Origin of the sequence: Sphingomonas elodea ATCC 31461 (genome assembly GCF_000226955.1) — a bacterium.
GTDB classification, from domain to species: Bacteria; Pseudomonadota; Alphaproteobacteria; order Sphingomonadales; family Sphingomonadaceae; genus Sphingomonas; species Sphingomonas elodea.
Genome location: NZ_AGFU01000002.1, coordinates 56,159 through 168,407 on the forward strand (window position 1 = coordinate 56,159; position 112,249 = coordinate 168,407).

General features: G+C 68.4%; 112 protein-coding genes and 2 tRNA genes (1 of these 114 only partly in view). 68 read left to right on the top strand and 46 right to left on the bottom strand.

What is annotated here, in order from left to right:
• Positions 1–820: the 5' portion of a uroporphyrinogen decarboxylase gene (gene hemE, locus KK7_RS0100635; RefSeq protein ID WP_010542713.1), read on the bottom strand. The gene continues 137 nt to the left of window position 1, outside the view; the window shows 820 of its 957 coding nt (coding positions 1–820); the start codon lies at positions 818–820; the stop codon falls past the left edge of the window.
• Between the two features lie 377 nt (positions 821–1,197).
• On the opposite strand from hemE, the gene KK7_RS0100640 reads away from it, so the two are divergent.
• From KK7_RS0100640 to KK7_RS0100690, 11 genes are all read left to right on the top strand, one after another.
• A complete protein-coding gene (locus KK7_RS0100640) occupies positions 1,198–2,013 on the top strand; it encodes a pyruvate, water dikinase regulatory protein (RefSeq protein WP_010542714.1) in 816 nt (271 codons plus the stop codon).
• Between the two features lie 44 nt (positions 2,014–2,057).
• Positions 2,058–2,612, top strand: a complete 555-nt coding sequence (locus tag KK7_RS0100645; RefSeq protein WP_010542715.1) for a Maf family protein — start codon at positions 2,058–2,060, stop codon at positions 2,610–2,612.
• On the top strand, positions 2,609–3,418 hold the full coding sequence (gene aroE, locus KK7_RS0100650) for a shikimate dehydrogenase (protein WP_010542716.1): 810 nt from the start codon (positions 2,609–2,611) through the stop codon (positions 3,416–3,418). The genes KK7_RS0100645 and aroE overlap by 4 nt, the downstream gene beginning before the upstream one ends.
• The gene (gene coaE / locus KK7_RS0100655) at positions 3,415–4,020 is read left to right on the top strand and encodes a dephospho-CoA kinase (RefSeq protein ID WP_010542717.1); all 606 of its coding nucleotides are present in this window, start codon (positions 3,415–3,417) and stop codon (positions 4,018–4,020) included. The genes aroE and coaE overlap by 4 nt, the downstream gene beginning before the upstream one ends.
• Before the next feature lie 7 nt (positions 4,021–4,027).
• Positions 4,028–4,738, top strand: coding sequence for a DNA polymerase III subunit epsilon (gene dnaQ / locus KK7_RS0100660; protein WP_010542718.1), 711 nt, complete (start codon positions 4,028–4,030; stop codon positions 4,736–4,738).
• Positions 4,739–4,772: 34 nt separating this feature from the next.
• Positions 4,773–5,372, top strand: coding sequence for a ribosome hibernation-promoting factor, HPF/YfiA family (hpf, locus tag KK7_RS0100665; RefSeq protein ID WP_010542719.1), 600 nt, complete (start codon positions 4,773–4,775; stop codon positions 5,370–5,372).
• Between the two features lie 41 nt (positions 5,373–5,413).
• Positions 5,414–5,881: a PTS sugar transporter subunit IIA gene (locus tag KK7_RS0100670; RefSeq protein ID WP_010542720.1), complete on the top strand. Its 468-nt coding sequence runs from the start codon at positions 5,414–5,416 to the stop codon at positions 5,879–5,881.
• The gene (locus KK7_RS0100675) at positions 5,868–6,335 is read left to right on the top strand and encodes a PaaI family thioesterase (protein WP_010542721.1); all 468 of its coding nucleotides are present in this window, start codon (positions 5,868–5,870) and stop codon (positions 6,333–6,335) included. The genes KK7_RS0100670 and KK7_RS0100675 overlap by 14 nt, the downstream gene beginning before the upstream one ends.
• A complete protein-coding gene (locus KK7_RS0100680) occupies positions 6,332–6,673 on the top strand; it encodes a DUF1491 family protein (RefSeq protein ID WP_010542722.1) in 342 nt (113 codons plus the stop codon). Before KK7_RS0100675 ends, KK7_RS0100680 begins: the two co-directional genes overlap by 4 nt.
• A 160-nt stretch (positions 6,674–6,833) precedes the next feature.
• Positions 6,834–7,484: a cell wall hydrolase gene (locus tag KK7_RS0100685; protein ID WP_010542723.1), complete on the top strand. Its 651-nt coding sequence runs from the start codon at positions 6,834–6,836 to the stop codon at positions 7,482–7,484.
• A gap of 85 nt (positions 7,485–7,569) precedes the next feature.
• Positions 7,570–8,067, top strand: coding sequence for an MmcB family DNA repair protein (locus KK7_RS0100690; protein WP_051121192.1), 498 nt, complete (start codon positions 7,570–7,572; stop codon positions 8,065–8,067).
• A gap of 100 nt (positions 8,068–8,167) precedes the next feature.
• Here KK7_RS0100690 and KK7_RS0100695 read toward each other — a convergent pair whose 3' ends face one another.
• Positions 8,168–8,785 carry an ankyrin repeat domain-containing protein gene (locus KK7_RS0100695; RefSeq protein ID WP_010542725.1) on the bottom strand — a complete coding sequence of 206 codons (618 nt, stop codon included), beginning with the start codon at positions 8,783–8,785 and terminating at the stop codon, positions 8,168–8,170.
• Positions 8,786–8,856: 71 nt separating this feature from the next.
• On the opposite strand from KK7_RS0100695, the gene KK7_RS0100700 reads away from it, so the two are divergent.
• Genes KK7_RS0100700 through KK7_RS0100710 form a run of 3 tightly spaced genes read left to right on the top strand, consistent with a single transcriptional unit; the run spans position 8,857 to position 10,537 of the window.
• Complete coding sequence (locus KK7_RS0100700; RefSeq protein ID WP_010542726.1) at positions 8,857–9,438, top strand: SCO family protein; 582 nt, start codon at positions 8,857–8,859, stop codon at positions 9,436–9,438.
• Complete coding sequence (locus KK7_RS0100705; protein WP_010542727.1) at positions 9,426–9,869, top strand: YcgN family cysteine cluster protein; 444 nt, start codon at positions 9,426–9,428, stop codon at positions 9,867–9,869. Before KK7_RS0100700 ends, KK7_RS0100705 begins: the two co-directional genes overlap by 13 nt.
• Positions 9,866–10,537 carry a M48 family metallopeptidase gene (locus KK7_RS0100710; protein ID WP_010542728.1) on the top strand — a complete coding sequence of 224 codons (672 nt, stop codon included), beginning with the start codon at positions 9,866–9,868 and terminating at the stop codon, positions 10,535–10,537. The genes KK7_RS0100705 and KK7_RS0100710 overlap by 4 nt, the downstream gene beginning before the upstream one ends.
• Positions 10,538–10,576: 39 nt before the next feature.
• Here the strand turns inward: KK7_RS0100710 and KK7_RS0100715 are convergent, their stop codons facing one another.
• Genes KK7_RS0100715 through KK7_RS0100730 form a run of 4 tightly spaced genes read right to left on the bottom strand, consistent with a single transcriptional unit; the run spans position 10,577 to position 14,700 of the window.
• A complete protein-coding gene (locus tag KK7_RS0100715) occupies positions 10,577–12,724 on the bottom strand; it encodes a transglycosylase domain-containing protein (protein WP_010542729.1) in 2,148 nt (715 codons plus the stop codon).
• Between the two features lie 44 nt (positions 12,725–12,768).
• Positions 12,769–13,182, bottom strand: a complete 414-nt coding sequence (msrB, locus tag KK7_RS0100720) for a peptide-methionine (R)-S-oxide reductase MsrB (protein ID WP_010542730.1) — start codon at positions 13,180–13,182, stop codon at positions 12,769–12,771.
• A 52-nt stretch (positions 13,183–13,234) separates the two neighbouring features.
• Positions 13,235–13,771 carry a sterol desaturase family protein gene (locus tag KK7_RS0100725; protein WP_010542731.1) on the bottom strand — a complete coding sequence of 179 codons (537 nt, stop codon included), beginning with the start codon at positions 13,769–13,771 and terminating at the stop codon, positions 13,235–13,237.
• 23 nt (positions 13,772–13,794) lie between these two features.
• A complete protein-coding gene (locus KK7_RS0100730; protein ID WP_010542732.1) occupies positions 13,795–14,700 on the bottom strand; it encodes a LysR substrate-binding domain-containing protein in 906 nt (301 codons plus the stop codon).
• A gap of 292 nt (positions 14,701–14,992) precedes the next feature.
• Here KK7_RS0100730 and KK7_RS0100735 point away from each other — a divergent pair, with 292 nt between their 5' ends.
• On the top strand, positions 14,993–17,278 hold the full coding sequence (locus KK7_RS0100735) for a CDC48 family AAA ATPase (RefSeq protein ID WP_010542733.1): 2,286 nt from the start codon (positions 14,993–14,995) through the stop codon (positions 17,276–17,278).
• A gap of 70 nt (positions 17,279–17,348) precedes the next feature.
• The gene (locus KK7_RS0100740; RefSeq protein WP_010542734.1) at positions 17,349–18,023 is read left to right on the top strand and encodes a phosphatase PAP2 family protein; all 675 of its coding nucleotides are present in this window, start codon (positions 17,349–17,351) and stop codon (positions 18,021–18,023) included.
• An 18-nt stretch (positions 18,024–18,041) separates the two neighbouring features.
• Here KK7_RS0100740 and KK7_RS0100745 read toward each other — a convergent pair whose 3' ends face one another.
• Positions 18,042–19,493, bottom strand: a complete 1,452-nt coding sequence (locus KK7_RS0100745) for an ATP-binding protein (protein WP_010542735.1) — start codon at positions 19,491–19,493, stop codon at positions 18,042–18,044.
• A gap of 75 nt (positions 19,494–19,568) precedes the next feature.
• Positions 19,569–20,081 (bottom strand): GAF domain-containing protein, encoded by a 513-nt coding sequence (locus KK7_RS0100750; RefSeq protein ID WP_100207481.1) that lies wholly within the window; start codon positions 20,079–20,081, stop codon positions 19,569–19,571.
• Between the two features lie 111 nt (positions 20,082–20,192).
• Here KK7_RS0100750 and recQ point away from each other — a divergent pair, with 111 nt between their 5' ends.
• Together recQ and KK7_RS0100760 are read left to right on the top strand one after the other, a co-directional pair.
• On the top strand, positions 20,193–21,962 hold the full coding sequence (gene recQ, locus KK7_RS0100755; RefSeq protein WP_029622568.1) for a DNA helicase RecQ: 1,770 nt from the start codon (positions 20,193–20,195) through the stop codon (positions 21,960–21,962).
• 63 nt (positions 21,963–22,025) lie between these two features.
• The gene (locus KK7_RS0100760; RefSeq protein ID WP_010542738.1) at positions 22,026–22,451 is read left to right on the top strand and encodes a protein tyrosine phosphatase family protein; all 426 of its coding nucleotides are present in this window, start codon (positions 22,026–22,028) and stop codon (positions 22,449–22,451) included.
• Between the two features lie 177 nt (positions 22,452–22,628).
• Here KK7_RS0100760 and KK7_RS0100765 read toward each other — a convergent pair whose 3' ends face one another.
• From KK7_RS0100765 to KK7_RS0100780, 4 genes are all read right to left on the bottom strand, one after another.
• Complete coding sequence (locus KK7_RS0100765) at positions 22,629–24,053, bottom strand: ammonium transporter (protein ID WP_010542739.1); 1,425 nt, start codon at positions 24,051–24,053, stop codon at positions 22,629–22,631.
• A 14-nt stretch (positions 24,054–24,067) separates the two neighbouring features.
• Positions 24,068–24,406 (bottom strand): P-II family nitrogen regulator, encoded by a 339-nt coding sequence (locus tag KK7_RS0100770; RefSeq protein ID WP_010542740.1) that lies wholly within the window; start codon positions 24,404–24,406, stop codon positions 24,068–24,070.
• A gap of 145 nt (positions 24,407–24,551) precedes the next feature.
• Entirely contained in the window at positions 24,552–25,160 is a 609-nt protein-coding gene (locus KK7_RS0100775) for an LON peptidase substrate-binding domain-containing protein (protein WP_010542741.1), read from the bottom strand.
• Complete coding sequence (locus KK7_RS0100780; protein ID WP_010542742.1) at positions 25,157–26,053, bottom strand: tetratricopeptide repeat protein; 897 nt, start codon at positions 26,051–26,053, stop codon at positions 25,157–25,159. Before KK7_RS0100780 ends, KK7_RS0100775 begins: the two co-directional genes overlap by 4 nt.
• Positions 26,054–26,274: 221 nt before the next feature.
• Between KK7_RS0100780 and KK7_RS0100785 the strand changes: the two genes are divergently transcribed.
• The 6 genes from KK7_RS0100785 to nhaA all read left to right on the top strand — a co-directional run bounded on the left by KK7_RS0100785 (position 26,275) and on the right by nhaA (position 32,915).
• Positions 26,275–26,349 (top strand) — tRNA-Gly (locus KK7_RS0100785).
• A 298-nt stretch (positions 26,350–26,647) separates the two neighbouring features.
• A complete protein-coding gene (locus KK7_RS0100790; RefSeq protein ID WP_010542743.1) occupies positions 26,648–27,451 on the top strand; it encodes a DUF72 domain-containing protein in 804 nt (267 codons plus the stop codon).
• A gap of 262 nt (positions 27,452–27,713) precedes the next feature.
• Positions 27,714–27,992, top strand: coding sequence for a FeoA family protein (locus KK7_RS0100800; RefSeq protein ID WP_010542744.1), 279 nt, complete (start codon positions 27,714–27,716; stop codon positions 27,990–27,992).
• Positions 27,989–29,845, top strand: coding sequence for a ferrous iron transporter B (gene feoB / locus KK7_RS0100805; RefSeq protein ID WP_010542745.1), 1,857 nt, complete (start codon positions 27,989–27,991; stop codon positions 29,843–29,845). Before KK7_RS0100800 ends, feoB begins: the two co-directional genes overlap by 4 nt.
• A gap of 41 nt (positions 29,846–29,886) precedes the next feature.
• Positions 29,887–31,482 (top strand): lysine--tRNA ligase, encoded by a 1,596-nt coding sequence (locus tag KK7_RS0100810; RefSeq protein ID WP_010542746.1) that lies wholly within the window; start codon positions 29,887–29,889, stop codon positions 31,480–31,482.
• 170 nt (positions 31,483–31,652) lie between these two features.
• Complete coding sequence (nhaA, locus tag KK7_RS19840; protein WP_010542747.1) at positions 31,653–32,915, top strand: Na+/H+ antiporter NhaA; 1,263 nt, start codon at positions 31,653–31,655, stop codon at positions 32,913–32,915.
• On the opposite strand, the gene KK7_RS0100820 is transcribed toward nhaA, so the two are convergent.
• On the bottom strand, positions 32,816–33,934 hold the full coding sequence (locus KK7_RS0100820; protein ID WP_051121185.1) for an MFS transporter: 1,119 nt from the start codon (positions 33,932–33,934) through the stop codon (positions 32,816–32,818). The genes nhaA and KK7_RS0100820 overlap by 100 nt on opposite strands.
• 141 nt (positions 33,935–34,075) lie before the next feature.
• Complete coding sequence (locus KK7_RS0100825) at positions 34,076–35,143, bottom strand: AI-2E family transporter (protein WP_237709105.1); 1,068 nt, start codon at positions 35,141–35,143, stop codon at positions 34,076–34,078.
• A 115-nt stretch (positions 35,144–35,258) separates the two neighbouring features.
• Here KK7_RS0100825 and KK7_RS0100830 point away from each other — a divergent pair, with 115 nt between their 5' ends.
• The 3 genes from KK7_RS0100830 (at position 35,259) to KK7_RS0100840 (ending at position 37,191) form a co-directional block, all read left to right on the top strand.
• Positions 35,259–35,834, top strand: coding sequence for a sigma-70 family RNA polymerase sigma factor (locus KK7_RS0100830; protein ID WP_010542750.1), 576 nt, complete (start codon positions 35,259–35,261; stop codon positions 35,832–35,834).
• Entirely contained in the window at positions 35,827–36,543 is a 717-nt protein-coding gene (locus tag KK7_RS0100835) for an anti-sigma factor (protein WP_010542751.1), read from the top strand. Before KK7_RS0100830 ends, KK7_RS0100835 begins: the two co-directional genes overlap by 8 nt.
• Before the next feature lie 84 nt (positions 36,544–36,627).
• Positions 36,628–37,191 (top strand): fasciclin domain-containing protein, encoded by a 564-nt coding sequence (locus KK7_RS0100840; protein ID WP_010542752.1) that lies wholly within the window; start codon positions 36,628–36,630, stop codon positions 37,189–37,191.
• A gap of 81 nt (positions 37,192–37,272) precedes the next feature.
• Here the strand turns inward: KK7_RS0100840 and KK7_RS0100845 are convergent, their stop codons facing one another.
• The 5 genes from KK7_RS0100845 to KK7_RS0100865 form a co-directional block, all read right to left on the bottom strand.
• Positions 37,273–37,935 (bottom strand): phytanoyl-CoA dioxygenase family protein, encoded by a 663-nt coding sequence (locus tag KK7_RS0100845; protein WP_010542753.1) that lies wholly within the window; start codon positions 37,933–37,935, stop codon positions 37,273–37,275.
• A gap of 7 nt (positions 37,936–37,942) precedes the next feature.
• On the bottom strand, positions 37,943–38,872 hold the full coding sequence (locus KK7_RS0100850) for an electron transfer flavoprotein subunit alpha/FixB family protein (RefSeq protein WP_010542754.1): 930 nt from the start codon (positions 38,870–38,872) through the stop codon (positions 37,943–37,945).
• Complete coding sequence (locus tag KK7_RS0100855) at positions 38,872–39,621, bottom strand: electron transfer flavoprotein subunit beta/FixA family protein (protein WP_010542755.1); 750 nt, start codon at positions 39,619–39,621, stop codon at positions 38,872–38,874. The genes KK7_RS0100850 and KK7_RS0100855 overlap by 1 nt, the downstream gene beginning before the upstream one ends.
• Positions 39,622–40,040: 419 nt before the next feature.
• Positions 40,041–41,240, bottom strand: a complete 1,200-nt coding sequence (gene sucC / locus KK7_RS0100860; RefSeq protein WP_010542756.1) for an ADP-forming succinate--CoA ligase subunit beta — start codon at positions 41,238–41,240, stop codon at positions 40,041–40,043.
• Positions 41,241–41,647: 407 nt separating this feature from the next.
• Positions 41,648–42,103, bottom strand: a complete 456-nt coding sequence (locus tag KK7_RS0100865) for a peptidylprolyl isomerase (protein ID WP_010542757.1) — start codon at positions 42,101–42,103, stop codon at positions 41,648–41,650.
• 118 nt (positions 42,104–42,221) lie between these two features.
• On the opposite strand from KK7_RS0100865, the gene mgtE reads away from it, so the two are divergent.
• Positions 42,222–43,625, top strand: coding sequence for a magnesium transporter (gene mgtE, locus KK7_RS0100870; protein ID WP_010542758.1), 1,404 nt, complete (start codon positions 42,222–42,224; stop codon positions 43,623–43,625).
• 36 nt (positions 43,626–43,661) lie between these two features.
• Entirely contained in the window at positions 43,662–44,063 is a 402-nt protein-coding gene (locus KK7_RS0100875) for a DUF1489 family protein (protein ID WP_010542759.1), read from the top strand.
• A 130-nt stretch (positions 44,064–44,193) separates the two neighbouring features.
• On the opposite strand, the gene KK7_RS0100880 is transcribed toward KK7_RS0100875, so the two are convergent.
• Together KK7_RS0100880 and tsaD are read right to left on the bottom strand one after the other, a co-directional pair.
• Complete coding sequence (locus tag KK7_RS0100880) at positions 44,194–45,171, bottom strand: NAD(P)H-dependent glycerol-3-phosphate dehydrogenase (RefSeq protein WP_010542760.1); 978 nt, start codon at positions 45,169–45,171, stop codon at positions 44,194–44,196.
• Positions 45,168–46,199 (bottom strand): tRNA (adenosine(37)-N6)-threonylcarbamoyltransferase complex transferase subunit TsaD, encoded by a 1,032-nt coding sequence (gene tsaD / locus KK7_RS0100885; protein ID WP_010542761.1) that lies wholly within the window; start codon positions 46,197–46,199, stop codon positions 45,168–45,170. The genes KK7_RS0100880 and tsaD overlap by 4 nt, the downstream gene beginning before the upstream one ends.
• Before the next feature lie 105 nt (positions 46,200–46,304).
• On the opposite strand from tsaD, the gene hemC reads away from it, so the two are divergent.
• The 6 genes from hemC to KK7_RS0100915 are packed head-to-tail and all read left to right on the top strand — an operon-like array spanning position 46,305 to position 51,602.
• On the top strand, positions 46,305–47,210 hold the full coding sequence (gene hemC / locus KK7_RS0100890; protein WP_029622571.1) for a hydroxymethylbilane synthase: 906 nt from the start codon (positions 46,305–46,307) through the stop codon (positions 47,208–47,210).
• Positions 47,207–47,869 (top strand): uroporphyrinogen-III synthase, encoded by a 663-nt coding sequence (locus tag KK7_RS0100895; RefSeq protein ID WP_010542763.1) that lies wholly within the window; start codon positions 47,207–47,209, stop codon positions 47,867–47,869. The genes hemC and KK7_RS0100895 overlap by 4 nt, the downstream gene beginning before the upstream one ends.
• A 32-nt stretch (positions 47,870–47,901) precedes the next feature.
• On the top strand, positions 47,902–48,795 hold the full coding sequence (locus KK7_RS0100900) for a hypothetical protein (RefSeq protein ID WP_010542764.1): 894 nt from the start codon (positions 47,902–47,904) through the stop codon (positions 48,793–48,795).
• A gap of 1 nt (position 48,796) precedes the next feature.
• On the top strand, positions 48,797–49,981 hold the full coding sequence (locus tag KK7_RS0100905; RefSeq protein ID WP_010542765.1) for an acyl-CoA dehydrogenase: 1,185 nt from the start codon (positions 48,797–48,799) through the stop codon (positions 49,979–49,981).
• Positions 49,981–50,499, top strand: a complete 519-nt coding sequence (locus KK7_RS0100910) for a GNAT family N-acetyltransferase (RefSeq protein ID WP_010542766.1) — start codon at positions 49,981–49,983, stop codon at positions 50,497–50,499. Before KK7_RS0100905 ends, KK7_RS0100910 begins: the two co-directional genes overlap by 1 nt.
• Positions 50,496–51,602, top strand: coding sequence for a CaiB/BaiF CoA transferase family protein (locus tag KK7_RS0100915; protein WP_010542767.1), 1,107 nt, complete (start codon positions 50,496–50,498; stop codon positions 51,600–51,602). Before KK7_RS0100910 ends, KK7_RS0100915 begins: the two co-directional genes overlap by 4 nt.
• A 130-nt stretch (positions 51,603–51,732) precedes the next feature.
• On the opposite strand, the gene KK7_RS0100920 is transcribed toward KK7_RS0100915, so the two are convergent.
• A complete protein-coding gene (locus KK7_RS0100920; protein ID WP_010542768.1) occupies positions 51,733–52,389 on the bottom strand; it encodes a COQ9 family protein in 657 nt (218 codons plus the stop codon).
• 39 nt (positions 52,390–52,428) lie between these two features.
• On the bottom strand, positions 52,429–53,334 hold the full coding sequence (locus KK7_RS0100925; RefSeq protein ID WP_029622573.1) for a DMT family transporter: 906 nt from the start codon (positions 53,332–53,334) through the stop codon (positions 52,429–52,431).
• A 55-nt stretch (positions 53,335–53,389) separates the two neighbouring features.
• On the opposite strand from KK7_RS0100925, the gene KK7_RS0100930 reads away from it, so the two are divergent.
• Positions 53,390–54,505, top strand: a complete 1,116-nt coding sequence (locus tag KK7_RS0100930; RefSeq protein WP_010542770.1) for an alkene reductase — start codon at positions 53,390–53,392, stop codon at positions 54,503–54,505.
• Here the strand turns inward: KK7_RS0100930 and KK7_RS19845 are convergent.
• From KK7_RS19845 to gltX, 8 genes are all read right to left on the bottom strand, one after another.
• Positions 54,493–54,831: a hypothetical protein gene (locus KK7_RS19845; RefSeq protein WP_010542771.1), complete on the bottom strand. Its 339-nt coding sequence runs from the start codon at positions 54,829–54,831 to the stop codon at positions 54,493–54,495. The genes KK7_RS0100930 and KK7_RS19845 overlap by 13 nt on opposite strands.
• Before the next feature lie 166 nt (positions 54,832–54,997).
• Positions 54,998–55,417, bottom strand: coding sequence for a 6,7-dimethyl-8-ribityllumazine synthase (gene ribH / locus KK7_RS0100940; RefSeq protein WP_010542772.1), 420 nt, complete (start codon positions 55,415–55,417; stop codon positions 54,998–55,000).
• Entirely contained in the window at positions 55,417–56,553 is a 1,137-nt protein-coding gene (gene ribB / locus KK7_RS0100945; protein WP_010542773.1) for a 3,4-dihydroxy-2-butanone-4-phosphate synthase, read from the bottom strand. Before ribB ends, ribH begins: the two co-directional genes overlap by 1 nt.
• Positions 56,540–57,148, bottom strand: a complete 609-nt coding sequence (locus tag KK7_RS0100950; RefSeq protein WP_010542774.1) for a riboflavin synthase — start codon at positions 57,146–57,148, stop codon at positions 56,540–56,542. Before KK7_RS0100950 ends, ribB begins: the two co-directional genes overlap by 14 nt.
• Entirely contained in the window at positions 57,148–58,113 is a 966-nt protein-coding gene (gene ribD / locus KK7_RS0100955) for a bifunctional diaminohydroxyphosphoribosylaminopyrimidine deaminase/5-amino-6-(5-phosphoribosylamino)uracil reductase RibD (protein ID WP_010542775.1), read from the bottom strand. The genes KK7_RS0100950 and ribD overlap by 1 nt, the downstream gene beginning before the upstream one ends.
• The gene (locus KK7_RS0100960) at positions 58,110–58,457 is read right to left on the bottom strand and encodes a hypothetical protein (RefSeq protein WP_010542776.1); all 348 of its coding nucleotides are present in this window, start codon (positions 58,455–58,457) and stop codon (positions 58,110–58,112) included. Before KK7_RS0100960 ends, ribD begins: the two co-directional genes overlap by 4 nt.
• A 73-nt stretch (positions 58,458–58,530) precedes the next feature.
• On the bottom strand, positions 58,531–59,202 hold the full coding sequence (locus KK7_RS0100965; RefSeq protein ID WP_010542777.1) for an energy transducer TonB: 672 nt from the start codon (positions 59,200–59,202) through the stop codon (positions 58,531–58,533).
• Positions 59,203–59,293: 91 nt separating this feature from the next.
• Positions 59,294–60,625 carry a glutamate--tRNA ligase gene (gene gltX, locus KK7_RS0100970; RefSeq protein ID WP_010542778.1) on the bottom strand — a complete coding sequence of 444 codons (1,332 nt, stop codon included), beginning with the start codon at positions 60,623–60,625 and terminating at the stop codon, positions 59,294–59,296.
• Between the two features lie 117 nt (positions 60,626–60,742).
• Here gltX and KK7_RS0100975 point away from each other — a divergent pair, with 117 nt between their 5' ends.
• Positions 60,743–61,678, top strand: coding sequence for a ribose-phosphate pyrophosphokinase (locus KK7_RS0100975; protein ID WP_010542779.1), 936 nt, complete (start codon positions 60,743–60,745; stop codon positions 61,676–61,678).
• 113 nt (positions 61,679–61,791) lie between these two features.
• On the opposite strand, the gene KK7_RS0100980 is transcribed toward KK7_RS0100975, so the two are convergent.
• The gene (locus KK7_RS0100980) at positions 61,792–62,550 is read right to left on the bottom strand and encodes a sulfite exporter TauE/SafE family protein (protein WP_010542780.1); all 759 of its coding nucleotides are present in this window, start codon (positions 62,548–62,550) and stop codon (positions 61,792–61,794) included.
• 63 nt (positions 62,551–62,613) lie between these two features.
• Between KK7_RS0100980 and KK7_RS0100985 the strand changes: the two genes are divergently transcribed.
• The 4 genes from KK7_RS0100985 to KK7_RS0101000 all read left to right on the top strand — a co-directional run bounded on the left by KK7_RS0100985 (position 62,614) and on the right by KK7_RS0101000 (position 66,681).
• Positions 62,614–62,937 (top strand): antibiotic biosynthesis monooxygenase family protein, encoded by a 324-nt coding sequence (locus tag KK7_RS0100985; protein WP_029622575.1) that lies wholly within the window; start codon positions 62,614–62,616, stop codon positions 62,935–62,937.
• Entirely contained in the window at positions 62,934–64,223 is a 1,290-nt protein-coding gene (locus tag KK7_RS19850; RefSeq protein WP_100207482.1) for an MFS transporter, read from the top strand. Before KK7_RS0100985 ends, KK7_RS19850 begins: the two co-directional genes overlap by 4 nt.
• Positions 64,224–64,576: 353 nt before the next feature.
• The gene (locus tag KK7_RS19855; protein ID WP_010542783.1) at positions 64,577–66,205 is read left to right on the top strand and encodes a putative bifunctional diguanylate cyclase/phosphodiesterase; all 1,629 of its coding nucleotides are present in this window, start codon (positions 64,577–64,579) and stop codon (positions 66,203–66,205) included.
• An 86-nt stretch (positions 66,206–66,291) separates the two neighbouring features.
• Positions 66,292–66,681, top strand: coding sequence for a hypothetical protein (locus KK7_RS0101000; RefSeq protein WP_010542784.1), 390 nt, complete (start codon positions 66,292–66,294; stop codon positions 66,679–66,681).
• Positions 66,682–66,735: 54 nt separating this feature from the next.
• On the opposite strand, the gene KK7_RS0101005 is transcribed toward KK7_RS0101000, so the two are convergent.
• Positions 66,736–66,809: transfer RNA gene (locus KK7_RS0101005), tRNA-Gln, on the bottom strand.
• Between the two features lie 157 nt (positions 66,810–66,966).
• On the opposite strand from KK7_RS0101005, the gene KK7_RS0101010 reads away from it, so the two are divergent.
• Genes KK7_RS0101010 through KK7_RS0101020 form a run of 3 tightly spaced genes read left to right on the top strand, consistent with a single transcriptional unit; the run spans position 66,967 to position 69,314 of the window.
• On the top strand, positions 66,967–68,040 hold the full coding sequence (locus KK7_RS0101010) for a Ppx/GppA phosphatase family protein (RefSeq protein ID WP_029622577.1): 1,074 nt from the start codon (positions 66,967–66,969) through the stop codon (positions 68,038–68,040).
• Between the two features lie 30 nt (positions 68,041–68,070).
• A complete protein-coding gene (locus KK7_RS0101015; RefSeq protein WP_010542786.1) occupies positions 68,071–68,763 on the top strand; it encodes an RlmE family RNA methyltransferase in 693 nt (230 codons plus the stop codon).
• A gap of 35 nt (positions 68,764–68,798) precedes the next feature.
• Entirely contained in the window at positions 68,799–69,314 is a 516-nt protein-coding gene (locus KK7_RS0101020; protein ID WP_010542787.1) for a DUF4269 domain-containing protein, read from the top strand.
• Between the two features lie 57 nt (positions 69,315–69,371).
• Here KK7_RS0101020 and rpoZ read toward each other — a convergent pair whose 3' ends face one another.
• The gene (gene rpoZ, locus KK7_RS0101025; RefSeq protein WP_010542788.1) at positions 69,372–69,716 is read right to left on the bottom strand and encodes a DNA-directed RNA polymerase subunit omega; all 345 of its coding nucleotides are present in this window, start codon (positions 69,714–69,716) and stop codon (positions 69,372–69,374) included.
• 149 nt (positions 69,717–69,865) lie between these two features.
• Between rpoZ and KK7_RS0101030 the strand changes: the two genes are divergently transcribed.
• Positions 69,866–71,098: a phospholipase D-like domain-containing protein gene (locus tag KK7_RS0101030; RefSeq protein WP_010542789.1), complete on the top strand. Its 1,233-nt coding sequence runs from the start codon at positions 69,866–69,868 to the stop codon at positions 71,096–71,098.
• Between the two features lie 66 nt (positions 71,099–71,164).
• Here KK7_RS0101030 and KK7_RS0101035 read toward each other — a convergent pair whose 3' ends face one another.
• The 6 genes from KK7_RS0101035 to ku form a co-directional block, all read right to left on the bottom strand.
• Positions 71,165–71,413, bottom strand: a complete 249-nt coding sequence (locus KK7_RS0101035; protein ID WP_010542790.1) for a DUF7336 domain-containing protein — start codon at positions 71,411–71,413, stop codon at positions 71,165–71,167.
• A gap of 57 nt (positions 71,414–71,470) precedes the next feature.
• Entirely contained in the window at positions 71,471–72,367 is an 897-nt protein-coding gene (locus tag KK7_RS0101040; protein WP_029622581.1) for a transglutaminase family protein, read from the bottom strand.
• A complete protein-coding gene (locus tag KK7_RS0101045) occupies positions 72,367–74,847 on the bottom strand; it encodes a circularly permuted type 2 ATP-grasp protein (RefSeq protein WP_010542792.1) in 2,481 nt (826 codons plus the stop codon). The genes KK7_RS0101040 and KK7_RS0101045 overlap by 1 nt, the downstream gene beginning before the upstream one ends.
• A 76-nt stretch (positions 74,848–74,923) precedes the next feature.
• Positions 74,924–76,132 (bottom strand): histidine-type phosphatase, encoded by a 1,209-nt coding sequence (locus KK7_RS0101050; RefSeq protein WP_010542793.1) that lies wholly within the window; start codon positions 76,130–76,132, stop codon positions 74,924–74,926.
• 77 nt (positions 76,133–76,209) lie between these two features.
• A complete protein-coding gene (ligD, locus tag KK7_RS0101055; protein WP_010542794.1) occupies positions 76,210–78,753 on the bottom strand; it encodes a DNA ligase D in 2,544 nt (847 codons plus the stop codon).
• Positions 78,746–79,612 carry a non-homologous end joining protein Ku gene (gene ku / locus KK7_RS0101060; protein ID WP_010542795.1) on the bottom strand — a complete coding sequence of 289 codons (867 nt, stop codon included), beginning with the start codon at positions 79,610–79,612 and terminating at the stop codon, positions 78,746–78,748. Before ku ends, ligD begins: the two co-directional genes overlap by 8 nt.
• A gap of 97 nt (positions 79,613–79,709) precedes the next feature.
• On the opposite strand from ku, the gene pdxH reads away from it, so the two are divergent.
• The 10 genes from pdxH (at position 79,710) to adh (ending at position 89,730) form a co-directional block, all read left to right on the top strand.
• A complete protein-coding gene (gene pdxH / locus KK7_RS0101065) occupies positions 79,710–80,288 on the top strand; it encodes a pyridoxamine 5'-phosphate oxidase (RefSeq protein ID WP_010542796.1) in 579 nt (192 codons plus the stop codon).
• On the top strand, positions 80,285–81,217 hold the full coding sequence (locus tag KK7_RS19860) for a cation diffusion facilitator family transporter (protein WP_010542797.1): 933 nt from the start codon (positions 80,285–80,287) through the stop codon (positions 81,215–81,217). Before pdxH ends, KK7_RS19860 begins: the two co-directional genes overlap by 4 nt.
• A 55-nt stretch (positions 81,218–81,272) precedes the next feature.
• Positions 81,273–82,442: an MFS transporter gene (locus KK7_RS0101075; RefSeq protein ID WP_010542798.1), complete on the top strand. Its 1,170-nt coding sequence runs from the start codon at positions 81,273–81,275 to the stop codon at positions 82,440–82,442.
• Positions 82,443–82,508: 66 nt separating this feature from the next.
• Positions 82,509–83,120 (top strand): cysteine hydrolase family protein, encoded by a 612-nt coding sequence (locus tag KK7_RS0101080; RefSeq protein ID WP_010542799.1) that lies wholly within the window; start codon positions 82,509–82,511, stop codon positions 83,118–83,120.
• A complete protein-coding gene (gene cyoA, locus KK7_RS0101085) occupies positions 83,113–84,003 on the top strand; it encodes a ubiquinol oxidase subunit II (RefSeq protein WP_010542800.1) in 891 nt (296 codons plus the stop codon). Before KK7_RS0101080 ends, cyoA begins: the two co-directional genes overlap by 8 nt.
• A 2-nt stretch (positions 84,004–84,005) precedes the next feature.
• Positions 84,006–86,015, top strand: coding sequence for a cbb3-type cytochrome c oxidase subunit I (locus KK7_RS0101090; protein WP_010542801.1), 2,010 nt, complete (start codon positions 84,006–84,008; stop codon positions 86,013–86,015).
• Positions 86,012–86,659 (top strand): cytochrome o ubiquinol oxidase subunit III, encoded by a 648-nt coding sequence (gene cyoC / locus KK7_RS0101095; protein ID WP_010542802.1) that lies wholly within the window; start codon positions 86,012–86,014, stop codon positions 86,657–86,659. Before KK7_RS0101090 ends, cyoC begins: the two co-directional genes overlap by 4 nt.
• Positions 86,656–87,018 carry a cytochrome o ubiquinol oxidase subunit IV gene (cyoD, locus tag KK7_RS0101100; RefSeq protein WP_010542803.1) on the top strand — a complete coding sequence of 121 codons (363 nt, stop codon included), beginning with the start codon at positions 86,656–86,658 and terminating at the stop codon, positions 87,016–87,018. Before cyoC ends, cyoD begins: the two co-directional genes overlap by 4 nt.
• Positions 87,019–87,117: 99 nt before the next feature.
• Positions 87,118–88,071 (top strand): GAF domain-containing protein, encoded by a 954-nt coding sequence (locus KK7_RS0101105; protein ID WP_010542804.1) that lies wholly within the window; start codon positions 87,118–87,120, stop codon positions 88,069–88,071.
• Between the two features lie 141 nt (positions 88,072–88,212).
• Positions 88,213–89,730, top strand: a complete 1,518-nt coding sequence (adh, locus tag KK7_RS0101110) for an aldehyde dehydrogenase (RefSeq protein ID WP_010542805.1) — start codon at positions 88,213–88,215, stop codon at positions 89,728–89,730.
• A 37-nt stretch (positions 89,731–89,767) separates the two neighbouring features.
• On the opposite strand, the gene KK7_RS0101115 is transcribed toward adh, so the two are convergent.
• Positions 89,768–90,841, bottom strand: a complete 1,074-nt coding sequence (locus KK7_RS0101115; protein ID WP_010542806.1) for a DUF3667 domain-containing protein — start codon at positions 90,839–90,841, stop codon at positions 89,768–89,770.
• A 48-nt stretch (positions 90,842–90,889) separates the two neighbouring features.
• Between KK7_RS0101115 and KK7_RS0101120 the strand changes: the two genes are divergently transcribed.
• From KK7_RS0101120 to KK7_RS0101160, 9 genes are all read left to right on the top strand, one after another.
• A complete protein-coding gene (locus KK7_RS0101120; RefSeq protein ID WP_010542807.1) occupies positions 90,890–92,158 on the top strand; it encodes a glutamate-5-semialdehyde dehydrogenase in 1,269 nt (422 codons plus the stop codon).
• A 16-nt stretch (positions 92,159–92,174) separates the two neighbouring features.
• Positions 92,175–92,834, top strand: coding sequence for a nicotinate-nucleotide adenylyltransferase (locus tag KK7_RS19865; RefSeq protein ID WP_010542808.1), 660 nt, complete (start codon positions 92,175–92,177; stop codon positions 92,832–92,834).
• 26 nt (positions 92,835–92,860) lie between these two features.
• Positions 92,861–93,214 carry a ribosome silencing factor gene (gene rsfS, locus KK7_RS0101130; RefSeq protein ID WP_010542809.1) on the top strand — a complete coding sequence of 118 codons (354 nt, stop codon included), beginning with the start codon at positions 92,861–92,863 and terminating at the stop codon, positions 93,212–93,214.
• 24 nt (positions 93,215–93,238) lie between these two features.
• Entirely contained in the window at positions 93,239–93,661 is a 423-nt protein-coding gene (locus KK7_RS0101135; RefSeq protein ID WP_010542810.1) for a 23S rRNA (pseudouridine(1915)-N(3))-methyltransferase RlmH, read from the top strand.
• Complete coding sequence (locus KK7_RS0101140) at positions 93,661–94,821, top strand: murein hydrolase activator EnvC family protein (protein ID WP_010542811.1); 1,161 nt, start codon at positions 93,661–93,663, stop codon at positions 94,819–94,821. The genes KK7_RS0101135 and KK7_RS0101140 overlap by 1 nt, the downstream gene beginning before the upstream one ends.
• A gap of 65 nt (positions 94,822–94,886) precedes the next feature.
• Positions 94,887–96,215, top strand: a complete 1,329-nt coding sequence (locus tag KK7_RS0101145; protein ID WP_010542812.1) for a S41 family peptidase — start codon at positions 94,887–94,889, stop codon at positions 96,213–96,215.
• A gap of 5 nt (positions 96,216–96,220) precedes the next feature.
• Positions 96,221–96,706: a disulfide bond formation protein B gene (locus KK7_RS0101150; RefSeq protein WP_040597302.1), complete on the top strand. Its 486-nt coding sequence runs from the start codon at positions 96,221–96,223 to the stop codon at positions 96,704–96,706.
• Complete coding sequence (locus tag KK7_RS0101155; RefSeq protein WP_010542814.1) at positions 96,703–97,236, top strand: demethoxyubiquinone hydroxylase family protein; 534 nt, start codon at positions 96,703–96,705, stop codon at positions 97,234–97,236. The genes KK7_RS0101150 and KK7_RS0101155 overlap by 4 nt, the downstream gene beginning before the upstream one ends.
• Before the next feature lie 56 nt (positions 97,237–97,292).
• Positions 97,293–97,703, top strand: a complete 411-nt coding sequence (locus KK7_RS0101160; protein ID WP_010542815.1) for a hypothetical protein — start codon at positions 97,293–97,295, stop codon at positions 97,701–97,703.
• Positions 97,704–97,710: 7 nt separating this feature from the next.
• Here the strand turns inward: KK7_RS0101160 and KK7_RS0101165 are convergent, their stop codons facing one another.
• On the bottom strand, positions 97,711–98,916 hold the full coding sequence (locus KK7_RS0101165) for a hypothetical protein (RefSeq protein WP_010542816.1): 1,206 nt from the start codon (positions 98,914–98,916) through the stop codon (positions 97,711–97,713).
• Positions 98,917–99,006: 90 nt separating this feature from the next.
• On the opposite strand from KK7_RS0101165, the gene KK7_RS0101170 reads away from it, so the two are divergent.
• From KK7_RS0101170 to KK7_RS0101180, 3 genes are all read left to right on the top strand, one after another.
• Positions 99,007–100,254: a putative DNA modification/repair radical SAM protein gene (locus KK7_RS0101170; protein ID WP_010542817.1), complete on the top strand. Its 1,248-nt coding sequence runs from the start codon at positions 99,007–99,009 to the stop codon at positions 100,252–100,254.
• Between the two features lie 80 nt (positions 100,255–100,334).
• Positions 100,335–100,820, top strand: a complete 486-nt coding sequence (locus tag KK7_RS0101175; RefSeq protein ID WP_010542818.1) for a hemerythrin domain-containing protein — start codon at positions 100,335–100,337, stop codon at positions 100,818–100,820.
• A 3-nt stretch (positions 100,821–100,823) separates the two neighbouring features.
• Positions 100,824–102,200 (top strand): UdgX family uracil-DNA binding protein, encoded by a 1,377-nt coding sequence (locus KK7_RS0101180; RefSeq protein WP_010542819.1) that lies wholly within the window; start codon positions 100,824–100,826, stop codon positions 102,198–102,200.
• On the opposite strand, the gene KK7_RS0101185 is transcribed toward KK7_RS0101180, so the two are convergent.
• Positions 102,201–103,490, bottom strand: a complete 1,290-nt coding sequence (locus tag KK7_RS0101185; protein ID WP_010542820.1) for an adenylosuccinate synthase — start codon at positions 103,488–103,490, stop codon at positions 102,201–102,203.
• A gap of 143 nt (positions 103,491–103,633) precedes the next feature.
• A complete protein-coding gene (locus KK7_RS0101190; protein WP_237709106.1) occupies positions 103,634–106,996 on the bottom strand; it encodes a PAS domain-containing protein in 3,363 nt (1,120 codons plus the stop codon).
• 124 nt (positions 106,997–107,120) lie between these two features.
• On the opposite strand from KK7_RS0101190, the gene KK7_RS0101195 reads away from it, so the two are divergent.
• Positions 107,121–108,128: a fumarylacetoacetate hydrolase family protein gene (locus KK7_RS0101195; RefSeq protein ID WP_010542822.1), complete on the top strand. Its 1,008-nt coding sequence runs from the start codon at positions 107,121–107,123 to the stop codon at positions 108,126–108,128.
• Positions 108,129–108,241: 113 nt separating this feature from the next.
• On the opposite strand, the gene KK7_RS19870 is transcribed toward KK7_RS0101195, so the two are convergent.
• Both KK7_RS19870 and KK7_RS0101205 read right to left on the bottom strand, forming a co-directional pair.
• Positions 108,242–108,784 carry a hypothetical protein gene (locus KK7_RS19870; protein ID WP_010542823.1) on the bottom strand — a complete coding sequence of 181 codons (543 nt, stop codon included), beginning with the start codon at positions 108,782–108,784 and terminating at the stop codon, positions 108,242–108,244.
• Between the two features lie 44 nt (positions 108,785–108,828).
• A complete protein-coding gene (locus KK7_RS0101205; RefSeq protein WP_040597305.1) occupies positions 108,829–112,239 on the bottom strand; it encodes an error-prone DNA polymerase in 3,411 nt (1,136 codons plus the stop codon).
• Between the last annotated feature and the right edge of the window lie 10 nt (positions 112,240–112,249).

Sequence of the window (112,249 nt, forward strand, 5' to 3'; positions counted from 1 at the left end):
CCAGCACCGCGCCGCCGGTGATCAGCGCCAGCGGATCGAGATTGCCCTGCACCGGCAGCCCCTCCGGCAGCACCGCGTTCGCCCATGCGGGGTCGACCGTCTCGTCGAGTCCGATCGCGTCGACGCCGGTTTCGCGCGCATAGGCGGCGAGTTTGCCCCCTGCCCCCTTAGGGAATCCAATCACGGGCACCAGATCCCGAACGGCGGCCGCGATCCGGGCGTTGGGGGCGATCACCCAGCGTTCGAACTGGGCCGGGCTGAGGCTGCCGGCCCAGCTGTCGAACAGTTGCACCGCCTCCACGCCCGCCTCGGCCTGGGCGCGCAGATAGGCGATGGTCTGATCGGCGATCCGGTCGACCAGCGCCTGCATCAGGCCTTCGTCGCGATAGGCGAGGCGGCGCGCCTCTGCCTGCTCGCGGCTGCCCTGCCCGGCGATCATATAGGTCGCGACGGTCCAGGGAGAGCCCGCAAAGCCCAGGAAGGTGGTGGAGGGGTCCAGGGCCGCCTTCACCCGCTTTATCGTGCCGTAGATGGGCTCCAGGACGCTGGAATCGGCATCGAAGCCGTCGAGGACGCTTCGCGCGGTTACCGTCGGCGCGAGTTTGGGGCCTTCGCCGGTCTCGAACCACAGCCTCTGGCCGAGCGCCATCGGCACCACCAGGATGTCGGAAAAGAGGATCGCGCCGTCCATGCCGAAGCGGCGGATCGGTTGCAGCGTGATCTCGGCCGCCGCGTCGGAGTCCATCGCGAGCGCCAGGAACCCGCCCTTCTCGGCACGGAGCGCGCGATATTCGGGCAGGTATCGGCCGGCCTGGCGCATGAGCCAGACGGGCGGAACGGGCTGGCGAGTCCCTTGCAGGGTCGCGAGCAGCGGCTTGGATGCGCGAAGAGTCAGAGCCGGGATCCCACTACTAGAAGATTCGATTCTCAGGATGTTGGAGTCTGTTGGCCGGTGAAAGCCGGGGCTTATGGCGATGTGAGTCAGTTGCCAACAATTTGACTCCTGTCGCCATGCGGAATCGCACGGATTCGGAAAATCTGTCCACAAGACTCACAGGCTGTGCATGGAAAGCACAAGCTGGGGACGCCGCTGTGGACGAATCACCAGCTGAATCGCGGAATCGGGCGGGTTGGCCGGATGCCGCGGTTACGCTACCGCTTGTTCGCCATGTTATGCACAGATCGGTCCCCAGCCTGATGCGGCTGCACCTGCACCTGCTCTCGGACTCCACCGGGGAAACGCTGGAAAACATCGCCAAGGCGGCGCTGGCGCAGTTCGACGATGTCGAGCCGCTCCGGCATTTCTGGCCGATGGTGCGCAGCGAGGCGCATCTCGAGCGGATCCTCCAGGAGATCGCGCAGAATCCGGGCCTGGTGATCTACACGCTGGTCAATCGCGACATCCGCCGCATGCTCGAGACACGCTGCCGCGCGCTGGGGCTGCCGGCGATCGCGCCGCTCGACCAGGTGAGCCATGCGCTCTCCAACCTGCTCGGACAGGAGGCAAAGGCGCGCCCCGGGCGGCAGCACATGCTCGACGCCGCCTATTTTGCCCGGGTCGATGCGATCCAGTTCACCATCGCGCACGATGACGGAATCGGCTGGGAAGATTGGGAGGAGAGCGACATCGTCCTCGCCGGCGTGTCGCGGTCGTCGAAGACGCCGACCTCGATCTATCTCGCCAATCGCGGCTACAAGGTCTCGAACATTCCCGTGGTGGTGGAATCGCCGCCGCCGCCCAAGCTGTTCCAGCTGAAGCGGCCGCTGATCGTAGGCCTCACCACCAGCGCCGATCGGCTGGTGCAGATCCGCCGCAATCGCCTGCTCTCGCTCAACCAGGCCCCGGAGACCGACTATGTCGACCAGGAAGCCGTGCAGCGTGAGATCGCCTTTGCCAGGCGGATGTTTGCCGACAATGGCTGGCCGGTGATCGACGTCACCCGCCGCTCGATCGAGGAAACCGCCGCCGCGATCATCCAGCTGTGCAACGACCGTGAAATGGACCGCCGATAATGCCGACTCTCGTCCTTGCCTCCCAGAGCGCGTCGCGCCGGGCGATGCTCGATGCCGCGGGCGTGGCGCACGAGGCGCTGCCGGCATTGGTCGATGAGGCCAGCGCCAAGGAATCGCTGCTCGCCGAGGGCACGTCCCCCCGCGACCTCGCCGATGCGCTCGCCGAGCTGAAGGCGCTCAAGGTCTCGCGCATGGCGCCGCAGGCGCTGGTGCTGGGCGGCGACTCGCTGGTCGCGCTCGACGACGGTAGCCTGCTCGACAAGCCCGAGAGCCGCGAACAGGCGCGCGACCATCTCCAGCGCATGTCGGGCAAGACCCATGACATCTACAGCGCGGCGGTGATCGTGGAGGGCGGCCGCCCGGTGTGGCGCCATGTCGATCGCGCGCGGCTGCACGTCCGCCCGCTGTCGGAGGCGTTCATCGAATCCTATCTCGATGTGGAATGGCCCGCCATCGCCGGCTGTGTCGGCTGCTTCCGGATCGAGGGGCCCGGCGTGCAGCTGTTCCACCGCACCGACGGCAGCCACTTCACCATCCTCGGCATGCCGCTGCTGCCGATTCTCGATTATCTGCGCACCCGCGGAGTGATGCCCAAGTGACTCGCTATGCCGAGGTGATCGGCGATCCGATCGCCCATTCCAAATCGCCGATCATCCACAAATTCTGGCTCGATGCGCTGGGCATCGAGGGCGATTATCGCCGCACCCATGTGCTGGGCGACGATCTTGCCGGCTATTTCGCCCGGGCCAAGGACGATGCCGACTGGCGCGGCTGCAACGTCACCATCCCCCACAAGCTGGCGGTGATGGACCTGGTCGGCGATCCCGGCGGCGTGCGGAACACGATCGGTGCGATGAACACGGTGATTCGCGGCGAGGACGGCGCGCTGATCGGCACCAATACCGATGCCGGTGGCTTCTTCTCGCCGATCGCCGGGCTGGAGCTGGAAGGCCGCCACGCGGTGGTCGTTGGCGCGGGCGGCGGTGCGCGGGCTGTGCTGTTCGCGCTGTCGCGTGTCGGGATCGGCCGGGTGACCATCCTCAACCGCAACGTGCTCAAGGCGGCGGCGCTGCTCTCCAGCTTCGGGGTGAAGGGCGATGCGCTGCCGATCGGCACACCCCTGCCCGCTGCCGACCTGCTGGTGAACGCCAGCCCGCTCGGTATGCAGGGCCAGCCGCCGCTCGATCTGGATCTCGCGCCGCTGCCGGAGCATGCCGTGGTGTACGACATCGTCTACGCCCCGCTGGAGACGCCGCTGCTCGCCCAGGCGCGCGACCGCGCGCTGGATACGGTCGACGGTCTGGAAATGCTGGTCGGCCAGGCCGCCCTTGCCTTCGAACTCTTCTTCGGCGCCGAGCCCCCGCGCGACCGCGACGAGGAACTGCGCGCGCTGCTGATCGCATGAGCAAGCGGCCGATCGTGCTGGGCCTCACCGGCTCGATCGGCATGGGCAAGTCGACCGTGGCGGCGATGTTCGCGGCGGACGGCGTGCCGGTGTTCGATGCCGACGCGACCGTCCACCAGCTCCAGGGCCCTAACGGGGCGGCGGTGGCGGCGATCGAGGCCGAGTTTCCGGACACCACCACCGATCTCGGCGTGAATCGCACGCTGCTGCGCGAGGCGGTGATGGCGGATCCCACCGCCTTCGCCCGACTCGAGGCCATCCTCCACCCCGCCGTAGCCGAGGCGCGCGAGTCGTTCCTGACCGCCCATGCCGATGCGCCACTGGTGGTTCTTGACGTTCCGCTCCTGTTCGAGGCGGGCGGCTGGCGGCATGTCGACAAGATCGCCGTTGTTTCCGCCCCGCCCGCGGTGCAGCGCGAACGTGTCCTCGCCCGCCCGGGCATGACCGCGGAACGCTTCGAAGCGATTCTGGCGCGCCAGATTCCGGACGCGGAGAAGCGCGCCCGTGCCGATTTCGTCATTCCTACCGGCGAAGGCCTGCAGGGTACGGAAGATTGCGTACGCGCGGTGATCGCTTGCCTCGCGCCGCCTGCGGGTGGATAAGCGCTCCATGCGGGAAATCGTGTTTGACACCGAAACGACGGGACTCAGCTTCTCAGGCGGAGATCGCCTCGTCGAAATCGGCTGTGTCGAGCTGGTCAACCGGGTTGCCACCGGCAACCATTTCCACGCCTATATCAATCCGCAGCGTGGCATGCCGGTGGAGGCGTTCAACGTCCACGGCCTGTCCGAGCGGTTTCTCTCCGACAAGCCGCTGTTCGAGGACGTGGTAGAGGATCTGCTGGCCTTCATCGGCGACTCGCCGATGGTTGCGCACAATGCGGGGTTCGACTTCGGCTTCCTTAACGGCGAGCTGGGTCGCTGCAGCCGGCCGCCGGTCGACCTGAGCCGCATGGTCGACACGCTGGTACTCGCGCGCACCAAACATCCCGGCGCCAAGCACACGCTGGACGCGCTGTGCAGCCGCTATGGCATCGATCTCAGCGCGCGCACGCTGCACGGCGCGCTGCTCGACGCCCAGCTGCTGGCGCAGGTCTATGTGGAGCTGACCGGCGGCCGCCAGATCACCCTCGGCCTCGCCGAGGAGGTGCCGGTGATGCCGGAGACGGTCGTAGAGGCGCCGACTCGGGTACACGTCCGGGCGGCGCGTCGATTCACCGCGAGCGCGGCGGAACTTGAACGGCATGCAGCGTTTCTGAAGTCCCTGGACGAGCCGCTATGGGGTGTTCCCACAATCGACGCGGTTCCGGCGCAGCCCTAGGTCGCTCGTCCCTAATTGTGAAGTGGAGGTACATATGGATATCCGGATCTCTGGGCATCAGGTCGACACGGGCGAGGCGCTCAAGACGCAGGTGACGGATCGGGTCCAGGGTATCGCCGACAAGTATTTCTCCCGCGCCATCTCGTCGCAGATCACGTTCGGCAAGGGGCCGCACGACAACGGCTTCAAGTGTGACATCGTGATGCACGTGACCCAGGGACTGGTGCTCAAGGCGACCAATAGCGGCATGGAAGCGCATGGCGCGTTCGACGGCGCGGCGGACCGGATCGACAAGCAGCTGCGCCGCTATGTCCGCCGTCTGAAGGATCGCCGCCCGAACGAGGTGATCGCGCTGGCCGAGGGCGGTGCCTATGACAATGGCTTCGACAATGCCGGCTACACGCTCTTCCAGGAGCCGCACGCCGAGGAGGAAGTCGCCGATGCACCGCTGGTGATCGCCGAGACCCGGGTGGACGTGCCGGACGCCACCGTTTCGGATGCGGTCATGATGCTCGACCTGCGGAATACGAATGCGCTGCTTTTCCGCAACAACGGTACCGGCGCCTATAATATGGTCTATCGCCGCGGTGACGGGACGATCGGCTGGGTTGAGCCCAACCGCGCACCGGCGTAAGGCCGGGCCGCCGGCGGGCCGCCGCTTCTTTGGAACGATTAATGACTGATCTGAGCGATTTGCTCGTACCGGAGGCGGTGCTCGCCGGTGTGGTGGCGAGTAACAAGAAGGCGCTGTTCCAGCAGCTCGGTGCCGCAGCGGCGGCGGCGCACGGCGTCGACCCGCGGCTGGTTGCCGACCGGTTGGCCGAGCGCGAGCGTCTGGGCTCGACCGGCTTCGGCGCCGGCATCGCCATCCCGCACGCGCGGCTGGACGACCTGCCGCGCGTGTGCGGGGTGTTCGCGCGGCTGACCCAGCCGGTGGATTTCGGCGCGGTCGACGACCTGCCGGTGGACCTGGTGTTCATGCTGCTGTCGCCGACCAATGCCGGGGCCGAGCATCTCAAGGCACTCGCCTCTGTCTCTCGCCGGCTGCGCGAGCGAGCCTTTGCGGAGAAGCTGCGCGGCGCGGGCTCGCCGGATGCGCTCTATGTGCTGCTCACCGGGGTAGAGGCGCGTGACGCCGCCTGAGCCGGCCCCGACCGGGGCGGAGGCGCATTTCCGGGCGCTCGAATCGCTCTACGCCGCCGCCCCGATCAACCAGCTCTTTCCCTCGGTGCTCGAGATCCCGGAAGCCGGGATCGCGCGGATCCGCTTCGATGTGGATGCGCGCTACTTCCATGCCGCCGGGGCGACCCACGGCACCAGCTATTTCAAGATGCTCGACGATGCCGCCTTCTACGCAGCGAACAGCCTGGTCACCGATCGTTTCCTGCTGACCACCGCGTTCAACCTGCTGCTGACCCGGCCGCTTCCCGAGGGTCCGGTAATCGCCGAAGGGCGTTGGGTCAGCGGCCAGCGTCGCGTGTTCGTGGGCGAGGCGCGGCTGATCGACGCCAATGGCGAAGAGGCGGCGCGCGGCACCGGCACCTTCATGCGCTCGCGCATCCCCCTGGCCACCCTGCCCGGCTATCGCACCGCATGACGCCCCGGCTGACCAGCGCGATGCTGGTGAGTGCGCTGGTACGACGCGCCGACGCCGAGGGCGGATCGGCGATGGTGCTTGCCAAGGGGGATCCGACCTCCGGCGCGATCCTGCTGCTGTTGCTGGAGCGCGGCATCAATCCGCGCTTTGTCGAGCGCGGAATCGGTCCCGACGGGCGGGCAGCGCTGATCCCTTCGGGTCCGAAGGACCTCGCCGACGAGTCCGAGGTGCTCGCCTATTGGCGCAGGCGCCGCGAGCGGGACCCCGATCTTTGGGTTGTTGAACTGGATATCGCAGGCGCCGAACGGTTCGCCGCTGAAACGATGACCCTTTGTTGACACCGTAACCTCCGCCCGGCCAAGCGCATGGCATAGCAAGTCGCGTTGTGCCGCTCGGGGTGTGAAGTCGAACGGTTACGCAGTCGGGGGGTACGCCCGGCGGCTGGTTCTCCACGGAGCGCCCGCCTGCCGCGCACCAACCGCATAATATTGATCTGTAATGAAGTTTCTGCCGCGGGCTGCCACCTTTGCAGCTGTGACCTTCTGCGCTGGGGCACTTGCCAATGCCGCCACGCTCAACCTCGCCCCGCTCCCGCAGCAGGCCCAGCAGGTTCAGGCCACGGTGCAAACCGCGTCCGCCCAGGCACAAAACGTCCTGCCTTCCCAGCAGGTTCCCGCGCCCCAGGCCGCGGTAGAGCAGCAGGGCAGCGACGAAGCGACCGCTACCACCGAATATGCCAGCCTGTCCGATGCGGTTGCTGCGCAGCAGGATGCGGCCGCCGCGCTCGATGACGATCGCGAGCTGCGCTGCCTCGCCACCGGCGTCTATTACGAAGCGCGCAGCGAGCCGCTTTCCGGTCAGCTCGCCGTGGCCGACGTGATCCTCAACCGCAGCACCTCGGGCCGCTTCCCCGGCTCGGTCTGCTCGGTGATCACGCAGAAGGGCCAGTTCTCGTTCGTGCGCGGCGGCAAGCTGCCGACGCCGCCGGCCAACGCCCAGTGGCGTCGCGCCCTGGCCGTGGCGCAGGTCGCCCGCAAGAATCTCTGGGAAAGCCCGGCCGAGGGCGCGCTCTATTTCCACGCCCGGTACGTCGGCGCCAGCGCCGGCCGCACCGTCGCTACGGTCGGCAACCACATCTTCTATCGCTGATCGACGTCTCCGCCGATGGAGCTGAAAAGCCGCCGAAGCGATTCGGCGGCTTTTCCGTGTTCGCTGAATGTTCTATGTGGGAACGATGAACGCGCATCAGCCCCTGCCACCGTCCCTGTCGCCCGACGTGGAGGCGATGGTCGCGGCCGATGTGGTGCGCGGCGTCTGCCGGATGCTGCTGCGCCACGATTGCGTGGCAATCGCCGAAGTTCCGCTGGAAGGTGGCCGCCGGGTCGACCTGATGGCGCTGGATGCGCGTGGCAACATCGTCATCGTCGAGATCAAGGTGTCCCGCGCGGACCTGCTGGGCGACGCCAAATGGCCCGAATACCTTGGCCATTGCGATCGGTTCTTCTGGGCGGTGCCGCAGGGGTTCGATCTGCGCCCGCTCGACCAGCCGCATTTCCTTCCCGAACGTACCGGACTGATCGTCGCCGATCGCTATGATGCGGCGGTGGCGCGGGAGGCGGCGACGGTGCCGCTGGCGGCGGCGGCGCGGCGCAAGGCGACCCTCGCCTTCGCCCGCCGTGCGGGACGAAGGCTGCTGGGCATGCTCGATCCCGACGTCGCCGACGGGTTCTAGAGCATTTTCAAGTTGACCGTTTACGGTCAACGACTCGGAAAATGCGGCAATCGAAAACCTAGGGCGTCTTCGCCCAAGGTGAAAACGCTCTAGGATCCGGTCAGAGCTTCGGACCCGCGGCGGCAGGCGCGCGGCCGACCTTCGGTGCGTCGGCAAGCAGCTTCCCGATGGTGGGATAGCGGGTCTCGCGCTTGGCATATTCGCGCGCCGACAAGCCGCCGCCAAAATCGGCGCGATCGGGATCGGCGCCGGCGTCCAGCAGCTTCTTCACGATCTCGGCATCGTGCGCCAGAACCGCGCGGATCAGCGGGGTGATGCCGCCGTTGTTGGCGAGATTGACGTTCGCCTTCTTGGCGATCAGCGCGTCCACGCCGGGGCCCCAGCCCAGGCCGGCGGCGAAGATCAACGGCGTGTTGCCGTCACGATCCTGGATGTTCACGTTCACGCCCGGCTGGTTGATCAGCACGGTCAGGTAGGTCGGATCCTGGCGCTTGACGACGATGTGCAGCGCGGCCTCGCCCGATCCATAGGGATCCTTGACGTTGACCATCGAGACGGCCTTGTCCCGCAGGAACTCGTTGACCTTGCTTCCGTCCTGCTTACGGATCGCGTCGAGGAACTGGATGCTCTCTCGCGGCTGGCCCATGCCCTGGGCGAAGGCGGGGAGCGGCAGGAGAAACAGTGCCGCGGCAGCGGCAGAGGCGAGACGGAACGTCATTGCTGGATCGGTACCTTCGATACTGGCGACGGATGCGGCGACCCTCCTAGCAAAGACTGGCGGTAGATACCATGAACAGCATGTTTCGGACGTTGGGTGTCGCGGCGCTTCTCGCGGTGTCGGCCTGCGGCACGGCCAATCCCGGCGAACCGCCGCTGGCGGGCGCGCGGATCGGCGGGCCGTTCACGCTCGTCGACCAGAACGGCAAGACCGTCACCGACGCGAATTTCGCGGGCACGTATCGCATCGTCTATTTCGGCTACACCTACTGCCCGGACGTGTGCCCGACGGACCTTGCCAAGATCGGCGCGGCGCTCCGCACCCTGGACAAGCAGGCGCCGCAGATCGCGCAGAAGATCGTGCCGCTGTTCGTCACCGTCGATCCCGAGCGCGATACGCCGGCGGCGCTCAAGCAGTATGTCGCCAATTTCCATCCGCGCCTGATCGGCCTCACCGGCAAGCCCGAGGCCATCGCGCAGGTGGCGAAGGCATATGCGGTCGCCTATATGAAGCAGCCGACGCCGTCGGGCTATCTGATGGGCCATACGCAGGTGGCCTATCTGATGGGCCCGGACGGCAAGCCGATCACCAGCCTGCCGCTGGAGAAGGATCCCCCGGCGATCGTCGCCGAGCTAGAGCATTGGGTGCGGTGACCATCAAATTCTGGGAAGATCTGCCGCTGGAGGCGCTCGATCGCGCGCAATGGGAAGCCTTGTGCGACGGCTGCGGCAAATGCTGCCTCCACAAGCTGGAGGACGAGGAGACGGGGGAGCTGTTCGCCACCAACGTCGCCTGCAAGCTGCTCGATCGCCGCATGGGGCTGTGCAAGGATTACAAGCACCGGCGGGCCTATGTGCCCGAATGCGTGCGGCTGACGACGCGCAACGTCCGCGACATCGAATGGCTGCCCAGCACCTGCGCCTATCGGCTGCGTGCCAATGGCGAGGCGCTGCCCGACTGGCACTATCTGGTCTCCGGCGACCGCGAGGCGGTACACAAGGCGGGGGAATCGACCCGCGGCTGGACCATCTCCGAAGATGATGCCGGCGATCTCGAGCATCACATGACGGACCGCCGCCTTTGATCGAGGGGCTCGAAGTGATCCGCCATCCCCGTGCGCGGCGGATGCGGCTCGCGATCGATCCCCGCGACGGCACGGTGCGGCTGACCATTCCGCCGCGCGCCAGCCTCGCAAAGGCGATGCAATGGGTGGGCGAGCAGCAGGGCTGGATCGCCGCCCAGCGCGAGCGTCTGCCCGGCGGCCGGCCGTTCGTGCCAGGGGCTACCCTCCCCTTCGGCGACGGCGTGCTGACGATTCTCTGGCCGGCCGCGGGCGTGCGCGGCGTGCGGCGGGAAGGAGACCAGCTGCTGTGCGGCGGGACCGAGGAGGGACTGTCGCGGCGCGTCGAACGCTGGCTCCGCGCCGAAGCATTGCGGGTGCTGAGCGAGGAGACCGCGCACTATGCGGCGCTTGCGGGCGTACGCGTCACCAAGGTGGCGATCGGCGACGCGCGCAGCCGGTGGGGCAGCTGCGCGTCGACGGGCGTGATCCGCTATAGCTGGCGGCTGATCCTCGCGCCGAGCGCGGTGCGTCGGGCGACGGTGGCGCACGAAGTCGCGCACCGGGTGCACATGAACCACGGCCCGGACTTCCACGCGCTGGTGGAGCAGCTCTACGGCGCCGATCCCATGCCGCAGCGGCAGTGGTTGCGCATGCACGGCGCCGGCCTGCACTGGGTCGGCCGAGACTAGCCCAAATCCCCCTCCGGCGCGCGGAGGGGGTCGCCATGCTCAATATTCGTCGTTGGGACGCTGGTTCTGCTGCGCGGGCTGGCGCTGCGGTTGACGGCCGGGCTGCTGCGGCTGTCCCGCCGGCCGGCCCGTCATCCGGTTGATCCAGTCGCGATCCAGCCGTTCGCCCTGCTGCTGGACGGGCGCGGGACGGCCACCCGGCTGGGCGGGTGCCGTGCCATCCATGATCTCGCCTTCCTGCGGCTCTGCCGGCACCTGCGGCGGCTGGGCGATGGGGTTGCCGTCCTCGTCCACCATCATGCCGTTGTCGGGTTCGCCATAGGCGTCCGCATCGGGCTCCAGCATGTTGTCGGGCGGGGTCAGCTGCGTCTCGAACTGCTCGACCGGGCGATTCGCGACCGCCTGGATCATGAAGTCGTGGAAGGCACGCGCGGGGGCGCGGCCGCCCTGCAGGCCCGGCACCACCTTGGCGTCGTCGCGGCCCATCCACACGCCGGTGGTGAGGCCGCTGGAGAAGCCGATGAACCAGCCATCCTTGTTCGAGGTGGTCGTGCCGGTCTTGCCCGCGACCGGCCGCCCGATCTGCGCGGCGCGGCCGGTGCCGGTGGCGACCGCGGTCTGCATCAGGTCGATCATCTGCGCGGCGACGTAATTGGCAACGAGCACATGGCTGGTATCGACCTCGTGCTGGTAGATCACCTTGCCGTTCGCGGTGACGCGGGTGATGCCGTAGGGCGTCACCGCCACGCCGTTGTTGCCGACCGAGGCGAAGGCGCGGGTCATGTCGATCAGGCGCACGTTCGAGGTGCCCAGCACCATCGCCGGCTGGGTGTTGATCGCGGTGGTGATGCCGAACCGCTTCGCCATGTCGGCCACGGTGGTGAAGCCCACCTCCTGGCCGAGCTTCGCCGCGATGGTGTTGACCGAATAGGCGAAGGCGGTGCGGATCGTGATCGGCCCGCTGTTGCGCCGCGAATCGTTGCGCGGGCTCCAGCCGTCGATCGTCACCGGTTCGTCGACGACGATGTCGTCGGGCTTGTGCCCGGCTTCGAGCGCGGCGAGATAGACGAACAGCTTGAACGAGGAGCCCGGCTGGCGCTGTGCCTGGGTGGCGCGGTTGTAGATCGAGGACACATAGTCCTTGCCGCCCACCATCGCCCGCACCGCACCGTCACGCTCGATCGAGACCAGCGCGCCCTGCGCCCCGTCCGGCGCATTGGCGCGGATCGCTGCATCGGCGCTGCGCTGCATGTTCAGGTCGAGCGTCGTCCACACGTCGAGCGGGGCCTCCGTCTCGTCGATCAGCGTTTCCAGCTGGGGCAGCGCCCAATCGGTGAAGTAGCGGACGCTGTTCTGCTTGGGCTCGGGGGCCAGCTGCACGGTGTGCGGGTCGGTCGCGTTTGCCTGGGCTTCGCTGATCTTGCCCGCATCGGCCATCACCTTCAGCACCACGGTGGCGCGATCGACGGCAGCTTCGGCATCGGCGGTGGGCGAATAATGCGACGGCGCCTTCACCAGGCCGGCGACGATCGCCGCCTCCCCCAGCGACAGGTTGGTCGCCGGATGCCCGAAGAACTTCCGGCTCGCCGCGTCGATGCCATAGGCGCCGCCGCCGAAATACACCTTGTTCAGATAAAGCTCGAGAATCTCCTGCTTGGAGAATTTCCGCTCCAGCGCCAGCGCGAGGATGGCCTCGCGGATCTTGCGGCCGACGCTGTACTTGTTCGACAGGAAGATGGTGCGCGCGACCTGCTGGGTGATGGTCGAGCCGCCCTGCAGCCGCCGCCCCTCGTCATGCAGCCGCTTGGCCACCCACAGGATGCGCAGCACGCCGACCGGATCGACGCCCCAGTGCGATTCGAAGCGACGATCCTCGGTCGCGATGATCGCGTCCTTCATCACCTGGGGGATCTGGTCGTACTTGATCCACTCGCCATAGCTCGGCCCGAGCGAAACCAGCACGGTGCCGTCGACCGCATGGACACGGATCATCTGGCCGTTGGGCGAGGACTTCATCTGGTCGTAGCTGGGCAGCGTCGCCTTGGCCGAATAGACCGCGATCACCAGCGCGATGAAGGCGATCAGCGCGAGCGCGACGCCGCCGATCAGCGACCAGAGGAAGAACTTCTTCCAGAAGGAGCCCCGGCGCCACCAGGGCGCAGCTGCGATTTTCGATTTTCCGGCCATGTACGGCGTGGTCGATTACAGGCTCGCGGGGCTTCTCACAAGGATCAGGCGGCCGATGCGGCCGCCGCGCGCGGTCGAAAGTCGAGGCTTACCGAATTCATGCAGTAGCGCAGTCCCGTCGGCGGGGGGCCATCGGGGAAGACGTGGCCGAGATGCCCGTCGCACCGCGCGCACCGCGCCTCGATCCGGCGCATGCCGTGGCTGGTATCGGCATGCTCGCTCACATGGTCCGGCGCCACCGGCCGGGTGAAGCTGGGCCAGCCGGAGCCGGAATCATATTTGTCGATGCTGTCGAACAATTCGAGCTGGCAGCCCGCGCAGCGATAGATGCCGTCGGCCTTGTTGTCGTTGTAATGGCCGGAAAAGGCGCGTTCGGTGCCCGCCTGGCGCAGCACGTGGAACTGCTCGGGGGAGAGGCGCTTGCGCCATTCGGACTCGGAGAGATTCAGCTGATCCATAGGCCGCAGGATGTGGGTTCGGGCCACTGCCCCGTCAATCCGGGGATGGCCCTCAATCCGGGATGGTGATCCGCTGGACGACCGCGCCGCTGGCGCGCAGCTGCGCCTTCAGCACCTCCGGCTTGGGCGCATAGAGAAAGCCGAAGCTGACCGTCCCCTTGCGGGTGCGCACCGCGTGGTGCAGCCGGTGCGCCTGGACGATCCGCTTCATGTAGCTGGAACGCGGGATGTAGCGGTGGCGGATCCGCTTGTGGACGATCAGGTCGTGAAAGCCGAAATAGATCGCGCCGTATGCGGCGATCCCCGCGCCGATCCAGGTGAAGCCCGGCCACCAGCCGAGCTGCACGCCGCCCAGCAGCAGCACGAACGACGGCACCGCAAAGATCGCGGCATACAGGTCGTTCAGCTCCCAGTTGCCGGTGCGGGGGCGGTGATGGCTGGCGTGCAGGAACCAGCCCGGCCCGTGCATGATCCATCGATGCGCTGCATAGGCGAACAGCTCCATGCCGAGCACGGTGGCGAGGAACAGCAAAAAGGCGTTGAGCGGCGACATGGCGCCCATGTAGGCGATCTGCCGCGTCCATTCCATTGACTTTGCCCAAAGGGGCAGGGTCAGCTGCGCGGCATATCCAGCAGATCAGCGCCCATCGCCGAAATCAGCCAGTCGTGGAAGATCTGCACCGGCCGCAGCGTCAATGCGCGGGGCCGACAGACGAACCAGTAGCTGTAATGGCTCTCCACGGTCAGGTCGAACAACTGCACCAGCCGCTCGTCGCGCGCCGACTGATAGTGCGATTCGAGCATGAAGGCGACGCCCAGCCCCTGCGCGGCGGCCTCCAGCATCAGATTGCCCGAATCGAACAGGTCGATCGCCGCGGGTTCGAGATCGGGATAGCCCGCCGCCATCCGCCAGGCGGTGAACGTCTCCGGCATTTCGCGGTGGACCAGCGCGGTGAGTCGCGACAGGTCCATGGGATCACGCACCGGATTGGGCCCCTCCACGAGGCTGCGCGCGCCGATCACGTGCACGCGATTCCGATCGAGCCGGCGCGAATAATAGCCGGGATCGATGTCGCGGGCGATGACGATCGCCGCATCCAGCCCGTCGCCCAGCCGCGCCATGCCGTGGCTGCCGGTATCGACGTCGAGATGCAGCTCGGGATGGCGCTGCTTCAGTTCCGGCAGGCGCGGCAGCAATTGCTGCGTCGCATAGAGCGGCAGCACGCCGAGCCGCAGCCGCAGCAATTCGCTGCCGCTGGTCATCGTCTCGATCGCGTCGGTCATCGTATCGAGCGCCGGTGCGATCAGGCTGAGCAGCCGGTCGCCATCGTCGTTCAGCCGCAGCGACTGGTGCCTCCGTTCGAACAGCGGCTTGCCGATGAACCGCTCCAGCGCCTGTACGCGCCGGCTAAGCGCCGGAGAAGACAGGGCAAGTTCCTCGGCGGCGGCCTTGATCGAGCCCAGGCGGGCAACCTGGACAAAGGCTTCGATGGCAGTGAGCGGCGGAAGGCGACGCATCGGATCCGACTCTCTAATTGTGCAGCGCACCATACTCAGAACGGAGGGCGCAGACCGACAATGCCGCCCTGCTCTCTCGCGACCAGTATCGCTACTGACAACACTGATTGCAAGCCTTGCATCTACGCCGTGTAATTTTCGCACTTGCACAAAACCGTGCCGCACCGCACATAGGGGGTGCCTTTCAGGCATCCTCTCCTAAAACTTTCCAAGGCCGCCCTTTTTGAGGCGGCCCTTTTTTTTGCCTTCGCCGTTCTTAGCTTTCGTGCCCAACGCCACGAAGGAACCCAGAATGGCCGATGACGAATCCCGCACCCGCCGCCTGCAGGTCGCCAATGCGCGGCCCGAGGACAGCGGCCGCGGACTCGCCCATATCCCCCGCAGCCTGATGGGCGCGCTAGGCATTACCGAAGGTGACGTGATCGAGATCGTCGGCAAGCGCAGCACGCCTGCCCGCGCGGTCCTCCCCTATTCCGAAGACGAAGGGCTGGAGCTGCTCCGCATCGACGGCCTCCAGCGCGCCAATGCCGGCGTCGGCTCGGGCGATTTCGTCGAAGTTCGCCGCGCCGATTCAAAGCCCGCGACTCGCGTCGTGTTCGGCCCCGCCCAGGCGAATCTGCGCCTGCGCGGCACCGGCGAGGCGCTGAAGCGCACCTTCTTCACGCGCCCCCTCACCGCCGGCGACACGATCGCCACGGTCGGCCACCAGCGCGCCGACATGCCCCCCAACGTCCAGCAGTTCGTCCGCGCGCCGGCCTATGCGCTGCAGGAGATCCGCCTGACGGTGCTCTCCACCGTGCCGCGGGGCGTGGTGCATATCGACGAGAATACCGAGGTCGAGCTGCGCACCGAATATGAGGAGGCCAAGGAAAGCCGCCGCGCCGATGTGACCTATGACGATATCGGCGGCATGGCCGGCACGATCGATCAGCTGCGCGAGATGGTCGAGCTGCCGCTGCGCTATCCCGAGCTGTTCCAGCGCCTGGGCGTCGATCCGCCCAAGGGCGTGATTCTGCACGGGCCCCCCGGTACCGGCAAGACCCGCCTCGCCCGCGCCGTCGCCAATGAAAGCGATGCCAGCTTCCACCTGATCAACGGGCCGGAGATCATGGGCTCGGCCTATGGCGAATCCGAGCAGCGGCTGCGCCAGGTGTTCGAGGAAGCCTCGAAGAACGCGCCCTCGATCGTGTTCATCGACGAGATCGATTCGATCGCGCCGAAGCGCGGCCAGGTGACCGGCGAGGCGGAAAAGCGCCTCGTCGCCCAGCTGCTGACGCTGATGGACGGGTTGGAGGCGCGCGCCAACATCGTCGTGATCGCCGCGACCAATCGCCCCGAGGCGATCGACGAGGCGCTGCGCCGTCCGGGCCGGTTCGACCGCGAGATCGTCGTCGGCGTGCCGGACGATCGCGGCCGCCGCGAGATCCTCGGCATCCACACCCGCGGCATGCCGCTGGCCGACGATGTCGACCTGCCCGAGCTGGCGCGGACGACCTATGGCTTTGTCGGTGCAGACCTTGCCGCGCTGACCCGCGAGGCGGCGATCGAGGCGGTGCGGCGGATCATGCCGCGGCTCAACCTCGAGGAAGGCACGATCCCCGCCGACGTGCTCGATACGCTGTCGGTCACCCGCGACGATTTCCTGGAGGCGCTCAAGCGCGTCCAGCCCTCGGCGATGCGCGAGGTGATGGTGCAGGCGCCGACGGTCCGCTGGGAGGATGTCGGCGGGCTCGACGATGCGCAGATGCGGCTGAAGGAAGGCGTCGAGCTGCCGCTCAAGGATCCGGACGCGTTCCGGCGCCTCGGCATCCGCCCGGCCAAGGGCTTCCTGCTCTATGGTCCGCCGGGCACCGGCAAGACCTTGCTGGCCAAAGCCGTCGCGCGCGAGGCGGAGGCGAACTTCATCGCCACCAAGTCGAGCGACCTGCTCTCCAAATGGTATGGCGAGAGCGAGCAGCAGATCGCCCGGCTGTTCGCCCGCGCGCGGCAAGTGGCGCCGTGCGTGATCTTCATCGACGAGCTCGACTCGCTGGTGCCGGCACGCGGCGGGGCGATGGGCGAGCCGCAGGTGACCGAACGCGTGGTCAACACCATCCTCGCCGAGATGGATGGGCTGGAGGAGCTGCAGTCGGTGGTGGTGATCGGCGCGACCAACCGGCCCAACCTGATCGATCCCGCCCTGCTCCGCCCGGGCCGGTTCGACGAGCTGGTCTATGTCGGCGTGCCCGACAAGGCCGGGCGCGAGCGCATCCTGCGCATCCAGACCGAGAAGATGCCGCTGGCGGCGGACGTCGATCTGGGCGCGATTGCCGAGCAGACCCAGCGCTACACCGGCGCCGATCTGGAAGACGTGGTGCGCCGCGCCGGCCTGGTGGCACTTCGCCAGTCGCTGGCGACGCGCGAGGTGACGATGGCGCATTTCGAGGATGCCCTGAAGGATTCGCGCGCCACGGTCACGCCCGAGATGGAGAACGACTATGCGGCGATGCAGGGCAAGCTGAAACAGCAGGCCTCGTCGATCCAGCCGATCGGCTTCATCGCGCCCGGCATGCTGGAAGGCCGCGGCCCGAAGGGCTAGGCTGCCGCTTTCTGGGCCGCCGACATCCCCTTTGCGTTGTCGGCGGCCTTTTCCTTTCAAGCCGAGCAGCATGACCGATTCCAACCCGCTTCGTCCCGCCAACCGCCAATGGCTGTGGCCCGCGCTCGCCCTGTTGGGCCTGTCGCTTGCCGGACTTGCCGCGTTCCTCTGCCTCCGCTTCGCCAGCGGGTTCGCCTTCGATCCCGCGCTGCTGCTCGCCTTCCGGCGACCGGGCGATCTCGGCACGCCGATCGGCCCGGCCTGGCTGCGCCAGTCGGCGATCGATATCAGTGCGCTCGGCGGCTATACCGTCCTGTGGCTGGCGGGAGCGGCGACGCTGATCTTCCTGCTGGCATTCGGCAAGCGCGCCGAGGCGCTGCTGCTCGGCGGATCGCTGATCGGCGCTTCGGTCATCAACGCGCTGCTCAAGATCTTCCTTCACCGTCCCCGCCCGGACGTGGTGCCCCACCTTGCCGAAGTCTCCAGCGCCAGCTTCCCGAGCGGCCATGCGATGATCTCGGCCGCGGTCTATCTCACCCTCGGCATGATGGTCGCGCAGACCCAGGCGAGCCGCTGGGCGCGGGCCTATCTGCTCGGCTTTTCGGTGCTCTTGGTGCTGCTGATCGGGTGCAGCCGCGTGTTTCTGGGCGTCCACTGGCCGTCGGACGTGCTGGCCGGCTGGTGCTTCGGCGCAATTTGGGCGCTGTGCATGTTCGCGCTCAATGCGCGGCTGCACCGCCGCTAGGATTCAAGGCGTTGAGGATCAGCCGTCCGACGCCTGCGTCGTCCAGCCGAGCCGGGGAATCGTGATCGAGCGCTTGCCCGACAGATCGACGCGGGTGACGAACAGCCCCTTGCTCTCGATATACTGCATCAGCCGCCGCACGCGCCCGAGCGAGCCGGTACCATAGCTGGTCGCGATATCGGTATCGCTGGGGCACGGCAGCCCCTCGCGCGCCGCCTTGGCGACGAGCAGGAACGGCCCGAGCATGTCGTCGGGCAGCGCTCGCGCCGCTTCCAGCGCCTGCGCCCAATCGTCGTCGGGATTGCCGTGGATGCCCGCGCGGGCGGCCGACAGCCGGCGGACGAAGCCGGAAAGGTCGAGCGGCGGGCGGTTGAGCCCCACCATCCGGCAGCGCACCTGGAAATCCTGGTACAGCACGGCGGGCGAGCGCAGCGTCGACTGCTCGTCCTCCACGATCGCGCGCAGCACGTCGGCGACGAGGCCGGCGACTTCCTCGGGATCCCGATCGGGCTCGACTTCCATCGGCGCGGGCACCGAACGGGCGAGCGCTTCGAGCATCGTCTCGGAATGGGCGTAGGTGGGTGCGGGCGGCGGCGCCGGCGGCACCCATTCGGGCTCGGCGGGGGCGAGCAGCAGATCCTTCATGTCTTCGGTCGGCGCCTGGGGCAGCGGCGTCAGCTTCGGGGACGAGCTGCGCGCGCTGGTTTCCACCGATCCGATGCGGATCGCCACCGGCCGCCGGGTGATCGCCGGGCCGAGGCCGAGGAAATGCCCGCGCGCCAGATCGCGGATCGCCTCGGCCTGGCGGCGCTCCATGCCGAGCAGATCGGCGGCGCGCTGCATGTCGATATCGAGAAAGGTGCGGCCCATCAGGAAGTTCGAGGCTTCCGCCGCGACGTTCTTGGCGAGCTTGGCGAGGCGCTGCGTCGCGATCACGCCGGCCAGGCCGCGCTTGCGGCCGCGGCACATCAGGTTGGTCATGGCGGAAAGCGAAGCGCGGCGCACCTCCTCCGCCACTTCGCCACCGCCGGCGGGGGCGAAGAGCTGGGCCTCGTCCACCACGACCAGCGCCGGATACCAATGGTCGCGCGGCGCATCGAACAGCGCGTTCAGGAAGGTGGCGGCGCAGCGCATCTGCCCTTCCGCCTCCAGCCCCTCCAGGCTCAGCACCACCGAAGCACGGTGCTCCCGAATGCGTGCGGCGAAGCGGGCGACGTCGCGCTCGCTATGATCGACCGCCTCGATCGCGAGATGGCCGTAGCGATCCGACAGGGTGACGAAATCGCCCTCGGGATCGATCACCACCTGCTGCACATGGCCCGCGGATTGTTCGAGCAGCCGCCGCAGCAGGTGCGACTTGCCCGAGCCCGAATTGCCCTGGACGAGCAACCGGGTTGCAAGCAACTCCTCCAGATCGACCGGCACGGGGCTGCCCGTGCCGTCGACGCCCATGTCCACGCTGACGGTCATCGCGGCCGCTTTGCCGGATCAGGGGGGGCAGCGGCAAGGGCCGCGTCACCGAAAACTGTGGGTGTTTGTTTCGCTTCAGGCCGCGTCGGCGGCATTGAGGCGCTGGCGGCGGCGCTCCAGCGCTTCCATCGTCTTCTCGGCGAGCAGCGTCAGCCGTGCGGTATCCCGCTCGGTCAGCTGGGGGCGGGCCATGCTGTCGATCACGCACAGCGTGCCGATCCGCTTGCCGGTGGAGGTGCGCAGCGGCGCCCCGGCGTAGAAGCGGATGTTCGGGTCGCCGGTGACCAGCGGGTTCTCGGCAAAGCGCGGATCGGCCTGCGCATCGTTGACCACGAACACGTCGGGCCCGCGAATGGCATGGGTGCAGAAGGAGATCGAGCGCGGCGTCTCCTGCGGCTCCAGCCCGACGCGGGCCTTGAACCATTGCCGGTTCTCGTCGATCAGTGAAATCAGCGCGATCGGCACACCCAGCGCGGCGGCGGCTTCGCGGACGATCGCGTCGAACTCGGCTTCGTTGGGCGTGTCGAGTACGCCATAGCCCTTGAGCTCGGCGAGGCGGGCGGATTCGTCCGAGGGATCAAGTGGCATCGTTTTCATCGTCCTGCGTTTGCGCCCCCCGGCACATTCGGGTTACTACAGTAGGACAAGTTAACATTTGCTCGACATCCCAAGCATGTGCCGGGCAGTCTGATGGCAGCCATGCGTCCCGATCCCATTGAACATCTCCGCCGGGTTTTCGGCTATGACGCCTTTCGCGGGGTGCAGGCCTCGGTGGTGGAGCGCGTGCTCGGCGGGCAGCGCACGCTGGCGGTGATGCCCACCGGCGCGGGCAAGTCGCTCACCTACCAGCTGCCCTCGGTGATGCTGGAGGGGACCTGCGTCGTCGTCAGCCCGCTGATCGCGCTGATGCACGACCAGCTACGCGCCGCCGAGGCGGTGGGCATCCGCGCCGCCACGCTGACCAGCGTCGACGACAATCGCGCCGAGACGATCGAGCGGTTCCGCGCGGGTGCGCTCGACCTGCTCTACATCGCGCCCGAACGCGCCTCGGGCGAGGGCTTCCGCAACCTGCTGACCCAGGCGCCGCTGAGCCTGTTCGCGATCGACGAGGCGCATTGCGTTTCCGAATGGGGGCATGATTTCCGCCCCGATTACCGGTTGCTGCGCCCGCTGCTCGATCGCTTTCCGGAGGTGCCGCGCCTCGCGCTCACCGCCACGGCCGACGCGCATACCCGTGCTGATATCCTCGAACAGCTGGGGATCCCCGAGGACGGACTGATCGTCGCGGGCTTCGACCGGCCGAACATCCGCTACCACATCGCCCCCCGCGAGAACACGACGCGGCAGATCATCGACGTGGTGGCGGACAATCCCGGCCCCGGCATCGTCTATGCCCAGACGCGCAAGGGCGTGGAGCAGCTCGCCGAAAAGCTGGCGGCGGAGACCGGGCGGCCGGTGCTGCCCTATCATGCCGGGCTCGATCCCGAGGTGCGCCGGCGCAACCAGGCGCGGTTCGTCGCGAGCGAGGACATGGTGGTGGTCGCCACGGTCGCGTTCGGCATGGGGATCGACAAGCCCGACGTGCGCTTCGTCGCGCATGCCGGGCTGCCCAAGTCGATCGAGGCCTATTACCAGGAAACCGGCCGCGCCGGCCGCGACGGCGATCCGGCGGTGGCGCACCTCTTCTGGGGAGCGGACGATTTCGCCCGCGCCCGCCAGCGGATCGGCGAAGTGGAGCCTTCGCGCCAGCCCGGCGAGCGGGCGCGGCTGACCGCGCTGGGCGCGCTGGTCGAGACCGCGGGGTGCAGGCGTCGCATCCTGCTCAAGCATTTCGGCGAGGATGCGCCCGAGACCTGCGGCAATTGCGACAATTGCCTGAATCCCCCGACGGCGATCGACGTCAGCGTGACCGCCCAGAAATTCCTCTCGGCGGTGTTCCGCACCGGCATGCTCTACGGCGTCGGCTATATCGAGGGCATCCTCACCGGCGTCTCCAGCGAGCGCAGCCTGATGAACGGGCATGAGAAGCTCTCGGTGTTCGGCATCGTCGACGGCGACGAGGTGGCGATGCTCAAGCCCGTGTCGCGCGCGTTGCTGCTGCGCGATGCGCTGCGCACCAACGAGCATGGCGGGCTGGAATTCGGCCCCGAGGCGCGCGCGATCCTGAAGGGCGAGGCGAAGCTGGAGCTGGTCCTGCCGCCGCGCCGCGAGCGCCGCCGCAAGGGGGCCAAGGGCGCGGTGCCCAATCCGGTCGGCAATCCGCTGTTCGAGGCGCTGCGGGCGAAGCGGCGCGAGATCGCGCAGGAGACGGGCCTGCCGCCCTATGTGATCTTCCATGATTCGGTGCTGCGCGACATGGCGATGGTGCGGCCGGGGTCGCTCGCGGAGATGGGGCAGCTCTCGGGCGTCGGCGCGCGCAAGCTCGACGCCTATGGTCAGGACTTTCTGGACGTCCTTCGCCAGTTCTGATCGGCTTTCGCGGTGGCCCGCCCCGCGCTACAGCACGGCCGCAATTCAGAAGAAGGACCTGCCATGCCCAACAAGATCGACGACCGCATCTCGGTGGCGCCGCAGATCCGGCCCGAGGACGTGCCGGCGCTGGCGGCGGCGGGGTTCGTGCACATCATCAACAATCGCCCCGAGGGCGAGGAGTTCGGCCAGCCGACCGGCGCCGCAATCGCCGAGGCGGCCGAGGCGGCGGGGCTTGGCTATACCGCGATTCCGGTGACGCCGGGCGGCTTCTCGATGGCGCAGGTGGAGGCGATGGCCGAGGCGCTGGCGTCGGTCGAGGGCCCGGTGCTGGCGTACTGCCGTTCGGGCACGCGCTCCTGCAACCTCTGGGCACTGGCCGCCGCGCACAAGGGCGACGCGCCGGACGCGCTGGTCGAGAAGGGTGCGGGGGCGGGCTATGACCTGTCCGGCATCCGCCCGGCGCTGGAGCAGCTGGCGGGGAAGTAGGCTGGTTCGTTCGTCCCTCCCGCGCGCGGGAGGGGACCGCCTGCTGCGGCAGCGGCGATACGCCCGCGCCTCGACGCACAAAAAATGGGCTGGTGGTTACCCACCAGCCCAGTCGTCCGCAGGAGGAACCTCGGTGGGGCGCCGCGGGGAAGAGGACCCGCACGGCGCCCGATTTCGTCAGTAGTTGTAGGCGCGCTCGCCATGCTCGTTGATGTCGAGCCCTTCGACTTCGACTTCCTTCGAGGGGCGGATGCCCATGGTGAGCTTCAGGCCATAGAAGAGTGCGGCGGAAACCACGCCCGACCACACCAGGGTGATGCCCACGGCCTTCGCCTGGGTGAGCAGCTGGGTGGCGATGCTGTAGCTGGACGCGGCGACCGCCGGGAACTGGGTATAGTCGATCACGCCCTGGCCGCCGAGCGCCGGGTCCGCGACGATCGCGGTGCCGAGCGCACCGATGATGCCGCCGACGCAGTGGACGCCGAACACGTCAAGCGAGTCGTCGTACTTGAGCTTGTTCTTCACCGTGGTGACGAAGAAGAAGCAGATCGGCGAGACGACCAGACCCAGGACGATCGAGGTCATCGGCGCGGCATAGCCCGAGGCCGGGGTGATCGCGACGAGGCCGGCGACCGCACCGGTCACGCCACCCAGCAGCGACGGCTTCTTGTGCACGACCTGCTCGATCACCGCCCAGCTCACCGCCGCAGCGGCGGTGGCGACGAAGGTGTTGATGAAGGCGACCGCGGTCACGCCGTTCGATTCGAGGTTGGAACCGGCGTTGAAGCCGAACCAGCCCACCCACAGCAGCGAGGCGCCGATCATGGTCATGGTCAGCGAGTGCGGCGGCATCGGCTCGCTCTTGAAGCCCACACGCTTGCCGATCACGAGGCAGCCGACCAGGCCGGCAATGCCCGCATTGATATGGACGACGGTGCCGCCGGCGAAGTCGAGCGCGCCCAGGCCCCAGAGATAGCCATAGTCCGTCGGCGCATCGACGAGGAAGTCCGGGCCCGCCCAGTACCAGACCATGTGCGCGATCGGGAAATAGGCCAGCGTCATCCACAGCACGGTGAAGAGGATCAGGGGCGTGAATTTCACGCGCTCTGCAAAGGCGCCGACGATCAGCGCCGGCGTGATGCAGGCGAAGGTCATCTGGAAGCAGACGAACGCGAATTCAGGGATATAGACGTTGTTCGAGAAGGTCGCGGCATAGGTGCCGCTGCTCACCCCGACCAGGAACGCCTTGGACAGGCCGCCGAAGAAGTGGTTCTCGCCGCCCGACGTAAAGGCGATCGAATAGCCCCAGCAGCACCACACCAGCGCGGCGACCGAGACGATCATGAACACCTGCATCAGCACCGAGAGCATGTTCTTGGTGCGCACCAGGCCACCATAGAACAGCGCCAGCGCCGGCACCGACATCATCAGCACCAGGGCCGAGGAGATCAGCATCCAGGCGGTATCGCCCTTGTTCACCATCGTCGCCTGCTGGGCGACGGTGGGGGCCTTGATCATTGCGGTCTGCGCCCAGGCGGGCATCGCCGCGACGAACGCGGCCGCGCCGAGGCCAAGCCCGGCGGTCTTCCATCCTTGCTTCATTGCTACCCCCTTGCTCACAGCGCCGTCTCGTCGGTCTCGCCGGTGCGGATGCGCACGGCCTGGCCCATGTCGAGGACGAAGATCTTGCCGTCACCGATCGCGCCGGTGCTCGCCGCCGCCTGGATTGCCTCCACGGCGCGGTCGGCGAGATCGCTGCCCACGGCGACCTCGATCTTGATCTTCGGCACCATGTTCGTGCTGTACTCGGCGCCGCGATAGATCTCGGTCTGGCCCTTCTGGCGGCCGAACCCCTTCACTTCGGTCACGGTCATGCCCGTCACCCCGACGGTGGTGAGCGCCTCGCGCACCTCGTCGAGCTTGAAGGGTTTGATGATGGCGATGATGAGCTTCATGTCGCCCCCTCTGGCGGTTGTCCCACCGGACTAGTCAGCAAGAGGCGTGCCAAGTGGAACGCGCAGGGATGTTGCGCGTTTCGGGGGTCGAATTGTTACGAACTGGTGAATTTTGCGACGCCGGGGTGCCTGAAAAACAGGCAGATCACTGCAAGGTTGCGCGATCCTCGCCATGGCGTCCGAAGAACTGCATCAGCTGGACGATCAGTTCGGCGCGATCAACGAGCGTCGGCGCCTCGAGCAGCGCCTGCTTGGAAGCGGCGTCGAACGGCGCGATCTGGGCGATGCCGTTGACCAGCGCCTCGTCGTCGAGCCGCGTCACCGCCTCCCAATCGACCATATAGCCCAGCCCCTCGGCGAAGCGGCGGGATTCCATCTCGATCGAGGCGCGGCCGGCGAGCGACAGCGATTCGGATCCGCCCGTCACTTCCAGCGCGGCCTCGACCTGGCGGAAGGGGGTGCCCACCTCCAGTTCGCGCACGACGGTGAAGCGGCTCAGCCCCTCGAGCACGATGTTGAAGCGGCCGTCGTCCAGCGCCTCCACATTGGCGATGCGGCCGACGCAGCCGACATCGAACAGCGTCGGCGGATCGAGATCGTCGCGCGGCTGGATCATGCCGATGCGCCGATCCCGCGCGAGGGCCTCGGAGACCATCGCGCGGTAGCGCGGCTCGAAGATGTGGAGCGGCAGGTGCATGCGCGGAAACAGCAGCGCACCCGTCAGCGGAAATACCGAGAGCCGCGTCGTCTTCATCCGAACAGGATCTGCGAAAGCTTGCGACGCTGGGCGGCGACCCAGGGATCCTCCAGGCCGACCACCTCGAACAGCTTGAGCAGCCGCTGGCGGGCGGCGCCCTCGTTCCACGCCCGATCGTCGCGCACCATGGCGAGCAGCGTCTCGGCCGCCCCCTCGCGATCGCCCGCCGCCATCTGGCCGCCGGCGAGCTCGTAGCGCGCATCCATGTCCTCGGGATTCGCGGCCGCCCGTGCGGCGAGGCCGGCGAGATCGCCGACCGGCTGGGCTTCGCGGGCCAGGCTCAGCGCGGCGCGAGCGCGCTCCACCTCGGGCGCCTTGGCGGCATCGCCTTCGATCGAATCGAGCGCGGCCTGTGCATCGTCGTGCCGCCCCAAGGCGGTCAGCGCGCGGACGCGGCCAGCGATGACAGCGGCATGATCGGGCGCCATCTCGGCGATCTGGTCGAAGATCGAGAGCGCGCGTTCGGCATCGCCGTCGCCGAGCACCTGCTCGCCCATCGCGATCAGCGGCTCGAGTTCGGCCTCGGCCTCGGCTTCCTCGCCGCTGATCGGCAGCTGCCGAAGAATCTGGTCGAGCATCGTGCGCAGCTGCGATTCGGTGCGTGCGCTGGTCAGGTCGGCGACCAGCTGGCCCTGGAACATCGCATAGACCGTCGGGATCGAGCGGACCTGGAATTGGCTTGCGATGAAGTTGTTCTTGTCGACGTCGATCTTGGCCAGCATCACCCCCTTGGGGGCATATTCCGCCGACACCTTTTCGAGCACCGGGCCCAGCGCCTTGCACGGCCCGCACCATTCGGCCCAGAAATCGAGGATGACGAGCTTCGACATCGACGGTTCGACGACGTCCTTGCGGAAGGCGTCTACGGCCTGTTTGTCGGCGGGGCTCAAACCAAGCGTGGCCAAAATGCGCTCCTTAAGCGATCTGCGGGTGCCGGCACCTCTTATAGGGGCGCCTGGGCGGGTCCGCTCCTATTTGGGCGCTCGGGGGCAAACCGCCAAGCCTTTTCCAAAAAGTGCAAATTGGGGGTTGCGCACTGCAAAAGCCGCTGTTAGTTGGCGCGCCTCACCCGCCGAGAGCGCTTCGAACCGCTCCCGGCCACGACGCCAGAGCGGGCGTAGCTCAGGGGTAGAGCACAACCTTGCCAAGGTTGGGGTCGAGGGTTCGAATCCCTTCGCCCGCTCCAGTCGCCATCCAGCGACTGTATCGTCGATCTCGAGGCATCCGCCTTTTTCCTCCTTCCGACAAGCGGCAGCGCATTGCGCGCGTCGCGCCGTCCGCATCCTGTGCGCAAATCCCCTGCACGATCGTCTCAACCTCGCGCACCAGCGCCGAGATCGGCTCGGCCTCACACGGCCGGCCGCCACACACCGCCGCGAGTCCGTGATGCCGCCGGCGGCGGAGCCGAGGTTTCGCGGCAGGGGCGCACGGGATAGTAAGGCCATGGAACATGGCGAGTCGTGCCATCCATCCAGGAGAAGCCGATGTCTGAATCGCCTGCCCCCATCCGCGTCGGCATCGGCGGCTGGACCTTCGAGCCGTGGCGCGGGACCTTCTATCCCGACAAGCTGCCGCAGAAGCGCGAGCTGGAATATGCGGCGAACGCGCTCACCGCGATCGAGATCAACGGCACCTATTACTCCACCTTCAAGCCGGCGAGCTTCGCCGGCTGGGCGGCGGCTGCGCCGGAAGGCTTTGTCTATACGGTGAAGGGCTCGCGCTTCGTCACCAACCGCAAGGTGCTGGCCGAGGCGGGTGAATCGATCGCGCGTTTCTGCGGGCAGGGGCTGACCGAGCTGGGCGACAAGCTGGGCCCGATCTTCTGGCAGTTCATGGCGACCAAGAAGTTCGATGCCGCGGATTTCGGCGCCTTTCTCACGCTGCTGCCGGCCGAGCAGGACGGCGTGCCGCTGCGCCATGCCGTGCAGGTCCGGCACGAGAGCTTTCAGACGCCCGAGTTCGTCGCGCTGTGCCGTGCCGCCGGCGTGGGAATCGTCTTCGCCGATTCGCCGCAATATGCGGGCGTGGCGGATGTCAGCGGCGACTTCGTCTATGCACGGCTCGAGGCGGGCGAGGACGACAACCCCTTCTGCTACCCCGAAGCGGATCTGCCGCGCTGGGTGGAAGCGGCCAAGACCTGGGCGGCGGGCGGACAGCCGGAGGGGCTGCCGACGTTCGCGCCGGAGCCGGCGCCGGTGCGGCCGCGTGAAACATTCGTCTTCTTCATCCATGGCGGCAAGGTGCGCGCGCCTGCCGGTGCCCGGGCGTTCATCCGCCAACTCGGCTGAAGGTCGAACCCTTTGCGCTGCCGCTTCGTTGATCCGGGACAAGCCCAGGAGGCCCGCATGATTCACGATCCCGAACAGCAGACGCCGCAGGACGACGAAGCCGAAGCGATGGAAGAGGCCCAGAAGGACGCCGCCGAGGAACGCGAGGAAGAAGGCGGCTACCAATAAGCCGGGTGCCGCGCGGCGGATCCGTGTTCGCCGCGCGTCTCGGCCTCGTTTTCACGCTAGCATTCCGCCCAAGTAATTGATAATCACTCGCAGCATGAACGCCAGCGCTGCGATTCCCGTGCCCGTACGCCTTGCCCAGCTGCATCGCCATGCTCCCGGTACCGTTGCCGGCGTCGACTGGGACCAGCTTGCCGAACCGGAAGCGCGCCGACTTCGCGAACTGGGCCTGGATGAAGGGGTGGAGGTGGAACTGCTCCACCGTTCCGGACTGTTTGGCGGGCCGCTGGCCTGCCGGATCGGGCGGATGACCGTCGCGCTCCGTCGCCATGTCGCCGCCGCCATCCATGTGACGCCGCTGGCCAGGCAGGCATGAACACCACGCCGCTGGTTGCGTTGGTCGGCAATCCCAATGCCGGCAAGAGCGCGCTGTTCAACGCGCTGACCGGCGCCCGGCAGAAGGTCGGCAATTATCCCGGCGTCACCGTCGAGCGCCATTCGGGCCGCATGGCGCTCCCCGATGGCCGCCCGGTCGAGCTGATCGACCTGCCCGGCGCCTACAGCCTCGATCCCGGCAGTCCCGACGAGCAGGTGACCCGCGACGTGCTGCTCGGTCGCCAGCAGGGCGAGCGGCTGCCGGACGCGATCCTGACCGTGGTCGATGCGTCCAACCTCGACAATCATCTCCGCTTCACCCTCCAGCTGATCGCACTGGGCCTGCCGATCGTGGTGGCGCTCAACATGGTCGACCTGGCCGAGCGCGACGGACTGAAGCTCGATCCGGAGGCGCTCGAGCGCGAGCTCGGCGTCCCGGTGGTATCCACCGTCGCGGTGCGGCGCCGCGGGCTCGATGCGCTCAAGGAACGCATGGCCGAGATGGTGAAGGGCGTGACCAAGATCCGTCCCTCCCCGGGCGTGCAGCACGATATCGTCCTGCTCCAGCGCCGCGCGCGCCAGATCGCGACTGCGGTTACCGTCTCCGAGACTGCCGCGCGCCGCTGGACGCACCGGCTGGACGCGCTCTTCCTCCATCCCGTCGCCGGGCCGCTGATCCTGCTCGGCACGATGTTCCTGATGTTCCAGGCGGTATTCGCCTGGTCGCAGGTGCCGATCGGCTGGATCGAGGACGGGATGAAGTGGCTGGGCACCGAGGTGGGCACCGCGCTGCCCGACGGCGTGTTCCGCTCGCTGATCGTCGACGGGGTGATCGCCGGCGTCGGCGCCGTGATCGTCTTCCTGCCGCAGATCCTGATCCTGTTCGCCTTCATCCTGGTGCTGGAGGCGACCGGCTATATGGTCCGCGCCGCCTTCCTGATGGACCGGGTGATGGCGAGTGTGGGGCTGTCCGGCCGTGCCTTCATTCCGCTGCTCTCCAGCTTCGCCTGCGCGGTGCCGGGGATCATGGCGACGCGCACCATCTCCGACGAGAAGGACCGGCTGACCACCATCCTGATCGCGCCGTTGATGACCTGCTCGGCGCGGCTGCCGGTCTACACCATCATCATCGGCGCGCTGATCCCCGATCGCGCGGTGCTGCCGGGCATCGGCCTGCAGGGGCTGGTGCTGTTCGCGCTCTACCTTCTCGGCATCCTCGGCGCCTTCGTCGTTGCGCTGGTGCTGCGGCGGACGGTGACCAAGGGGGCGACCTCGGGCTTCATGATGGAAATGCCGAAATATCAGTGGCCGAGCGCGCGCGACGTGCTGCTCGGGCTCTGGCAGCGCGCGCTGATCTTCCTCAAGCGCGCCGGCACGATCATCCTCTACACCACGGTGATCCTCTGGGCGCTGCTCAGCTTCCCCAAGCCGCCCGAGGGCAGCACTGTCTCCAAGGTCGATTATTCGATCGCGGGCCGCATCGGCAGCGGGCTGGAGAAGATCGTCGCGCCGATCGGCTTCAACCGCGACATGGCGCTGGCGGTGATCCCGGCGATGGCCGCGCGCGAAGTGGCGGTGGCGGCGATCGGCACCGTCTATGCGGTCGACAATCCCGATGACGCAGCGGGGGAGGAGTCGATCCGCGAGCAGCTCCAGAAGCATTGGAGCCTGCCGAGCGCGCTCGCCTTCCTGATGTGGTTCGTGTTCGCGCCGCAGTGCATCTCGACCATCGCGGTGACGCGGCGCGAAACCAACGGGTGGAAGTGGCCCGCCTTCATGGTCGGCTATCTGTTCGCGCTCGCCTATGTCGCGGCCGGCATCACCTATTGGAGCGCGATCGGGCTGGGCCTCTAGCAATTGCATCCCGGCTGCGAAAACGGCAGAGGCAGGGGACTATGAGCACCGTATCCCCCGAACTCCGCGCAGCCGCGCTTGTCTCCAAGGCCTGGCCCTATGAAGAGGCGCGCAAGCTGCTCAAACGCTATCCCCAGATCGCAGAGGGTGGCGCGCCGGAGAAAGGCCATGTGCTGTTCGAGACCGGCTATGGCCCCTCGGGCCTGCCGCATATCGGCACGTTCAACGAAGTGCTGCGCACCACCATGGTCCGCCGCGCCTTCGAGAGCCTGTGCGACGTGCCCACCCGCCTGATCGCGTTCAGCGACGACATGGACGGCCTCCGCAAGGTGCCGGACAATGTGCCGAACCAGGACATGCTGCGCGAACATCTCGGCAAGCCGCTGACCCAGGTGCCCGATCCGTTCGAGAAGTACGAAAGCTTCGCGCACCACAACAATGCGCGGCTGCGCGAATTCCTCGACCAGTTCGGCTTCGAGTACGAGTTCGCCTCCTCCACCGACTATTACACCGGCGGCCGCTTCGACGCGGCGCTGAAGAAGGTGCTGCGCCATTATTCCGGCATCATGGACGTGATGCTGCCGACGCTCCGTGCCGAGCGCCAGGCGACCTATTCGCCCGTCCTACCGATCAGCCCGAAATCGGGCATCGTGCTCCAGGTGCCGGTCGAGGTGGTCGATGCCGAGGCCGGCCTGATCGCCTTCGAGGATGAGGGCGAGCGGATCGTCCAGTCGGTGCTCGGCGGCAAGGCCAAGCTCCAGTGGAAGGTCGACTGGGCGATGCGCTGGGTAGCACTCGACGTCGATTACGAGATGGCGGGCAAGGACCTGATCGATTCGGTCACCCAGTCGGGCAAGATCGCCCGCGTGCTCGGCGGCCGTCCGCCCGAGGGCTTCAACTACGAGATGTTCCTCGACGAGAAGGGCGAGAAGATCTCCAAGTCCAAGGGCAACGGCCTCAGCCTCGAACAGTGGCTGACCTATGGCCCCGAGGAGAGCATCGCCTTCTACGCCTATCGCGAGCCGAAAAAGGCCAAGCAGCTGCACCTGGGCGTGATCCCGCGCGCGATCGACGAGTACTGGCAGTTCCGCGGCAATTATGCCGGCCAGGCGGTCGAGCAGCGGCTGGGCAACCCGGTCCACCATATCCACAATGGCGAGCCGCCGGCGGAGACGCTGCCGGTAACCTTCGGGCTGCTGCTCAACCTGGTCGGCGTGATGGGCGAGGCGAGCAAGGCGCAGGTCTGGGGCTATCTGACGAATTATGTCCCCGATGCGAATCCGGAAACCTATCCGGCGCTCGACCGTCTGATCGGCTATGCGCTTGCCTATGCCCGCGATTTCGTTGCCCCGACGCTCAAGAAGCGCGCGCCCGCGGGCGTGGAGATCGAGGCGCTCCGGCGGCTCGACGCCGAGCTCGCGGCTCTGCCGGCGGATGCGACGGCAGAGGCGATCCAGGACCAGGTGTACGAGATCGGCAAGACCGGCGGCTTCGAGAATCTGCGCGACTGGTTCAAGGCGCTGTACGAGACGCTGCTCGGCTCCGAGCAGGGGCCGCGCATGGGCAGCTTCATCGCGCTGTACGGCATCGATAATAGCCGCAAGCTGATCGCGGAGGCGCTGGCCAAGGTGGCCTAAGGGGCGGGCGGGAAACCTCTACCCCGTCATCCCGGCGAAAGCCGGGATCCATTCGCTTCTCCGTTCAAGCAAGAGCCGAGTCGTAGAGGGCAATGGATCCCGGCTTTCGCCGGGATGACGTAGATGGAGAACGTGGAATCGCGTTCTCGATGCCAATGAGGGAGAAGACCATGCGACGCAGGATCCGGAATATCCGTTCGGCGACGCGCGCCTTCCTCCATGGCGAGGCGGCGGGGGGAATCGCCCTGATCGCCGCCGCGGCGCTGGCGATGCTCGCGGCGAACCTGCCCGGCGTCTCCGAGACCTATTTCCACACGCTGCATCGGGAAACCGGGCCGGTGATCGCCCCGATATACGGGCCGATGACCGTGCATCTGTGGATCAACGACGGGCTGATGGCGGTGTTCTTCCTGCTCGTCGGGCTGGAGATCAAGCGCGAGTTCGTCGACGGCCGGCTGGCGAGCTGGGAACGCCGCCGCCTGCCGGTGATCGCCGCCGCCGCCGGCATGGCGGTGCCGGCGCTGATCTACCTGCTGATCGCCGGGCGCACGCCGGGCGTGGCCGCGGGCTGGGCGATCCCCGCCGCCACCGACATCGCCTTCGCGATCGGTGTGCTGGCCATCCTGGGCAGCCGCGCGCCGGCCGCGCTCAAGCTGTTCCTGACGACGGTGGCGATCGTCGACGACATGGGTGCGGTGGCGATCATCGCGGTCGCGTACACCGCGCATATCGACCTGCTGGCGCTGGGCGGCGCGGGCGTGGTGCTGGGCGCGATGATCGCCTGCAACCGGCTGGGGGTGCGCAACCTCGCCGTCTATCTCGCGTTGGCGGTGGTGCTGTGGGCGCTGGTGTTCCAGTCCGGTGTGCATGCCACCATCGCGGGCGTGGCCGCGGCGATGACCATCCCGCTGGTAAAGTCGCCGGCCGCGCCCGATGCGGTGGATTCGCCGCTCCACAAGCTGGAGCATGCGCTGCACCCCTGGTCGGCGTTCCTGATCGTGCCGCTGTTCGGCTTCGCCAATGCCGGGGTGTCGTTCGAGGGGCTGTCGCCGTCGATCCTGCTGGAGCCGCTGCCACTGGGTATCGCCGCGGGCCTGTTCCTCGGCAAGCAGCTCGGCATCTTCGGCAGCATCTGGCTGGCGGTGAAGACCGGCATCGCCAAGCGGCCGGGCAATGCCGGCTGGCGGCAGATCTACGGCGTCTCGCTGCTCGCCGGCATCGGCTTCACGATGAGCCTGTTCATCGGCGGCCTCGCCTTTCCCGGCAACGAACTGCTGGTCGACGAGGTGAAGATCGGCGTGCTGGTCGGTTCGATCGTGTCGGCGGTGGCGGGTTACGCGGTCCTGCGGTCCGCCAGCACGGCCAGCCCCAGGATCGCCAAGCCGCCCAGCGCCAGCAGCGCGCCGACCCAGCCGGTCGACGTCCAGCCGTAACCGGCGGCGATCGCCAGGCCGCCCAGCCAGGGGCCGAGCGCGTTGGCGGTGTTGAACGCCGAGTGGTTGAGCGCGGCGGCCAGCGCCTGCGCGTCGCCCGCCACGTCCATCAGCCGGGTCTGCAATACCGGGCCCAGCGCGCCGGCAAAGCCGATCGCGAACACGTCGATCGAAACCCAAAGCAGCGAATGCGCCGCCAGCGGATAGAGCGCGAGCGCGGCGGCGCTGGCGATCAGCAGCGCCGCCCCGGTCGGCATCAGCGCGCGATCGGCGAAGCGGGGCACCACGATGTTGCCCGCGATCATTCCCATGCCGAAGATCGCCAGCACCAGCGGCACCGCCCAGGGCGGGGTGCCGGTGACGTGCATCAGCGTCGAGGCGACATAGGTATAGACGCAGAAAAGCCCGCCAAAGCCGATCGCGCTGACGCCCAGCGTCAGCCACACCTGGCCGTTCGCCAGCGCGCTGAGCTCGCGCAGGGGACTGGCGCCCTGCTCGGGCTTGTCCCTGGGGGCCAGCCAGACGACCAGCGCCACCGTGAGCAGCGCCAGCGCCGCGACCACCGCAAAGCCCCAGCGCCAGCCGACCGCCTGGCCCAGCCAGTTGGCCGCCGGCACGCCCAGCACGGTGGAGACCGCGAGACCCAGCATCACGCGGCCGACCGCCTGCGAGCGCTGGCCGGTGGGCACCAGCGACGCCGCCACGAGCGCCGCGATGCCGAAATAGGCGCCGTGGGGCAGGCCGCTGAGGAACCGGAACAGCAGCATCCAGTGATAGGTGGGGGCCAGCGCGCTCAGCGCATTGAACAGCGCGAAACTTGCCATCAGCGCGATCAGCAGCGTGCGCCGCGACCATTTCGCCGCCGCCACCGCCAGCAGCGGGGCACCCACCACCACGCCCAGCGCATAGGCGCTGATCACATGGCCGGCGGTGGGTTCGTCGATGCCGAGCCCCCTGGAGAAATAGGGGACGAGGCTCATCGTCGCGAATTCGGTGGTACCGATCGCGAACCCGCCCATGGCGAGCGCGAAATGGACCAGCCCGGGCGAGCGGGCGGCGGAACGGGGGAGGGGGGCGTGCACGCAGCGCAAATGGGTTTGCTGCAGTGCAGCGTCAACATCGCTTGGTTGCAACCGCCACTGTGCCGCCTGCAAGCGCCATCAGGGAATTGCGGGTTCCGCCTGCTTGGGCCGGTCCAGGATCCGGGTGAACACCGCCTGTCCCAGCGCGGCGACGAGCGGGCCGATCAGCAGCCCGTCGAACCCGAACGCCTCGACACCGCCGAGGGTGGAGAGCAGCACGATGAAATCGGGCATCTTCGTCTCCGAGCCGATCAGCATCGGCCGCAGGATGTTGTCGACCATGCCGATCACGAACAGGCCGCACAGGACGAGGATGACGCCCTGGACCGCCTGGCCGGTGGCGAACAGGTAGAGCGACACCGGCACCCAGACGAGACCCGTTCCGACCGCCGGCAGCAGCGCGGCGACCGCCATGACGATGCCGAGCAGCAGCCAGCTCTGCACGCCGAGCAGCGCCAGCACGACCGCGCCGACCGCGCCCTGCGCCAGCGCGACGAGGATGCCGCCTTTCACCGTCGCGCGCACGACGGTGACGAAGGTGGACCCGATCAGCGCCTGATATCCCGCATCGATCGGCGCCAGCACGGCGAAGCGCCGGGCGATCTTCTCGCCGTCGCGCAGGAAGAAGAAGCCGAGATAGAGGATCACGGTGAGCGACAGCAGCAGGTTCAGCACCCCGCCGCCCAGCGCCAGCGCCTGGTTCGCGAAACCGGGGATGCCGCGGCCCAGGGCCGCCACCAGCTTCGACTGGATCGTTTCGAAATCACCCAGCCCGGCGCGCGCGAGCAGGCCGCGGATGCTTTCGGGCAGGTGTGCGACGGTGGTTTCCAGCGATGCGGCGGGGTTGAAGCGACCGCTCGTCAGGCTCTGCGTCAGCGCGGTCACCTGGTCGATCGCGACCACGATCAGCAGCGCCATCGGCAGCATCAGCGTGACCGACATCGCGGCGAGGGCGATCAACGCCGCGCGATTTTCCTGCCCCGGATGGCGGCGAAGATACCAGCGCTTGACCGGCAGGAAAAGCAAGGTGCCGACGATGCTCCACAGGATCTCGTCGAGAAAGGGCAGGAAGACGCGCAGGCACAGCACCGCCAGCCCCACCGCTACCGCCGGCAGCGCCATCGATCGTACCCAGTTCGTCGTCACCGCCTTGCTCCCCTCGTCCGCAGCGTCGGCTCCGGCCTAGCGGGCGCGCTACCCCTTCGTCCAGCGGCTGCCCGCCGGCTTGCCCCGGCCGGATTTGCCGTTACACCTGCGCGGCGTGTCTTCTCCGCTCCCCATCGTCGGCGACCGCGCGCGCGAACGGCTCGTCCAGGCGCTTTCGGCCGTGGCGGGCGGGGACCGCAGGGCGCTGAAAACCGTCTATGATCTGACAGCGGCGAAGCTGATGGGCGTCTGTCTCCGTATCTGCCAGGACCGCGAGGCCGCAGAGGATGTGATGCAGGACGTGTATCTGAAGGTGTGGGACCGGGCAGGGCGCTTCGATGCGTCGCGCGCGAGCCCTATCACCTGGCTGTGCACGATCGCCCGCAATACCGCGATCGACTGGCGCCGCGCCCGCGGGCTGGGCGAGACCGCGCCGGTCGAGGCGGCGTTCGAGCTGCCCGATGGCCGTCCCTCGGCGGATGCCCTGCTGGAGGCGGGCGAGACGCGGGCGCGGATCTTCGAGTGCCTCGAGGCGCTCGAGGAAAAGCCGCGCGGGGCGATCCGCGCCGCCTTCTTCCAGGGGCGCACCTATCCCGAACTTGCCGCCGACGCGGCGGTCCCGCTGGGCACGATGAAGAGCTGGATCCGGCGCGGGCTGCTGCAATTGCGGGGGTGCCTCGGCGATGGCTGAGCCGCTCTGTCCCGACGAAGAGGACATCGCGCTGGCGGCCGAGCTGGCATTGGGGCTGCTCGACGGCGCCGAACTGGCCGCTGCCCGTCGCCGCCAATTGGCGGACCCTGGCTTTGCGGCCGAAGTCGAGCGCTGGGCGCTCGACCTCGGGCCGCTCGCGCTCGGCGCAGTCGACGTGCCCGCACCCACCGGGTTGTGGCAGCGGATCGACGCGCGTCTGCCGGCGGGCGATCCCGGCGTCGTGGTGACGCTGCGGCGCTGGCGCGCAACCGCGATCGCCGCCAGCGCGGCGGCGGCGGTGCTGCTCGCGATTCTGCTGTTGCGGCCGGTGCCGATCCCGGTGGTGCTGCCGCCGGAGCCGGGCGTGACCGCGCCGCAGCCGGTGGCGATCGCGCAGATTACCGGTACCGAGGGGGCAGCCTTCGTCGCGCGCTATGATGCGGGGCAGGGGATGCTCCATGTCCGGACCGACAGCATGCCGGCCAGCCGTCGCGCGCCCGAACTGTGGGTGATTCCTGCGGGCGGCAAGCCCGTGTCGCTGGGGCTGGTCGCCGTTCGCGGCGGGCGGGACATGGCGGTGGCCCCGGCCAACCGCGCCCTGATGGCGGAAGGCGCCACGCTCGCGGTCACGATGGAGGATGCGGCCACCGCACCCCATGCGGGCCCCAGCGGGCCGCCGGTCGCGGCAGGAAAAATCACGATTCTTTAAGGCCGGCCGCATCCGGGGCACCTTTCGCCCCGTAGCTCCGTCGCGTCTCCGCAAGAGGGGTGCGTAGCAAGAGGAAGCTAGAAGATGCGCAAGTCCCGTCTCGCCTCGGTTACCGGAATCGTCGGTGCCGCGCTGCTCGCCACCGGCGCGGTTGCCGCCGTGCAGAAGTTTCCGATGGTCGGCGGTGCCGCCATGTATCCGACGAAGAACATCGTCGAGAACGCGGTGCATTCGAAGGATCATACCACGCTGGTTGCCGCCGTGAAGGCCGCCGGGCTGGTCGACACGCTCTCGGGCACGGGGCCGTTTACCGTCTTCGCGCCGACCAACGCCGCCTTTGCCAAGCTGCCCGCCGGCACCGTCGACACGCTGGTGAAGCCGGAGAACAAGGCGACGCTCACCAAGATCCTCACCTATCACGTCGTCGCCGGCAAGCTGAGCGCGGCGCAGATCGCAGCCAATGCCAAGGCGCATGGCGGCAAGGCGACGCTCACCACCGTGCAGGGGGAGCCGATCACCATCATGAAGGGCCCCAAGGGCGGCTGGATGATCCAGGATGCCAAGGGCGGCAAGGCGAAGATCACGATCGCCGACGTCAACCAGTCCAACGGCGTGATTCACGTGATCGACAGCGTCCTCATGCCCTGACGCCGTCGATAGGCCTCGCGCTATCCCCATTGGGCGAGGCCTGGCCCGCCGGCGACCCTCCTTGCCGGCGGGCCTTTCCTTTCAGAGGCCCAGCCATTCCAGACCCGCCGGCAGCACGGCGCCGGTAAAATCGACCTGCAGCACGCGGCGATGCCCCTTCGCGTCGCTCGCCGCCGAGGCATGCAGGATGGGGGTGCTGTACATCCAGATATCGCCCGCATCCGCCAGACATGCAGCCGTCCCGCAGCGCGCGACGGCAGCGGCGATCCCGGCTTCCGGCACGCGCCCCAGCCGGTGCGAGCCGGGGGCGATCAGCAGCGGTGCATTGTCCGCCGGCACCGCATCGAGGTGGATGCGCAGCGTGACCATCGCCTCGAACAGCGCGAAGGGCGGCTCGACATGGCGCAGCCCCTGCTTGGTCGACCAGGGGCCATAGCCGGGCACGTCCACCCGCTCCCGCACGGCAATGGTGCGGTCCTGGTGCCAGCCGAGCGCCCAGTTGGTCGCGGCGCTCTTGTCGAACAATATGGCACGCACCGGCCGGGCGGCGGGGCCCAGCCGCTCGGCGGGCGCAGCCCCAAGCGCGTCGGCCGCCAGCAACTCGGCCAGCCCCTCCACTCCGTGCAGCCGCAGCCCGGCCTTGTCCGCCGGCAGCGCCGCGACCAGCGCGCGCAGGCGGTCAAGAAAAGGGGCGGCCGCACCGGCAAGGTGCGCCGCCCCATCGCGTTCGAGATCGAGCGTCACGCGGGGCTCAGAGCTTTTCCGTCAGCTCCGGGACGACGGTGAACAGGTCGCCGACCAGGCCGATGTCCGCCACCTGGAAGATGGGGGCGTCCTCGTCCTTGTTGATCGCGACGATCGTCTTCGAATCCTTCATGCCGGCGAGGTGCTGGATCGCACCCGAAATGCCGACCGCGACATAGACCTGCGGCGCCACGATCTTGCCGGTCTGGCCGACCTGATAGTCGTTCGGCGCATAGCCCGCATCGACCGCCGCGCGGCTGGCGCCGACCGCGGCGCCGAGCTTGTCGGCCAGCGGATCGATCAGCGCGTGGAACTGCTCCTGCGAGCCGAGCGCGCGGCCGCCCGAGACGATCACCTTGGCGCTGGTCAGCTCCGGACGCTCCGAGGCGGCGATCTCGGCGCCGACGAAGGTCGAGAGACCCGTGTCGCCCGCAACTGCGACGGCTTCCACCGTGCCGCTGCCGCCGGTCGCCGCCGCCTTGTCGAACGCGGTGCCGCGCACGGTGAGGACCAGCTTCTTGTCGCTGGTCTGCACGGTGGCGATCGCGTTGCCGGCATAGATCGGCCGGGTGAAGGTGTCCGCACCCTCGACCGAGAGGATGTCCGAGATCTGCATCACGTCGAGCGCGGCGGCGACGCGCGGCGCAACGTTCTTGCCCGTGGTGGTCGCCGGGAACAGCACCGCGTCATGATCGCCCATCAGCTGGACGATCAGCGGCGCGACATTCTCGGCGAGGAAATGCGCGTACGCCGCGTCGTCGGCGACATGGACCTTGCCGACGCCGGCGATCTGCGCTGCGGCCTCCGCCACGCCCGAAACGCCCTTGCCGGCGACCAGCAGATGCACCTCACCCAGCTTCGCAGCGGCGGTGAAGGTGGAGAGCGTCGCGTCCTTGACGCTCTGATTGTCGTGTTCGACCCAAACCAGCGTCTTCATCACGCGACTCCCATGCCCTTGAGCTTCTCGACCAGCTCGTCGACCGAGCCCACCTTGATGCCGGCCTGGCGCTTGGCCGGCTCGACCACCTTCAGCGTCGTGAGGCGCGGGGTGATGTCGACGCCGTACTCCGCCACGGTCTTCTTCGCGACCGGCTTGGTCTTCGCCTTCATGATGTTCGGCAGCGTCGCATAGCGCGGCTCGTTGAGGCGGAGATCGGTGGTGACGATCGCCGGCAGCTTGAGGTCAACGGTCTCCAGCCCGCCGTCGATCTCGCGCGTCACATGCACGCGGTCCCCGGCGATCTCGACCTTCGAGGCGAAGGTGCCCTGCGCCCAGCCGAGCAGCGCCGCCAGCATTTGGCCGGTCTGGTTCGAATCGTCGTCGATCGCCTGCTTGCCGAGGATGATCAGGCCGGGCTGCTCCTCTTCCGCCACCTTGGCGAGCAGCTTGGCCACCGCCAGCGGCTCCACCGTCTCGTCGGTCTGGATCAGGATGCCGCGATCGGCGCCCATGGCGCGCGCGGTGAGCAGCACATCGGTTTCCGCCTTGGCGACCCCGATGGTGACGACGACGATCTCGGTCGCCGCGCCCTTTTCCTTGAGCCGGACCGCTTCCTCGATCGCGATCTCGTCGAAGGGGTTCATGCTCATCTTGACGTTCGCCAGATCGACGCCCGTCCCGTCCGCTTTGACGCGGGGCTTCACGTTGTAATCAAGCACGCGCTTGACCGGTACCAAGACCTTCATCGCATCCTTCCTGTCTGCCAGGGCTATCCCCTGAACAAGTGGGTTACGTTTACGCGAACGTCAACCGCTCGCAAGCGATTCGGCGTACGCATGGATCAGCGTGCCGAAGGATTCCGGGGGTGGAAATTTTGGATAGCTGACCGAAATGCCAGTAGCGGGCGCGGGAACGGTCAAGCCTGCAATTCCTCCCCGGTACGGGGAGGGGGACAGCCGCCGAAGGCGGTGGGGGAGGGGTCGCGCCGACAGGCGCGGAAAGGGTGGAGATCGCAGGGACACCGCCGCTAGCGCGGCGGCCCCTCCACCACGCTGCTGCGCAGCGCGGTCCCCCTCCCCGTTCCGGGGAGGAATGATCTGCGCCGCCAGCGTACCCCGATGGCAGCCGCCCTCGACCGACGAATCCGTCGGGGCGGCCGTGTCGCTCACGCGACCTTCTTCACCTCCGCCACGATCTTCTGGGCGGCATCGCCCAGGTCGTTGGCGGCGACGATCGGCAGGCCGGAATTGGCCAGGATGTCCTTGCCCTGCTGGACGTTGGTGCCTTCGAGGCGGACGACCAGCGGCACCGCGAGGTTCACTTCTTTGGCAGCCGCAACGATGCCTTCCGCGATGATGTCGCAGCGCATGATGCCGCCGAAGATGTTGACCAGGATGCCCTTCACGGCGGGATCGCTCAGGATGATCTTGAACGCCGCGGTGACCTTCTCCTTGTTCGCGCCGCCGCCGACGTCGAGGAAGTTGGCCGGGAACATGCCGTTCAGCTTGATGATGTCCATCGTGGCCATCGCCAGGCCGGCGCCGTTGACCATGCAGCCGATGTCGCCGTCGAGCTTGATATAGGCGAGGTCATACTTCGACGCCTCGAGCTCCATCGGATCCTCTTCGGTCTCGTCGCGCAGCTCGAGCAGGTCCTTGTGGCGGAACAGCGAGTTCGAGTCGAAACCGACCTTGGCGTCGAGCACCAGCAGCTTGTTGTCGTCGGTGACGGCGAGCGGGTTGATCTCGATCTGCGAGGCGTCGGTGCCGAGGAAGGCGTCATACACCTTGCCGGCCAGGCTCTGCGCCTGCTTGGCGAGATCGCCCTCGAGGCCGAGCGCATTGGCGACGGCGCGGCCATGGTGCGGCATGAAGCCGGTCGCGGGATCGACGTCGAAGGTGTGGATCTTTTCCGGCGTGTCGTGCGCGACGGTTTCGATGTCCATGCCGCCTTCGGTCGAGACGACGAAGGCGACTCGGCCGGTGGCGCGATCGACCAGCAGCGCGAGGTAGAATTCCTTGGCGATGTCGACGCCGTCGGTGACATACAGGCGGTTGACCTGCTTGCCGGCGGCGCCGGTCTGGATCGTCACCAGCGTGTTGCCGAGCATCTCGGTCGCGGCGTGGCGGACCTCGTCCTCGGTCTTGGCGAGGCGGACGCCGCCCTTGGCTTCGGCCGGCAGTTCCTTGAACTTGCCCTTGCCGCGGCCGCCGGCATGGATCTGCGCCTTCACGACATAGAGCGGCCCAGGCAGCTTCTTCGAGGCTTCGACGGCCTCTTCGACGCTCATCGCGGCAAAGCCGGCGGGCACGGGCACGCCAAACTTCGCGAGCAGTTCCTTGGCCTGATATTCGTGGATGTTCATGGGAGCAGTCCGCCTTTTCAAGGGAACGGGGAAATGGATCGCGCGGGGCTAAAGCACAGCGCGCGCGCGAAATCCACCCTTTTAGGGTTTAATGAGATTGCGAATGATTTGCAACACTGCGCGGTATACGGATGGAGCGCGAACCTTTACGGCCGGCGTGCTTACCATCCGGTGAAGCGGGGAGGAGGCCGCACCCTCTCCAGACCCAATGGTCATTCCCGCCAAGGCGGGAATTCATTTGCCACGCCGCTGGGGACAGGAACCGCGGCTTCAGCGCCAATGGATCCCTGCCTTCGCCGGGATGACGGTGGGTGGTGAGGATGGCGGTGCCATCCCGCCGCAGGTTTCGTCGCCCCACCGCCGCAACAGCCCCTCCCACCTCAGCGAAGCGGGAGGGGATACACGCATCACGCCTCGGTGCGGGCCTTGACGATCTTGCCCGGAGTCGCGGGCGGCTCGCCCTTCGGCAGCGCGTCGACATGCTCCATGCCGTCGACGACTTCGCCCCAGACGGTGTACTGGCCGTCGAGGAAGCTGGCGTCGTCGAGGCAGATGAAGAACTGCGAATTGGCGCTGTTCGGGTTCATCGTGCGGGCCATCGAGCAGACGCCGCGGGCATGGCGCTCCTTCGAGAATTCCTGCGCGAGGTCCGGCTTGTCCGAGCCGCCCATGCCGGTCCCCGAGGGATCGCCGCCCTGCGCCATGAAGCCGTCGATCACGCGGTGGAAGATCACGCCGTCGTAAAAGCCTTCGTCGGCGAGGCCGGCGATGCGCGCGACATGGTTCGGCGCGAGGTCCGGGCGGAGGCGGATGCGGACATCGCCGGTATCGAGCGTGAGAACGAGCGTGGTGGGTTCGGCCATGGGGCACCTCTTCTATAAATCCGGGACCAAGCCCTAGGCGGAGCGCTGCCGACTTGCAAATCCGGGCGTGCGGTGGCAGCGCGCCCCACACGAGGGCCGCAGCACGGGAGGTCGGACGGTGAGCGAGACCGAACTGCAGGAAGAGGCGACCGCACCCGAGAGCCAGCTGGACGAGGACGATCGGCTCAAGCCCGAATTCGTCAGCGCGGTGCTCGAGGCGGTCGATCAGGGCGATCCCGAGGCCGCACACGCGCTGGTCGCGCCGCTCCATCCCGCCGACATCGCCGACCTGATCGAGCTGGTGCCGGCCGAGCAGCGCGCCGACGTCGTCACCGCCATTTCCGACCTGATCGACGGCGATGTCCTCGCCGAGATGAACGACTGGGTGCGCGAAGCGCTGGTCGACGCGCTTGAGCCGCATCAGGTGGCCGATATCGCCGCCGAGCTCGACACCGACGACGCGGTCGCGATCATCGAGGACATGGACGTCGAGGACCAGCGCGAGGTGCTTCGCGCGCTCGACCCCGACGACCGCGCCGCGATCGAGGAAGCGCTGTCCTTCCCGGAGGAATCCGCCGGCCGCCTGATGCAGCGCGAGCTGATCGCGGTGCCCGAGCACTGGACCGTGGGCGACGTGCTCGACTATCTGCGCGGCAATGACGAACTGACCACCGATTTCTGGGAAATCTTCGTCGTCGATCCCTCGCACAAGCCGATCGGCACCTGCGAACTTTCCTGGATCCTGCGCACCCCGCGCGGGATCACGATCAGCGACGTGATGAAGCGCGAGCAGACGCTGATCCCGATCGACATGGACCAGGAGGAAGTGGCGCTGCGCTTCCAGAAATACGCGCTGATCTCGGCCGCCGTGGTCGATCTGAGCGGCCGGCTGGTCGGCATGATCACGGTGGACGACATCGTCCACATCATCTCGCAGGAAGCCGGCGAGGACATTCTCCGCCTGTCCGGCGCGGGCGAGGGCGACATCAACGAGCCCGTACTGCTGACGGTGAAGACCCGGCTGACCTGGCTGTTCGTCAATCTCGGTACGGCGATGCTCGCCGCCTCGGTCGTCGGGCTGTTCCAGGGCGAGATCGCCAAGTTCGCGCTGCTCGCGGTGCTGATGCCGATCGTCTCGGGCATGGGCGGCAATGCCGGCACCCAGACGCTGGCGGTGGTGGTGCGCGCGATCGCGACCAACCAGCTGACCGAATCGAACACGCTCCGCATGATCCTGCGCGAGCTGCGCATTGCCGCCGCCAACGGCGCGACGCTGGGGCTGGCGATCGGGGCAGGGACGATGCTGGTCTATGGCATTCCCTGGCTGGCGGCGGTGATCGCCGCGGCGATGGTGATCAACAACCTGATTGCCGGCCTCGCAGGGGTGCTGATCCCGGTGACGCTCGATCGGCTGCGGGTGGACCCCGCGGTGGCATCGGCGGTGTTCGTGACGATGATGACCGACGTGATGGGATTCTTTTCGTTCCTCGGTCTCGCGACGCTGGTGGGGCTGGGCGGCTGACTTGATCGGGGCCGTGGGATTGCCCAAATCAGCCGCGTGCCACTCCATCTCACCAAGGTCGCCTTTGCGTGCGACAGCGTCGACTTCCTGCGCGAACGTCTGGAGGCGCGTGCGGCGCTGGGCGGCGTCGCGCTGACCACGCGCTATCTGCCGAAACGCCACGAGGAGATCGACGGCGGATCGCTGTTCTGGATCCTCAAACACCAGCTGGTCGGCCGCTCGCCGATCCTTGGCTTCGGCGAGGCCGATGGCGGCCGCACCGCGATCCTGCTGGAGCCCAAGCTGGTGCTGGTCCAGGCACGACCCAAGCGCGCGCACCAGGGATGGCGCTATCTGGAAGCCAAGGACGCGCCGCCGGATCTGGGCGATCTGGACGGGGGAGCGGACGAACTGCCGCCGGCGCTGATGGGCGAGCTGGCGGGGCTGGGGCTGCTGTAGCTTCCGTCCTTAAGCCCCTCCTCCTTGGAGGTGGGGTTTGGGGGTGGAGGGATTCCAGACCGGTTGTTGGTCTCTGCGAGACACTGCCCCACCCCAACCCCTCCCCTGAAGGGGAGGGGCTAAGTACGGCTCAAACCGCTTCCGCCCGGAGCGGCCGGCTCAGCAGTGCGTCGATCACCTCGGCCACCGGTGCGCCTTCGAGCAGCGCGTTGACTGCCAGCGCAACCGGCATTTCCACACCTGCCTCCGCTGCCGCTTCCCGCAGCACCGGCGCGGTGAAGGCGCCTTCGGCCACGGTCTTGCGGTCCGAGAGCAGCTCGGCGGCGCTGCGCCCTTGTCCCAGCCCGACGCCCAGCGAGAAATTGCGTGAATTGGTGGAGGAGCAGGTGAGGACGAGGTCGCCCAATCCCGAAAGCCCGGTCAGCGTCTCCGCCTGGGCGCCGCGCGCCAGACCGAATCGGGTCATTTCCGCAAAGCCGCGCGCAATCAGTGCCGCGCGCGCGTTGAGGCCAAGGCCGGCGCCCTCCACCACCCCGCAGGCGATGGCGAGCACGTTCTTCACCGCCCCGCCTATCTCCGCGCCGATCACATCGGCCGAGGCATAGGGGCGGAAGGCTGGGGCGCCGAGCCGCTCCACCAGTCGGGTGCGCAGCGCGGCATCCTCGCAGGCGAGCGTCACCGCGGTCGGCTTCCCCGCTGCCACCTCATGCGCGAAGGTGGGGCCGGACAGCACCGCGATCGGCGCCCTGGGGGCGACGCTGCGCGCCACCTCGCCGACCAGCAGCCGCGTCCCCGCCTCGATGCCCTTGGCGCACAGCACCAGCGGCGTGGTCCCCACCGCCGTTTCCGCCAGCACCGCGCGGACATGTTGTGCCGGCGCCACCACCAGCAGCGCGTCGCAGCCGCCGAGGTCGCCGAGGCTGCCGGTCGCGTGGATACTGGGGGAGAGCGGCACGCCGGCGAGGAACTGGCGGTTCTCGTGGTCGGCATTGACGCTCGCCACCACCTCCGGCTCGCGCGCCCAGAGCAGCACCGGCTCGGTGCCGCGTGCCGCCACCTGCGCAAGCGCTGTTCCCCAGGCGCCGCCGCCGATCACCCCGATCTTCATGCCTTCACTCCTGCGCCGCGTACCTTCTCCGCATCGGGATCGAGCGGCCAGCGCGCCCGCGCCGGGGTGTCGAGCGGATCGGTAAGCCCCTGGGCGAAGCGCTCGGCCCCGGCCCAGGCGATCATCGCCGCATTGTCGGTGCACAGCCAGAGCGGCGGCGCGACGAAGCGGAGGGCGTGTTCCGCCGCGAGCGTTTCCAGCGCGCCGCGCACCGCCTTGTTCGCGGCGACACCGCCGGCGACGACCAGCGCGCTCGGCTGCACGGTCACGCTCGTCAGCGCGCGCCGGGTGCGATCGACCAGGCAATCGACCACCGCCTGCTGGAACGAGGCGGCGAGATCTTCCGCGCTATAGTCGTTCACGGCACGGGCGACGGCGCTCTTGAGGCCCGCGAACGAGAAATGCGGCTCGCCCGATCCGACCAGCGGGCGGGGCAGGGGCACCGCCCTGGGATTGCCGCGCATCGCCGCCTGCTCCACCGCCGGGCCGCCGGGGAAGCCGAGGCCGAGCAGCTTGGCGGTCTTGTCGAACGCCTCGCCCGCGGCATCGTCGATCGTGGTGGCGAGCCGGCGATAGCGGCTGACGCCTTCCACCAGCAGCAGCTGACAATGCCCGCCCGAGACGAGCAGCAGCAGATAGGGAAATTCCAGGCTCTGGTCGCCCAGGCGCGGCGAGAGGGCATGGCCCTCCAGATGATTCACCGCCACCAGCGGCTTGTTCGCGGCGAGCGCCAGCGCCTTGCCGGTGACGAGGCCCACCATCACCCCGCCGATCAGCCCCGGCCCGGCGGTGGCGGCGATCGCATCGACCTGGTCGAGCGTCACGCCCGCTTCTTCCAGCGCCGCCTCGACCAGCGGCCCCAGCATCTCGACATGCGCGCGCGCGGCGATTTCGGGGACGACACCGCCATAGGGCCGGTGCGCCTCTTCCTGCCGCGCCAGCTTGTGCGCGCGGATGGTGCCGTCGCTTTCCACCAGGGCCGCCGCGGTTTCGTCGCAGCTCGATTCAAGTCCGAGGATGAGTGCCATGCTCCTCCTCTACGCCGCTTGGCGGCCGGGTCCAGAGGCGGACGGCGTTTGGCTCCGCGAAGACCCCCATTGCCCTTGCTTCGCCGCGACCGTAGCACCGGCGCCATGACTGCATTCCGCATCGGCACCCGCGGCTCCCCGCTCGCCCTTACCCAGGCCCATATGGTTCGCGATGCGCTGAAGGCCGCACACGGGATCGAGGGCGAGATCGTGGTCGTGCGCACCACCGGCGACAAGGTGCAGGACCGGCCGCTCGCCGAGATTGGCGGCAAGGCGCTGTGGACCAAGGAGCTGGATCGCGCACTGCTGGAAGGCGAGATCGACTGCGCGGTGCATTCGATGAAGGATGTCGAGACGCTCCGCCCCGAGGCCATCGCCATCGCCGCGATGCTGCCCCGCGCCGATGTGCGCGACCGGCTGGTCGGCGCCGAATCGCTTGCCGCGCTCAAACCAGGCGCGGTGATCGGCACCGCCTCGCCCCGGCGGGCCGCGCAGGTCAAGCGCCACCGGCCGGACGTCTCGACCGTTCTGTTCCGGGGCAATGTCGATACGCGGCTTGCCAGGCTGGCGGCGGGCGAGGCGGATGCGACGCTGCTCGCCTCGGCCGGGCTGGAACGGCTGGGGCGGCACGATGTCGGCCATGTCCTGCCGACCAACGTCATGCTGCCGGCGCCGGCGCAGGGCGCGGTGGGAATCGAGGCGCGGGCCGCCGATACGCGCACGCTCGCGCTGCTCGGGGCGATCGATCATCCGAAGACCCGCGCCTGCGTGATGGCCGAACGTGCCCTGCTGGCGGCGTTGATGGCCGATTGCCACTCGCCGGTCGCGGCGCTCGCCACGCTCGAAGGTGCGATCCTTACGATCGAGGCGGAACTCTTTTCGGAGGACGGCAGCGCCCATGTGCACGGCATGATCGAAGGCGCGCCGGAGGATCCGATGCTCCCCGCGGCGCTTGCCCGCGACCTGCTCGATCGTGCGCCGGACGCGGTGCGCGCGCTGTTCGCCGGATGAGCCGGCCCATCGCGGTGCTGCGGCCCGAGCCCGGCAACCGCATCACCGCCGCCGCCATCGAGGGCCGGGGACGCACCGCGATCCGCCTGCCGCTGTTCGCGACGCGTCCGCTCTCCTGGCGCGTGCCCGATCCGGCGGCGTTCGATGCGCTGATCCTGACGAGCGCGAACGCGGTACGGCTGGCGGGAAGCGGACTCGACGCCCTGCGGGGCCTTCCCGTCCACGCGGTGGGCGACGCGACCGCGTCGGCGGCGCGCAGGGCGCATTTCGATGTCGTGTCGGTCGGGCAGGCCGGGGCTGCCGCGCTCGTCGAACAGGCCGGCGCGGCGGGGGTCCGCCGTGCGCTCCACCTCGCCGGGCAGGAGCGGACGCTGGACGCCGGCGGCATCGTGGCCGAAATCGTGCCGGTCTATGCGAGCGAGCCGTTGCCGATTGCCCCGGAGGCGGTCGCCGCGCTCGCCGGCAGCATCGCGCTGGTGCAATCGGCCCGTGCCGGGGAACGCCTGGCCGAGCTCGTCCCGGACCGCGGCGCGATCGTGCTTGCGGCGATCAGCGCGGCGGCGGCGGCGGGTGCGGGCACCGGCTGGCGGGCCGTCGCGATCGCACCGCGACCCGAGACCGAGGCGCTGATCGACCTCGCCATCGCGCTCGCCGATTGACCGCAGGGGCTCACCCGGCGAAAAGGGCGCCCATGAGCGACGAGCCCCTGGCGCCCGAGCCGGTCCGAACCCTGAGTCCGCGCCGTAACCGAATGATCCCCGTCGGGCTGGGCTTCCTCGCCGGCGCGGCGCTGACGGCCGGTGCGATGCACTATGCCGCCCCACATCTAGCGACCCCCGCCGAGCCTTCTGCGAAGCCCGCCGCCTCTCCCTCCCCGGCCCCGCCGGCGCTGAAGATGCCGCCGCCGGTGCTGCCGCCGGCGACGGACGTGGCGACGCTCGATGCGCGGGAGAGTGCGCTGGCCGCCCGGCTGGATGCCCTGGAAGTGCAGCTGCGCCAGGCCGACGAGAGCGCGCGCAATGCCGCCCAATATTCCACCCAGGCCGAACGGCTGATGGTCGCGGCCGCGGTGCGGCGCGCGGTCGAGCGCGGGCAGCCGCTGGGCAGCCTGGAGCAGCAGCTGCGCGCCCGGTTCGGCGGGGCGCATCCGCAAGCGGTTGGCGCGATCGTCACCGCGGCGGCCGATCCGTTGACGCTGGAGGACCTGCGCATCGCGCTGGATACCATCGCGCCGCGGCTCGGCACCGGGCCGGACGACAGCATCTGGGTGCGCTTCCGCGCCTTTGTCGGCGACCTGTTCGTGCTCCACCAGGCCGGCGTGCCGAGCCCGCGCCCGGCCGAGCGCCTGCGCCGTGCCCGCAGCGCGCTGGCCGCCGGCAATGTCGAGACCGCAATCGCCGAAGTGGCGCACATGCCGGGCGCCTCCGTGGCGGAGGGCTGGACCAGCGCCGCCACGCGCTATGTCAACGCCCGCAAGGCATTGGACGAAATAGAGAAGGCGGCCGCTGCAACGCCGCCCAAACCCCCGGTCGTGGCGCCGGCACCCGCCCCCGCCCCGGCACCGGAGACACCGAGGAACGACTGAAATGGCAGAGATGGGCCGGTTCGACTGGCAGGATCCGTTCGGGCTCGACGGCGAGCTGACCGACGAGGAACGGATGGTGCAGGGTGCCGCACGCGACTACGCACAGGGCGAGCTGCTCCCGCGCGTGACCTCCGCCTATCTGGAGGAACGCTTCGACCGCGAGATCATGGCCGAGATGGGCACGCTGGGCCTGCTCGGGCCCACGATCCCCGAAACCTATGGCGGCGCCGGGCTCGGCTATGTCGCCTATGGCCTGGTCGCGCGCGAGGTGGAGCGGGTCGATTCGGGCTATCGCTCGGCGATGAGCGTGCAGAGCTCGCTCGTCATGCACCCGATCCACGCCTATGGTAGCGAGGAGCAAAGGCGGAAATACCTGCCCAAGCTGGCGAGCGGCGAATGGGTCGGCTGCTTCGGCCTGACCGAGCCCGATGCCGGCTCGGACCCCGCCGGCATGCGCACCCGCGCCGAGAAGATCGACGGCGGCTACCGGATCACCGGCGCCAAGATGTGGATCACCAATTCGCCGATCGCCGACGTGTTCGTCGTCTGGGCGAAGAGCGACGCGCATGACGGCGCGATCCGCGGCTTCGTGCTCGAGCGGGGCATGAAGGGGCTTACCAGCCCCAAGATCGAGGGCAAGCTGAGCTTGCGCGCCTCGGTGACCGGCGAGATCGTGATGGACGGGGTGGAAGTGGGCGAAGACGCGCTGCTGCCCAACGTGCAGGGGCTGAAGGGCCCGTTCGGCTGCCTCAACCGCGCGCGTTACGGCATCGCCTGGGGCACGATGGGCGCGGCCGAGGCCTGCTTCCACGCCGCGCGGCAGTACACGCTGGACCGCCACCAGTTCGGCCGGCCGCTGGCGGCGACCCAACTGGTGCAGCTCAAGCTCGCCAATATGCAGACCGAGATCGCGCTGGGGTTGCAGGCGGCGCTGCGCTGCGGGCGGATGTTCGACGCGGGCACGCTGGCGCCTGAGGCGATCAGCATCATCAAGCGCAACAATTGCGGCAAGGCGCTGGAGATCGCCCGGGTTGCGCGCGACATGCATGGCGGCAACGGCATCTCGGCCGACTTCCATGTGATCCGCCATGCGATCAACCTCGAGACGGTGAACACGTACGAGGGCACGCACGACGTGCACGGGCTGATACTCGGCCGGGCGATCACCGGCATCGCGGCGTTCTGATGGCGCCCGATCGGCAGCCGGTGCTGGAGGGCGAGCTTGTCCGCATCCGGCCGATGACGGAAGCCGATCGGGAGCCGCTCTATGCGGTTGCCAGCGATCCGCTGGTCTGGGAGGTCCACCCCGCCCATGATCGCTGGCAGCGGCCGGTGTTCGATGCCTTTTTCGAGGCCTGCCTGACCAGCGGCGGCGGGCTGACCATCCTCGACCGGGCGAGCGGCACCGTGATTGGCGCCTCGCGCTACGACAATTGGGTGCCCGAGGCCGACGAGATCGAGATCGGCTGGACCTATATCGCCCGCGCCTATTGGGGCGGGCGGTACAATCGCGAAATCAAGACGCTGATGCTCGCCCATATCCACGCGCAGGTCACGACCGCGACCTTCATGGTGGGGGCGAACAATATCCGCTCGCGCCGGGCGATGGAGAAGATCGACGGCGTGCTGCGCCCTGGCACGCATCCACGCATCATGGCGGGCGTGGAAAAGCCGCACGTCGTCTACGAGATCCGGCGCCCGTGAAGCCGCTCGCCGGCATCAAGGTCGTCGAGCTTGCCCGCATCCTCGCCGGGCCCTGGTGCGGGCAGCTGCTCGCCGATCTGGGGGCCGAGGTGGTCAAGGTCGAGCGGCCGGGGGCAGGGGATGATACCCGCCATTGGGGCCCGCCCTTCCTCCATGATGCGGAGGGTACGAACCGAGATGCCGCCTATTTCCACGCATGCAATCGCGGCAAGACGAGCGTGGGCATCGACATCGCCACGCCCCAGGGACAGGCGGCCGCCCGCGCGCTGATCGCCGATGCCGATGTGGTGATCGAGAACTACAAGGTCGGCGGGCTGGTGAAATACGGGCTCGATGCCGCCAGCCTGCGCGCCGCCAACCCGCGGCTGATCGTCTGCTCGATCACCGGCTTCGGCCAGACGGGCCCCTATGCGGCGCGGGCCGGCTATGACTTCATCATCCAGGGCATGGGCGGGGCGATGAGCCTCACCGGCGAGCCCGACGGCGCGCCGCAAAAGGCGGGGGTCGCCTATGCCGACATCTTCACCGGCGTCTATTCGGCCGTCGCGATCCTCGCCGCGCTGCGTCGGCGCGACGTGGAGGGCGTGGGCGCGCATATCGACATGGCGCTGCTCGATACGCAGGTCGCGGTGCTCGCCAACCAGGCGCTCAACTGGATGGCGAGCGGGAAGGTGCCGCACCGCATGGGCAACGGCCATGCGAATCTGGTTCCTTATCAGGCGTTTGCCTGCCGCGACGGCGAGCTGATCGTCGCGGTGGGCAATGATTCGCAGTTCGCCAGGCTGTGCGCGATCCTCGGCCTCGATCTGGCGGGCGATGCGCGGTTTGCGACAAACCCGGCGCGGGTGACCAATCGCGACGCGCTGATCCCGCAACTCGCCCGCGCGATCCTCGATTGGGCCAAGGCGGATCTGTACGAGGCGCTGGAGGCGCAGGGCGTGCCGGCGGGGCCCATCAACCGCGTCGACGAGGTGTTCGCCGATCCGCAGGTGATCGCGCGCGGCATGGCGATCGTGCGTGACGGGCTGCCGGGCCTTGCCAGCCCGATCACGATCGACGGCGAACGCATGGTCGCCGAGCGCGCGAGCCCGGCGCGGCCCTGAGCTGGCGCTCGCCACCAGCCCTCATCCCGGCGGAAGCCGGGATCCATTCGCTACTAGGTGCAAGCAGGAGCCGGCACGAAGACCCCAATGGACCCCGGCTTTCGCCGGGGTGACGAGAAGAGGGGGCACCTCAGATCGCCGGGTAGCGCAGCCGGCCGATGAAGCGGGAGAGGCTCGGGCGATTGCTGGTGCGATTCACGAACCCGGCCTTGGCCTTTTCGAAGCGCATGATTCCGTCGATCCGGCGGCCGAGAAAGGCGCGGGTATCCGCCCATTCCTCGCTCTCGTCCTGCACGAACACCGCGATGGTCGCGGCATAGACGCTGCCGAGCGTCATCCGCTTGGTATAGTGATTGTAATCGGTCGCGGTATCGCCCGCCGCGCGCCACATGGCGTCCGCTGCGCGCCAGCCGAGCTTGCTCGCTCGGCCCAGATTCTGCGGCATGGCGAGGATCGCCAGCGCCCGGCGCAACGCGTCGCGATACGGGGCGAGCAGCGCCAGCCGCGCCTCGACCAGCGCGGCAATGCGCGCGCGGATCTTCATGCCCGCCAGCGTCTCGGGCGAGAGTTCGTCGAGCATCGTGCGATCGATATGCGCGAACCAGGCGTCGATCATCGCCAGCGGACCATCGGCGAAGGCGAGTCGCGCCATGTCGCGGTCGACGCCCATGCCATCGGCGGTGGCGTCGAGCGCACGCTGGTTCCAGCCATCGAAGGCGGCGTTGGCGGCAAGCGACGGCGCAAGCGCCGCGCGCAGTTCGTCGAGGGTGGCGTCGGCGAGATCCATGGGCCTGATCTAGGCGCGAAGCCGCGCCCCGGCAACCGCCTACCCCTTGGGCCGTACCCCGCCCTGGCGGACCAGCACCAGCGCCGCGGCGACCAAGCCTGCGCCGAACAGATCGGCGGCGGCGAGGCGTTCGTCGAAGATCACCCAACCCAGCGCCGCACCCACCGCCGGCTGCACCAGCAAGGCGATGCCGATCACCAGCGGCGAGAGATGGCCGAGCGCGTAGATCATGCAGCCCTGCCCGATCAGCTGGCTGACGATGGCGAGCGCGAGCAGCGGCCACCAAAGGTGCGGCACGATCTGCTCGCCCATCGCCAGCGCGATGACGAGCAGCGGCGGGATGGTGGCGAGCGAGGACAGCGCCAGCGCCGGCACCGGCGCGATCGTCGCCCGTACCCGTGCCATCAGCGCGAAATAGACGGCATAGAACACGCCCGCGAGCAGGCAGAACAGGTCGCCCGCGAGATGCTGCGACGAAAGCTCCGCCGAACGGCCGAGCAGCAATGCGCCACCGATTCCCGCCAGCAGCAGCGCCGCGCCCTGGCTCTTGCTCGGCCAGGCGCGTGCCACCACGAAGCCGTAGATCGGGAAGATCAGCGACGCCGAATTGCCGAACAAGGTCGAATTGGCGAGCGTGGTGCGGACGATGCCGATGTGCCAGCTCGCCAGGTCGAGCGCGAACACCACGCCGGCGATGCCGAGAATCCACCAGCGGCCCCGGCCGGCGGCGATCGGCCGCTCCCCCATGGCGGCAGCCGCCGCGAACAGGATCGGCGTGGCGATGATCAGCCGCCAGAACGCGGCCGACACCGGGCCCACATCGGCCATCCGCACGAACAACGGGCCGGTGGCGAGCGCGGTGTTTGCGACGAGCGCTGCAATTAGCGCGGTCGCAACATGGCTTCGTGCCGGGGAAGTTTTTGTTGTCGGTGCGTTGCGGTGCATGGCGCCCTGTAGCGCCCTATCTGCCCGAAGTCACAAACAGCATGAGGGAATTTCAATGCCCAGCCTGTTCGATCCGATTCAGATCGGCGCGATCCACGCCGCCAATCGCGTGTGGATGTCGCCGCTCACCCGCGGCCGTTCCACCCGCGGCCATGTGCCGACGCCGATCATGGCCGACTATTACCGCCAGCGCGCCAGCGCCGGGCTGATCATCAGCGAGGCGACCGGCATCAGCCAGCAGGGGCTGGGCTGGGCCTATGCCCCCGGCATCTGGAGCGACGCGCAGGTCGAGGCGTGGAAGCCGATCACCGCGGCGGTGCACGAAGCCGGCGGCCGAATCGTCTCGCAGCTATGGCACATGGGCCGGCTGGTCCATTCGGACTTCCTCGGCGGCGAGCCGCCGGTCTCCGCGTCGGCGACGACGGCACCCGGCGAGGTCCGCACCTATCCGGCGGAGGATTCGGGCGAGATCAAGCGCCCCTACACCCAGGCCCGCCCGCTGCGCACCGACGAGATTCCCGGCATCCTCGCCGATTACGAACGCGCCGCCCGGAACGCGATCCGCGCCGGCTTCGACGGGGTGCAGATCCACGCCGCCAATGGCTATCTGATCGACCAGTTCCTGCGCGACAATGCGAACTTCCGCGAGGATGCCTATGGCGGATCGATCGAGAACCGCATCCGCCTGCTGCGCGAGGTGAGCCAGCGCGTGGTGGACACGATCGGGGCCGACCGTACCGGCGTGCGGCTGTCGCCCAATGGCGAGGTGCAGGGCGTCAACGACAGCAACCCGGCTCCGCTGTTCGAGGCCGCAGCCGCGGCGCTCGACGATATCGGCGTGGCCTTCCTCGAGATGCGCGAGCCGCGTCCCGGCGGCAGTCGCGGCGAGCCCGACCAGCCGCCGATCCACCCGGTAATGCGCAAGGTCTTTTCCGGCGTGCTGGCGCTCAACTCGGACTATGATGCCGAAAGTGCCCAGGCCGCGCTCGACGCGGGCGAGGCCGATGCGATCGCCTTCGGCCGGACCTTCCTCGCCAATCCGGACCTGCCGCGCCGCCTGCGCGAGGGGCTGCCGCTCAATCCGCAGCGCGAGGAACTCTTCTATGTCGGTGGGGCCGAGGGCTATACCGACTATCCGACTGCCGACGAACTGGCGCTTCAATCGGCCTGATCGAAGCCGTCCAGCCAGCGGGTGCTGGCCTCGCGCAAGGCTTTACGAGTCCTTTGCGGGGTCAGCACTGCCGCCAGAAGGAACGGGAACCATGGCCAGAACAGGAAGCTGCCGGTGACCAGCAACGCGATGAGGACCGCGCCGCCGAAGCGCAGCCCCGCCAGCCGCGAATGCGCGGTGTAGTTGAGCTTGATCGTCCGCGGCGCCCTGGCGTCGAACCAGCTGCGGGTGACAAAGCTGTCCGGCGTGGCCTTGCGCGGCTGAAACCCGAACCTCCAGCCCTGCGCATCCCCTCCGCCTGTCTGAGGGGATGGAGGAGGCGCCATCCTCGGCTCCCGTCGTTTTCGACGGCCCTCCCCGCGACCGACCCCTCCCGCGAGCGGAAGGGGAGAATTGGGTTGAGAAACCTCGCGCCCGGTAGCGCGATCCACCACGACCAGCCGCCGCCCCCGCTCTTCTACGCGATAGCGGGAGGGCGGCATGTCCATAGGATCAGCCGAACTTGCCCTTGAGCGCCAGCATCGCCAGCGCCGCCTTGGCCGCCTCGCCGCCCTTGTCCTTCTGCTTCGGATCGGCGCGGACCAGCGCCTGCGCCTCGTTCTCGACCGTGAGGATGCCGTTGCCGATCGCGACGCCGTCCATCGACAGCGCCATCAGCCCGCGTGCGCTCTCGCCCGCGACGATCTCGAAATGATAGGTCTCGCCGCGGATCACCACGCCGATCGCGACGAACGCGTCGTAGCGGCCGCTGTCCGCCGCCAGCGCGACCGCGCCCGGGATCTCCAGCGCGCCCGGCACCGTGATCACCTCGGCCTTGTGGCCCGCCGCCTCGATCGCGGCCTTGGCGCCGGCGATAAGCAGGTCGTTGAGATGCTCGTAGAAGCGCGCTTCGACGATGAGGATGGTGGCCATTATTGCTCCGGATCGATGGGACGCGTGCCGGCGATCGACAGGCCATAGCCGTCGAGCCCGATCAGCGTGTGATGGGTGTTGGAGAGCAGGATCATCTCCTGCACGCCGAGTTCGGTGAGGATGGTCGCGCCGACGCCGTAATCGCGCAGCTCGTCCATCGCCTTGGGCGGGATCGCGCCGCTGCGGGTCTGCAGCGCGACGGTATAGCCGTCGGGGCGAGGGCGGTTGATCACCACGATCACGCCGGCGCCTTCCTTGCCGATGATCTCCATCGACTTGCGCAGCAGCCCGCCGCGCGGGCCGCCTTCGCCGAACACGTCGGCAAAGGGCGAGAGCGCATGCATGCGCACCAGCGTCGGCTTGTCGGGATCAATCTTGCCCTTGACCAGCGCGACCTGCTCGCTGCCGGTCGCCTTGTTCCAGAAGGTGAGCGCGCGCCACTCGCCGCCCCATTCGCTGGTGAAGCTCGCCTCGGCGCGCTGCTCGACGAGGTGATCGTGGCGGCGGCGATAGGCGATCAGGTCGCGGATCGTGCCGATCTTGAGGTTGTGGAGCTGGGCGAAGCCGACGAGATCGTCGAGCCGGGCCATCGTCCCGTCGTCCTTCATGATCTCGCAGATCACGCCGGCGGGGTTGAGCCCGGCGAGGCGAGCAACATCCACCGCCGCCTCGGTATGGCCGGCACGGACCAGCACGCCGCCGTCCCGCGCGACCAGCGGGAAGACATGGCCCGGCGTGACGATGTCGGCGCGGTCCTTGGTGCCGTCGATCGCCACCGAGATGGTGCGGGCGCGATCGGCGGCGGAGATGCCGGTGGTCACGCCTTCCTTGGCCTCGATCGAGACGGTGAAGGCGGTTTCGTGCCGGGTGCCGTTGGCACGGCTCATCAGCTCGAGCCCGAGCTTGTCGACGCGCGCCTTGGTCATCGCCAGGCAGATCAGGCCGCGGCCGTATTTGGCCATGAAGTTGATCGCGTCCGGGGTCGCCATCTGGGCGGGGATGACCAGGTCGCCCTCATTCTCGCGATCCTCGTCATCGACCAGGATGAACATGCGGCCGTTGCGGGCCTCGTCGATCAGTTCCTCGGGCGAGGAGAGGAAGCCGTGCTTGAGCGCGGCGAGTTCAGCCTTTGGCACGCAATGCCTCCATGCGCTGGAGATAACGTGCCAGCACGTCGATCTCCAGATTGACCGCCTGGCCTTCCGCCAGCGTGGCGAAAGTGGTGACGGCCGCGGTGTGGGGAATGATGTTGAGGTGGAATTCGACGCCTTGCGGGGTATCGTCCACCGCGTTGACCGTCAGCGACACGCCGTCGACGGTGATCGAGCCCTTGGGCGCGACATAGGGGGCGATCTCCGGCCCCGCCGCGATCACGACATGGTGCGAGCCGTCGATCGCCTCAATGAGCTTCACCCGGCCGACGCCGTCGACATGTCCGGTGACGATATGCCCGCCCAGTTCGTCGCCCAGGCGCAGCGCGCGCTCCAGGTTGAGCTTGCGGCCGGTGGTCCACAGGTCGTCGGCGGTGCGCGAGACGGTCTCGCCCGACACGTCGAAGTCGAGCCAGCCCGGCCCCTTGTCGACCACCGTCAGGCACACGCCCGAACAGGCGACCGAGGCGCCGAGATCGATCTCGTGGGTGGGATAGGCCGTCGACACGCGCACGCGCAGGTCGCCCTGGCGCTCTACCGCGTCGATCGTGCCGACATCGCTTACGATTCCGGTGAACATCAGTTGCGCTCGTAGACCTCGAACCGATCGCTGCCAAGCACACGAGAGTCCAACAGGCGCCAGCGATCATGCGCCTCGGACAATGCGGCGAGGCCGAACGCCTCGATCGCGGGTTTGCCGCCGCCGATCAGGATCGGGGCGCGGTAGAGCAGCAGCCGATCGACCAGGTCGGCGCGGAGAAAGGCGGTGGCCGCCCTGGCGCCGCCTTCGACCATCAGCGTGTCGATGCCGGAGAGGTGGCGGATGTCGGCGATGTCGGCGATCCGCTCCCAGCCCGGCGGTGTCGGGCCGGTCGAGGACAGCAGGATCCGCCGGGGCGACCGATCGGCAAGGCCGGGCAGGCGCACGTCCAGTTTCGGCACATCAGCGAGAAAGGTGCCGCGGCCGACCAGAATGCCGTCGTGCCGGGCGCGCTCCAGATGCGTGTGGGCGCGGGCGTGCGGGCCGGTGATCCACTTGCTCTCGCCGGTGGATAGCGCGATGCGGCCGTCGAGCGAGGTGGCGAGCTTGAGCGTGACGTGCGGGCGGCGCTTGGCGAGACGCGTGAGGAATCCGGCTAGGCTGCGCCGGGCCTCGGCCTCCATCAGGCCGGACTCCACAGCGATCCCGGCGTCCCGCAGCCGAGCGAAGCCGCTGCCGTCGGTCCGGGGGTCCGGATCGCGAAGCGCCGCGACCACGCGGGCGACCCCGGCGGCGATCAGCAGATCGGCACAGGCGGGGCCCCGCTCGGAGAGATGGGCGCAGGGTTCCAGCGTCACGTACGCGGTGGCCCCGCGCGCCGCCGCGCCGGCCTGGGCCAGCGCCATCGCCTCGGCATGGGGGCGGCCGCCGGGCTGGGTCCAGCCGCGCCCGATCACCCGGCCATGCCGCACCAGCACGCAGCCGACAGCGGGGTTGGGCGCCGTCCGCCCCCGCCCGCGCTCGGCGAGCCCGAGCGCCGTCGCCATCCAGCGCGCGTCGTTCAAATTCCGTGCTTCTTCAGCCAGTCGTCATACTTCTTGAATTCGGCCTGGCGCTTTTTCTGGCGCTCTTGGAAGGCCGCTTCCTCTTGCAGGCGCTTGGCCTCGTCGACCTTCTGCTTGGCGCGGATCTCTTCCTCGGTGCGGGTGATCGGCCAGCTGTCGACGTAGATGATGTTCTTCTTGTACGGCATCGGCACGTGCGAGTCCTTCACGAACACCACGATGACGCCGAAGGTGACGACCAGCGCGAGCATCATGAACCAGAGTTCGTGGCGCTTGCGCGTCGCCAGATAGCCGCGCAGGTCGCGCAGGGCCCGGAGCGGCGAGATGTACTTGAGGAAGGTCATCGGTGGCCGAAGATAGGGACGCGGAGGCTGCAGGGCCAGCCCCCGCGTCCACGCCGCCGAAACCAGGGGCGGATCAGCGGGCGTCTTCGATCCGGAAACGAACGGTCATGGTCTTCCAGCTCTCTTCCGGCACCCCGCCGCGCGTGGCAGCGCGGAAGCGCCACTTGCCCAGCGCCTGGCGCTTGGTGACCGCGAAGAAGGCATCGCTGGTGGCGCTGACCGGCTCCACCGCCTTCACCCGGCCGTCGGTGCCGATCAGCACCCGCAGCGTGACCAGCCCGTCGCGCTGGGCGCGGATTTCCTGGCTGGGGTATTCGGGCTGGAAATCCTGCGCATAGCGGGGATCGGTGGTCGCGCCGATCAGTGCAGGCACCGCCTTGGGGGGATCGAGGACGGTCACCGGGCCGGTATCGGCCGGCTTTGCGATCGGCGGTAGCGTATCGGGAAGGATCGTGGTGGTGCGGATGCTGGTCTCGCTGGTCGTTTCCACGATCGGCTTGTCGGCGAAGGGCGGCTGCGACGTGCGCGGCTGGATCTTCTCCACCGGCTTGGGCTCATCGATCGGCGGCGGCGGCGGAATCTCGCGAATGTCGATCGGTTGCATCACCGTTTCCGGATCCCGGAGCACGACGATGTTCGGCGCGGCGAAGATCATGCCCGCAAGGATCGCGCCGTTGATGGCGAGTGCGGCCCCGAAGCTGACCGATCGCGGGGCGCTGGCATGATAACGGGAATCGGCATGCATGATTGTAGCACTCCTTCTCCAACACCGGTCTCTGAACGCCGGATGAAAGAGATGGTACAACGTTACATGAATGTCGTAAAGATGGAACGGCTCAGCCTGTGGCCAGCCGTTCCAGCGCACGATCCTTGCCGATGAGGGGGAGCAGCGCGGCCATGTCCGGTCCGTGGTCGCGTGCCGTCAGCGCGCGGCGGAGCGGCAGGAACAGCGCCTTGCCCTTGCGGCCGGTGGCGGCCTTCAGCGCATCGGTGAGCGCGCGCCAGGGATCGGCCGACCAGTCGAGCCCCGCGGCCACCGCCCGCGCCTGGGCGAGGAACGCGCGGTCCTCGTCCGCCACCGGCGGCGCGGCGATCGGGCCTTCGACCACCGCCCACCAGTCCGCCGCCTCGGCGACGGTGGTGAGGTTCGGCCGGATCGCCTCCCATCCCGCCGCGTCGATGCCGGCCGGCAGCCGATCGGCGACCGCGGCATGCGGCAGCTGGTGAACGATGCGGGCGTTGATCTGGGCGAGTTCGGCCTCGTCGAACCGGGCCGGTGCGCGGCCGAATCGTCCGAAATCGAAGCTCGCGATCAGCGGCGCCGGATCGGCGAAGGCCTCGACCGGGTCGCTCGTGCCGAGCCGGGCGAGCAGCGCGATCAGCGCCTGGGGCTCGATGCCGGCCTCGCGGAAATGGTCGATGCCCAGCGAGCCGAGCCGCTTGGACAGCTTGCCCTCGTTGCCGGTCAGCAGCGCCTCGTGCGCGAAGCTCGGGGTGGCGCCGCCCAGCGCGGTGAACATCTGGATCTGGCTCGCGGTGTTCGAGACATGGTCCTCGCCGCGTACGACATGGGTGACGCCCAGATCGATGTCGTCGATCACGCTCGGCAGCAGGTAGAGCCAGGATCCGTCGGCGCGGCGCACCACCGGATCGCTGAGCAGCTTCGCCTCGAACCGCTGGGGCCCGCGCACCAGATCGTCCCAGCCGATCGCCTCGTCGTGATCGAGCCGGAAGCGCCAGTGCGGGCGCACGCCTTCGGCCTCCAGCTTGGCGCGATCGGCATCGGTCAGCGCCAGCGCGGCGCGATCATAGACCGGCGGCAGGCCGCGACCGAGCAGCACCTTGCGCTTGAGCTCCAGTTCCTGCGCGGTCTCATAGGCGGGATAGACCCGGCCATCGGCGACGAGCTGGGCGAATCGCGCTTCGTAGCGCTCGAATCGGGCCGACTGGCGCTCCTCGGCATCGGGCGTCAGGCCCATCCAGGCGAGATCCGCACGGATCGACTCGACAAAGCGTTCCTCGGAGCGCGCCTGATCGGTATCGTCGATCCGTAGCAGGAAGGTCCCGCCATGGCGGCGCGCGAACAGCCAGTTATGCAGCGCGGTCCGCAGGTTGCCGACATGCAGCGTGCCGGTGGGGCTGGGGGCGAAACGGGTAACGACGGTCATGTGTGGGGCCTAGGCTGGCACACCCCGCGTCGCAATGCCCTCTTTGCGTCACGGAAACGTCGCACTAAAGGGCGCGGGCATCGGGACATCGCGAGCGGCTCAGGAGGCCAGCATCTTATGAAACTCATGGCCGGCAATTCGAACCTGCCGCTGGCGAGCGCCATCGCCGACTATCTGGAAATTCCGCTCACCCAGGCGAATGTCCGCCGCTTCGCCGACGAGGAGATCTTCGTCGAGATCCTCGAGAATGTCCGCGGCGAGGATGTGTTCGTGCTCCAGTCGACCAGCTATCCGGCGAACGACAATCTGATGGAGCTGCTGATCATGATCGACGCGCTCCGCCGCGCGTCGGCCAAGCGGATCACCGCGGTGCTCCCCTATTTCGGCTATGCCCGCCAGGACCGGAAGCCCGGCCCGCGCACGCCGATCTCGGCCAAGCTGGTCGCCAACCTGATCACTACGGCGGGCGCCAACCGGGTGCTCTCGGTCGACCTGCACGCCGGGCAGATCCAGGGCTTTTTCGACATTCCGACCGACAATCTGTTCGCGGCGCCGGTGATGTCGGCGGACATCCAGACGCGCTTCATCGACAAGCAGTGGATGGTCGTCTCGCCCGACGTCGGCGGCGTGGTGCGCGCGCGCCAGCTCGCCAAGCGGCTGGACAACGCCCCCCTCGCCATCGTCGACAAGCGCCGCGAGCGGCCGGGTGAATCGGAAGTGATGAACATCATCGGCGAGGTGAAGGGCCGCTTCTGCATCCTGATCGACGACATCGTCGATTCGGCCGGCACGCTGTGCAACGCCGCCGCGGCGCTGAAGGCGGCGGGGGCCGAGGACGTCGTCGCCTATTGCACCCACGGCGTGCTCTCGGGTGCGGCGATGGCGCGCGTCGCCAAGTCCGAACTGCGCGAGCTGGTGATCACCGATTCGATCGGCAACCACGAGGTGGTCGCGGCCGGCGAGAAGGTCCGCCACCTGACCATCGCGCCGCTGATCGCCGAGGCGATCCGCCGCATCGCCGACGAAAGCTCGGTCTCCAGCCTGTTCGACTAGCCTTCTCAGCCCCTCCTCCTTGGAGGAGGGGTTGGGGTGGAGGGATTCCAGAACGCAGCTTGGTCTCGGTGAGACACTGCCTCACCCCAACCCCTCCCCTGAAGGGGAGGGGCTTAAGCTGCCTTCGCCACCGCTTCCCAGATCAGCGCCCCGCCCACCGCGATCATCAGCACATAGATCGCGGTGTAGAACCGCTCGGGCGACACCCGGCGCACCAGCCATACCCCCGCCAGCGTCGATACCAGCGCCAGCGGAAACAGCACTGCCGAGGTGAGCAGGTTCGCGCTCGTGAACTGTCCCAGCGCCCAATAGGCCGGCACCTTGATCCAGTTGGTCGCGGCGAAGAAGAGCGCGGTCGTCCCCACCAGCCGGTCGCGCGGCAGGTTCCGCGGCAGCACCCAGAGCTGGAACGGCGGCTGCCCGGCATGGGCGATCTGGCTGGTGAAGCCCGAGGCGACGCCGAACAGGCTGCCCACCCATTCCGGCCAGCGTGCTGCCATCGCCGGGGTCGCCCGCCCGCTCGCCCACAGCCGGTAGATCCCGAACAGGATCGAGATCGCGCCCACTGCCGCCAGCACCAGCACCGGCGAGACGCTGGCGGCAAAGCCATAGCCGAGCGCGATCCCCGCCATCGATCCCGGGAGCATCCAGCCGAGCAACCGCCAGTCGACGGTGCGGCGAAATGCCCAGACGCTCACCACGTCCTGCAGGATCAGGATCGGCAGCGTGATCGCCGCCGCGCGCACCGGATCGATCGCCAGCGCCAGCAGCGGCAACGACAGGGCACCCATGCCTGCGAACCCGCCTTTCGACAGCCCCAGCAAGAGCACGGCGAGCACGGCGAGCGCATAGAAATGCCAGTCGGTGATCATGGCGACGGCTTTCGCAGGCCTGCCCCGGTTTGCAAAGCGGCGTGCGCGTTCTACGAATCGCATATGGGAGAGGAGCGAAACGGGCAGGTGGCCGTGCTGTTCGTGTCGAAGCGCACGACCGATGACGACGCGGGCTATGCCGCGGCGGCGGACGCGATGGCCGCACTTGTTGCGGTTCAGCCGGGTTATTGCGGCGTCGAATCCCAGCGCGGGCCGGACGGGGTGGGCATCACCATCAGCTACTGGGCCGACGAGGCAAGCGCGCTGGCCTGGCGCGACCATCCCGATCACGCCGCGATCCGCGCGCAGGGCCGTGCCCGCTGGTACGACTGGTACGAGGTGGTCGTCACCCGAGTCGAGCGCAGCTATCGATGGTGCCGCGCATGAGCCGCCCGATCGACCGCGACTTCGCGCTGCTGTTCGGCGTGATGCTGCTGATCGCGGCGGGCAATACGGCGCTGCAATCGATCCTCCCCGCGCTCGGCCGCGAACTGCACGCCGCCGATAGTGCGGTGGCGGCGGTCTTCTCGGTCTCCGCGCTGCTGTGGATGCTCACCGCACCGTATTGGGCGAACCGCTCGGAGCGCGCCGGGCGCCGATCCATGGTGCTGCTCGGCATCGTCGGGTTTACCGCGTCGCTCGGGCTTTGCGGCGTCTGCCTGGCGCTGGGCATCAACGGGGTGCTGAGCCCGTTCGCCACCTTCGGCGCCTTCGTGGTCGGGCGGATGCTGTACGGCGCCTTCGGATCGGCCGCGCCGCCCGCGGTACAGGCGATCGTCGCCAGCCGCACCAGCCGTGACGATCGCACCAAAGCGCTGACACTGCTCGCCTCCGCGTTCGGGCTGGGCACGATCCTGGGGCCGGCGGTGGCGCCCTATCTGGTGATGGGGCACCTCTGGCCTGGTGGCCCGCTGATCGGCCTGTCCGGCCCGGCCTTTGCCGCCAGCGCGGTCGGGCTGGTGCTGTTGGTGGCGGTGCTGCGGCTGCTGCCGGCGGATTCGGGCGCGGTCGAGCATGGCGCCGCCACCAGCTATCCCTCGATCGGCGGCCAGGGCACGGGCGCCAGCGTCGCGGCGGCGACGGGCGAGCATGTCGAGCATGTCCGCACCTTCGATCGCCGGGTCCGGCCTTGGATGATCGCCGGGCTGGTCACCGGTCATGCCCAGGCGATGACCGGCCAGGCGATCGGCTTCCTCATCATCGACCGGCTCGCCCTCGCCCCCGCGGCGGCGCTGGAGCCGACCGGGCTGGTGCTGATGATCGGCGCAGGCGCCTCGCTGCTGGTGCAATGGGGGCTGATCCCGCTGCTCGACCTGAAGCCGCGCGCGCTGATTCTGGTCGGCGCGGCGCTGGGCGCGTTCGGCTGCCTCGCCACCGCCAACGCTGCCAGCCTATACGGCATCGCGCTGGGCTATGGGGCGATCGCGCTGGGCATGGGATTCGTCCGGCCCGGCTTCACCGCCGGGGCCTCGCTCGCGGTGGGCCCGCATGCGCAGGGCTCGGTCGCGGGGCGGGTGACGTCGGTCAACGGCGCGGCCTTCGTGCTGGGCCCCTCGATCGGGGTCGCGATGTACGAGGTCTGGGGGGCACTGCCCTATCTCGTCGCGGCGGCGGCGCTGGCGCTGCTGTTCGTCTATGGCTGGGTGACGACGGGGCGCCGCGCGGCGCCCTGATTTTGCGTTGTCGGCAGGCTCGCCTATGAAGAACGTATAGGTCTGCAACCTTTTGCCCGAGTCTCGCCGCAATGTCAGACATGAACATCGTGCGGTCATTTGCTCGCAATCTGCTAAGAACGGGGCATAAGTTACGCGCATCGGCCAAAATAGACAGAAGCAATGCACTGGCCGAGGCCTATCGCCCGATCCTTCGTGGATTTTTGCTTCCGGGATCGTGCTACTATCTTATCATAACGATTGCACACTTTCGGGACGAAAAAGGGCAATCGCTCGTTATTCTTGCAGGGCTTAGCGCCTGCACGGCGCTCGCCTACGCGATTTTCCGTAGCCGCCTCCTATCGGCACACGGCTTGTCGCTGCGCCGGCTGGAGGCGGTGGGCATCGCCACCAACCTGCTGATGTACGCCAACGTCGTCACGCACATGCTGGTGCATTTCGAACCGAACAAGCTGATCTACTTCGTGCTGATGGCGGTGGTCTTCTCGACCTCGGCGGTGACGGTGCGCGCCACGCTCGGCTGCGTCGCCCTGTCGATCGTGTCGCTGCTGTTCTTCGCCCGTGGTGCGCCGACGGCGGAGTTCGAACAGTTCGCCTTTATCGGCCTGGCGACCTCCTTCGCGTCGCTCGGCATGGGGACGCTGTTGCGGATGGCGATTCTCCGCCAGATCGATGCCCGGCTGCTCGCCGACCGGCTGGCGGCGAGCGACAGCCTGACCGGGATCGCCAATCGCCGCGCGGTGTTCGCCACCATGGCGCGGCTCGAGTCGGCGGGGTCGCCCTTCTGGATCGGCATCCTCGATCTGGACGGGTTCAAGGCGGTGAACGACATTTATGGGCACGCGATCGGCGACGTCCTGCTCGCCGACGTGGTGAAGCGGATCGTGCCGTTCGCGACGCCCGCGGTGCATTTCGGCCGGATCGGTGGCGACGAGTTCGCGATTCTGGTGGAGGGCGGTCCCGATCCCGCGCCGGTCCGCGCGCTGGGCGACGCGATTATCGCCCGGATCCGCGAGCCCTTCGCCCATGGCATGCTGCGCCTGGCGGTGGGGGGCACGATCGGCTTCGCCCATTGCCCGCCCGGCCGGGTCGCCGCGGTCGACGCCTATGAGCAGGCCGATTTCGCGCTCTATTCGGGCAAGCAGCGCGCGCGGGGAACGACGATGGTCTTCACCGGCGAGGAAGAGACGCGGATGCGCGAATCGATCCTGCTGGAGCGCGGGCTGCGCGAGGCGGATCTGGAGCGCGAGCTCTACCTGCTGTTCCAGCCGCAGGTGGGCAGCGACAGCGGCATGGTGGTGGGATTCGAGGCACTGGCCCGGTGGAACAGCCCCACGCTGGGCGCGATTCCACCGGATCGCTTCATCCGTGCCGCCGAACGCGCCGGCCTCACCAAGGCGGTCACCCGGGTGCTGTTCGCCAAGGGGCTGGCGGCGCTCGCCGACTGGCCCGAACCGATTCGCATGTCGTTCAACCTCTCCGCCCAGGACCTTGCCGACCGGCCGTTCCTGCTGTCGCTCGCGGACGAGGTGAACAACCACGGCATCGCGCCGGATCGCGTGGAGTTCGAGATCACCGAAACCGCGGTGATGAAGGACATCGCCGCCGCCTCCGCGCTGCTCCATGAGCTAGCGGCACGCGGCTTCCGCATCGCGCTCGACGATTTCGGCTCCGGCTATTCGAGCTTCGAATATATCGACCAGCTGCCGCTCACCAAGGTGAAGGTGGACAAGTCGTTCGTCCGCAAGATCACGGTCAGCCGCACCTCGCGCGAGATCGTCGCCGGGGTGATCGGGCTGTGCCGCAACCTGGGGCTCGATTGCGTGCTCGAGGGCATCGAGACCGAGGACGAGCTGGAGATCCTGCGGCCGCTGTCGCCGCAACTACTGCAGGGCTATCTGTTCGGCCGGCCGATGGCGGCGGCCGAGGCCCAGGGGCGCGCTGCGATCCAGCCGTTCCGCGCCGGCCCGCTGGTCCACTAGACTGGGCTCCACAATCCCCTGAAGGCGCGATAGGCTGTCGCGGCGATCGCTCCGAAGGGCGGAGCGGCGATCAGGGGAGAGGAATCATGAAGAGCATTGTCGGCATCGCGTGCGTGCTGCTGGGGCTGGCCGCGCCGGTTGCCCGGGCACAGGAAGCGCCTGCCGCATCCGCGGCCGTGGTGAACCCGGAAGTCGGCGTGCCGGTATTCGCCGAGGACATTACCGACCGGCCCTATGTGGTGCTGGGCGAAGTGAAGGCCGGCGTTCGCAAGGCAACGGTGTTCAGCAATGCGCCCTCGCAGCGGAAAATCTATGCGGAGCTTTGGGAGCGCGCACGCAAGCTGGGCGCCGATGCGGTGATCAAGGCCAGCTATGGCAAGGCGCACATCACCGCGTTCAGCTGGGGCAAGGCGAACGCGACCGGCGTAGCCATCCGTTTCCTGCCGCGCGATTCGGCGCCGCAGCCGGCGAACTGATACGATCCGCGCTTGGCGGGGCGTCCGGGTTTCCGAAGGTGCAGGAACGCTGTCTGGATGCCCCGTGAGGATTCGAACCTCAATTGACGGAGTCAGAGTCCGTAGTCTTACCTTTAGACGACGGGGCACCGGACAGGTCGCGCCAGATAGGGGTATGCTGCGCGCGTGTCAACGCTGCAATTGCGCGCTCGCCTTGCTCTTGTGTCCAGGCTCGTCTAGCCTCGCATCCAAGCACCGGCCGGACCGTTTTGGTTTGGTGACGGAAGAAGATAAGTGAGTGATGGTATGGGGGATGGCTCCGCCAGAATGCCCCGCGGAAGGCGCGCTGCCGCTGCGCGCCCTGTGGCGCCGCCGGCCGCGAAAGCGCCGGCCGCGAAGGGACCGGCACCGCGCTGGTCCGAATCGCGGCATTATGCCGCCCTGGACCTGGGTACCAACAATTGCCGTCTGCTGATTGCGCGCCCGCAAGGCGCGGGATTTGCGGTTATCGACGCGTTTTCGCGAATCGTCCGGTTGGGCGAGGGACTTGCGACGACCGGCCGGCTTTCCGATGCGGCGATCGAGCGCACGCTGGCGGCGCTGCGAATCTGTGCCGACAAGCTCAAGCGCCGCAATGTGGCGCTGGCGCGATCGGTCGCCACCCAGGCCTGCCGCCAGGCGGAAAACGGCGCCGAGTTCATCGATCGCGCCTATCGCGAGACCGGCATCGCGCTCGACATCATTACCGCCGAGGAAGAGGCGCGGCTGGCGGTGCTCGGCTGCCATGCGCTGCTCGAACCCGGTGACGGGCCCGCACTGGTGTTCGACATCGGCGGGGGCTCGACCGAGCTGGTGCTGGTCGATTCGCACGCGCCCGTGCCCCACATTCTCGACTGGCACAGCGCGCCGTGGGGCGTGGTCTCGCTCAGCGAGGCGACAGGGCAGAGCAAGGCGGTGACGGCCGACGCGCGCGCCGCCGCCTATGCCGACATGCGCGCCCGCGTGCGGGAGAGCTTCGCGCCGTTCGTCGCGCGGCTCCGCACCCCCAAGGGCACACGGCGGCTGCTCGGCACCAGCGGCACGGTGACGACGCTGGCCAGCGTGCACCTGGGCCTCGCCTCCTATGATCGCTCGGCGGTCGACGGGCTGATCGTGCCCAGCGCGGCGATGCGCGCGGTGAGCCAGAACATCGCGGGCATGAGCATCAGGCAGCGCGCGCAAGTACCCTGTATCGGCAACGAACGCGCCGATCTGGTGGTCGCCGGCTGCGCGATCCTGGAGACGATCCTCGACATCTGGCCTGCCGAGCGGCTAGGCATCGCCGATCGCGGCATTCGCGAAGGTATCCTGCGTCGGTTGATCGGGGGCGCGCCCCTGTAATCCGGCCGAAGCGTTTGTGAGGAAGATTCGATGAGCAGGGGCGGTGGCCGCGGCCATGTCCGCGTGCGCACGGCGCGCGGCCGTACGGCGCAATCGACGCGCTGGCTGGAGCGCCAGCTGAACGACCCCTATGTCCGCCGGGCAAAGGCCGAGGGCTATCGCAGCCGCGCGGCCTACAAGCTGACCGAGCTGGACGAGAAGTTCGGCTTCCTGAAGGGCGCACGTCGCGTCGTCGACCTGGGCGTGGCGCCGGGCGGCTGGACCCAGGTGGTGCGCCGGGTACTGCCCAAGGCGGCGGTGGTCGGCATCGACCTGCTGCCGGTCGACCCGATCGAGGGCGCGACGCTGCTCCAGATGGATTTCATGGACGATGCCGCGCCCGATCGGCTGATCGAGGCGCTGGGCGGCACGCCGGACCTGATCCTGTCCGACATGGCGGCGAACACGGTGGGACATCCGCAGACCGATGCGCTGCGCACCATGGCGCTGGTCGAGACCGCGTTCGATTTCGCGATTCGGACGCTGGCGCCCGGTGGCGATTTCGTCGCCAAGGTGTTCGCCGGCGGTGCCGATTCGGCGCTGATCGCCGAGATGAAGCGCGCCTTCACCACCGTGAAGCACGCCAAGCCCCCGGCGAGCCGCAAGGGCTCGGTGGAATGGTACGTCGTGGCGCAGGGCTTCAAAGGGCGCGCCGAGAGCGCCGGCGAGAAAGAACAGGAATAGCCCCGGGCCGGGAAGGACGGGGCGAAGGCGAGGCCATGACGAGGCCGGCGTACACGGAAGCGCTTGCGGACAGCGGCGTGCTGATCCGGCTCACCGCATTCGACCCGCATGTCGCGGGCACGCCGCCGCTCGCCCTCGACCTGCCCGACAGCGATATCGACATTCTCTGCCATGCGCCCGACCCGCGGGCTTTCGCCGGGGCGGTCTGGGCGGCCTATCGCGACCTTCCCGGCTTCGCGATGTGGCAATGGCAGGGCCGCGATCGTCCGGTGGTCGCCCGCTTCCACTGCTCGGGCTGGCTGTTCGAATTGTTCGGCCAGGCCCGTCCTGTCGCCGAGCAAGTCGGCTGGCGGCATTTCGTCCTCGAGCGACGGCTGCTCGCGCTGGGCGGCGAACCGCTTCGGGCCGCCGTGATGACGCGCCGACTCGCGGGCGCCAAGACCGAGCCCGCCTTTGCGCAGGTGCTGGGGCTGGCCGGCGATCCGTACGCCGCGCTGCTTATGCTGGAGGGGCTGGACGATGCCGCCCTGTGCGCGCGGATCGGCGCCTGAAACAAAAAGGGCCGGCGTTGCCGCCAGCCCCTTTGTGTCTCGTTCGATCGAAGGCGATCAGCCCTCGTAGTCGCCACCCAGATTCTGGTTGCGCGGCGGGGCAGCGGCGGTGAGGCGGAGCGCCTCGGCCTGTGCCTGGATCGAACCGATTTCGTCCGGCGCATCCTCGTCGTCGATGCGGACGCGCTGCAGGCTCGACACAACGGCTTCCTGCAGATGGTCCGGGCGGACGGTTTCTTCCGCGATCTCGCGCAGGGCGACGACCGGGTTCTTGTCGCGATCGCGATCGAGGGTGAGATCGGCACCGCCGGAAATCTGCCGCGCGCGCTGGGCGGCGAACAACACCAGGTCGAACCGGTTGGGAACCTTGTCGACGCAATCCTCGACTGTGACGCGCGCCATGTACGCTTCCTTGGGATAGGGGTGTCCGGGAAAGACCGGCCAGTTAGAGGCCGGCTGCCGAAATGTCAAGGAAAGCGGCCGGGGCGCGTGCGCGAACCCAATCGCGCTTCACTCGTTGTCTGCGCGTTCGAGCAGGAGAGACGATCCCGATGGCGCCCTATGCCGATGCCGAGCCGCTTGCCGCGGATGCCGATCTGGCCGATGCAGCGCCCATGCCGCCGCTCGCCCAGCCCAGCTTCACCGTCGACGGCAACCGGCTGACGCTGCTGCCCGAAGGCCCCGAGCGGATGGCGGCGCTGCTCGCCCTGATCGCCGGCGCCACCCGCACGCTGCGGGTGCTCTATTACATCTATCTCGACGACGAGGCCGGCGCCGCGGTGCGTCGGGCGCTGATCGACGCGGCGGCGCGCGGGGTGCGGGTGTATCTGATCGTCGACGGGCTGGGCAGCGAGCATGCACAGAGCAACGACTTCTTCGATCCGCTCCACGCCGCCGGGGTCGATGTCTGCCGCTTCGTGCCGCGCTGGGGGCGCCGCTATCTGCTGCGCAACCATCAGAAGCTGGCACTGGCCGACGAGTCCCGCGTGATCGTCGGCGGGTTCAACATCGAGGATGATTATTTCGGCACCGTCGCCGAACAGGCATGGCGCGACATGGGGCTGCTGGTCGAGGGGCCGGCGGCCGAGCGGCTGACCGGCTATTTCGACGCGCTCGCCGCCTGGGCGAAGCGGCCTAAGGCGACCCTGCGCGCGCTGGGCCGCACGCTCAAGACCTGGAGCGAGCCCACGGGGGCGACCCGCTGGCTGCTCGGCGGCCCGATGCGGCGGCTGTCGCCTTGGGCGCGGGTGGTGAAGCACGACATGGAGCGCGCCCGTTCGCTCGACCTGATCGCCGCCTATTTCGCGCCGAGCCCCGGCATGCTGCGGCGGCTAGATCGGGCAGGACGGCGCGGTCGTGTGCGGCTGGTGCTGCCGGCCAAGCTGGACCACACCGCCGCGATCTGGGCGGCGCGCTTCACCTATGCGGGGCTGCTGCGCAAGGGCGTGCAGATTCACGAATATCAGCCGACCAAGCTGCATACGAAGCTCTATGTGATCGACGATGTCGTCCATATCGGCTCGGCCAATTTCGACATTCGCAGCATGTTCCTGAACCTGGAGCTGATGCTGCGCGTGGACGACCCCGCCTTCGCCGCGCATGTCCGCAGCTATGTCGACGGCGAGGTGGCGCAATCGGAGCGAATAACGCCGGACCTCTACAAAGCGCGTACCGGCTGGTGGACCCGGGTAAAGCAGTTTGGCGCCTATTTCGTGATGGCGGTGCTGGACTATAACGTGACTCGACGGCTGAACTTCGGTGACAAGGGGCCGGTGGAGCATTAAGGTTGATCCGCGGCTCAACAGCGGTCGGCGTCGATTGGGCGCGACAGTCGGACCAGGCGCGACGCGTTAGGAATCGGAGCGGATCACCATTTCATTGCAATCGTCGACGCCAAAACCCTCAGACCAGCTATCCCTGTCCAGCGCATAGGCGTCCGTCTGGAATCCCTCCGGATGATCTCGGAAGCCGGGTTGGTGCAACAATCGGGCCGAGGCGGCGGCAGCGGCTTTGGCCGAGCTGTACACGCCGATCAGCTTGGCATCGTCGCCAAACTCGTCCTTTGATCGGACGTGATGCAGCACATATACCGTCGTCATCTGCACACGATATCAGCATGCGCAACGATCGCAATCGGACGCCTGCCGGGTAGTTTCCTATCCGGCGGACCCAGCCACTTCCAGCGGCTCCACATCCACCGAGACCTGCATCGCCTGCGCGCCCGAGCCGAGCACGATGCCGTCGATCGGCGCGATATCGGCATAGTCGCGGCCGATCGCCATCACGATGTGATCCTCGGCCATCCAGATGCCGTTGGTGGGATCGACACCCACCCAGCCGAGATCCGGCCCGCACCACAAGAGCACCCAGGCATGGGTGGCGTCCGCGCCGACCAGCCGGGGCTGGCCCGGCGGCGGCAGGGTGCGCAGATAGCCCGAGACATAGGCCGCCGGCAGCCCGGCGGCGCGCAGGCCCGATAGCATGATCTGTGCGAAATCCTGGCAGACGCCGCCCCGCTTGGCGAAGGCTTCGTGCGGGGGCGTGTCGACCAGCGTCGCGGTGGGATCGAAGGCGAAGTCGCGCTGGATGCGCTGCGCCAGCGCGATGCCGGCCTCCAGGATACCACGGTCCTGGCGCAGTTCCTCGGCGCACCAGGCGGCGATGGCGCGGTCCAGCGGGATCAGCGGCGAGGGGAAGAGATAGGCGGCCGGGCCGGCCGGGCTGGGATCGCGGCTCGCGCGGGCGAGTGCGGCGATCTGCGCGATCGTCGGGTCCCCGGGGGCGGGCATCGGGATCTGCCGGTCGACGCGAACCTGCGCGGTGCTTTCGATCGTCAGGCTGTTCGCGGCATGCTCCACCACCAGCCGCACGACATTGGCGAGACCCGCCTCGGCCCGCGCCGGATAGGTGCGGCCGCCGGGCTGCACGCTCAGCGCATATTCCTCGATCCGCTGGCCGGACCAGAGGATCGGCTTCAGCCGCAAATTGCAGCGCGCGAAGGCGACCGGCTGGGCATAGTCGAACCGGGTCACATGGCGGATGCGGTAGAGCATCATGCGAGGACGAGCCCCGCCGCGCGCAGCGGCTCGGCACCGTGCAGGAAATAGCGACGGGCGACCGCCTCGGACAGGCTCCACAGCCGCGACTGGAGATCGGCGAGCCAGGCATCGTCGATCGCGGTCGCGCGCGCGGTGACCAGCGCGGCGGCCAGGCCGCGCGCCTGCTCCTGCTGCGGCTCGGCGATGCCGTCGTCGGAGAGCACCGGCAGCGCGTTGAGATGCGCCGAGATCGCCGCCGCCTGGAAGGCGAGCCCGCGCGGGTTGCCCGGATCGAGCGCGAGCAGGTCCAGCACCGGCACCCGCGCGATGCCGGTAAGATAGCGCTGGCGATAGCTGATCTGGCTGTCGGCCAGGTCGAGCAGGGTCGAAAGATCGTCGGCGGTCGCCTGTGGGCCGCCAAGGGCGCGGAGAAAGCCGATCGTCGCCAGCGCCCGCTCGATCCGGCGGCCGAGATCGTGGAAGCGCCAGGCATCGGTGCGGCCCATATGCTCGCCGGCCTGCCCCGCCAGTGCCGAATAGCGCCGCTGGAGCGAGCCTGCCCGCTCGAGCAGCACGCCGCGTTCGGGGAAGGGCGCATCGAGGAGCCGGATCATGTCCGCCGATAGCCGGTCGCGGGAGACCGCGCCGATCGAGCGCGCCTGGGCGTTGATCGCGCGCACGCTGGCGGCGCCCTCGGTCGATTCGAGCGCGGTGCGGGCGAGCTGGGTCAGATCCTGCCGCTTCAGACCCCGCGGGGCCGGGGCGGCGCCGGCGGACACGACCAGCTGGGCGAGTCGATCGACGGTCTCGGCTGCCAGCGCCGCGCCGGTATCCGCGCTGATCGAGTGGCCGAGCAGCACCCGGAGCACCGAGAGCAGCGCCTCGCCGCGCTCCAGATAGCGGCCGAGCCAGAACATGTTGTCCGCCACCCGGCTGGGCAGCGTGCCGGGATTGCGGCGCAGCTGGGTCGAATCGCCCGAGGGCAGCAGCGACACCGGCGCCACCGGATCGGGCCCGTGGATGCAAACATCGGCCGACCAGCTGCCTTCGCCCATCACTGCGGCACGGGCATCGGCATGCTCGCCGATCCGCGCCAAGCCGCCGGGGAGCACCGTCCAGTTGCCGGCCGCGTCCCGGGCGGCGAAGATGCGCAGGGTGAAGGGCCGGGGTGCCAGCCGGTCTTCCGCCACGAAGGGCATGGTCGACAGGCACACCACCTCCTGCCCGACATAATCCTGCGGCCGTCGGGTGAGATCGTCGCGCAGCGCGCTGCGTGCGCCCGCGTCCAGATGCGCGCCGAGCACCGCCTTGCCCTCCGGCAGACCGAGCGGCGGGGTGCCGAAGGCGGGGGCGATCAGCATATGGTCTAGATTGGCGGTAACATGCGCCGCTTCTGCAGGCTGGCCGCACCACCAGGTCGCGATGTTGGGCAGGCGCAGCGGTTCGCCGAGCAGCACTTCGCTGAGGCGCGGCAGGAAGGCCGCGAACGCCGGGGCCTCCAGCAGCCCGGCGCCGGGCGCATTGGCGATCACGACATTGCCCGCGACGGTCGCGTCGATCAGCCCGGCAACGCCGATCGAGCTGTGCGAATCGAGCGCCAGCGGATCGAGATAGCGCGGGTCGAACCGGTGCCACAGCGCATCCACCCGCTTGAGGCCGGCGATGGTGCGGACATAGACGCGGTCGTCGAGTACCGCGAGATCGGCGCCCTCGACCAGCAGGAAGCCGAGATAGCGGGCGAGATGCGCCTGCTCGGCATAGCTGGCGTTGAACCTGCCGGGGGTCAGCAGCGCCATGCGCGGCTCGGCACGGCGGCAGGCGGCGGCGATCCCGTCGCGGAAGGCGGCGAAGAAGGGGGCGTGGCGCTCGATGTTGAGCCGGCCCTGCAGGCCGCCCAGCGTGCGCGCCATCGCCAGCCGGTTCTCCAGCGCATAGCCGGCACCGGCGGGCGCGCGGAGATGGTCCGCGAGCACCCGCCAATGGCCGTCCGGGCTGCGGCACAGGTCGAACGCGACGAAGTGGAGGTGATGCTCGCCCGGCGGCGTCAGATGCGTCAGCGGGCGGAGGAAGAAGGGGCTGCCGGTAAGCAGGGCGGCGGGCAAATGCCCGTCGGCCACCAGCCGCGCCGGGCCGTAGCAGTCGCGCAGCAGCAGCTCCATCAGCTCGGCGCGTTGGACGACGCCCGCCTCGATGCTGCGCCATTCGCGCTGGTCGAGCAGCAGCGGCACGGGAGAGAGCGGCCAGGGGCGCTCGTCGCCCTCCTCGCCGATGCGATAGCCGGTGCCGATATCCTCGGCATGGCGGTGGGCGCGTTCGCGGGCGATGGTCAGCCCGTCGCCGGAGAGCCCCGCCAGTTCCTCGAACAGCGCGGACCAGGCATCGCCCGTCCGTGCGCACAGCACGTCGCCCGCGGGCGCCTGCCCGCAATAGTCGGTGATCCACCGGTCGGCGATGGTGCCGGCGTCGAACAATTCCGCCTCGGCAAGGCTGGCCACAGCTGCGTCCCTTTCTCGGCCGAGGTGATGGGCGAAACCATGGTGCCATGCAACACGAGAGATGTGCGGGCCAATCTCAGCCCAGCCGGGCGAGCGCATCCTCCAGGGTACACAACCCCGCCACGCCGCGCGCGTTGCATCCGGGGATGGGAAGAATCCGATCGTACGGCCCTTGCGCGGCCAGCGGCGCGGCGCTGCGAAGCTGCTGCAGCGTCTGCGCCCGGTAGCGGATGCGGACATAGCGCTTGCCGGCACGGTCGTGCATTCGCTCGAGGATCAGCGCGCCGCCGGGCACGGGATCGTCGGCGGCGAAGCCGGGCACCTGCCAGTGGACGTCGAACAGCCCGCCCAGATTGGCGATGTTGGTGTCGTGGCCCGAGATCATCGTCACGCGCGGGCCGCTATCGCCGAGGCCGTTGCGGACGATCTCGGCGAGGCCGGCGAAGTTGGCGACGGCGATCGCACGCGGACGGGCGACGAGGCGGAATTCGAGCGCGTGGAACACCCCCAGCGCCGTCACGTCGGCCAGCGTCGCACGGCCCCAGCCGATCTCCGCCATCGGCTTGCCCTCGGCGGCCTCGAGCAGCAGGATCTGCGCGGCGGTGGAGGCGCGGTCGATCGCGCCGCTGAGCTTCGGCCGCTTGGTCGCACTGGCCGTCACCAGTCCGGTGGGCGTACCGGACACGCCGCAGCCGGGGCGGGGCGTGCCGCACAAAATGGTGTCGATCCGGGTCAGCAGCGGGCGATAGCGCGCATCCAGCGCGGCGAACCCACCGGGCCCCGCCTCGGCCAGTACCGCAGCATTGGCCTTGGCCGGATCGATCGGCGCCTTGCCCGATTCGATCGCGGAGAAGCGGGTGTCAGGTTCGTCCTGCGGGCGGTGGTCGATCGCGAGCGTGCAGCCGGGGGCGAGCGCCGCCGCCCAGGCGCGGGCGGTCTCGATCGTGCGCTGGTCGCTGTCGGCGACGATGCGGATCGTGGCGGCTCCCGGGCAGCCGCCGGCGGGCAGCAGCCCCAGCCGCCGCCAGCTACGCGCATCCACCGGGCCGAGCCGCGCCACGGCGCGGGTGCCGTGCGGTGTCAGCCAGCCGGGCTTGGTCGGCCAGTCGGGCCAGCGCTCGGGCGTCACTTCGGGCGGCATGGCGGGCGACTTGGTCGGCGGCCGCACGCCGTGGCGCATCAGCATCACCGCGCGGTCGACCACCAGCGGATCGCCGGGGCGGGGGGCGGCCAAGGCGGGGCCGCCGAGGACAAGCGCAAGGCTGAGGGCAATCGGCAGCTTCATGGGGCTCGTTTCTCGCTCGAAAGGATCGACGTGCCGGATCGTTAGGCGATGCGGTGCCCGCCCGTCGAGCCCTTCCGTCACAGGTCGGGCAGCGTCTGGTCCGCCGTTCCCCAGCCGCGCAACGCCCGGCTGGCGGCGCGGTCGACCAGTGTCGCGCGGTCCTTGATCGTGAAGATGCGGGCGCTGTCGATGTCGCGCAGCTCTGTCCAGGTGACCGGGGCGGCGACCGGCGCATTCTCGCGCGCCCGGGCAACATAGGGCAGCACCGCCGTCGCGCCGCGCTGGTTGCGCAGATAATCGATGAAAATGCGTCCCGTCCGGCTGGCCTTTTTCAGATTGGCGGTAAAGCGCTCGGGTTCGGCCTGGGCGAGCGCGCGGGCAAAGCGCTCGCAGAAGCTCTTGGCGGCCGGCCATTCGGCCTGGGGCACCAGCGGCACCACGACATGGACGCCCTTGCCGCCGGAAAGCATCGGCCAGCTGGTGAGGCCGATCTCGGCGAGCTGTTCCTTCAGATGCTCGGCGGCCTTCCTGACCACCTCGAAATCGAGCCTCTCGTCGGGGTCGAGGTCGAACACCAGCCGATCGGGCTTCTCGACATCGGCGACGCGCGATCCCCAGCCATGGAACTCGATCGTGCCCATCTGGACGCAGGCGAGCATGCCGTCCGCGTCCGAGACATAGAGATAGGGCTCGGTCGAGCCGTCCTTCTCGCGGATGTCGACATGGTGGACCTGCTCGCCGAAGCTGCCGGCATCATGCTTCTGGAAGAAGCATTGCTTGGTCCGCCCCTGCGGACAGCGGACCAGGCTGATCGGGCGCTCGGCCAGCCAGGGGAGCGCGATGGGGGCGATGGTAGCGTAATAGTCGGCGAGATCGCCCTTGGTCAGCTTGGATTCGGGGAAGATCACCCGGTCGCGGTTGCTGATCTTGATGGAGGACGGCGCGGCGTCGGGAAGTGCCGCCGGCTCCTCGGCGACGACCGCGTCGGCGGGCTTGTCCGCGCGCAAGCCGAGGAAGCTGGCGTGGCGGATCACCTTCTCGGCGGTGAACTCGGCAAAGGCGATTTCGGCGACCAGCTCGGGCTTCACCCAATGCGCGCCGCGGGCGTCCGGGCGGGGGACCTTGGCCGCGGGGCTGTCGGTGGCGAGGCTGTCGAGGCGTTCGCGCATCGACAGCAGCGTTTCCGAATTGAATCCGGTGCCGACCTTGCCGGCATAGACGAGGCCGTCGGGCCCGTTCACCCCGAGCAGCAGCGACTTAAACCCGCGGCCCCGCGCGCTGGAGGCGATCCAGCCGAGGATCACGAATTCCTGGCGATGGGTGCACTTGATCTTGAGCCACGCCTTGCTGCGCGTGCCGCGATAGGGGGCATCGGCGCGCTTCGAGACGACGCCCTCGAAGCCTTCGCGGCACATGCTCTCGAACAGCTTTTCGCCCTGCCCGACGACATGTTCCGAGAAGCGGATGCGGTCGTCCGCCCCCTCCAGCAGTGCCCGCAGCCGTTCCTTGCGCTCGATCTGAGGGAGGGCGGTCAGGTCCTCGCCGGCTTCGGCGAGCAGGTCGAAGGCGAAGAACAGCAGTCCCTTGCCGCCGGTGGAGATCGCCCCCTGCAGCGTGGAGAAATCGGGCTTGTTCCCCTTCATCGCGACGATCTCGCCGTCGATCAGCGCGCCGGGCGGAAGCGTGGCGGCGGCTTCGGCGATGCCGGGGAATTTCCCGGTCCAGTCGAGCCCGGAGCGGGTGGAGATCCTGGGCCCGCCGCTGCCGGTGGCGATCAGCGCGCGGTAGCCGTCATATTTGATTTCGTGGAGCCACTGGTTGCCGGTGGGCACGGTATCCACCAGCGTGGCGAGCTGAGGGGATTGGAAGGGCGGCATTCTCGATCCTCCCCGGGACGGAGAGGGGGACCGCGGCGAAGCGGTGGTGGAGGGGGACTTCGTCTGGGCAGCCCCCTTTCTGGAACGGCTTCCCTTGCCGGGCTCCCCCTCCACCAAGTCGCGCCGCGGCTTGGTCCCCCTCCCCGTTCCGGGGAGGATCTTGGGTTTCGCGCCTTCGGCAATCTCCTGCATCGTGCGGCCGGTGGTGACGCTGGTGAGCCCCGTCTCGACCAGTTCGTCGGTCGCGCCCGCAAACCCGTCGTCGATCTTGCGGAGCAGCCAGTTCTCGGCCTTCTCCTTGCCGCGCGGCTTCAGCCGGATCAGCAGCCATTCGCCCTGCATCCGCTCGCCGTGGAGCACGAAATGGAGATGGCCCTTCGCCAGATCCTTGGCGCTCTTGCCCGGAGTAGGCTCCCAGGTGCCGCTGTCCCACAGCATCACCGTGCCGCCGCCATATTGGCCCTTGGGGATCGTGCCCTCGAAATCGGCATAGGAAAGCGGATGGTCCTCGGTGCGCACCGCCAGCCGTTTCTCGTCGGGATCGAGGCTGGGGCCGCGCGTCACCGCCCAGCTCTTGAGCACGCCGTCCACTTCCAGCCGGAAGTCCCAGTGCAGCCGCGTCGCGTCATGCTTCTGGACGAGGAAGCGGTTGCCGCTGCCCTTCGCAACCTTGCCCGCGGGCTCCGCCGTCTTGGCGAAGTCGCGCTTGGCGTTGTAGCGGGCGAGGCTGTCGGCGTCAGGCACGCTTCTTCGCCGCCGGCTTCCTGGGCGCTGCCTTTTTCGCCGGCGCCTTGGCCTTGGACGCGGGCTTGGCGTCGCCGGTGTTCAGCGACTTCTTCAGCGCCGCCATCAGGTCCACCACGTTCGATCCGCGGCTCTCCGGCTTGTCCGGGTCCTCCAGGATCTTGGCGCCCTTGGCCTCTTTCTTCTTCTCGATCAGGTCGCGCAGCGCATCGACATAGCGGTCGTGGAAGCCCTTGGGATCGAACTTGCGCGCCTTCTTCTCGATCAGCGTCTGCGCCAGCTCCAGCAACTCCGGATCGGGTTCGCTGTCGGGGATCTCGCGGAAATAGGCCTGCGCCTTCTGCACCTCGTCGGCGTAGCGCAGCGTCTCCAGGATCATGCCGCGCCCGCAGGGCTTGAGGCTGACGATATATTCGCGCCCCCGCATCGCCAGCTGGCCGAGCCCCACCTTGCGTGCGCGCCGCAGCGCCTCGCGCAGCACGATGAAGGCTTCCTCGGCAAGGTCGTCTGCCGGCACGACGAAATAGGGGCGCTCGTAATAGAGCACGTCGATCTCGTCGGCGTCGACGAACTGGGTCAGCTCCAGCGTCTTCTTCGATTCGAGCTTCACCGCGTCGATCTCGTCCTGTTCGAGCAGGACATATTCGCCCTTCTCGACCTCGTATCCCTTGACGATCTCGTCGGGTTCGACCGCGCCGACGCCGGGGGCGACCTTCTCGTACTTGATCCGCTGTCCGCTCGGCTCATGGATCTGGTGGAACGCGATCTGCGCGCCGGATTTGGTGGCGGTGTAGATCTCGACGGGAATCGAAACGAGGGCCAGCCGGATCTGTCCCTGCCAATAGGCACGTGCCGCCATGCGGAAGTCTCCTCGTTGCAGGCCCGATTCAATTCCCCAAAGTCCAGTGTGTTCCGCCCATCGCAACGGCGGCGTTTAGGCTGTAGAGGCAACCCCCATGACCACCGATCCCTTCCCCCTCTTCCACGACTGGTACACCGAGGCGCGTACCACCGAGATCAACGATTCCAATGCGATGGCGCTGGCGACGGCGGATGCGCAAGGGCGCCCCTCGGTGCGGATGGTGCTGCTGAAGGGCTATGACGAACGCGGCTTCGTCTTCTACACCAACCGCGAGAGCCGCAAGGCCGGCGACCTGGCCGCCAACGGCCATGTCGCGCTGCTCTTCCACTGGAAGTCGCTGCGCCGCCAGATTCGCATCGAGGGGCCGATCGGCTTTGCCAGCGACGAAGAGTCGGACGCCTATTTCGCCAGCCGCAGCCGCGATTCGCAGCTCGGCGCCTGGGCCTCGGACCAGTCGCGCCCGCTCGACAGCCGCGCCAGCTTCGAGGCGCGCTTCGAGGATGTCCGGGCCCGTTTCGAGGGCGGCCCCGTGCCGCGCCCGCCGCACTGGGGCGGCTATCGCGTCACGCCCGAGCGGATCGAGTTCTGGCTCGACCGCGAGCATCGCCTGCACGAGCGCCGCGTCTTCACCCGCACCGAGGGGGGCTGGGCTGAAGGCATGCTGTTCCCGTGAGCAACCTCGCCCGCCGCGCGGCGATCGCCAGCGTGTGCAGCGCGCTCTTTTTGGGCGCGATCAAATCCTATGCGGCGGTGAAGACCGGATCGGTGGCGGTGCTGGCCAGCCTCGCCGATTCGGGGCTCGACCTCGTCGCCTCGCTGGTAACGCTGGGCGGGGTCCACTGGGCAGCCCAGCCGGCCGATGACGACCACCGTTTCGGCCATGGCAAGGCGGAGGCGCTGGCGGCGCTGTTCCAGGTGGCGATCATCGCGATCTCGGGCTTCGCCATCCTGCTCCGCGCCGTCCAGCGGCTGGTGCAGAGCCAGACCAGCGCTCACCCGGCGGACGGCATCGCAGTATCTGTGGTCGCCATCCTGGTGACGCTGGCGCTCACCCAGTATCAGCGTTCGGTGATCCGCCGCACCGGTTCGATCGCGATTACGACCGACAGCATCCATTACAGCTCGGACCTGTATCTGAACGCCGCGGTGATCGGCGCGCTGGTGAGCGAAAGCTATCTGGGCCTGCGCGGCGCCGATCCGGTGTTCGGCATCGCCATTGCCTTCTGGCTGCTTTGGGGCGCCTGGTGCGCCTCGGTCGCCGCGATCGACCAGCTGATGGACCGCGAATGGCCCGAGGAGAAGCGGCGCCGTTTCGTGGAGATCGCCGCCGAGCATCCCGAGCTGAAGAGCCTGCACGATTTGCGCACCCGCACCAGCGGCAATCGCGATTTCGTGCAGTTCCATGTCAGCATGCGCCCGACGATGACCATCGCCGAAGCCCATGACGTGGTGGAGCGGCTGGAAGGCGCGCTGGGGGCGGCGTTCCCCGACACCGAGATCCTGATCCATGTCGATCCCGACGGGCATGTCGACGAGCCAGACAATGCGATGGCCGAGACGAACCTGCTCGACGAGAACGGGCCCCAAACCATCGGACAGTAACAACCGGGGCGGGGGCTCCCTATCTGTGCGACCCAACGCCCGAGGAGTCGCCGCTTTGCATGCCCCCCAATCCACTGCCCGGCTCGGCCGAGGCCTGACCTTCGCCATGGCGGCGGCGGCGGGGATCGCGGTCGCCAATATCTATTACAACCAGCCGATGCTGGGCATCATCGAGCGCGACCTGCCCGGCCAGCCGGCGGGGCTGGTGCCGACGGCGACCCAGCTGGGCTATGCGGCGGGTCTGTTCCTGCTCGTGCCGCTGGGCGACCTGCACGAGCGCAAGCGGCTGATCGTGCTCCAGTTCCTCGTGCTGGCGGCGGCATTGGTCGCAGCGGCGCTGGCACCCAATGCGTGGATGCTGATCGGCGCCTCGCTGCTGGTGGGAGCCGCCGCAAGCGTTGCGCAGCAGATCGTGCCCTTCGCCGCGCACCTCGCCGACCCGGCACGGCGCGGGCAGACGGTGGGGACGGTGATGGCGGGGCTGCTCTGCGGCATCCTGCTCAGCCGCACGCTGTCCGGCTTCGTTGGTACGCATGCCGGCTGGCGCGAGATGTTCTGGCTGGGCGTGCCGCTCGCGCTCGGCACCGCCGCGATCATGGCGTGGCGCCTGCCGCGGAGCGAGCCGGAGGCGACCCTCGGCTATGGCGCGCTGCTCGGTTCGTTGGGGCAGCTGTGGCGTGAATTTCCGGCGCTGCGGCTGGCCGCGATCACCCAGGCGCTGCTGTTCGCGGGCTTTACCGGCTTCTGGACGATCCTTGCGCTGTATCTGCAGACACCGCGATTCAATCTGGGTGCCGATGTCGCGGGGTTGTTCGGCATTGTCGGCGCGGCGGGCATTCTGGGCGCGCCGCTGGCGGGCCGGATCGCCGACAAGCGTGGCCCGCACCTGGTGGTGCTGATCGGCGCATTGCTCGCGGTGGCGAGCTGGCTGTTGTTCGGGCTCTGGGTCCGTATCGCCGCGCTGGTAATCGGCGTGGTGGTGCTCGACTTCGCGGTGCAGAGCGCCCTCGTATCCAACCAGCACATCATCTTTGCGCTGCGCCCCGAGGCGCGGGCGCGGCTGAACACCGTGCTGATGGGATCGATGTTTCTAGGCGCGTCGGCGGGCTCGGCATCCGCGACGCTCGCCTGGGGCATCGGCGGCTGGACCGGGGTGGCGCTGCTCGGCGGCAGCATGTCGCTGATCGCCGCACTGCTCCAGCTGGCGAATCGCGCAAAGCACTAACCTAGGCGATTTCGCGGGAACGGCCGCCCGCGCGCGTCGTTGGCGGGGCAGGAGGAGCGCTGCCCCATGGAAGAACCCGAAACGGGCGCCACCGCACCTGCGCGCGACCAGGGCGGCGGCACGGCCGCGCTGCTGATCATCGACATGATCAACACCTTCGATTTCGAGGGTGGCGAGGAACTCCGCGCCCGCGCCGAGGCGATTGCAGCGCCCATCCTCCAGCTGCGCGATGCCTTCGGTGCAGCCGATCTGCCGACGGTCTATGTCAACGACAATTTCGGGGAGTGGCATTCGGAGAAGTCGCTGCTGATCGAGCGGGCATTCGATGGCGCGCCGGATGGCCTTGCCCGCCTCAAGCCGCGCGACTGCGACTATTTCGTGCTCAAGCCGCAATTCTCCGGCTTCTATGCGACCAACCTGCCGGTGCTGCTGCCCAAGCTCGGCGTGCGGCGGCTGGTGCTGACCGGGGTCGCGACCGATATCTGCGTGCTGTTCACCGCCGGCGACGCACATATGCGCGACTATGCGCTGTGGGTGCCCGAGGACGCGGTGGCGACGCAGGACGACGATCGCGGCCGCTGGGCGCTGGAGATCATCGCGCAGAGCATGGGCGCCGATATCGCTGCGACCGACGCACGGTCGCCGGCCGAGTGGCTGGCCGGGGCGCACCATGGCTAGGCAGGGCACGCGGCTTCTGCCGCTGCTGCTCCTGCTTGGCGGATGCAGCGGTGCGAGCATTCTGCGCCCGGGCGGTCCGATCGGGGCCAACAACCGCGCGATCCTGCTCGATTCACTCGCGATCATGCTCGCCATCGTGGTGCCAACGATGTTCGCGACGCTGGTCTTCGTCTGGTGGTTCCGCGCCGGCAACGGCAAGGCCAGGTACCGGCCGGACTTCGTCTATTCGGGGCGTATCGAACTGATCGTCTGGTCGATCCCGCTGCTGACCATCCTATTCCTCAGCGGCCTGATCTGGATCGGCAGCCATGCGCTCGATCCCGCCAGGCCGCTCGCGGAGAAGACGCCGCCGCTCGAGGTGCAGGTGGTGTCGCTCGATTGGAAATGGCTGTTCGTTTATCCCGCGCAGGGAATAGCCACGTTGAATGGCGCGGTGGTGCCGGCGGGCGTGCCGATCCGCTTCCGCCTCACCTCGGCAAGCGTGATGAACAGCTTCTTCGTGCCGCGGCTGGGCAGCCAGATCTACACCATGAACGGCATGGCGACGACGCTCCACCTGCGCGCCGACCAGCCCGGCAGCTATTACGGCCAGTCCGCGCATTTCAGCGGCGACGGCTTCTCCGACATGAACTTCCGGCTCCAGGCCGTTCCCGTGGCGGAGTTCACCCGCTGGGTGTCGCGCGTGAAGGCGGCGGGCGGGCTGCTCGACGCGCCCGCCTATCGCGTGCTCGCGCGCCAGAGCCAGCACGAACCGCCCAAGCACTGGGGTGCGGTGCAGCCTGGGCTGTTCGACATGGTGGTGGCGCAGCACCTCCCGCCCGCCCCGGGCCCCGAACAGGGCCGCGACGACCAACCTCAAATTTCCCCCGGAACGGCGGAGTGACGATGCTCGGTAAGCTCTCCTGGTCCGCAATACCGTTCAGCCAGCCGATCCCGCTGATCGCGGCGGGCGGCGTGGGACTGGCGCTGTTCGCCGTGCTCGGCTGGATCACGGTGAAGGGCCATTGGCCGTATCTGTGGAAGGAGTGGATCACCTCGGCCGATCACAAGCGGATCGGGGTGATGTACGTGCTGCTCGGTCTCGTCATGCTGCTGCGCGGCTTTGTCGACGCGATCATGATGCGCACCCAGCAGGCGAGCGCGATCGGCCATGCCCAGGGCTATCTGCCGCCCGAGCATTACGACCAGATCTTCTCCGCGCACGGCACGATCATGATCTTCTTCGGCGCGATGCCGGTGATCATCGGGCTGATGAACTTCGTCGTGCCGCTCCAGCTCGGCGTGCGCGACGTGGCCTTCCCGACGCTCAACTCGACCAGCTTCTGGCTGACCGCCGCGGGCGCGCTGCTGGTCAACATGAGCCTGGTGATCGGCGAGTTTGCCCGCACCGGCTGGCTGCCCTATGCGCCCTTGAGCGAGACGACCTACTCGCCGGGCGTCGGCGTCGATTACTATGTCTGGGCGATCCAGATATCGGGCGTGGGCACGCTGATGTCCGGCATCAACCTTGTGACGACGATCCTCAAGCTGCGCGCGCCGGGCATGGGTTATCTGCGGATGCCGATGTTCTGCTGGACCGCGCTCGGCGCCAACATGCTGATCGTCGCGGCCTTCCCGATCCTGACCGCCACGCTCGCGATGCTGACGCTCGACCGGTATCTCGGCTTCCATTTCTTCACGAATGAAGCCGGCGGCAACATGATGATGTTCGTGAACCTCATCTGGGCCTGGGGGCATCCGGAGGTCTATATCCTCATCCTGCCGGCCTTCGGCATCTTCTCCGAGATCTTCTCCACCTTCTCGTCCAAGCCGCTGTTCGGCTATCGATCGATGGTCGCGGCGACGCTGTTCATCGTCGTCGTCTCTTTCACGGTGTGGCTGCACCATTTCTTCACGATGGGGGCGGGCGGGGACGTCAACGCCGCCTTCGGCATCGCCACGAGCATCATCGCGGTGGGCACCGGCGTGAAGATCTACAACTGGCTGTTCACCATGGTTGGCGGCCGGCTGCGCTTCCCCACGCCGATGCTGTGGTCGCTCGCCTTCATGATGACCTTTGTGATCGGCGGCATGACCGGGGTGCTGCTTGCCGTGCCCCCGGCCGACTTCATGCTGCACAATTCGATGTTCCTGGTCGCGCACTTCCACAACGTCATCAACTCGGGCGTTGTCTTCGGCGCGTTCGCGGGGATCACCTATTGGTTCCCCAAGGCGTTCGGCTTCCGGCTCGACGAGTATTGGGGGAAGATGGCCTTCTGTCTGACGCTCGCCGGCTTCCTGATCGTGTTCGGTGCGCTCTACGTGCTGGGGCTGGAGGGCATGACCCGGCGCCTCCAGCATATCGATTTCACCGAATGGGCGCCGTGGCTCTATGTCTCGGTGGCGGGGATCGGGGTGATGATCCTCGGCGTCGCCTCGCAGATCGTCCAGATCGTCGTCAGCATCCGCAATCGCGAGGCGCTCCGCGACGAGACCGGCGATCCCTGGGACGGTCGCTCGCTCGAATGGGCGACCTCGTCCCCGCCGCCGGCGTTCAACTTCGCGGTGCTGCCGAAGGTGCACGGCGAGGAGCCCTATTGGACGATCAAGCGCCAGGCGATCGAAAGCCAGGGCCTTGCCGACGAGCCACCGTACGAGGCGATCGAGATGCCGCGCAACAGCGCGACCGGCGTCGTCACCGCCTTCTTCGCCACGCTGATCGGCTTTTCGATGATCTGGATGATCTGGTGGCTGGCGGCGCTCGGATTCGTCGGTGCCTATGCGACCTTCGTCGTCTTCGCCTGGCGGGACGAGGAGGAGAAGGAGATCCCCGCCGAGGAGGTCGCCCGGATCGACCGCGCCCGCCGCGCCGCGCGGAGCAAATGGCTCGAGGAAAACCGGGAGCAGCCGGCATGACGGCACATGCGCAGGATCCCTATCGCATCGGCCGGGGCGGCGGCGCGGACAGCACCACCGGGCGCGGCGAGGGCGGCCCGGCGAGCAAGCGCACCACCGTGGGCTATGGCTTCTGGATCTACCTGCTCAGCGACATCATCCTCTTCTCGGGCTTCTTCGCCGCCTATGCCGTGCTCGCCAGGCAGACCGCCGGCGGCCCCTCCTCGCACGACCTGTTCGGCCAGGAGCGGGTGGCGATCGAAACCGCCGCGCTGCTGCTGTCCAGCTTCACCTGCGGCCTCGCGGGCGTGGCGGCCGAGAAGCGCAAGCTGGTCCCCGCGCTGGCCTGGCTGCTCGCCACCGGCGTGCTCGGCGCGGTGTTCCTGGGCCTCGAGCTGATCGAGTTCGCCGAGATGATCGGCATGGGGGCGGGGCCACAACGCAGTGCCTTCCTCTCCGCCTTTTTCGGCCTGGTCGGCTTGCACGGCCTGCACATCGCGGTGGGGTTGCTCTGGCTCGGCACGATGATGGCGCAGCTCTGGGTGAAGGGCTTCCGGCCGCAGGTGCTGCGGCGTCTGATGTGCTTCACCCTGTTCTGGCACGCGCTCGACATCGTCTGGGTCGGCATCTTCACCATGGTCTATCTGATGGGAGTGGCGCCATGAGCGAACGCGACATCGACCCGGCCGATACCGCGCCCGGCGACGAAGCGGCGGAAGGCGAGGCGTTTGCCGGCGGCATCGCCAGCTACGCGGTCGGGCTCGGCCTTGCCGCGCTGTTGACCGCCGCCGCCTTCGCGATCGTCAACCTGCCGCTGGTCTGGCGACCGGCCATTCCCATGGCCCTGGTCGTGCTCGCCATCGCGCAGATGGGCGTCCACCTCGTTTTCTTCCTTCACGTGTCGAGCGGGCCGGACAATACCAACAATGCGCTGGCGCTCGCCTTCGGCACGCTGGTGGTGCTGCTGCTGATCGGCGGATCGGTGTGGATCCTCGGCCATCTCGATCATGCGATGATGCGATGATGCCGATGGGGTGGCAGATGCACGGCTTCCCGTGAGGGAAAGCCACAGTTGACGGGGGCCGCGCGCGGGGCGCAGCATCGCCGCACAACGGAGTCGCCCATGCCCGCCCAGTTGCCGCGCCATGCCGATATCGTGCTGGATACCGTCCGCTCGCCGAGCAGCGCGGCCGTGTCGCCGCTCGCTGCCTCGTGGTGTCGGTCGGCGCTGCACCACCAGCTCGATCCGGAAACGGGCAACCGCGAACGCATCGACGGTGCCGCGCTGGCCGAGCGGCGGACGCAGCATCAGCCGCTGCTGGCGGTGGCCGCGCCGGTGCTCGACGAGATGTTCCGCACCGTCGGCCGCAGCGGCTGCGGCGTCGTGCTGAGCGATGCCGAGGGCGTGATCCTGGAGACGCGCGCCGGCCCCGGCGACGTCGATGCCTTCGCCCGCGCCGGACTGGTCGAGGGCGCGCGCTGGGGCGAGGCGGAGGAGGGCACCAACGGCATCGGCACCTGCCTGTTCGAGGATCAGCCGGTGATCATTCACCGCGACCAGCATTTCGCCAGTCGCAACATCGGGATCAGCTGCATGGATGCCCCGGTCCATGATCCGGAAGGCCGGCTGGTCGCCGCGCTCGACGTATCGAGCTGCCGCGCGGACCATGGCCCGGCGATGGCGGAGATGATCGCCTCGTTGGTGCGCGACGCCGCCCGCCGGATCGAGCGCGACTATTTCTGCCGCCACTTCGCCGACCGCCGCATCCTGTTCCTCGCCGAGGAAGCGGCGACGGGCACCGCGCTGCTCGCGGTCGACCGGGACGATCTGGTGGTGGGCGCCAGCCGGGGTGCGAGGCTCCGGCTGGGGCTGGGTGCGCGCGCGCTCGTCACCCCGCAGCCGCTCGAATCGCTGCTGGGCGAGGGCGCCGCGCCCTCGTTCGACGATGCGGATCGCGCGGTGCTGCGCCAGGCGCTGGCCCGCGCCGGCGGCAATGCGAGCGCGGCCGCGCGCATGCTCGGCATTGGCCGGGCAACCTTGTACCGGCGGCTGAGCAAGGCCGGCATCCGCCACTGAGCGCCGCCTGTCTCACAATCGAGACAGGTCCACCGATCCTGTCGGCCGTTCCCCTTCCGGGTCGCGGCCCGAAGGCGCATCCTCCGCCCCGACGCCGAGAACGGCGCTGACATCTAGGCAAGAGGATCCAGGCAGATGGACATGCTGGTTGAGAACCGCCCGAGCGCGCTGAAGGCGCCGTTCGCCGCGCGCTACGACAATTTCATCGGCGGCCGCTTCGTTGCCCCCACCGCCGGGCGCTATTTCCAGAACGTATCGCCGGTTACCGGACAGGTGGTGTGCGAGATCGCCCGCTCCGACGCGGACGACATCGAGCGCGCGCTCGACGCCGCCCATGCCGCCGCCGATGCCTGGGGCCGCACGCCGGTGGCCGAACGCGCGCGGATCCTCAATCGGATTGCCGACCGGATGGAGGCGAATCTGGAGAAGCTCGCCACCGCCGAGACCTGGGACAATGGCAAGCCGATCCGCGAGACCATGGCCGCCGACGTGCCGCTGGCGATCGACCATTTCCGCTATTTCGCGGGCGTGGTGCGCGGCCAGGAAGGCTCGATCGGCGAAATCGACCACGACACCATCGCCTATCATTTCCACGAACCGCTGGGCGTGGTCGGCCAGATCATCCCGTGGAACTTCCCGCTGCTGATGGCGGCCTGGAAGCTCGCGCCAGCGCTGGCCGCGGGCAATTGCGTCGTCCTCAAGCCCGCCGAGCAGACCCCGGCCTCGATCCTGGTCTGGGCCGAGCTGATCGGCGACCTGCTGCCGCCCGGCGTGCTCAACATCGTCAACGGCTATGGGCTGGAGGCCGGCAAGCCGCTCGCCTCGTCGCGCCGGATCGCCAAGATCGCCTTCACCGGCGAGACCAGCACCGGCCGGCTGATCATGCAATATGCCAGCGAGAACCTGATTCCCGTCACGCTGGAACTGGGCGGCAAGTCGCCCAACATCTTCTTCGAGGACGTGACCCGCGAGGACGACGATTTCTTCGACAAGGCGGTCGAGGGCTTCGTGATGTTCGCGCTCAACCAGGGCGAGGTTTGCACCTGCCCGAGCCGTGCGCTGGTCCACGAGAAGATCTATGACCGCTTCATGGAGCGCGCGCTGCAGCGCGTGCAGGCGATCGTCCAGGGCAGCCCGCTCGATCCCGCGACGATGATCGGCGCGCAGGCCTCGTCCGAGCAGCAGCAGAAGATCCTGTCGTATATCGACATCGGCCGGCAGGAAGGCGCCGAGCTGCTGATCGGCGGCGGCGCGGCCGATCTGGGCGGCGATCTCTCGGGCGGCTTCTACGTCCAGCCCACCGTGTTCCGCGGACACAACAAGATGCGGATCTTCCAGGAGGAGATCTTCGGGCCGGTGCTCTCGGTCACCACCTTCAAGGACGAGGACGAGGCGCTGCATCTCGCCAACGACACGCTCTACGGCCTTGGCGCCGGCGTGTGGAGCAGAGACGCCAACACCTGCTACCGCTTCGGCCGCGCGATCAAGGCCGGGCGGGTGTGGACCAACTGCTACCACGCCTATCCGGCGCATGCGGCGTTCGGCGGCTACAAGCAGTCCGGCATCGGGCGCGAGAACCACAAGATGATGCTCGACCACTATCAGCAGACCAAGAACATGCTGGTCAGCTACAGCCCGAAGAAGCTGGGCTTCTTCTGATCTACCGGATTCCCGCGCCGGCAGCCCGGCGCGGGGATCAGCCCATGATGCCCAGCAGGCCGAGGATCAGCAGGAACAGTGCGGCGATGATGAGGATGAACCACAGCAACAGGCTGGTCCGGAAGATCGCGGAACGCCATCCCAATCCATAGGCCTGCTTCAACTGCCGGCACATATGCACCGGCGGGACAAAGGTCGCGAGCGTGCCCAGGACGCCGGGGGATACATGCACGGCGCTCAGCAGGGTGATGACGATGAAAAACAGCGACATCGCCGCAATGGAGTAGGTGACGAACACCGCGTGGTCATACAGCTTGTACTGCCGCTTCCAGAAGAACAGTAGCCACACGAACGGCAGCGACAGCGGGATCAGCAACCACGAGAACTTGTAGACGCTCGACTGGAGTTTGTAGAGCATCAGTGCAGGATTCTTCTGCCACTTTTCGATGCCGTGATCGAGCGTGTGCCAGCCAGTGTGCACTTCCTTGATCTCGTCGCTATCGTCGCGCATCACGGCGGGCATCTGGGCGATGGCGGCCTTGAACCCGGCGATGTCGCGGTCGGCCTTGGCGATCTCTTTCTGGAGATCGGCGCGATCCGGATCGCCCGCGTCCAGCTTGGCGAGCTTGGCCGCCTTGCTGCTGCGGGTGGCTTCCGTCTTGGCGATCGAATGCTGGAGCGCGACCGTCGGCTTCATGCTGTTGGTGTCCAGATCGGTCGGCGTCGAGATGCCGAGGATCTGGAAGATCGCGAACATCGTGAAGATCGAAAACAGGAACATCGCCATCGGCGAGACGAAACGCGCGCGCTCGCCCGCGATATAGCGGCGGGTGAGGTCGCCCGGCCGCCAGGCGAGCAGCGGCAGGGTGCGCCACATCTTGCCCTCGAAATGCGCGACGCCGTGGAGCAGCTCGTGCCCGATCGCGCCCAGCGAGCGGTGGACGTGCCCCGATTGCCCGCATTGGTGGCAATGCGAACCGATCAGCGCCGTGCCGCAGTTCAGGCAGATCGTGCCATGCCCATGCCCATGGCCCTCGCCGGCATGCGGCTCCGCCGCACGGCCGAGCAGGCCCCCCATCACCAGTTCGCCGGCTGCGTCGAATTCCCCCATGGGACCTGAGGCTACCAGCTTCCGGCACTTCGTGCTAGCGACCGCAGCATGGCAGACATCGACACGCTCGACACCCAGATGCTGATCGCCGACATGGGCCGCCGCGCCCGTGCCGCCGCCACGGTGCTGGCGGCGATGCCAAGCCCGGCCAAGGCCGCCGCCCTCCGCGCCGCTGCTGGCGCGATCCGCGCGGCGGAAGCCGCGATCCTCGCCGCCAATGCCGAGGACATGGCGGCCGGCGCGGCCAACGGCCTGTCCGGCGCGATGCTCGACCGACTGCTGCTCGATGCCAAGCGGATCGACGGCATGGCGGCCGGGATCGAAGCCGTCGCCGGGCTGGACGATCCGGTCGGCAGCGTCATCGACGAACGCAGCCGCCCCAATGGCCTGATACTCAAGCGCGTGCGCGTGCCGATCGGGGTGATCGGCATCATCTACGAGAGCCGCCCCAACGTGACGGCGGACGCCGGCGCGCTCTGTCTGATGTCGGGCAATGCGGCGATCTTGCGCGGCGGATCGGAGGCGATCCGGAGCAACCGCGCGATCCATGCCGCCTTGGTGCAGGGCCTGGTCGCGGCCGGCGCGCCCGCCGATGCGATCCAGCTGGTGCCGATCACCGACCGCGCCGCGGTGGGCGCGATGCTCACCGCCGAGGGGCTGATCGACATGGTCGTGCCGCGCGGCGGCAAGGGGCTGGTCGCGCGCGTCCAGGCCGAGGCGCGGGTGCCGGTGCTCGCCCATCTCGACGGCATCAACCATACCTATGTCGACCGTGCCGCCGACCCGGCGATGGCGGAGCGCCTCGCGGTCAATGCCAAGATGCGCCGCACGGGTATCTGCGGATCGACCGAGACGCTGCTGATCGACCGCGGCTTCGCCGATCCCGGGCCGATCCTTGCGGCGCTGGCGGAGGCCGGCTGCGAACTGCGCGGCGACGCCCAGGTGCAGGCGCTCGACGCCCGCGTGCAGCCGGTGGCCGACGAAGACTGGGACACCGAGTATCTCGATGCGATTCTCTCGGTGAAGCTGGTCGATGGTGTCGAGGAAGCGATGGCCCATATCGCCGCGCACAGCTCGCACCACACCGATGCGATCCTGACCGAGGATGCCGACACCGCGTCGCGCTTCCTCAACGGCGTCGACAGCGCGATCGTGATGTGGAACGCCTCCACCCAGTTCGCCGATGGCGGCGAGTTCGGCCTCGGGGCGGAGATCGGCATCTCCACCGGTCGCCTGCACGCGCGCGGGCCGGTCGCGCTGGAGGGGCTCACCACCTACAAGTGGCTGGTGCTCGGCACCGGCCAGGCGCGGCCTTGAGCCTCTCCCTCCACCCTTGAAGCGAATCGGTCTTCTCGGCGGGTCGTTCAATCCGGCGCATCGCGGGCATCGGCGACTATCGCTCCATGCCCTGCGCGCGCTCGATCTGGACGAAGTGTGGTGGATGGTCTCGCCCGGCAACCCGCTGAAGGACAAGGCGGGCATGGCGCCGTTCCAGGCGCGACTCGCCTCGGCGCGGGCGATGGCACGACACGCGCCGATCCGGCCGACCGCGATCGAGAAGAAGCTCAAGACCCGCTACACCGCCGACACGCTGACCAAGCTGCCCCGGCTCTACCCGAATCACCGCTTCCTCTGGCTGATGGGGGCGGACAATCTGGCGCAGTTTCATCGCTGGGAACGGTGGCGCCACATCGCCCGTCAGGTTCCGATTGCGGTTATCGCGCGTCCGGGGTATGATAGGGGGGCCCATGCAAGTCCTGCAATGGGTTGGCTGCGGCGCGCTGTGCGGCCCGCAGGCCAGGCGAAACATTGGACGCGATGGAGATTGCCGGCACTCGTGCTGTTGCGCTTCCGCCCCGATCCGACGTCGGCAACACGCCTTCGGGCTGCCGATCCCGCCTGGCACCGGCGATTCCTCGGGTCTTCTCCGCAGTTGGAACAGGAGAGCCCGGCGCCGTCTCCACTCACTTCGCACACACCGTCGCTAGACTAGGAGCAACCTTGGCCACTTCCCCCAATATGCAGCGTTCGAACGACGCCGACAGCGTCGAAGCGCTGCATAGGCTCGTGCTCACCTCGCTGGAGGATGACCAGGCGGTGGAAACCGTCTCGATCCCGCTCGCCGGCAAGAGCAGCATCGCCGATTACATGGTGATCGCATCGGGCCGCTCGACCCGACAGGTCGCCTCGATGGCGATGAAGCTGGCGGACAAGCTCAAGGCCGAGCAGGGCCGCACGCCCCGCATCGAAGGCCTGCCGACCGCCGACTGGGTGCTGATCGACGCGGGCGACGTGATCGTCCATCTGTTCCGCCCGGAAGTGCGCAGCTTCTACAATCTCGAGCGGATGTGGTCGTTCGAGGGCCAGGCCTGATCTGATCCCGAAGGTCCGCGCGCAATGCTGCTGCACATCGTCGCGCGCGGCCGGATCGGGCGCAGTCCCGAGGCCGAACTGGTCGACCGCTATCTGAAGCGCGTCACCTGGGGTACGCGGGTCACCGAACTGCCCGACACCGGCGGCAAGATGCCTGTGCTGGCGCCCGGCACCCGCGTGGTGATGCTGGACGAACTCGGCGAGAACCTGCCCTCGAAGACGTTCGCCACCCGGCTCGGCGCATGGCGCGACGACGGGGTGCGCGAGACGCGCTTCCTGATCGGCGCCGCCGACGGCTTCGACGATGCCGCGCGCGCCGAGGCGGACATGCTGCTCAGCTTCGGCAAGGCGACCTGGCCGCACATGATGGCCCGCGCGATGCTCGCCGAGCAGCTCTGGCGCGCGGTTTCGATCCTCGCCAACCACCCCTATCATCGCGAAGGCTGATGGGTCCCGGCCGCAGCCTCGGGATCGCGGCGGCGCTGATCGCGATCACCGCCACGGGGTTGCTCGCCCAGCCCCGGCCCGACGCCACCCAGCAGACGGCCCGTACCGCAATCGAGGCCAGTGCCGCCGCGAAAGCCGCCGAGGCACGCGCGGCGGAACTCGATCGTGCCGCCGCCTCCGAGCGGGACGGCGAGGCCCGCGCGCGCGCCGAACAGGCGGCCGCGGCCCAGCGGATCAAGGCCGCCGAAGCCGAACAGGCGGCCGCCGAAGCGCGGCTGGCGTTGCTCGATCGGCTGCTCGCCCGTCAGCGCGTCGCCTTCGCGGAGCGGCAGCGCCCGGCGCTGGAGCTGGTCGCGGCGCTGCAGGCGATGGCGCGGCGACCGGCGGTGCTCGCGCTCGCCCAGCCGGGATCGGCGCAGGATCTGGTCCATGTCCGTGCGACCTTGGCCAGCCTGCTTCCCGCCATCGAGGCGCGCAGCGCCGGGGTTCGGGCGGATCTTGCCCGGTCGCGCGCCCTGCGGACCGCGACGGCCGGGGCGGTGGCCGATCTGAAGAAACGCCGCGAGGAGCTTGAAGCCCGGCGGCTGGCGGCGCTTCAGCTCGAATCCGAGCATCACCTGGCGGCCGTGGCGCTGGGCCGGGATGCGCTGGTCGCCTCCGATCGTGCGCTCGCGCTGGGCGAAAAGGCACGGGAACTGGCGGCGGACGCGGATCGCGGGCAAAGCGCCGCCTATGTGCGGTCCGACCTGCTCCCCTTGGCCGGGCCCCTGCCGCGCCCCGGCACGGCTGCCGCCCCGCCTGCCGGCCCCGCCCCCTATCGTCTGCCGCTCCAAGGCCGGCTCGTCACCGGCTTCGGCGAACTGTCGCCGGCCGGCGTCCGGGCGCGCGGGCTGACCTTCGAGGCGACGCCAGGAACGCCGGTCATCGCTCCCGCGCCGGGCACGATCGCCTATGCCGCGCCCTTTGCCGGCTATGGTCAGGTGGTGATCGTCGACCATGGCAAGGGCTGGACCAGTCTGCTCGCGGGCCTCGCCACGCTGACCGTTCGCCCGGGTGCGACGGTGGCGCAAGGGGCGCCGCTCGGCACGGGCAGCGGGCGCGTCACGGTCGAACTTCGCCGGCGCGGGCAGCCACTGGACCTGACCCAATTGCTCGACTGACACTGCGTGCAAATCCGGCTATCCTCGCCTACATTAGCAAGGTCGCCCTTCCGGAAAGTCTCTTGATGCTGCGTTCGTTTCTTCAGGTTTCCGCCGCCGTCGGCGCACTCGCGATCATTCCCATCACATCCGGTGCCATGGCGGGGGTCGATACCAGCAGCTATCGCGAGCTCGACACCTTCATGGAAGTCTACAACACCGTGAAGGCCAACTATGTCGACAAGGTCGACGACAAGACGCTGGTGAAGGGCGCGATCGACGGGATGCTGGCGGCGCTCGATCCGCACAGCAGCTTTGCCGACGGGCTCGATTTCGACAATCTCAAGATCCAGACCGAGGGCAATTACGGCGGCCTCGGCCTCACCGTCACCCAGCAGGACGGCGCGGTGAAGGTGATCGCGCCGACCGAGGACGGCCCCGCCGCCCGCGCGGGCGTCAAGTCTGGCGACTTCATCACCCATCTCGACGGCAAGTTCATCGTCGGCGGCAGCCTGGACGAGGCGATCACCCAGATGCGTGGGACGCCGGGGACCAAGATCGCGCTGACGATCGTGCGACCGGGCGCCGACAAGCCGCTGCAGTTCACGCTCACCCGCGAGATCATCACCCAGAAGCCGGTGAAGTGGGAGATCAAGGACGGCGTCGGCATCCTCAACATCAACACCTTCACCGCGCACACCGGTGGCGACACTGCGCTCGCCATCCAGGCGATCGAGAAGAAGCTCGGCCACAAACCGCTCGGCTATATCGTCGACCTGCGCGAGAATGGCGGCGGCCTGCTGACCGAGGCGATCGCCGTGGCCGACGTGTTCCTCAACCATGGCGAGATCGTCTCGCAGCGCGGCCGCGAGAAGACCGATATCGAGCGCTACTATGCCGAGAGCGTGTTCCCGGGCGACCTCGCCAAGGGGCTCCCGGTGATCGTGCTCACCGATTCCGGCACCGCCTCCGCATCGGAGATCGTCGCCGGCGCGCTGCAGGATCACCATCGCGCGATCGTGATGGGCGTGCGCAGCTTCGGCAAGGGATCGGTGCAGACCATCCTGCCGATGGGCCAGCGCGCCGCGCTGCGCCTGACGACCGCGCGCTACTACACGCCGTCCGGCCATTCGGTGCAGGAGGGCGGGATCAAGCCCGACATCGTCGTGCCGCAGCTCTCCGACCCCGACTACAAGTCGCGGCCGGTGCTGCGCGAGGCCGATCTGCGCCGCCACCTGATCAACCAGGAGAAGGTGGACGACGGCGTGCTCGAGGAAGACACCGCCACCGATCCGCGCTTCACCGCCACGGCGGAGGAACTGAAGAAGAAGGGCGTCGAGGATTTCCAGCTGAGCTATGCGGTGCAGACCATCGCCCGGCTCGGCAAGACCGTGTCGGCGGGGGCGGGCAAGTGAGCGCGATGCCGCGCACCGTGCCGGTGCTCGCCCGCTGGCTGGCGCTGCTGCTGCCGCTCGCGCTGCTCGGCGGCGCGATCGGGTCGCAGTTCATCGGCGGTCTGGTGCCGTGCGAGATGTGCGTGTGGCAGCGCTGGCCGCATCTGGCCGCGATCGTCGTCGCCACGCTCGCCTTCTTCGTGCGCGGGCGGCGGCAGGTGGCGGCGCTGGTGCTGCTCGCCGCGCTGCTGATCGCGGTGAGCGGCGCGATCGGCGTCTATCACGCCGGCACCGAATATCATTGGTGGCAGGGCATCACGAAGTGCACGGCGGCGCCCACCCAGGGTTCGCCGATGGACATGCTGACCGAGGCGCTCCGTCGCCCGATCGTGCGCTGCGACGTGCCCCAATGGACGATGTTCGGCATCAGCCTGGCAGGCTATAACGCTATCCTGTCGCTGGGCGGCGCGGTGCTGATCGCGCTGCTGGCCACGCGGAGGACGGTACGATGAGCTGGAAGCCGGGCGATCGGCGCGAATCCCATGACGCGATGGTCCGGGTGGACCAGGCGGGCGAATATGGCGCCACGCGAATCTATGCGGGCCAGCTGGCGGTGATGGGCGACCGCACTGCCACGGCGCGCCTGATCAACGGCATGGCCAATCAGGAAGAGCATCACCGCGCCTTTTTCGATGCGCTGATCGCCAGGCGCGGCGTGCGGCCGACCCTGCTCCAGCCATTCTGGGACGTCGCGGGATTCGGCCTGGGTGTGGTCACCGCCGCGCTGGGGCCGCAGGCGGCGATGGCCTGCACCGCCGCGATCGAGACCGAGATCGACCTGCATTACCAGGCGCAGCTCGAACAGCTGGGCGACGAGGATCCGGAACTCCGCGATGCCGTCGCGCGATTCCGGGACGAGGAGATCGAGCATCGCGATACCGCGATCGCATCGGGCGCGGAAAACACGCCGGGCTATCCGGTGCTTTCGGCGCTGATCCGTGCCGGATGCCGGGTGGCCATTGCGGTTTCGAAGCGGATCTGAAAGCGGCTGTTAAGGCGCATCGGGCCATGGTTGCGCGAGGACAGAGGAGAAACAGGGTGCTCAAGAGCTTCGCCATCGTCATTGCAGCCGCTGCGGCACCGCTGCTCGCGGCCGCGCCGGCACACGCCCAGAATGCCGTGCAGAACGGCGTGCTGATCATCTACGGCAACGACAAGTGCCCGACGAACAAGAATGGCGAGGAAATCGTCGTCTGCCAGCGACTGGATGAGGCGGAGCGCTTCCGCATCCCGAAGAACATTCGCGACAACACGCCCACCGATCCGCAAAAGGGCCAGTCTTGGGCGGTGCGTTCGCAGGACGCGCTGACCGTGGGCAATTTCGGCACCGGCAGCTGCACCACCGTGGGTGCGGGCGGCGGCACCGGCTGCTTCGTCCAGCGCGCCACTGCCGCCCGCGCCGAGCGCCGGGAAATGAAGAAGGCCGAGACCGAACTGCCGCTGCCCTGAAACGGGCTCAGGCCGGCGCGCGTCTGATCCAGGCGGGTGCCGGCAGCCGCACCGCATCGGCGATCAGCCAGAGCATCGCGACGCCGCGTACGCTGGCGGCCAGCAGGATGTCGTGCGGGGTGGCATAGGGCCATGCACCCGCCATGCCGGCGAACCACCAGAATTCGGCGAAATAGGCGGCAATGTCGCCGATCACGAACAGGGCCAGCGGCTTGAGCCTCGGGCTGGTCATCACCAGCAGCGGGTAGAGCCACAGGTCGAACTGCGGCGACCAGACCTTGTTGGTCAGCAGGAACCAGGCGAGCACCGGGGTGAACAGCACCCACAGGCGATCCCGATGCTGCCGCCAGCCCAGCCCGACGATCGCCGCCGCGCCGCCCAGAAAGGCTATGGAGGCGTAGAGGTTGCGCTGGGCGACGTCGGTCACCCAGACGCCCTGGTTCGACAGGATTTCCCAGGTCGATCCGGCGGTGCCAGAGCGCGCCTGCGAGAAGCGGTAGAATTCGGACCAGTTGTCGGGTGCCGCCAGCGCGACCGGCAGGTTCACCGCCGCCCAGGCGCCGATCGCCACCAGCGTGCAGGTGGCGGCGGTGCCGATGCGGGTCCGCCAGGATTCGCCGGGGGCGAACAGCGCGGAAAGGCCGATCAGCGGCAGCAGCAGCGCCGGGAACAGCTTGGCCGCCGCGCCCAGCGCCGCCAGCGCTGCCGCCAGCACCAGCTTCTGCCGTTGCGCCGCCAGCATCGCCGCCACGGCGAAGGTCGCGGCGCCCAGATCCCAGTTGTGGCCGAGATAGAGGATCAGCGGGGGCGCCAAGGCCCATAGCCACAGCCGCGTGCGGTCCATCCCGGCACGGGCGAACATCCACAGGATCAGCCCGGCGAGCAGCGCATTGACGATCGTCACCGCGCCCAGGAACGCCGCATCATTGGCGGAAAGGCCGAACACCGCGCGGGTGATCGCGCCCTCGATCCAGATCTGCAGCCCGGTGAGTACCGGATACTCCATCGGCGTCTGGAAATAGGGGATCAGCCCCTCGTTGACGTGCCGCCCGGCCCAGAACGGCATCGCGTCGCTGTAGCAGCCCGTCGTGTACTGGATCGCGCCGACCCAGCCGTGCACCGTGCAATGCGCCTTGAACAGCCAGCCCAGCAGGCAGGTGACGACCATCGCCAGCGCCAACGCGGCCACCCGTTTGTCGATCGTTCGCGCCATGTTTCGCAATCCCTCCGCCAGCCGCTGCTACAGGGCCGATGGCCGAGCGTCCATCTGGACAGCAAACGACTGAGAACATAGAAAGAACGAATGGCGCAACTCGACACCCGTGCGAAGCTCGCGATCCTTGCCGATGCCGCGAAATATGATGCGTCCTGCGCGTCCTCGGGGACGACCAAGCGCACCTCGAAAGACGGCAAGGGGCTGGGCTCCACCACCGGCATGGGGATCTGCCACGCCTATGCGCCGGACGGGCGCTGCATCAGCCTGCTCAAGATCCTGCTGACCAACAGCTGCATTTTCGACTGCCATTACTGCATCAACCGCAAGAGCTCGAACGTGCGCCGCGCGCGGTTCACGCCGGCCGAAGTGGTGGATCTCACGCTCAACTTCTATCGGCGCAATTACATCGAGGGGCTGTTCCTCTCCTCGGGCATCATCCGCTCGTCTAACTACACGATGGAGCAGATGGTCGAGGTCGCGCGGTCCTTGCGCGAGGACCATCATTTCCGCGGCTATATCCATCTCAAGACGATCCCCGATGCCGATCCCGAGCTGATCCACCAGGCCGGGCTCCATGCCGATCGCGTCTCGATCAACGTCGAGCTGCCGACCGTGGCGGGGCTCACGCGCCTCGCGCCGGAAAAGTCGGCGCCGCGGATCGAAGGCGCGATGCTGGAAATGCGCACTGCCATCGAAGACGGGGCGGATGCGCGGAAACGCTATCGCTCGGCGCCCAGGTTCGCGCCCGGCGGCCAGTCGACCCAGATGATCGTCGGCGCCGACGCCGCGACCGATGGCGACATCATCGGCCGAGCGGCGGGGCTCTACGGCCGGTTCGGCCTGCGCCGCGTCTATTATTCGGCGTTCAGCCCGATCCCCGATGCCAGCGCGGTGCTGCCGCTCCAGCGCCCGCCCCTGATGCGCGAGCACCGGCTCTATCAATCCGACTGGCTGATGCGCTTCTACGAATTCCGCCCCGACGAGGTGGCGCAGGCGGCCGACCCGGCAACGGGCATGCTGCCGCTCGACATCGATCCCAAGCTCGCCTGGGCGCTGCGCTTCCGCGATCGCTTCCCCGTCGACGTCAACCGCGCGCCGCGCGAGGCGCTGCTCCGCGTGCCGGGGCTGGGCACCAAGGCCGTCGCCTCGATCCTCGCCGCGCGCAAGTGGCGGCGGTTGCGGCTGGAGGACGTCGCGCGGCTCACCGTGTCGCTCGCCAAGATTCGCCCGTTCATCGTCACCGCCGACTGGCGGCCGGTGGCGCTGACCGACAAGGCCGATCTGCGCGCCTGGATCGCGCCGAAAAAGGAGCAGCTGGAGCTGTTTGCCGCATGATCGGGGCCTTGCGAACGACTCGTGGGAGCAACCTGCGCGATCTTGGCCGGTTGGGAGGGGAAACCCAGGGAGACTCCCACATGGCCGACCAGCCCCGCATCTTCGCCGACCTCATCGCCGATCACGATCGCCAGCGCGACCTGATCGCGAAAATCGATGCCACCTCGGGCGACAGTGCCGAACGCCGCGACCTGTTCGAGCAGCTCCGCCTCGAGCTTCAGTCGCACGCCGCCGCGGAAGAAGAATCGCTCTACGCGACGATGCTCGCCAATCCCGAGCTGCGCGAGGATGCACGCCATTCGGTGTCCGAGCACAAGGAAATCGACGACATGCTCGGCGAGCTGATCGACATCGACATGGCCTCGTCCGCCTGGCTCTCCAGGTTCCGCGCGATGAAGGATCGCTACCTCCACCATATCGACGAGGAGGAGGAAGAGATGTTTCCGACCGCCGAGAAGCATCTCTCCACCGCCGACGAGGAACGGCTGGGCAAGCTGTTCGAGAAGCGCAAGCCCAAGGAGCTGGAGCGCGCCGAGGCGCACCCGCCGGGCGACGACCGCGAGTAAGCGTTGCGAGCCGTCACGCTTTCTGCCGAGGATGATTTCGAGGGCTGGCGCGATGCGGCGCGGGCGCTGGCCCAGGCGCAGGTCGCGCCGTCCGAGATCGTATGGCGGGTAGGCGAGGGCGGCGGCGACCTGTTCGCGGCCGAGCCGATGGCGCTGCCGACGGCGGCAACCACGACGCTCAAGGTGCCGCGCGACTTCCTCCAGCTGGCGCAGACCGTCGTCCTGCATTCGGATCCGCAGCGTTTCGCCCTGCTCTACACGTTGCTCGCCACCGACCCGCACCGGATCGAGGACCGCGCCGACCCGCTGGTCCGCCGGGTGGAACTGATGGCCAAGGCGGTGCGGCGCGACATCCACAAGATGCGCGCCTTCGTCCGCTTCCGCGAACTCGTCGATGACAGCGGCCCGCGCTACATCGCCTGGTTCGAGCCCGAGCATCACATCGTCCGCGCCAATGCCCGCTTCTTCGTCGAGCGGTTCGCCAGCATGCGCTGGTCGATCCTGACGCCCGAGGTCTCGATCCACTGGGATGGCAAGACGCTCAGCGAAGGGCCACCCGCGACGCGCGGCGATGCCCCGGCGGACGATCCGGTCGAGGCGGTGTGGAAGACCTATTACGCCTCGATCTTCAATCCCGCCCGCCTCAAGACCGGCGCGATGCTGAAGGAGATGCCGCGCAAATACTGGAAAAACATGCCCGAAACCGCGTTGGTCAAGGCGCTTGTGGCCGGTGCCCGGGCGCGGGAGACGGCGATGGTGGAAACCGCGCGCAGTGCGGTCGGCGGCAATGTCGAGGGTGCGTGGACGGCGCTTCGCGACGAGGCGGCGGCATGCACCCGCTGCCCGCTCTACAAGCCGGCGACGCAGACCGTGTTCGGCGAGGGGCCCCTCGATGCCGACATGATGCTGGTCGGCGAGCAGCCGGGCGACCAGGAGGATCTGGCGGGTTGCGCGTTCGTGGGGCCGGCCGGGCAGATGCTCGACAAGGCGCTCGACGAGGCGGGCATCGACCGTGCCCGCGTCTATCTCACCAATGCGGTCAAGCACTTCAAGTTCGAGCCGCGCGGCAAGCGGCGCATCCACGCCAAGCCCGATGCCGGCGAGATCACCGCCTGCCGCTGGTGGTACGAACAGGAACTGGCGCTGGTCCGCCCGAAGCTGGTCGTGGCGCTGGGCGCCACCGCCGCGTGGCAGATCACCGGCAAGGCGGCGACGATTTCGAAGCTGCGCGGCCAGCAGCTGGCGCTGCCCGAGGGCGGCACCGGCTGGGTGACGGTGCATCCCAGCTATTTGCTGCGCCTGCCCGATGCCGAGGCGGCGGCGCAGGCCTATCGCGACTTCGTCGCGGACCTGCGCGCCGCCCGGGCGCTGGTGGGCTGATCAGTCCGCGAAGGGATCGCGGACGAGGATGGTGTCCTCGCGCTCCGGGCTGGTCGAGACCAGCGCCACCGGGCACTGGATCAGCTCTTCGACGCGGCGGATATATTTGATCGCCTGTGCCGGCAGCTCGGCCCAGCTGCGCGCGCCCGCAGTCGATTCGGACCAGCCTTCCATCGTTTCGTAGATCGGCTCCACCGCCGCCTGGTCGGGCGCGCTGGCGGGGTAATAATCGAGCACCTCGCCGTTCAGACGGTAGCCGGTGCAGACTTGGATCTCCTCGAACCCGTCGAGCACGTCGAGCTTGGTCAGCGCGATGCCGGTGATGCCCGAGACCGCGACCGACTGGCGCAGCAGCACCGCGTCGAGCCAGCCGCAGCGACGCTTGCGGCCGGTGACGGTACCGAACTCATGGCCGCGCGTGCCGAGCCGCTCCCCGGTTTCGTTGTCCAGCTCGCTCGGGAAGGGGCCCGATCCGACGCGGGTGGTATAGGCCTTGGCGATGCCGAGCACGAAGCCCACCGCGCCCGGCCCCATGCCGCTGCCGCTGGCGGCCGTGCCGGAGACGGTGTTGGACGAGGTGACGAACGGATAGGTGCCATGATCGATGTCGAGCAGCACGCCCTGCGCGCCCTCGAACAGGATGCGGCGGCCGCGCGAGCGTGCCTCGTTCAGCATCTTCCACACCGGCTGGACGAAGGGCAGCACGAAGCCGGCGATGCCGCGCAGCTCTTCGAGCAGGCCCTCGCGATTGATAGGCGGCTGGCCGAAGCCGGCGCGCAGCGCGTCGTGATGCGCGGCGAGGCGATCGAGCTGCGGCCCGATCGAATCGAGATTGGCGAGGTCGCACACCCGGATCGCGCGGCGGCCGACCTTGTCCTCATAGGCCGGGCCGATGCCGCGACGGGTGGTGCCGATCTTGCCGGCGCCGCTGGCATCTTCGCGCAGCGCATCGAGATCGCGGTGGAACGGCAGGATCAGCGGGCAGGTATCGGCGATCTTCAGCGTGTCCGGCGTCACCTCGACGCCCTGCTCGCGCAGCTTCTCCACTTCGGCCTTGAGCGCCCAGGGATCGAGCACCACGCCGTTGCCGATCACGCTCGGCGTGCCGCGCACGATGCCCGAGGGAAGCAGCGAGAGCTTGTAAATCTTTTCGCCGATCACCAGCGTGTGGCCGGCATTGTGCCCGCCCTGGAAGCGGACCACCACGTCGGCGCGCTCGGCGAGCCAGTCGACGATCTTGCCCTTGCCTTCGTCACCCCATTGGGCGCCGATCACTGCCACATTTGCCATGGATACACGTCCTCCGCCTGCCGGGCGGACCCTGGCCGCCCTTCGACAGGACTCGGCGGCAGGGACTGGTCAACCGGACGCATCGCCCGAAGCCGCGGCGCGAATGGCGAAACCCGCCCGCAAGGTCAAGCCTTTCTTGGCGCTCAGCCGTCGAGTGCGGTCCGGATCGCGACAGCCAGCGTGGCGATGTTGAACGGCTTGGCGAGGATATTTTCGGCAGCGCCGTCGGCCGGGGCATCGGGCGCATAACCGCTGGTGAGCAGCACCTTCAGGCCGGGCATGCGTGCGCGCACGCGCGCGGCCAGTTCGCGCCCGCTCATCTCGGGCATCACGACGTCGCTGAACAGCAGCGAGACTTTCTGGCCGCGATCGAGCAGCCGCAACGCTTCGATCCCGTCACGGGCGAACACCACGCTGTAGCCGAGCTCGCGTAGCGCCTCGACCGAATAGGTGCGCACCCGGTCCTCGTCCTCCACCACCAGCACCACTTCGCTGGCACGACCCCGCGGAAGTTCGCGCGCGGTGTCGCTTGCGGCCGGGCTCGGTACCGCCTCGGGCCGCGCCGGTAGCAGCACCCGCACGCAGGTGCCGCGGCCGGGCTCGCTGTCGATCGTGACATGCCCGCCCGACTGGCGAACAAAGCCGAACACCTGGCTGAGACCAAGTCCGGTGCCCTTGCCGACGCCCTTGGTGGTGAAGAACGGATCGAAGGCGCGCGCCGCCACTTCTGCCGGCATGCCGACGCCCGTATCGCGGATGCGGATCTCGACATAGTCGCCCGCCTCGATCTCGTGGCGGACGGCATCCTCGGCATCCAGGGTGCGCGATTCGGTCTCGATCGTCAGCGTGCCGCCGTGCGGCATGGCGTCGCGGCCGTTTACCGCGAGGTTGAGCACCACATTCTCGAGCTGGTTGCGATCGGCGACCACCGGATCCAGCCGGCGCGCGAACTGGGTTTCGATCACGACTCCTTCGCCGAGGGTGCGGACCAGCAGCTCGATCATGCCCCCAAGCATGTCGTTCACGTCGAGCGCGGTGGGGGCAAGCGGCTGGCGGCGAGAGAAGGCGAGCAAGCGCTGGGTGAGCGCGGCTGCGCGGCTCGCCCCGTCGCGCGCGGCGACCAGGTAGCGGTCGATGTCGGTCCGGCCCTGGCTCAGTCGACGCTCCATCAGATCGAGCGCGCCGATCACCACCGCCAGCATGTTGTTGAAATCGTGCGCGATGCCGCCGGTCAGCTGGCCCACCGCCTCCATCTTCTGCGCCTGGCGGAGCTGCGCCTCGGCTGCCATCAGTCGCTCGGTACGCTCGCGAACCGCCGCTTCCAGTTCCTCGCGCGAGCGGGCGAGCACTTCGCGCGCGTCGACAATGTCCTGGATGTCGGTGCTGGTACCGAACCAGCGGACGATGCGGCCGGTCTCGTCGCGTAGCGGCTGCGCGCGGCCCAGCGCCCAACGATAGATGCCGCTGTGGTGCCGCATGCGATATTCGATGCGGTACAGCTCGCCGGTGCGGACGCTATGCTCCCAAACCGCCGCCGCACGGTGCTGGTCGCCGGGATGAAGCACCTGACCCCAGGCATGGCCGTCGGTACTGCCGCGCGCGACCCCGGTATAATCGTACCAGCGGTCGTTATAGTAATCGACCGCACCATCGGCATCGGCCGACCAGACCATGTGATCGATCGAATTGGTGATTGCGCGGAACTGCGCCTCGCTCTCGCGCAGCGCCAGCACCGCATCGGCGCGTTCGACCGAATCCCAGGTGGTTTCGACCACCGTTTCGAGGAAGGCGATCTCTTCCGGGCGCCAGACGCGCGGCCCTGCCGCGTTGGCGTAGAAGGTCGCCACCCATTGTCCGCCGCGCAGCAGCGGCACGCCGATGGCCGAGGGAGAGATGCGGCTGAGCGCGCTGTCCGGAAACTCTGTCTTGCTGTCGCTGAAGACGACGGTGCGGCCTTCGCGGTAGCTGGGAATCAGCGGCGCGACCGCCTCGAGCACCCATTCGCCGGCAAGCAGCGGGAGTTCGCCGCTGGTCCAGCAGGGGCCCAGCACGATCTTGTCGCCGACGACGCGGTAGAATCCGACGCGCGCCAGCCCGAGCTTCGCCGCCAGTTCCTTGGCGGTCAGCTCCATGATCGCGTCCGGCGTCTCCAGCGCGCGCTGGCGCTCGGCGAGCGTGTGGAGGAAGGTCTGCGCTTCGGTGGCGGTGCGCAGATCGTCCGCGGCGTCCTGCGCGGCTTCCTCGGCCAGCTTGCGATCGGTGATGTCGAAGCTCACGCCCGGAAAGCGCACCGGACGTCCCTCGGCGTCGAAGGTGCAGCGCCCCTGGGTCAGCAGCCAGCGGACGGCGCCGTCGGCGCGCACTACCCGGAATTCGAGTTTCAGCGCCGTGCGGTTGGCAATCGACTGGCGGACTTCCATCGCGATCCGCATGCGGTCGTCTGGATGGATGAAGTTGAGCACCGCCTCGAAATTGCCGCCGTTGCTCACCCGTTGCGGGTCGATTCCGAACAGGGCGGCGAAGCGCTCGTCGCCGGTCACCCGCCCGCTTTCGGCGGTCCAGTCCCAGGTGCCGATGCCGGTGGAGGCATTGAGCGCGAGTTGCAGCCGCTCCTCGCTCCGCCGCAGTGCGTCCTCGGCGAGCGCCCGTTCGGTGATGTCGTTGGCCGACACGAAGATGCCGGTGGAGGCGCCGGTCGCGTCCTTGATCGGCTGGAACACGAAATCGAGCACGCGGCGCTCGGGCTCGGTATCCGGGCGGCGTTGCAGCATCACGTCGCGGTTTATCGCGCGGTAGGGCTCGCCGCTCTGAAAGACCTGGTCGAGCACCGTCACATACCCCTGCTCGACGATTTCGGGCAGCGCCTCGGCGACGCTCTGCCCCACGACCGACTCGCGGCCGACGATCGCCAGATAGGCGGGGTTGGCGAGCACGAAACGATGATCCTTCCCCTCCAGCAGCGCGACGGCGCCGGGGGCTTGCTGGAAATAATCGTGCAGCCGCTCCAGCTCGGCCTGCTTGGCGCGCTCGGCCAGCACCGTGCGGGTCGTCTCGTTGCCTTGGTTCAGGATGCCCAGCACCCGGCCCTCGGCATCGCGGATCGGCGTGAAGCTGTAGTTCCACCAGGTATCGCGGAGTACCCCATCGCGCGCCATGCGCAGCAACTGGTCGTACACCGCGAAGCCCCGCCCGGTCGCAACCACCTCCTCCATCTGCGGACCGACCACGTCCCAGATTTCGGCCCATACCTCGCTGCCCTGCCGACCCAGTGCCCAGGGATGCCGGTCCGCCGCGATCGGAGCCCAGGCATCGTTGTACAGCAGGCGGAACTCGGGGCCCCAGTAGAGCGCCTTGGGGAAGCTGGAGGCCAGCATCAGGTCGACGGTCATGCGCAGGGGCTCGCACCAGCTGTCCGCTGCGCCGAACGGATGGTTCGCCCAATCGAAGGTGCGGATGCGTTCCGCCATATCGCCGCTATGTTCCAGGAATCGAAGCGGAGCGGCCATGTACAATTCGTTGATCATGGCCCGCCCCGAAGTCAATGCGACTGGGCAAAATACGTAGCAAGGGGTTACGGTTCCGCGGCGCGCGAAGTTGCTCTATGGCAACCGCCGAAGGAGATGGTGTCAAATGAAACTAGCCAGCCTCAAGCAGGGACGGGACGGCAAGCTCGTCGTCGTCTCCAATGATCTCGCCTGGTGCGCCGATGCCGGCCATATTGCCCCCACGCTGCAGGCGGCGCTCGACGATTGGGAGCGGGTAGAGGGCGATCTGCGCAACCTTGCCACCGATCTTGAGCATGAAGCGATCCCGATGATGCGTTTTCACGAGCGCCAGGCCGCGGCGCCCTTGCCGCGTGCGTACCAGTGGGCGGACGGGTCCGCCTATGTGAACCATGTCGCGCTGGTCCGGCAGGCGCGCGGGGCCGAGCTGCCCGAGAGTTTCTGGCAGGATCCGCTGATGTACCAGGGCGGATCGGACGGTTTCCTGGGGCCGCGCGACGCGATCCCGTTGAAGGACGAGGCCTGGGGCTGCGACCTGGAAGCCGAGGTGGTGGTGGTGACCGGCGACGTGCCGCTGGGCGCATCGCGGGAAGAGGCGCTGGCGGCGGTGCGGCTGGTGGGGCTTACCAATGACGTTTCCCTGCGCAACCTGATCCCGGGCGAACTGGCCAAGGGATTCGGCTTCTTCCAGTCCAAGCCCGCCAGCGCCTTTTCGCCGGTGTTCGTGACCCCGGATGCGCTGGGCAGCTGGTGGCAGGACGGCAAGCTCCACCGCACGCTGATGGTCGACCTGAACGGCAAGCCGTTCGGCCGCGTCGAGGCGGGCGAGGACATGACCTTCGACTTCGGCACGCTGATCGCGCACGCCGCCAAGACCCGCGCGCTGGGTGCCGGCACGATCATCGGATCGGGCACCGTTTCCAACCGCGATGCCGATGGCGGTCCGGGCAAGCCGATCGGCGAGGGCGGCAAGGGCTATTGCTGCCTCGCCGAGGTGCGCACCGTCGAGACGATCCTGCGGGGCGCGGCGGAAACGCCGTTCCTCAAGGCCGGCGATACCGTGCGCATCTGGGCGGAGGACGACAAGCACCACCCGATCTTCGGCGCTATCGAACAGACCGTGGTGGCGGGCTGATTTCGGGTCGGCGCGGCGTTCTAGAGCGTTTTCACCTTGGGCGAAGACGCCCTAGGTTTTCGATTGCCGCATTTTCCGAGTCGTTGACCGTAAACGGTCAACTTGAAAATGCTCTAGCGATGCCGCGCCGGTGGCGCCGCGGGGCAGGGCGCGGCCTTCAGCCGATAGGCGGCAAAGGCCTGTTCCTTGCCCGCGGTATCGCGTGCGATGATCGTCCAGTCGAGGGTCTGGGCCATGCGCCGCCAGCGGTTGACGAAGATGTCTTCACCGAAGCGGTAGCGCATCTCGAAACCCTGCGCCTCCGCCTCCCCCTCTCCAGGTGCGGCGAAGGCGCCGCCGAAACTGTCCGCCCAATAGCCGGTGAGCGCGCCCGCCGGGCCCCCGGGCTTGGCCGGAAGCCAGCCGAAGACGAGGTGCGCGGCGTAGCGGTCGGTGGCATCGGTTGCGGCGACGCTGGTCGTATCGACCGCGATCATCGCACCCAGTGCGGCCGGCGCGGCGTGAAGCGTGAGGGTGACGGGCTTGCCCATCACGGTACCGTTGCCCTGCCAGCATCCCTCGATCGCGTGGAGACCCGCTGGCGGCGGCGCCACGCTCTGCGCTTGCGTGGTGAATGCGAGTGGTAACGCCGCGCCGGCGATCAGAAATCCGAGCATGTGTCCCCCGGGGAGATGATGCGGCGAGATAGCGCGTCCCCGCATCAGTGGAAATCGTGCGACTTGATGGGGATGACGTCCTCGCGGCGCGACGGCCAGCTCTCGGGCGTGCGCTGCCTCGGATAGGCGTGCGCGGGGTCGGTGGCGCGGGTCTGCGTGCGGTCGCGCGAATCGATCGTGCCGCCATGCGTCGCCCCGTCGCCCGGCATCGTCATGCGTGGCAGGTCGCGGTTGCCGACGCTGCGCAGCAATTCGGTCAGGTCGGTGATCGTCTCGGCGATCAGGTGCAGCACCTCGCCCTCGCGCTGGAGCCTTCCCCGCACGGAGATCATCGGCGCGGCGAGGATGATCGGGCGGTACAGCGCGAAGCGTGCCGGCCAGACGATCGCATTGGCGATGCCGGTCTCGTCCTCCAGCGTGAGGAAAATGCTCTTGGCGCTGCCCGGCTTCTGGCGGACGAGCACGATGCCCGCCACTTCCACCCGTGCCCCGTCCTTCAGCGTCTTGAGGTCGCCGCACGGGCGGATCCGCCGCGCGGCGAGCGTGCCGCGCAGGAAATGGAGCGGATGGGCGCGGAGGCTCAGCTGGGTAGCGCGGTAATCCTCCACCACCTCGCGACCCGCGCTGAGGGGCACGAGCGACACGGCGGGCTCGGCCGCCTGTATCGGTACCTCGATCCCCGCGAACAGCGGCAGCGGCGCCTGGTCGAGCGCCTTGATCGCCCACAGCGCCTGGCGGCGATCCTGGCCGAAGGCGCGGAAGGCATCGGCCTGGGCGAGCTTCGTGAGCGCGGCGGGCGCGACGCGGGCGCGGCGCCAGACATCCTCGATCGAGGTGAAGGGGCGTTCCGCGCGGGCGGCGAGGATGGCCTCGGCATCCCGCGCGGACAGCCCCTGCACGACGCGCATGCCGAGCCGGAGGGGGAGGAGGCCAAGATCCTCCCCGGAACGGGGAGGGGGACCGCCGCCGAAGGCGGTGGTGGAGGGGGAGCTCGGCAAGGGATGCCCGTGTGGAGACCCCCCTCCACCATGGGCTGGCGCCCATGGCCCCCCTCCCCGTGCCGGGGAGGATTGCAGCACCCGCGTATCCCAGTCGCTGTCGTTGACGCACACCGCGCGCACCTCGACGCCGTGCTCGCGCGCATCGCGGACGATCTGCGCCGGCGCGTAGAACCCCATCGGCTGCGCGTTGAGCAGCGCCGCGCAGAAGATGTCGGGGTGGTGGCACTTCATCCAGCTCGACGCATAGGCGATCTTGGCGAAGCTCGCCGCGTGGCTCTCGGGAAAGCCGTAGCTGCCGAAGCCCTCGATCTGCTTGAAGGTCCGCTCGGCGAAGTCCTGGGTATAGCCCTTCTTCAGCATGCCGCTGATCATCTTCTCCTTGAAATGGGTGACGCCGCCGGTCGACTTGAACGTCGCCATCGCCCGGCGCAGCGCATCGGCCTCGGCCGGCTTGAACCCCGCGCCGACGATGGCGACCTTCATCGCCTGTTCCTGGAACAGCGGCACGCCGAAGGTCTTCTCCAGCACGTCGCGCAATTCCTCGCTCGGATACTCGACCTCCTCCTTGCCCTCGCGGCGGCGGAGGTAGGGATGCACCATGTCGCCCTGGATCGGCCCCGGCCGCACGATCGCGACCTGGATGACGAGGTCGTAGAAGATCTTCGGCTTCAACCGCGGCAGCATCGACATCTGCGCGCGGCTCTCGATCTGGAAGGTGCCCAGCGTGTCGGCTTGTCGGATCATCGCGAAGGTGGCGGGATCGTCCTCCTGCATCGCGTCCGAGGCCAGGGTGAGCTTGATGCCCTTGTGCTGCTCCAGCAGATCGAACGCCCGCCGCATGCAGCCGAGCATGCCGAGCCCGAGAATGTCGACCTTCATCAGGCCGAGCGTCTCGATATCGTCCTTCTCCCATTCGATCACCCGCCGGTCGACCATCGCCGCCGGTTCGATCGGCACGATCTCGTCGAGATTCGCCTGGGCGAGCACGAAGCCGCCGGGATGCTGCGAGCGGTGGCGCGGCGTCCCGATCAGCTGGCGGGCAAGGTCGAGCGTCAGCGCGAGGCGCGGCTCGCTGGCGTCGAGGTTGAGCGCGGCGGCATCGGCCTCGCTTACCCCTTCGTTGGACCAGCCCCAGACCTGTCCCGCCAGCCCGGCGGTGACGTCCTCGGGCAGCCCCAGCGCCTTGCCGACCTCGCGGACCGCGCCGCGGGTGCGGTAGCGGCTGACCACGGCGGTGAGCGCGGCGTGGCGCGCGCCATAGGTTTCGTAGATCCACTGGATCACTTCCTCGCGCCGCTCATGCTCGAAATCGACGTCGATATCGGGGGGCTCGTTGCGGTCTTCGGAGAGGAAGCGCTCGAACAGCAGCTTGTGCACCACCGGGTCGATCGAGGTGACGCCGAGCAGGAAGCAGATCAGCGAATTGGCCGCACTGCCGCGCCCCTGGCAGAGGATTTCCTGCGCGCGGGCGAAGCGGACGATCGAATGGACGGTGAGGAAATAGGGCGCATAGCCGAGCTTTTCGACCAGCCCGAGTTCCTTCTCCAGCAGCGCGGCATAAGCGGGCGGCGGCCCTTCCGGGAATTTCGCGGCGAGCGCATCGCGGGCGAGCTTGGCCAGGGCCTCCTGCGGGCTGCGGCCGGACATCACCACTTCGTCCGGATAGCGATAGAGTTTGCCGAGTTCGCGGGGATTGAAGCTGCAGCGCTCGACCACCGCCTCCACCGCGTGCAGCGCCTCGGGCCAGGCGGCGAAGCGGCGTGCCATTTCGTGCGGGGGCTTCAGATGGCGATCCGCGCTGCGGGCGCGGCGGAAGCCGAGATCGTCGACCGTCGTGGTATGCCGGATTGCGGTCATCACATCGTGCAGCATCCGCCGGTCCGGATGATGGTACAGCACGTCGCCGGTGGCGAGCGGGGTGAGGCCATGCGCGGCGGCGGCCTCCGCCAGCCCGTGCAGCCGCACCGCCTCCTGCGGGCGGCGATGGCGGGTGAGCGTGACATGGCCGCGCTCCCCGAACACATCCGCCATCCAGCGCAGCGCCGCCGGGTCGCCGGCATCCGCCATGCCGGGCACCAGCGCCGCGACCAGCCCGTCGGCATGCCCCGCCACATCCTCCCAATGGAGGAAGCACTGCCCCTTCTCGCCATGCTGCGCGTCCGCCCGCGCCTTGCCGATGCTGAGCAGCCGGGTGAGCCGCGACCAGGCGGCGAGATCCTCGGGCCAGACCAGCACCCCGCTGCCGTCGGTCAGGTCGAGCCGGCAGCCGGTGACCAGCCGCACGCCGGTCTCCTCCGCCGCGACCAGCGCGCGGACGATTCCCCCGACGCTGTTGTGATCGGTGATGCCGAGCGCGGGCATGCCGTACGCCGACGCCGCCTCGAACAGTTCGGAGGGTGCGGAGGCGCCGCGCAGGAACGAATAATGGCTGGTGACCTGAAGCTCGCTGTACATGGCCGTCACC

Coding starts and splice junctions, on each gene's coding strand:
- KK7_RS0100735 (WP_010542733.1), top strand. CDS start 14,993: ATGGCCGATGACGAATCCCGCACCCGCCGCCTGCAGGTCGCCAATGCG.
- KK7_RS0101185 (WP_010542820.1), bottom strand. CDS start 103,490: ATGGCAAATGTGGCAGTGATCGGCGCCCAATGGGGTGACGAAGGCAAG.
- gltX (WP_010542778.1), bottom strand. CDS start 60,625: ATGACCGTCGTTACCCGTTTCGCCCCCAGCCCCACCGGCACGCTGCAT.
- tsaD (WP_010542761.1), bottom strand. CDS start 46,199: ATGGCACTCATCCTCGGACTTGAATCGAGCTGCGACGAAACCGCGGCG.
- KK7_RS0100685 (WP_010542723.1), top strand. CDS start 6,834: ATGAAGTTTCTGCCGCGGGCTGCCACCTTTGCAGCTGTGACCTTCTGC.
- rpoZ (WP_010542788.1), bottom strand. CDS start 69,716: ATGGCGCGCGTCACAGTCGAGGATTGCGTCGACAAGGTTCCCAACCGG.
- KK7_RS0100895 (WP_010542763.1), top strand. CDS start 47,207: ATGAGCCGGCCCATCGCGGTGCTGCGGCCCGAGCCCGGCAACCGCATC.
- KK7_RS19850 (WP_100207482.1), top strand. CDS start 62,934: ATGAGCCGCCCGATCGACCGCGACTTCGCGCTGCTGTTCGGCGTGATG.
- KK7_RS0101080 (WP_010542799.1), top strand. CDS start 82,509: ATGGAAGAACCCGAAACGGGCGCCACCGCACCTGCGCGCGACCAGGGC.
- KK7_RS0100765 (WP_010542739.1), bottom strand. CDS start 24,053: ATGAAGCAAGGATGGAAGACCGCCGGGCTTGGCCTCGGCGCGGCCGCG.
- KK7_RS0100730 (WP_010542732.1), bottom strand. CDS start 14,700: ATGCGTCGCCTTCCGCCGCTCACTGCCATCGAAGCCTTTGTCCAGGTT.
- KK7_RS0101175 (WP_010542818.1), top strand. CDS start 100,335: ATGGCCGACCAGCCCCGCATCTTCGCCGACCTCATCGCCGATCACGAT.
- coaE (WP_010542717.1), top strand. CDS start 3,415: ATGAGCAAGCGGCCGATCGTGCTGGGCCTCACCGGCTCGATCGGCATG.
- KK7_RS0100695 (WP_010542725.1), bottom strand. CDS start 8,785: ATGACGTTCCGTCTCGCCTCTGCCGCTGCCGCGGCACTGTTTCTCCTG.
- KK7_RS0100810 (WP_010542746.1), top strand. CDS start 29,887: ATGAGCACCGTATCCCCCGAACTCCGCGCAGCCGCGCTTGTCTCCAAG.
- ribH (WP_010542772.1), bottom strand. CDS start 55,417: ATGGCCACCATCCTCATCGTCGAAGCGCGCTTCTACGAGCATCTCAAC.
- KK7_RS0100775 (WP_010542741.1), bottom strand. CDS start 25,160: ATGAAGACGACGCGGCTCTCGGTATTTCCGCTGACGGGTGCGCTGCTG.
- KK7_RS0100850 (WP_010542754.1), bottom strand. CDS start 38,872: ATGAAGACGCTGGTTTGGGTCGAACACGACAATCAGAGCGTCAAGGAC.
- KK7_RS0100750 (WP_100207481.1), bottom strand. CDS start 20,081: ATGCCACTTGATCCCTCGGACGAATCCGCCCGCCTCGCCGAGCTCAAG.
- KK7_RS0100760 (WP_010542738.1), top strand. CDS start 22,026: ATGCCCAACAAGATCGACGACCGCATCTCGGTGGCGCCGCAGATCCGG.
- KK7_RS0100835 (WP_010542751.1), top strand. CDS start 35,827: ATGGCTGAGCCGCTCTGTCCCGACGAAGAGGACATCGCGCTGGCGGCC.
- cyoC (WP_010542802.1), top strand. CDS start 86,012: ATGACGGCACATGCGCAGGATCCCTATCGCATCGGCCGGGGCGGCGGC.
- KK7_RS0100920 (WP_010542768.1), bottom strand. CDS start 52,389: ATGGATCTCGCCGACGCCACCCTCGACGAACTGCGCGCGGCGCTTGCG.
- KK7_RS0101145 (WP_010542812.1), top strand. CDS start 94,887: ATGCTGCGTTCGTTTCTTCAGGTTTCCGCCGCCGTCGGCGCACTCGCG.
- KK7_RS0101010 (WP_029622577.1), top strand. CDS start 66,967: ATGGGGGATGGCTCCGCCAGAATGCCCCGCGGAAGGCGCGCTGCCGCT.
- KK7_RS0100950 (WP_010542774.1), bottom strand. CDS start 57,148: ATGTTCACCGGAATCGTAAGCGATGTCGGCACGATCGACGCGGTAGAG.
- KK7_RS0100740 (WP_010542734.1), top strand. CDS start 17,349: ATGACCGATTCCAACCCGCTTCGTCCCGCCAACCGCCAATGGCTGTGG.
- KK7_RS0100745 (WP_010542735.1), bottom strand. CDS start 19,493: ATGACCGTCAGCGTGGACATGGGCGTCGACGGCACGGGCAGCCCCGTG.
- KK7_RS0101155 (WP_010542814.1), top strand. CDS start 96,703: ATGAGCTGGAAGCCGGGCGATCGGCGCGAATCCCATGACGCGATGGTC.
- KK7_RS0100960 (WP_010542776.1), bottom strand. CDS start 58,457: ATGACCTTCCTCAAGTACATCTCGCCGCTCCGGGCCCTGCGCGACCTG.
- KK7_RS0100905 (WP_010542765.1), top strand. CDS start 48,797: ATGGCAGAGATGGGCCGGTTCGACTGGCAGGATCCGTTCGGGCTCGAC.
- feoB (WP_010542745.1), top strand. CDS start 27,989: ATGAACACCACGCCGCTGGTTGCGTTGGTCGGCAATCCCAATGCCGGC.
- KK7_RS0101090 (WP_010542801.1), top strand. CDS start 84,006: ATGCTCGGTAAGCTCTCCTGGTCCGCAATACCGTTCAGCCAGCCGATC.
- KK7_RS0100865 (WP_010542757.1), bottom strand. CDS start 42,103: ATGGCCGAACCCACCACGCTCGTTCTCACGCTCGATACCGGCGATGTC.
- KK7_RS0100855 (WP_010542755.1), bottom strand. CDS start 39,621: ATGAAGGTCTTGGTACCGGTCAAGCGCGTGCTTGATTACAACGTGAAG.
- KK7_RS0100925 (WP_029622573.1), bottom strand. CDS start 53,334: ATGCACCGCAACGCACCGACAACAAAAACTTCCCCGGCACGAAGCCAT.
- sucC (WP_010542756.1), bottom strand. CDS start 41,240: ATGAACATCCACGAATATCAGGCCAAGGAACTGCTCGCGAAGTTTGGC.
- dnaQ (WP_010542718.1), top strand. CDS start 4,028: ATGCGGGAAATCGTGTTTGACACCGAAACGACGGGACTCAGCTTCTCA.
- KK7_RS0101140 (WP_010542811.1), top strand. CDS start 93,661: ATGGGTCCCGGCCGCAGCCTCGGGATCGCGGCGGCGCTGATCGCGATC.
- KK7_RS0100975 (WP_010542779.1), top strand. CDS start 60,743: ATGAAACTCATGGCCGGCAATTCGAACCTGCCGCTGGCGAGCGCCATC.
- KK7_RS19845 (WP_010542771.1), bottom strand. CDS start 54,831: ATGGCGCCTCCTCCATCCCCTCAGACAGGCGGAGGGGATGCGCAGGGC.
- KK7_RS0101115 (WP_010542806.1), bottom strand. CDS start 90,841: ATGGGGGAATTCGACGCAGCCGGCGAACTGGTGATGGGGGGCCTGCTC.
- KK7_RS0100645 (WP_010542715.1), top strand. CDS start 2,058: ATGCTCGATGCCGCGGGCGTGGCGCACGAGGCGCTGCCGGCATTGGTC.
- hemC (WP_029622571.1), top strand. CDS start 46,305: ATGACTGCATTCCGCATCGGCACCCGCGGCTCCCCGCTCGCCCTTACC.
- KK7_RS19870 (WP_010542823.1), bottom strand. CDS start 108,784: ATGCTCGGATTTCTGATCGCCGGCGCGGCGTTACCACTCGCATTCACC.
- KK7_RS0100680 (WP_010542722.1), top strand. CDS start 6,332: ATGACGCCCCGGCTGACCAGCGCGATGCTGGTGAGTGCGCTGGTACGA.
- KK7_RS0100715 (WP_010542729.1), bottom strand. CDS start 12,724: ATGGCCGGAAAATCGAAAATCGCAGCTGCGCCCTGGTGGCGCCGGGGC.
- nhaA (WP_010542747.1), top strand. CDS start 31,653: ATGCGACGCAGGATCCGGAATATCCGTTCGGCGACGCGCGCCTTCCTC.
- KK7_RS0100670 (WP_010542720.1), top strand. CDS start 5,414: ATGACTGATCTGAGCGATTTGCTCGTACCGGAGGCGGTGCTCGCCGGT.
- KK7_RS0100930 (WP_010542770.1), top strand. CDS start 53,390: ATGCCCAGCCTGTTCGATCCGATTCAGATCGGCGCGATCCACGCCGCC.
- KK7_RS0101000 (WP_010542784.1), top strand. CDS start 66,292: ATGAAGAGCATTGTCGGCATCGCGTGCGTGCTGCTGGGGCTGGCCGCG.
- KK7_RS0100690 (WP_051121192.1), top strand. CDS start 7,570: ATGAACGCGCATCAGCCCCTGCCACCGTCCCTGTCGCCCGACGTGGAG.
- KK7_RS0101015 (WP_010542786.1), top strand. CDS start 68,071: ATGAGCAGGGGCGGTGGCCGCGGCCATGTCCGCGTGCGCACGGCGCGC.
- KK7_RS0100700 (WP_010542726.1), top strand. CDS start 8,857: ATGAACAGCATGTTTCGGACGTTGGGTGTCGCGGCGCTTCTCGCGGTG.
- cyoA (WP_010542800.1), top strand. CDS start 83,113: ATGGCTAGGCAGGGCACGCGGCTTCTGCCGCTGCTGCTCCTGCTTGGC.
- KK7_RS0101195 (WP_010542822.1), top strand. CDS start 107,121: ATGAAACTAGCCAGCCTCAAGCAGGGACGGGACGGCAAGCTCGTCGTC.
- KK7_RS0101040 (WP_029622581.1), bottom strand. CDS start 72,367: ATGCTCTACCGCATCCGCCATGTGACCCGGTTCGACTATGCCCAGCCG.
- KK7_RS0100910 (WP_010542766.1), top strand. CDS start 49,981: ATGGCGCCCGATCGGCAGCCGGTGCTGGAGGGCGAGCTTGTCCGCATC.
- KK7_RS0101030 (WP_010542789.1), top strand. CDS start 69,866: ATGGCGCCCTATGCCGATGCCGAGCCGCTTGCCGCGGATGCCGATCTG.
- KK7_RS0100800 (WP_010542744.1), top strand. CDS start 27,714: ATGAACGCCAGCGCTGCGATTCCCGTGCCCGTACGCCTTGCCCAGCTG.
- KK7_RS0100640 (WP_010542714.1), top strand. CDS start 1,198: ATGCGGCTGCACCTGCACCTGCTCTCGGACTCCACCGGGGAAACGCTG.
- KK7_RS0100980 (WP_010542780.1), bottom strand. CDS start 62,550: ATGATCACCGACTGGCATTTCTATGCGCTCGCCGTGCTCGCCGTGCTC.
- KK7_RS0101105 (WP_010542804.1), top strand. CDS start 87,118: ATGCCCGCCCAGTTGCCGCGCCATGCCGATATCGTGCTGGATACCGTC.
- KK7_RS0101150 (WP_040597302.1), top strand. CDS start 96,221: ATGCCGCGCACCGTGCCGGTGCTCGCCCGCTGGCTGGCGCTGCTGCTG.
- cyoD (WP_010542803.1), top strand. CDS start 86,656: ATGAGCGAACGCGACATCGACCCGGCCGATACCGCGCCCGGCGACGAA.
- KK7_RS0101135 (WP_010542810.1), top strand. CDS start 93,239: ATGCTGCTGCACATCGTCGCGCGCGGCCGGATCGGGCGCAGTCCCGAG.
- recQ (WP_029622568.1), top strand. CDS start 20,193: ATGCGTCCCGATCCCATTGAACATCTCCGCCGGGTTTTCGGCTATGAC.
- KK7_RS0100880 (WP_010542760.1), bottom strand. CDS start 45,171: ATGAAGATCGGGGTGATCGGCGGCGGCGCCTGGGGAACAGCGCTTGCG.
- KK7_RS0101205 (WP_040597305.1), bottom strand. CDS start 112,239: ATGTACAGCGAGCTTCAGGTCACCAGCCATTATTCGTTCCTGCGCGGC.
- KK7_RS0100900 (WP_010542764.1), top strand. CDS start 47,902: ATGAGCGACGAGCCCCTGGCGCCCGAGCCGGTCCGAACCCTGAGTCCG.
- hpf (WP_010542719.1), top strand. CDS start 4,773: ATGGATATCCGGATCTCTGGGCATCAGGTCGACACGGGCGAGGCGCTC.
- KK7_RS0100770 (WP_010542740.1), bottom strand. CDS start 24,406: ATGAAGCTCATCATCGCCATCATCAAACCCTTCAAGCTCGACGAGGTG.
- rsfS (WP_010542809.1), top strand. CDS start 92,861: ATGCAGCGTTCGAACGACGCCGACAGCGTCGAAGCGCTGCATAGGCTC.
- KK7_RS0101120 (WP_010542807.1), top strand. CDS start 90,890: ATGGCAGACATCGACACGCTCGACACCCAGATGCTGATCGCCGACATG.
- KK7_RS0101035 (WP_010542790.1), bottom strand. CDS start 71,413: ATGACGACGGTATATGTGCTGCATCACGTCCGATCAAAGGACGAGTTT.
- KK7_RS0101020 (WP_010542787.1), top strand. CDS start 68,799: ATGACGAGGCCGGCGTACACGGAAGCGCTTGCGGACAGCGGCGTGCTG.
- msrB (WP_010542730.1), bottom strand. CDS start 13,182: ATGGATCAGCTGAATCTCTCCGAGTCCGAATGGCGCAAGCGCCTCTCC.
- KK7_RS0100725 (WP_010542731.1), bottom strand. CDS start 13,771: ATGGAATGGACGCGGCAGATCGCCTACATGGGCGCCATGTCGCCGCTC.
- KK7_RS0101190 (WP_237709106.1), bottom strand. CDS start 106,996: ATGGCCGCTCCGCTTCGATTCCTGGAACATAGCGGCGATATGGCGGAA.
- KK7_RS0101170 (WP_010542817.1), top strand. CDS start 99,007: ATGGCGCAACTCGACACCCGTGCGAAGCTCGCGATCCTTGCCGATGCC.
- KK7_RS0100985 (WP_029622575.1), top strand. CDS start 62,614: ATGGGAGAGGAGCGAAACGGGCAGGTGGCCGTGCTGTTCGTGTCGAAG.
- adh (WP_010542805.1), top strand. CDS start 88,213: ATGCTGGTTGAGAACCGCCCGAGCGCGCTGAAGGCGCCGTTCGCCGCG.
- KK7_RS0100820 (WP_051121185.1), bottom strand. CDS start 33,934: ATGGGCGGGTTCGCGATCGGTACCACCGAATTCGCGACGATGAGCCTC.
- pdxH (WP_010542796.1), top strand. CDS start 79,710: ATGACCACCGATCCCTTCCCCCTCTTCCACGACTGGTACACCGAGGCG.
- KK7_RS0100840 (WP_010542752.1), top strand. CDS start 36,628: ATGCGCAAGTCCCGTCTCGCCTCGGTTACCGGAATCGTCGGTGCCGCG.
- KK7_RS0100965 (WP_010542777.1), bottom strand. CDS start 59,202: ATGCATGCCGATTCCCGTTATCATGCCAGCGCCCCGCGATCGGTCAGC.
- KK7_RS0101050 (WP_010542793.1), bottom strand. CDS start 76,132: ATGAAGCTGCCGATTGCCCTCAGCCTTGCGCTTGTCCTCGGCGGCCCC.
- KK7_RS0100790 (WP_010542743.1), top strand. CDS start 26,648: ATGTCTGAATCGCCTGCCCCCATCCGCGTCGGCATCGGCGGCTGGACC.
- ku (WP_010542795.1), bottom strand. CDS start 79,612: ATGGCGGCACGTGCCTATTGGCAGGGACAGATCCGGCTGGCCCTCGTT.
- KK7_RS0101165 (WP_010542816.1), bottom strand. CDS start 98,916: ATGGCGCGAACGATCGACAAACGGGTGGCCGCGTTGGCGCTGGCGATG.